The organism is Pantoea sp. SGAir0418 (assembly GCF_043529865.1).
Genome location: NZ_CP027911.1, coordinates 2,461,014 through 2,573,677 on the forward strand (window position 1 = coordinate 2,461,014; position 112,664 = coordinate 2,573,677).

At 58.1% G+C, this 112,664-nt stretch carries 111 protein-coding genes and 5 tRNA genes (1 of these 116 only partly in view); 49 read left to right on the top strand and 67 right to left on the bottom strand.

Features of this window, described 5'->3' with window-relative positions; genetic code table 11:
- The first annotated feature begins 49 nt into the window (after positions 1–49).
- The 6 genes from dinI to C1N84_RS11455 all read left to right on the top strand — a co-directional run bounded on the left by dinI (position 50) and on the right by C1N84_RS11455 (position 3,907).
- Positions 50–295 (top strand): DNA damage-inducible protein I, encoded by a 246-nt coding sequence (gene dinI / locus C1N84_RS11430; RefSeq protein ID WP_021506435.1) that lies wholly within the window; start codon positions 50–52, stop codon positions 293–295.
- Positions 296–439: 144 nt separating this feature from the next.
- On the top strand, positions 440–709 hold the full coding sequence (locus tag C1N84_RS11435) for a hypothetical protein (protein WP_010617279.1): 270 nt from the start codon (positions 440–442) through the stop codon (positions 707–709).
- A gap of 287 nt (positions 710–996) precedes the next feature.
- Positions 997–1,251, top strand: coding sequence for a biofilm formation regulator BssS (gene bssS, locus C1N84_RS11440; protein ID WP_021506436.1), 255 nt, complete (start codon positions 997–999; stop codon positions 1,249–1,251).
- A 106-nt stretch (positions 1,252–1,357) separates the two neighbouring features.
- Complete coding sequence (gene solA, locus C1N84_RS11445) at positions 1,358–2,473, top strand: N-methyl-L-tryptophan oxidase (RefSeq protein WP_264441398.1); 1,116 nt, start codon at positions 1,358–1,360, stop codon at positions 2,471–2,473.
- Positions 2,474–2,757: 284 nt separating this feature from the next.
- Positions 2,758–3,330: a cytochrome b gene (locus C1N84_RS11450; protein ID WP_264441399.1), complete on the top strand. Its 573-nt coding sequence runs from the start codon at positions 2,758–2,760 to the stop codon at positions 3,328–3,330.
- 1 nt (position 3,331) lies between these two features.
- Entirely contained in the window at positions 3,332–3,907 is a 576-nt protein-coding gene (locus C1N84_RS11455) for a YceI family protein (RefSeq protein ID WP_021506439.1), read from the top strand.
- Positions 3,908–3,951: 44 nt separating this feature from the next.
- Here C1N84_RS11455 and C1N84_RS11460 read toward each other — a convergent pair whose 3' ends face one another.
- A complete protein-coding gene (locus tag C1N84_RS11460; RefSeq protein WP_021506440.1) occupies positions 3,952–5,007 on the bottom strand; it encodes an oxygen-dependent tRNA uridine(34) hydroxylase TrhO in 1,056 nt (351 codons plus the stop codon).
- A gap of 267 nt (positions 5,008–5,274) precedes the next feature.
- Here C1N84_RS11460 and C1N84_RS11465 point away from each other — a divergent pair, with 267 nt between their 5' ends.
- The 3 genes from C1N84_RS11465 to C1N84_RS11475 all read left to right on the top strand — a co-directional run bounded on the left by C1N84_RS11465 (position 5,275) and on the right by C1N84_RS11475 (position 7,542).
- Positions 5,275–6,198 (top strand): Kdo(2)-lipid IV(A) acyltransferase, encoded by a 924-nt coding sequence (locus C1N84_RS11465; protein WP_021506441.1) that lies wholly within the window; start codon positions 5,275–5,277, stop codon positions 6,196–6,198.
- A gap of 557 nt (positions 6,199–6,755) precedes the next feature.
- A complete protein-coding gene (locus C1N84_RS11470) occupies positions 6,756–7,022 on the top strand; it encodes a hypothetical protein (RefSeq protein WP_021506442.1) in 267 nt (88 codons plus the stop codon).
- Positions 7,023–7,143: 121 nt separating this feature from the next.
- Positions 7,144–7,542: a MysB family protein gene (locus C1N84_RS11475; protein ID WP_021506443.1), complete on the top strand. Its 399-nt coding sequence runs from the start codon at positions 7,144–7,146 to the stop codon at positions 7,540–7,542.
- Between the two features lies 1 nt (position 7,543).
- Here the strand turns inward: C1N84_RS11475 and C1N84_RS11480 are convergent, their stop codons facing one another.
- The 3 genes from C1N84_RS11480 to C1N84_RS11490 form a co-directional block, all read right to left on the bottom strand.
- Positions 7,544–7,783 carry a YceK/YidQ family lipoprotein gene (locus C1N84_RS11480; protein WP_021506444.1) on the bottom strand — a complete coding sequence of 80 codons (240 nt, stop codon included), beginning with the start codon at positions 7,781–7,783 and terminating at the stop codon, positions 7,544–7,546.
- 227 nt (positions 7,784–8,010) lie between these two features.
- Positions 8,011–10,563 (bottom strand): glucans biosynthesis glucosyltransferase MdoH, encoded by a 2,553-nt coding sequence (gene mdoH / locus C1N84_RS11485; RefSeq protein WP_058780762.1) that lies wholly within the window; start codon positions 10,561–10,563, stop codon positions 8,011–8,013.
- Positions 10,556–12,091, bottom strand: a complete 1,536-nt coding sequence (locus tag C1N84_RS11490) for a glucan biosynthesis protein G (protein ID WP_182688977.1) — start codon at positions 12,089–12,091, stop codon at positions 10,556–10,558. The genes mdoH and C1N84_RS11490 overlap by 8 nt, the downstream gene beginning before the upstream one ends.
- Positions 12,092–12,369: 278 nt before the next feature.
- On the opposite strand from C1N84_RS11490, the gene mdoC reads away from it, so the two are divergent.
- Positions 12,370–13,515, top strand: a complete 1,146-nt coding sequence (mdoC, locus tag C1N84_RS11495; protein ID WP_021506447.1) for a glucans biosynthesis protein MdoC — start codon at positions 12,370–12,372, stop codon at positions 13,513–13,515.
- A 40-nt stretch (positions 13,516–13,555) separates the two neighbouring features.
- On the opposite strand, the gene C1N84_RS11500 is transcribed toward mdoC, so the two are convergent.
- Positions 13,556–15,016 (bottom strand): phospholipase D-like domain-containing protein, encoded by a 1,461-nt coding sequence (locus C1N84_RS11500; protein ID WP_021506448.1) that lies wholly within the window; start codon positions 15,014–15,016, stop codon positions 13,556–13,558.
- Positions 15,017–15,168: 152 nt separating this feature from the next.
- On the opposite strand from C1N84_RS11500, the gene C1N84_RS11505 reads away from it, so the two are divergent.
- A complete protein-coding gene (locus C1N84_RS11505) occupies positions 15,169–16,308 on the top strand; it encodes a glycoside hydrolase family 1 protein (RefSeq protein ID WP_264441404.1) in 1,140 nt (379 codons plus the stop codon).
- Here the strand turns inward: C1N84_RS11505 and C1N84_RS11510 are convergent.
- From C1N84_RS11510 to C1N84_RS11620, 23 genes are all read right to left on the bottom strand, one after another.
- Positions 16,305–16,481: a hypothetical protein gene (locus C1N84_RS11510; RefSeq protein WP_021506450.1), complete on the bottom strand. Its 177-nt coding sequence runs from the start codon at positions 16,479–16,481 to the stop codon at positions 16,305–16,307. The genes C1N84_RS11505 and C1N84_RS11510 overlap by 4 nt on opposite strands.
- Before the next feature lie 313 nt (positions 16,482–16,794).
- On the bottom strand, positions 16,795–18,996 hold the full coding sequence (locus C1N84_RS11515; protein WP_264441405.1) for a TonB-dependent receptor: 2,202 nt from the start codon (positions 18,994–18,996) through the stop codon (positions 16,795–16,797).
- 169 nt (positions 18,997–19,165) lie between these two features.
- Positions 19,166–20,398 (bottom strand): beta-ketoacyl-ACP synthase, encoded by a 1,233-nt coding sequence (locus C1N84_RS11520; RefSeq protein WP_058759684.1) that lies wholly within the window; start codon positions 20,396–20,398, stop codon positions 19,166–19,168.
- Positions 20,398–21,129, bottom strand: coding sequence for a 3-ketoacyl-ACP reductase FabG2 (locus tag C1N84_RS11525; RefSeq protein WP_264441406.1), 732 nt, complete (start codon positions 21,127–21,129; stop codon positions 20,398–20,400). Before C1N84_RS11525 ends, C1N84_RS11520 begins: the two co-directional genes overlap by 1 nt.
- Positions 21,129–21,602, bottom strand: coding sequence for an ApeP family dehydratase (locus C1N84_RS11530; RefSeq protein WP_021506454.1), 474 nt, complete (start codon positions 21,600–21,602; stop codon positions 21,129–21,131). Before C1N84_RS11530 ends, C1N84_RS11525 begins: the two co-directional genes overlap by 1 nt.
- A complete protein-coding gene (locus tag C1N84_RS11535) occupies positions 21,595–22,752 on the bottom strand; it encodes a beta-ketoacyl-[acyl-carrier-protein] synthase family protein (protein ID WP_264441407.1) in 1,158 nt (385 codons plus the stop codon). Before C1N84_RS11535 ends, C1N84_RS11530 begins: the two co-directional genes overlap by 8 nt.
- Positions 22,749–23,324, bottom strand: coding sequence for a DUF3261 domain-containing protein (locus C1N84_RS11540; RefSeq protein WP_031279295.1), 576 nt, complete (start codon positions 23,322–23,324; stop codon positions 22,749–22,751). The genes C1N84_RS11535 and C1N84_RS11540 overlap by 4 nt, the downstream gene beginning before the upstream one ends.
- Positions 23,321–25,642, bottom strand: coding sequence for an MMPL family transporter (locus C1N84_RS11545; RefSeq protein WP_264441409.1), 2,322 nt, complete (start codon positions 25,640–25,642; stop codon positions 23,321–23,323). The genes C1N84_RS11540 and C1N84_RS11545 overlap by 4 nt, the downstream gene beginning before the upstream one ends.
- Positions 25,608–26,219 (bottom strand): outer membrane lipoprotein carrier protein LolA, encoded by a 612-nt coding sequence (locus C1N84_RS11550; RefSeq protein WP_211725907.1) that lies wholly within the window; start codon positions 26,217–26,219, stop codon positions 25,608–25,610. The genes C1N84_RS11545 and C1N84_RS11550 overlap by 35 nt, the downstream gene beginning before the upstream one ends.
- Positions 26,216–26,632, bottom strand: coding sequence for an acyl-CoA thioesterase (locus C1N84_RS11555; RefSeq protein WP_021508257.1), 417 nt, complete (start codon positions 26,630–26,632; stop codon positions 26,216–26,218). Before C1N84_RS11555 ends, C1N84_RS11550 begins: the two co-directional genes overlap by 4 nt.
- A complete protein-coding gene (locus C1N84_RS11560; protein WP_394541848.1) occupies positions 26,625–28,262 on the bottom strand; it encodes a glycosyltransferase family 2 protein in 1,638 nt (545 codons plus the stop codon). The genes C1N84_RS11555 and C1N84_RS11560 overlap by 8 nt, the downstream gene beginning before the upstream one ends.
- A gap of 50 nt (positions 28,263–28,312) precedes the next feature.
- The gene (locus C1N84_RS11565; RefSeq protein WP_058780771.1) at positions 28,313–28,660 is read right to left on the bottom strand and encodes an ApeI family dehydratase; all 348 of its coding nucleotides are present in this window, start codon (positions 28,658–28,660) and stop codon (positions 28,313–28,315) included.
- A complete protein-coding gene (locus tag C1N84_RS11570; protein ID WP_264441412.1) occupies positions 28,647–29,975 on the bottom strand; it encodes an AMP-binding protein in 1,329 nt (442 codons plus the stop codon). The genes C1N84_RS11565 and C1N84_RS11570 overlap by 14 nt, the downstream gene beginning before the upstream one ends.
- Positions 29,972–30,532 (bottom strand): COG4648 family protein, encoded by a 561-nt coding sequence (locus C1N84_RS11575; protein WP_021508261.1) that lies wholly within the window; start codon positions 30,530–30,532, stop codon positions 29,972–29,974. Before C1N84_RS11575 ends, C1N84_RS11570 begins: the two co-directional genes overlap by 4 nt.
- 8 nt (positions 30,533–30,540) lie before the next feature.
- Complete coding sequence (locus C1N84_RS11580; protein ID WP_021508262.1) at positions 30,541–30,792, bottom strand: acyl carrier protein; 252 nt, start codon at positions 30,790–30,792, stop codon at positions 30,541–30,543.
- 11 nt (positions 30,793–30,803) lie between these two features.
- Positions 30,804–31,061 carry a phosphopantetheine-binding protein gene (locus C1N84_RS11585; protein WP_021508263.1) on the bottom strand — a complete coding sequence of 86 codons (258 nt, stop codon included), beginning with the start codon at positions 31,059–31,061 and terminating at the stop codon, positions 30,804–30,806.
- A 3-nt stretch (positions 31,062–31,064) separates the two neighbouring features.
- The gene (locus tag C1N84_RS11590; protein ID WP_021508264.1) at positions 31,065–31,865 is read right to left on the bottom strand and encodes a lysophospholipid acyltransferase family protein; all 801 of its coding nucleotides are present in this window, start codon (positions 31,863–31,865) and stop codon (positions 31,065–31,067) included.
- Positions 31,855–32,586: a beta-ketoacyl synthase chain length factor gene (locus tag C1N84_RS11595; RefSeq protein ID WP_241797803.1), complete on the bottom strand. Its 732-nt coding sequence runs from the start codon at positions 32,584–32,586 to the stop codon at positions 31,855–31,857. The genes C1N84_RS11590 and C1N84_RS11595 overlap by 11 nt, the downstream gene beginning before the upstream one ends.
- A 193-nt stretch (positions 32,587–32,779) precedes the next feature.
- Positions 32,780–33,169: a hypothetical protein gene (locus tag C1N84_RS11600; protein WP_369974295.1), complete on the bottom strand. Its 390-nt coding sequence runs from the start codon at positions 33,167–33,169 to the stop codon at positions 32,780–32,782.
- Positions 33,170–33,405: 236 nt separating this feature from the next.
- Positions 33,406–34,776, bottom strand: coding sequence for an efflux transporter outer membrane subunit (locus C1N84_RS11605; protein ID WP_264441413.1), 1,371 nt, complete (start codon positions 34,774–34,776; stop codon positions 33,406–33,408).
- On the bottom strand, positions 34,773–35,864 hold the full coding sequence (locus C1N84_RS11610) for an HlyD family secretion protein (protein WP_264441414.1): 1,092 nt from the start codon (positions 35,862–35,864) through the stop codon (positions 34,773–34,775). Before C1N84_RS11610 ends, C1N84_RS11605 begins: the two co-directional genes overlap by 4 nt.
- The gene (locus C1N84_RS11615) at positions 35,861–37,546 is read right to left on the bottom strand and encodes an MFS transporter (RefSeq protein WP_132465245.1); all 1,686 of its coding nucleotides are present in this window, start codon (positions 37,544–37,546) and stop codon (positions 35,861–35,863) included. The genes C1N84_RS11610 and C1N84_RS11615 overlap by 4 nt, the downstream gene beginning before the upstream one ends.
- 2 nt (positions 37,547–37,548) lie before the next feature.
- A complete protein-coding gene (locus tag C1N84_RS11620) occupies positions 37,549–37,980 on the bottom strand; it encodes a MarR family winged helix-turn-helix transcriptional regulator (protein WP_058769594.1) in 432 nt (143 codons plus the stop codon).
- Positions 37,981–38,458: 478 nt separating this feature from the next.
- On the opposite strand from C1N84_RS11620, the gene C1N84_RS11625 reads away from it, so the two are divergent.
- On the top strand, positions 38,459–38,716 hold the full coding sequence (locus C1N84_RS11625; RefSeq protein ID WP_241797800.1) for a biofilm/acid-resistance regulator YmgB/AriR: 258 nt from the start codon (positions 38,459–38,461) through the stop codon (positions 38,714–38,716).
- Between the two features lie 151 nt (positions 38,717–38,867).
- Positions 38,868–40,367 carry a SulP family inorganic anion transporter gene (locus tag C1N84_RS11630; protein ID WP_264441415.1) on the top strand — a complete coding sequence of 500 codons (1,500 nt, stop codon included), beginning with the start codon at positions 38,868–38,870 and terminating at the stop codon, positions 40,365–40,367.
- Between the two features lie 41 nt (positions 40,368–40,408).
- Here C1N84_RS11630 and rclA read toward each other — a convergent pair whose 3' ends face one another.
- On the bottom strand, positions 40,409–41,734 hold the full coding sequence (rclA, locus tag C1N84_RS11635) for a reactive chlorine resistance oxidoreductase RclA (RefSeq protein ID WP_264441416.1): 1,326 nt from the start codon (positions 41,732–41,734) through the stop codon (positions 40,409–40,411).
- Between the two features lie 138 nt (positions 41,735–41,872).
- On the opposite strand from rclA, the gene C1N84_RS11640 reads away from it, so the two are divergent.
- Complete coding sequence (locus tag C1N84_RS11640; protein WP_264441417.1) at positions 41,873–42,736, top strand: AraC family transcriptional regulator; 864 nt, start codon at positions 41,873–41,875, stop codon at positions 42,734–42,736.
- Between the two features lie 110 nt (positions 42,737–42,846).
- A complete protein-coding gene (locus C1N84_RS11645; RefSeq protein WP_058769590.1) occupies positions 42,847–43,017 on the top strand; it encodes a hypothetical protein in 171 nt (56 codons plus the stop codon).
- 207 nt (positions 43,018–43,224) lie between these two features.
- Here C1N84_RS11645 and C1N84_RS11650 read toward each other — a convergent pair whose 3' ends face one another.
- The 8 genes from C1N84_RS11650 to uvrY form a co-directional block, all read right to left on the bottom strand.
- On the bottom strand, positions 43,225–43,665 hold the full coding sequence (locus C1N84_RS11650) for a WapI family immunity protein (RefSeq protein WP_264441419.1): 441 nt from the start codon (positions 43,663–43,665) through the stop codon (positions 43,225–43,227).
- A gap of 17 nt (positions 43,666–43,682) precedes the next feature.
- Positions 43,683–44,552 carry a hypothetical protein gene (locus C1N84_RS11655; RefSeq protein WP_264441420.1) on the bottom strand — a complete coding sequence of 290 codons (870 nt, stop codon included), beginning with the start codon at positions 44,550–44,552 and terminating at the stop codon, positions 43,683–43,685.
- Positions 44,553–44,792: 240 nt separating this feature from the next.
- Positions 44,793–44,878, bottom strand: a tRNA-Leu gene (locus C1N84_RS11660).
- Between the two features lie 11 nt (positions 44,879–44,889).
- Positions 44,890–44,963, bottom strand: a tRNA-Cys gene (locus C1N84_RS11665).
- Between the two features lie 43 nt (positions 44,964–45,006).
- Positions 45,007–45,082: transfer RNA gene (locus C1N84_RS11670), tRNA-Gly, on the bottom strand.
- Positions 45,083–45,233: 151 nt separating this feature from the next.
- The gene (pgsA, locus tag C1N84_RS11675; RefSeq protein WP_021508275.1) at positions 45,234–45,782 is read right to left on the bottom strand and encodes a CDP-diacylglycerol--glycerol-3-phosphate 3-phosphatidyltransferase; all 549 of its coding nucleotides are present in this window, start codon (positions 45,780–45,782) and stop codon (positions 45,234–45,236) included.
- Between the two features lie 68 nt (positions 45,783–45,850).
- The gene (gene uvrC / locus C1N84_RS11680; protein ID WP_021508276.1) at positions 45,851–47,683 is read right to left on the bottom strand and encodes an excinuclease ABC subunit UvrC; all 1,833 of its coding nucleotides are present in this window, start codon (positions 47,681–47,683) and stop codon (positions 45,851–45,853) included.
- The gene (gene uvrY / locus C1N84_RS11685; RefSeq protein ID WP_264441421.1) at positions 47,676–48,335 is read right to left on the bottom strand and encodes a UvrY/SirA/GacA family response regulator transcription factor; all 660 of its coding nucleotides are present in this window, start codon (positions 48,333–48,335) and stop codon (positions 47,676–47,678) included. The genes uvrC and uvrY overlap by 8 nt, the downstream gene beginning before the upstream one ends.
- 433 nt (positions 48,336–48,768) lie before the next feature.
- Here uvrY and C1N84_RS11690 point away from each other — a divergent pair, with 433 nt between their 5' ends.
- Positions 48,769–48,996 (top strand): DUF2594 family protein, encoded by a 228-nt coding sequence (locus C1N84_RS11690; protein ID WP_010616664.1) that lies wholly within the window; start codon positions 48,769–48,771, stop codon positions 48,994–48,996.
- Between the two features lie 31 nt (positions 48,997–49,027).
- On the opposite strand, the gene C1N84_RS11695 is transcribed toward C1N84_RS11690, so the two are convergent.
- Both C1N84_RS11695 and sdiA read right to left on the bottom strand, forming a co-directional pair.
- Positions 49,028–49,639 (bottom strand): acyl-homoserine-lactone synthase, encoded by a 612-nt coding sequence (locus tag C1N84_RS11695; RefSeq protein WP_031279842.1) that lies wholly within the window; start codon positions 49,637–49,639, stop codon positions 49,028–49,030.
- Positions 49,640–49,763: 124 nt separating this feature from the next.
- Positions 49,764–50,486 (bottom strand): transcriptional regulator SdiA, encoded by a 723-nt coding sequence (gene sdiA / locus C1N84_RS11700; RefSeq protein ID WP_021508278.1) that lies wholly within the window; start codon positions 50,484–50,486, stop codon positions 49,764–49,766.
- A gap of 539 nt (positions 50,487–51,025) precedes the next feature.
- On the opposite strand from sdiA, the gene C1N84_RS11705 reads away from it, so the two are divergent.
- Positions 51,026–51,700 carry a DUF4396 domain-containing protein gene (locus tag C1N84_RS11705; protein WP_394541629.1) on the top strand — a complete coding sequence of 225 codons (675 nt, stop codon included), beginning with the start codon at positions 51,026–51,028 and terminating at the stop codon, positions 51,698–51,700.
- A 1-nt stretch (position 51,701) separates the two neighbouring features.
- On the opposite strand, the gene C1N84_RS11710 is transcribed toward C1N84_RS11705, so the two are convergent.
- Positions 51,702–52,400 (bottom strand): extensin-like domain-containing protein, encoded by a 699-nt coding sequence (locus C1N84_RS11710; RefSeq protein ID WP_264441425.1) that lies wholly within the window; start codon positions 52,398–52,400, stop codon positions 51,702–51,704.
- Positions 52,401–52,686: 286 nt separating this feature from the next.
- Between C1N84_RS11710 and cycA the strand changes: the two genes are divergently transcribed.
- The gene (gene cycA, locus C1N84_RS11715; protein WP_021508281.1) at positions 52,687–54,078 is read left to right on the top strand and encodes a D-serine/D-alanine/glycine transporter; all 1,392 of its coding nucleotides are present in this window, start codon (positions 52,687–52,689) and stop codon (positions 54,076–54,078) included.
- A gap of 41 nt (positions 54,079–54,119) precedes the next feature.
- Here cycA and C1N84_RS11720 read toward each other — a convergent pair whose 3' ends face one another.
- Both C1N84_RS11720 and rutR read right to left on the bottom strand, forming a co-directional pair.
- A complete protein-coding gene (locus C1N84_RS11720; RefSeq protein ID WP_394541630.1) occupies positions 54,120–55,094 on the bottom strand; it encodes a metal-dependent hydrolase in 975 nt (324 codons plus the stop codon).
- A gap of 25 nt (positions 55,095–55,119) precedes the next feature.
- Positions 55,120–55,755: an HTH-type transcriptional regulator RutR gene (rutR, locus tag C1N84_RS11725; RefSeq protein ID WP_031279844.1), complete on the bottom strand. Its 636-nt coding sequence runs from the start codon at positions 55,753–55,755 to the stop codon at positions 55,120–55,122.
- 308 nt (positions 55,756–56,063) lie between these two features.
- On the opposite strand from rutR, the gene rutA reads away from it, so the two are divergent.
- Genes rutA through rutG form a run of 6 tightly spaced genes read left to right on the top strand, consistent with a single transcriptional unit; the run spans position 56,064 to position 61,010 of the window.
- Complete coding sequence (gene rutA, locus C1N84_RS11730; protein ID WP_058759710.1) at positions 56,064–57,155, top strand: pyrimidine utilization protein A; 1,092 nt, start codon at positions 56,064–56,066, stop codon at positions 57,153–57,155.
- Positions 57,155–57,865, top strand: coding sequence for a pyrimidine utilization protein B (gene rutB / locus C1N84_RS11735; protein ID WP_394541631.1), 711 nt, complete (start codon positions 57,155–57,157; stop codon positions 57,863–57,865). Before rutA ends, rutB begins: the two co-directional genes overlap by 1 nt.
- 42 nt (positions 57,866–57,907) lie before the next feature.
- Positions 57,908–58,303 (top strand): pyrimidine utilization protein C, encoded by a 396-nt coding sequence (gene rutC, locus C1N84_RS11740; RefSeq protein WP_021508286.1) that lies wholly within the window; start codon positions 57,908–57,910, stop codon positions 58,301–58,303.
- The gene (gene rutD, locus C1N84_RS11745; RefSeq protein ID WP_264441431.1) at positions 58,303–59,103 is read left to right on the top strand and encodes a pyrimidine utilization protein D; all 801 of its coding nucleotides are present in this window, start codon (positions 58,303–58,305) and stop codon (positions 59,101–59,103) included. The genes rutC and rutD overlap by 1 nt, the downstream gene beginning before the upstream one ends.
- Before the next feature lie 14 nt (positions 59,104–59,117).
- Positions 59,118–59,639 (top strand): NADH-dependent FMN reductase RutF, encoded by a 522-nt coding sequence (gene rutF, locus C1N84_RS11750; protein WP_264443718.1) that lies wholly within the window; start codon positions 59,118–59,120, stop codon positions 59,637–59,639.
- A gap of 45 nt (positions 59,640–59,684) precedes the next feature.
- Complete coding sequence (rutG, locus tag C1N84_RS11755) at positions 59,685–61,010, top strand: pyrimidine utilization transport protein G (RefSeq protein WP_211726471.1); 1,326 nt, start codon at positions 59,685–59,687, stop codon at positions 61,008–61,010.
- On the opposite strand, the gene C1N84_RS11760 is transcribed toward rutG, so the two are convergent.
- Together C1N84_RS11760 and C1N84_RS11765 are read right to left on the bottom strand one after the other, a co-directional pair.
- A complete protein-coding gene (locus C1N84_RS11760; protein WP_264441433.1) occupies positions 61,007–61,921 on the bottom strand; it encodes a DMT family transporter in 915 nt (304 codons plus the stop codon). The genes rutG and C1N84_RS11760 overlap by 4 nt on opposite strands.
- 110 nt (positions 61,922–62,031) lie before the next feature.
- A complete protein-coding gene (locus C1N84_RS11765) occupies positions 62,032–62,196 on the bottom strand; it encodes a con-10 family general stress protein (protein ID WP_010616548.1) in 165 nt (54 codons plus the stop codon).
- A gap of 312 nt (positions 62,197–62,508) precedes the next feature.
- Between C1N84_RS11765 and wrbA the strand changes: the two genes are divergently transcribed.
- Genes wrbA through C1N84_RS11780 form a run of 3 tightly spaced genes read left to right on the top strand, consistent with a single transcriptional unit; the run spans position 62,509 to position 64,785 of the window.
- Complete coding sequence (wrbA, locus tag C1N84_RS11770; RefSeq protein WP_021508291.1) at positions 62,509–63,108, top strand: NAD(P)H:quinone oxidoreductase; 600 nt, start codon at positions 62,509–62,511, stop codon at positions 63,106–63,108.
- 20 nt (positions 63,109–63,128) lie between these two features.
- Positions 63,129–63,359 carry a YccJ family protein gene (locus C1N84_RS11775; protein ID WP_021508292.1) on the top strand — a complete coding sequence of 77 codons (231 nt, stop codon included), beginning with the start codon at positions 63,129–63,131 and terminating at the stop codon, positions 63,357–63,359.
- Between the two features lie 52 nt (positions 63,360–63,411).
- The gene (locus tag C1N84_RS11780; RefSeq protein WP_264441434.1) at positions 63,412–64,785 is read left to right on the top strand and encodes an NAD-dependent succinate-semialdehyde dehydrogenase; all 1,374 of its coding nucleotides are present in this window, start codon (positions 63,412–63,414) and stop codon (positions 64,783–64,785) included.
- 119 nt (positions 64,786–64,904) lie between these two features.
- Here C1N84_RS11780 and agp read toward each other — a convergent pair whose 3' ends face one another.
- From agp to C1N84_RS11795, 3 genes are all read right to left on the bottom strand, one after another.
- Positions 64,905–66,527 carry a bifunctional glucose-1-phosphatase/inositol phosphatase gene (gene agp / locus C1N84_RS11785; RefSeq protein WP_264441435.1) on the bottom strand — a complete coding sequence of 541 codons (1,623 nt, stop codon included), beginning with the start codon at positions 66,525–66,527 and terminating at the stop codon, positions 64,905–64,907.
- A 256-nt stretch (positions 66,528–66,783) separates the two neighbouring features.
- Positions 66,784–66,871, bottom strand: a tRNA-Ser gene (locus tag C1N84_RS11790).
- Between the two features lie 39 nt (positions 66,872–66,910).
- A tRNA-Ser gene (locus C1N84_RS11795) sits at positions 66,911–66,998 on the bottom strand.
- Between the two features lie 223 nt (positions 66,999–67,221).
- Here C1N84_RS11795 and yccA point away from each other — a divergent pair.
- Together yccA and tusE are read left to right on the top strand one after the other, a co-directional pair.
- Entirely contained in the window at positions 67,222–67,878 is a 657-nt protein-coding gene (yccA, locus tag C1N84_RS11800; protein ID WP_021508295.1) for an FtsH protease modulator YccA, read from the top strand.
- A 100-nt stretch (positions 67,879–67,978) separates the two neighbouring features.
- Positions 67,979–68,305, top strand: a complete 327-nt coding sequence (tusE, locus tag C1N84_RS11805; protein WP_010616552.1) for a sulfurtransferase TusE — start codon at positions 67,979–67,981, stop codon at positions 68,303–68,305.
- Here the strand turns inward: tusE and yccX are convergent, their stop codons facing one another.
- On the bottom strand, positions 68,306–68,584 hold the full coding sequence (gene yccX / locus C1N84_RS11810) for an acylphosphatase (RefSeq protein WP_058769579.1): 279 nt from the start codon (positions 68,582–68,584) through the stop codon (positions 68,306–68,308). It abuts the gene before it with no gap.
- An 82-nt stretch (positions 68,585–68,666) separates the two neighbouring features.
- Between yccX and rlmI the strand changes: the two genes are divergently transcribed.
- Both rlmI and hspQ read left to right on the top strand, forming a co-directional pair.
- A complete protein-coding gene (gene rlmI / locus C1N84_RS11815; protein WP_264441437.1) occupies positions 68,667–69,857 on the top strand; it encodes a 23S rRNA (cytosine(1962)-C(5))-methyltransferase RlmI in 1,191 nt (396 codons plus the stop codon).
- 59 nt (positions 69,858–69,916) lie between these two features.
- Positions 69,917–70,234: a heat shock protein HspQ gene (gene hspQ, locus C1N84_RS11820; protein ID WP_264441438.1), complete on the top strand. Its 318-nt coding sequence runs from the start codon at positions 69,917–69,919 to the stop codon at positions 70,232–70,234.
- A 31-nt stretch (positions 70,235–70,265) separates the two neighbouring features.
- On the opposite strand, the gene C1N84_RS11825 is transcribed toward hspQ, so the two are convergent.
- Positions 70,266–70,679, bottom strand: coding sequence for a CoA-binding protein (locus C1N84_RS11825; RefSeq protein WP_264441440.1), 414 nt, complete (start codon positions 70,677–70,679; stop codon positions 70,266–70,268).
- Positions 70,680–70,852: 173 nt separating this feature from the next.
- Here C1N84_RS11825 and C1N84_RS11830 point away from each other — a divergent pair, with 173 nt between their 5' ends.
- Together C1N84_RS11830 and C1N84_RS11835 are read left to right on the top strand one after the other, a co-directional pair.
- Positions 70,853–71,479: a YccT family protein gene (locus C1N84_RS11830; RefSeq protein WP_021508300.1), complete on the top strand. Its 627-nt coding sequence runs from the start codon at positions 70,853–70,855 to the stop codon at positions 71,477–71,479.
- Between the two features lie 68 nt (positions 71,480–71,547).
- Positions 71,548–72,009, top strand: coding sequence for a methylglyoxal synthase (locus C1N84_RS11835; RefSeq protein ID WP_021508301.1), 462 nt, complete (start codon positions 71,548–71,550; stop codon positions 72,007–72,009).
- Positions 72,010–72,013: 4 nt separating this feature from the next.
- Here the strand turns inward: C1N84_RS11835 and helD are convergent, their stop codons facing one another.
- Positions 72,014–74,068 (bottom strand): DNA helicase IV, encoded by a 2,055-nt coding sequence (helD, locus tag C1N84_RS11840; RefSeq protein WP_127833897.1) that lies wholly within the window; start codon positions 74,066–74,068, stop codon positions 72,014–72,016.
- Positions 74,069–74,191: 123 nt separating this feature from the next.
- Here helD and C1N84_RS11845 point away from each other — a divergent pair, with 123 nt between their 5' ends.
- Positions 74,192–74,635, top strand: a complete 444-nt coding sequence (locus C1N84_RS11845) for a YccF domain-containing protein (RefSeq protein WP_058769574.1) — start codon at positions 74,192–74,194, stop codon at positions 74,633–74,635.
- Positions 74,636–74,643: 8 nt separating this feature from the next.
- Positions 74,644–76,782, top strand: a complete 2,139-nt coding sequence (gene yccS, locus C1N84_RS11850) for a YccS family putative transporter (protein ID WP_264441441.1) — start codon at positions 74,644–74,646, stop codon at positions 76,780–76,782.
- On the opposite strand, the gene C1N84_RS11855 is transcribed toward yccS, so the two are convergent.
- Positions 76,779–77,408, bottom strand: a complete 630-nt coding sequence (locus C1N84_RS11855) for a TfoX/Sxy family DNA transformation protein (RefSeq protein WP_058759726.1) — start codon at positions 77,406–77,408, stop codon at positions 76,779–76,781. The genes yccS and C1N84_RS11855 overlap by 4 nt on opposite strands.
- Before the next feature lie 224 nt (positions 77,409–77,632).
- On the opposite strand from C1N84_RS11855, the gene sulA reads away from it, so the two are divergent.
- Positions 77,633–78,124, top strand: a complete 492-nt coding sequence (gene sulA / locus C1N84_RS11860; RefSeq protein WP_031279848.1) for an SOS-induced cell division inhibitor SulA — start codon at positions 77,633–77,635, stop codon at positions 78,122–78,124.
- Between the two features lie 348 nt (positions 78,125–78,472).
- Positions 78,473–79,543 carry a porin OmpA gene (gene ompA, locus C1N84_RS11865; protein WP_058759727.1) on the top strand — a complete coding sequence of 357 codons (1,071 nt, stop codon included), beginning with the start codon at positions 78,473–78,475 and terminating at the stop codon, positions 79,541–79,543.
- 69 nt (positions 79,544–79,612) lie between these two features.
- On the opposite strand, the gene matP is transcribed toward ompA, so the two are convergent.
- Positions 79,613–80,080, bottom strand: a complete 468-nt coding sequence (matP, locus tag C1N84_RS11870; protein ID WP_021508308.1) for a macrodomain Ter protein MatP — start codon at positions 80,078–80,080, stop codon at positions 79,613–79,615.
- 53 nt (positions 80,081–80,133) lie between these two features.
- On the opposite strand from matP, the gene C1N84_RS11875 reads away from it, so the two are divergent.
- A complete protein-coding gene (locus C1N84_RS11875; protein WP_136545690.1) occupies positions 80,134–81,996 on the top strand; it encodes an AAA family ATPase in 1,863 nt (620 codons plus the stop codon).
- Positions 81,997–82,063: 67 nt separating this feature from the next.
- The gene (gene fabA, locus C1N84_RS11880; protein WP_010616565.1) at positions 82,064–82,582 is read left to right on the top strand and encodes a bifunctional 3-hydroxydecanoyl-ACP dehydratase/trans-2-decenoyl-ACP isomerase; all 519 of its coding nucleotides are present in this window, start codon (positions 82,064–82,066) and stop codon (positions 82,580–82,582) included.
- 66 nt (positions 82,583–82,648) lie between these two features.
- Here fabA and rmf read toward each other — a convergent pair whose 3' ends face one another.
- The 6 genes from rmf to rlmKL form a co-directional block, all read right to left on the bottom strand.
- Positions 82,649–82,816: a ribosome modulation factor gene (rmf, locus tag C1N84_RS11885; RefSeq protein WP_013508548.1), complete on the bottom strand. Its 168-nt coding sequence runs from the start codon at positions 82,814–82,816 to the stop codon at positions 82,649–82,651.
- Positions 82,817–83,083: 267 nt separating this feature from the next.
- Complete coding sequence (pqiC, locus tag C1N84_RS11890; RefSeq protein ID WP_021508310.1) at positions 83,084–83,650, bottom strand: membrane integrity-associated transporter subunit PqiC; 567 nt, start codon at positions 83,648–83,650, stop codon at positions 83,084–83,086.
- Positions 83,647–85,290 carry an intermembrane transport protein PqiB gene (pqiB, locus tag C1N84_RS11895; protein ID WP_021508311.1) on the bottom strand — a complete coding sequence of 548 codons (1,644 nt, stop codon included), beginning with the start codon at positions 85,288–85,290 and terminating at the stop codon, positions 83,647–83,649. The genes pqiC and pqiB overlap by 4 nt, the downstream gene beginning before the upstream one ends.
- On the bottom strand, positions 85,262–86,545 hold the full coding sequence (pqiA, locus tag C1N84_RS11900) for a membrane integrity-associated transporter subunit PqiA (RefSeq protein ID WP_021508312.1): 1,284 nt from the start codon (positions 86,543–86,545) through the stop codon (positions 85,262–85,264). The genes pqiB and pqiA overlap by 29 nt, the downstream gene beginning before the upstream one ends.
- A 16-nt stretch (positions 86,546–86,561) precedes the next feature.
- Positions 86,562–88,469 (bottom strand): ABC transporter ATP-binding protein, encoded by a 1,908-nt coding sequence (locus C1N84_RS11905; RefSeq protein WP_021508313.1) that lies wholly within the window; start codon positions 88,467–88,469, stop codon positions 86,562–86,564.
- 5 nt (positions 88,470–88,474) lie between these two features.
- Positions 88,475–90,592 (bottom strand): bifunctional 23S rRNA (guanine(2069)-N(7))-methyltransferase RlmK/23S rRNA (guanine(2445)-N(2))-methyltransferase RlmL, encoded by a 2,118-nt coding sequence (rlmKL, locus tag C1N84_RS11910; RefSeq protein WP_264441445.1) that lies wholly within the window; start codon positions 90,590–90,592, stop codon positions 88,475–88,477.
- 96 nt (positions 90,593–90,688) lie between these two features.
- On the opposite strand from rlmKL, the gene C1N84_RS11915 reads away from it, so the two are divergent.
- Entirely contained in the window at positions 90,689–91,798 is a 1,110-nt protein-coding gene (locus C1N84_RS11915; protein ID WP_264441446.1) for a YcbX family protein, read from the top strand.
- A gap of 3 nt (positions 91,799–91,801) precedes the next feature.
- Here C1N84_RS11915 and C1N84_RS11920 read toward each other — a convergent pair whose 3' ends face one another.
- The 5 genes from C1N84_RS11920 to C1N84_RS11940 form a co-directional block, all read right to left on the bottom strand.
- Complete coding sequence (locus C1N84_RS11920; RefSeq protein ID WP_058759732.1) at positions 91,802–92,344, bottom strand: cell division protein ZapC; 543 nt, start codon at positions 92,342–92,344, stop codon at positions 91,802–91,804.
- Between the two features lie 150 nt (positions 92,345–92,494).
- Positions 92,495–93,505: a quinone-dependent dihydroorotate dehydrogenase gene (gene pyrD, locus C1N84_RS11925; protein ID WP_264441447.1), complete on the bottom strand. Its 1,011-nt coding sequence runs from the start codon at positions 93,503–93,505 to the stop codon at positions 92,495–92,497.
- Positions 93,506–93,625: 120 nt separating this feature from the next.
- Positions 93,626–94,630, bottom strand: coding sequence for a glycosyltransferase family 2 protein (locus C1N84_RS11930; RefSeq protein WP_262263949.1), 1,005 nt, complete (start codon positions 94,628–94,630; stop codon positions 93,626–93,628).
- A complete protein-coding gene (locus C1N84_RS11935) occupies positions 94,627–96,144 on the bottom strand; it encodes a lipopolysaccharide biosynthesis protein (RefSeq protein WP_264441448.1) in 1,518 nt (505 codons plus the stop codon). Before C1N84_RS11935 ends, C1N84_RS11930 begins: the two co-directional genes overlap by 4 nt.
- Before the next feature lie 102 nt (positions 96,145–96,246).
- Positions 96,247–97,041 carry a hypothetical protein gene (locus C1N84_RS11940; RefSeq protein WP_058775382.1) on the bottom strand — a complete coding sequence of 265 codons (795 nt, stop codon included), beginning with the start codon at positions 97,039–97,041 and terminating at the stop codon, positions 96,247–96,249.
- Between the two features lie 731 nt (positions 97,042–97,772).
- Between C1N84_RS11940 and ssuE the strand changes: the two genes are divergently transcribed.
- From ssuE to ssuB, 5 genes are read left to right on the top strand one after another with little or no spacing between them, the layout of a single operon-like run.
- Positions 97,773–98,324, top strand: a complete 552-nt coding sequence (ssuE, locus tag C1N84_RS11945; protein WP_021508321.1) for an NADPH-dependent FMN reductase — start codon at positions 97,773–97,775, stop codon at positions 98,322–98,324.
- A gap of 10 nt (positions 98,325–98,334) precedes the next feature.
- Positions 98,335–99,294: a sulfonate ABC transporter substrate-binding protein gene (locus tag C1N84_RS11950; RefSeq protein ID WP_125308467.1), complete on the top strand. Its 960-nt coding sequence runs from the start codon at positions 98,335–98,337 to the stop codon at positions 99,292–99,294.
- Between the two features lie 11 nt (positions 99,295–99,305).
- The gene (gene ssuD, locus C1N84_RS11955; RefSeq protein ID WP_058775379.1) at positions 99,306–100,451 is read left to right on the top strand and encodes an FMNH2-dependent alkanesulfonate monooxygenase; all 1,146 of its coding nucleotides are present in this window, start codon (positions 99,306–99,308) and stop codon (positions 100,449–100,451) included.
- Between the two features lie 10 nt (positions 100,452–100,461).
- A complete protein-coding gene (gene ssuC / locus C1N84_RS11960) occupies positions 100,462–101,253 on the top strand; it encodes an aliphatic sulfonate ABC transporter permease SsuC (RefSeq protein ID WP_058769561.1) in 792 nt (263 codons plus the stop codon).
- Entirely contained in the window at positions 101,250–102,041 is a 792-nt protein-coding gene (gene ssuB, locus C1N84_RS11965; RefSeq protein WP_021508325.1) for an aliphatic sulfonates ABC transporter ATP-binding protein, read from the top strand. Before ssuC ends, ssuB begins: the two co-directional genes overlap by 4 nt.
- A 79-nt stretch (positions 102,042–102,120) precedes the next feature.
- Here ssuB and pepN read toward each other — a convergent pair whose 3' ends face one another.
- Positions 102,121–104,736, bottom strand: coding sequence for an aminopeptidase N (pepN, locus tag C1N84_RS11970; protein ID WP_264441450.1), 2,616 nt, complete (start codon positions 104,734–104,736; stop codon positions 102,121–102,123).
- 245 nt (positions 104,737–104,981) lie between these two features.
- Here pepN and pncB point away from each other — a divergent pair, with 245 nt between their 5' ends.
- The 4 genes from pncB to C1N84_RS11990 all read left to right on the top strand — a co-directional run bounded on the left by pncB (position 104,982) and on the right by C1N84_RS11990 (position 110,559).
- Positions 104,982–106,187 carry a nicotinate phosphoribosyltransferase gene (gene pncB, locus C1N84_RS11975; protein ID WP_264441451.1) on the top strand — a complete coding sequence of 402 codons (1,206 nt, stop codon included), beginning with the start codon at positions 104,982–104,984 and terminating at the stop codon, positions 106,185–106,187.
- 155 nt (positions 106,188–106,342) lie between these two features.
- The gene (asnS, locus tag C1N84_RS11980) at positions 106,343–107,743 is read left to right on the top strand and encodes an asparagine--tRNA ligase (protein WP_031279853.1); all 1,401 of its coding nucleotides are present in this window, start codon (positions 106,343–106,345) and stop codon (positions 107,741–107,743) included.
- Between the two features lie 300 nt (positions 107,744–108,043).
- Positions 108,044–109,168: a porin OmpC gene (gene ompC / locus C1N84_RS11985; protein ID WP_276556999.1), complete on the top strand. Its 1,125-nt coding sequence runs from the start codon at positions 108,044–108,046 to the stop codon at positions 109,166–109,168.
- A 200-nt stretch (positions 109,169–109,368) separates the two neighbouring features.
- On the top strand, positions 109,369–110,559 hold the full coding sequence (locus C1N84_RS11990) for an amino acid aminotransferase (protein WP_021508330.1): 1,191 nt from the start codon (positions 109,369–109,371) through the stop codon (positions 110,557–110,559).
- A gap of 33 nt (positions 110,560–110,592) precedes the next feature.
- Here C1N84_RS11990 and C1N84_RS11995 read toward each other — a convergent pair whose 3' ends face one another.
- The 3 genes from C1N84_RS11995 to ldtD all read right to left on the bottom strand — a co-directional run.
- Positions 110,593–111,222, bottom strand: coding sequence for an MBL fold metallo-hydrolase (locus C1N84_RS11995; protein ID WP_021508331.1), 630 nt, complete (start codon positions 111,220–111,222; stop codon positions 110,593–110,595).
- Between the two features lie 36 nt (positions 111,223–111,258).
- A complete protein-coding gene (locus C1N84_RS12000) occupies positions 111,259–111,810 on the bottom strand; it encodes a YcbK family protein (protein WP_031279855.1) in 552 nt (183 codons plus the stop codon).
- A gap of 188 nt (positions 111,811–111,998) precedes the next feature.
- A protein-coding gene (gene ldtD, locus C1N84_RS12005) for a L,D-transpeptidase (RefSeq protein WP_264441454.1) crosses the window boundary here: on the bottom strand, positions 111,999–112,664 show its 3' portion. The gene runs 1,137 nt beyond the window's last position; 666 of the gene's 1,803 nt are visible here — the last part of the coding sequence; the start codon falls outside the window, past its right edge; the stop codon is at positions 111,999–112,001.

The following is a 112,664-nucleotide window of genomic DNA, read 5'->3' on the forward strand; positions in this document are numbered from 1 at the left end:
GGGAATTTTATACTGTACAAATAAACAGTATATTATCCCGGAGGCGTTTATGCGTGTTGAAATTACCGTAGCAAAGACTCAGCCCCTTCCCGCCGGTGCACTGGATGCACTGAGCGCTGAACTCACTCGCCGTATCTCCCGCGATTTTCCCGACGACAATCATCACGTCAAAGTGCGCTATGCCGGTGGTAACCAGCTCAGCGTGTTTGGCGGCTGTAAAGAATCACGCGACCGCATCAGCGATATTTTGCAGGAAACCTGGGAAAGCGCTGACGACTGGTTTATTACCGATTAACCGCCACTGTGCCGTTTTTGCCGGGCCCGCCGCCCGGCTTTTTTGTTTTTATTTCCCGCTCGCCAGAAAAACCCGCGCCAGCTAGACTCTGATTAAACGATGTCCTATTCTTGCCTCGTCGTGCTTACAGGAGGTGTGTTGCACATGACTACTGAAAAACCAGAAGAGGCGATGACGTTTGGGGAATTACTGGCCTTCATTGCTGAACAGCAACGCCGTTTGACCGTGCTGGAAAATGCCTTTGCTACGCTGACCTTCTGTCTGGACGATCGCGCCAGCCAGCTGCTGGCTCACAATCTGACGCTCGAAGCGCAAAACCAGAATCATGACGCTCAGTTACAGCAGCATTTTGCCCGGCTGGCGGACGAGATCCATCGACGCAAAGGGCAGTTGCCTGCCGAGTCGCAGGGATAATTTCAGATTTTTACCCTGGCGTTTAGCCCGTTAAAGTTTTAATGCTGAGATGCCGATAATCGGTATGACGACACGTTGCGCTGCGACAATAAATACCCAGCTGCGTAAGGCGTTTATTTATTCGTTGAAAACCGGCTTTTGGCTGCTTTTATTTTGCTGTGTTTTTAGTCACCACACTTTTTAACTACTGTACTGTTAATTCCATGTTATAATTATCTCGCTAGTGCAAGATACAGACGCATTGAACCTCGAAAGCACTTCGTTTAACGAGTAATAAGGAGGTTATAATGGACAGAAGTAAAGACGTCATCCAGACCCATCCGCTGGTGGGATGGGATATCAGCACCGTTGACAGCTATGACGCCATGATGATCCGCCTGCACTCGCTATCATCGCAGGACCAGAAAGAAGAAGAAGCTGACGTGGGCCCAACATACTGGCTGACAACTGACGTAGCCAGACAGTTTATCTCTATCCTCGAAGCTGGCATTGCAAAGATCGAGTCCACTGAGCAATACCTACGCGATAATCGCAAGCACTAATCATCACCATCGCGTGAAAAGGCACCCTACAGGGTGCCTTTTTCATGGGCGCACTCTTTTGATATGCTATTGAAAAAAATCGCCGTTTTGCAGGAGTGATGTCGTCATGGTTTATGATCTGATTGTGGTGGGAAGTGGTTCCGTCGGAGCTGCCGCGGGTTTCTACGCAACCCAGGCGGGCCTGTCGGTGCTGATGATCGACAGCGCGCACCCACCCCACAGCCAGGGGACGCATCACGGCGAAACCCGCCTGATTCGTCACGCTTACGGCGAAGGTGAACGCTACGTGCCGCTGGTGCTGCGCGCCCAGACGTTATGGGATGAGCTGGAACGCCAGAGCGGCGAACGCATCATGCACCGTAGCGGCATTCTAAATCTGGCGCCGGCCAGCTCGGATTTCATTCACAACGTAATCGACAGTGCTAACCGCTGGCAGTTAGCGGTGCAGGTGTTACAGGCCGATGAGGTGCGTAAACGCTGGCCGCAGCTTAGCGTTCCGGACGGCTACGTAGGCGTATTTGAGCCCAACTCAGGTTTCCTGAAATGTGAACAGGCGGTGCGCAGCTGGGTGCAGCTGGCGGAACAGGCCGGCTGCGCGCAGCTGTTTAACTGCCCGGTCAGCGCGATTGGCCGCGAGGGCGATCTGCAGCAGGTCACCACCAGCGATGGCGTATTCCGCGCGCGCAAGCTAATGATCAGCGCCGGCACCTGGGTCAGTCAGCTGGTGGACAATCTGCCCGTTACGCCGGTGCGCAAGGTGTTTGCCTGGTATCAGGCCGATGGGCGCTACAGCGAAAATAACCAGTTCCCCGGCTTTACGGTAGAGATGCCGGATGGCAGCCATTTCTACGGCTTCCCGGCAGACAATAATGCCCTGAAAGTGGGACGCCACGATGGCGGTCAGCCGATGAAGACGCCAGCAGACCGCAAACCGTTCGGCAGCATCGCCGCTGACGGTAACGAAGCCTTTAGCTTCCTGCGCCAGTTTCTGCCAGGCGTAGGCGTGTGCCTGCATGGTGAAGCCTGCAGCTATGACAACACGCCGGATGAAGATTTTATTATCGATACCCTGCCCGGCGAGCCTGACCGACTGATCATCACCGGCCTGAGCGGCCACGGGTTTAAATTCGCCAGCGTGCTGGGTGAACTGGCCAGCGAATTTGCGCAGAATAAACCGTTCTCCTTTGACCTCACGCCCTTCTCACTTACGCGTTTTGCCTGATCGTGTTGCTGCCGGTGCAGAGCGCACTGGCAGCCATTGACCTTTCCTGACACAGATTTACTTTCCGCCCGCGTTTATGGCGCATTTGGTTTAGCAATAGCCATAGCCGCCAGGGCTAAAACGGCTATTTGCTTATTTATTCAGAATTATTGAATTACACCGCCAGCCTTTCGCCATATATATCGAACCCCTAAATTCAAAGTTATAGAAAAGTAAGGATGATTGATTTTCTATTTCAGGTTGTAGATTCTCATTACCACTTATTTCCTGATAACGGCTTAACTATGTGGCGTAATTCTCCACGGCATTACGGTGCGTTAACCATTGCGTTGCACTGGCTGATGGCGCTGACGATTTACGGTATGTTCGCGCTGGGTTTATGGATGGTCGGACTTGGCTATTACGACGGCTGGTATCACAGCGCCCCTGAGATTCACAAAGGCATCGGCATCTTACTGTTTGCTGCTCTGCTGCTGCGCCTGTGCTGGCGCGTGATATCGCCGCCGCCGGCACCGCTCAACAGTTACTCGCCGCACGTACGCCGTGCCGCCCATGCTGCGCACTGGCTGCTGTATGGCCTGCTGCTGGTGTTGCTGATCAGCGGCTATCTGATCTCTACCGCAGACGGCAAGCCGGTCTCAGTGTTTGGCTGGTTTGAGGTACCGGCACTGTTTAGCGGCGCGGGTGAGCAGGCCGATGTCGCTGGTGAGGTCCATTTATGGCTGGCGTGGGCTCTGGTGCTGTTGTCTGCCCTGCACACCCTGGCCGCGCTGAAACACCATTTTGTCGATCGCGACATGACGCTGAAACGGATGCTCGGTTACCGCATCCCCTTAACCTCTGAAAAGGAAAAGTAATATGATCAGGAAAACCCTGCTGGCGCTCAGCGCCGCTGCCCTCTTTTCGACCAGCCTGAGTGCCAGCGCGGCTGAGTATAAGTTTGATAAAGAGGGTCAGCACGCGTTTGTTCAGTTCCGCATTCAGCATCTTGGCTACAGCTGGCTGTACGGCAGCTTTAAAGATTTTGATGGCAGCTTTACCTTTGATGAAGCCAATCCGGCCGCGGACAAGGTCAACGTGACCATCAATACCAACAGCCTCGATACCAACCATGCCGAGCGCGACAAGCATTTGCGCAGCGCGGATTTCCTCAATACCGGCAAATTTCCGCAGGCCAGCTTCAGCTCGACTGAGGTTAAAAAACAGGGCAAGGATTATAAGATCACCGGCAACCTGACGCTCAACGGCGTAACGAAGCCGATCACGCTGGATGCGCAGCTGATTGGGGAAGGCAAGGATCCGTGGGGCGGTTATCGCGCCGGCTTTGCCGCCAGCGGCGAAATCGTGCTGAAAGAGTTTAACATCAGCAAAGATCTCGGTCCGGCCTCGCAAAAAGCCGAGCTGATCATTTCAGTCGAAGGTGTGCGTCAGTAATCAGCAGTACAGCCTGGCGGGCAATGCGCCAGGCTGTTAAGCCGTTACTTTTTGTCCGGCGCGGGGATCGCCATGGTCATGTTGAGTAAACCGCGCGATTTATTGAACACTTTGTTGCCATTTTCACGGCCAGCGCGGCGCGCGCGCTGCTCTTCCGGCGCCAGTTTCGACTCTTCCATGCACAGCGGGCTGCAGCAGTTCTGATACTTTTCCGCACAGCTCGGGCACTGAATAAACAGCAGATGGCAGCCGTCATTAACGCAGTTGGTGTGGCTGTCGCACGGCGCACCACACTGGTGGCAGCTGGAGAGAATATCGTCAGAGATACGCTCGCCCATGCGCTCGTCAAACACGAAGTTTTTGCCTTTGAAGCGCACCGGTAAACCCTGCTCGCGCGCGCGACGGGTATATTCGATGATGCCCCCTTCAATGTGGTAAACATCATCAAAACCGTTGTGCTTCATCCACGCACTGGCTTTTTCACAGCGGATGCCGCCGGTACAGTACATGACGATTTTTTTGTCTTTCTGCGCCTGCAGCATATCCACCGCCATCGGCAGCTGATCGCGGAACGTATCGGCTGGCACTTCCAGCGCGTTGTCGAAGTGGCCCACTTCGTATTCGTAGTGGTTACGCATATCCACAAACACCGCATCCGGATCGTCGAGCATGGCGTTGACTTCGGCCGCTTTGAGATAGTTACCGACGTTACTGGCGTCGAAGCTACCGTCTTCAATACCGTCAGCCACGATGCGATCGCGCACTTTCAGGCGCAGCACCCAGAACGATTTGCCGTCGTCATCCAGCGCGATGTTCATGCGCAGATTGTCGAGCGCCGGGTCAAAGGCATAGAGCATCGCCTTCATCGCCTCATAGCGACTGGCCGGCACGCTGATTTGCGCATTAATCCCTTCCTGCGCCACGTAGACGCGGCCGAACACCTTCAGCTGGGTCAAGGCAACATAGAGACGGTCGCGGAACGCCTGTGGATCGGCAATCTGGAAGTATTTATAAAAAGAGACTGTGGTACGCGGCTCGGTTTCGGCCAGCATACGTTCTTTCAGCTCTTTATTGGAAACGAGGTTGTGTAACACTGGCATGGTGAACACCTGTTAGCAATCAGAGAAATTTAGCGCGCATATGATACCTGAATTGAGCGTGATGCAAAGCCTCTGGTGCAATTCTCCTGCCATCAGCCACAATCGACGGGGTTCTGCGTTGTGCTCGCCAATATCTGCGCAGAAATGCTGTTCGTCGTGCGCTGACGCACGGATGGTTGATTTCAGTCAGAGAGAAAAAATGGCATAATCCCGGCCAATTACAGAAACCGGACTCTCTGGTACACGACGCAGGACATTGATATTTCCATGACGCAACTTCCGCAATTTACCCGCGAACTCCTTCATCCACGCTACTGGCTGACCTGGCTGGGCATCGGTTTCCTCTATGTGCTGGTGCTGTTGCCCTACCCGCTGCTGTACGTGACTGGCTGCGGGCTGGGACGCCTTGCCATGCGTTTTATGAAGCGTCGTGTTCAGGTCGCGCAACGCAATCTGGCGCTGTGCTTCCCGGATATGCCGACCAGCGAACGTGAAGCCATGGTGAAGCACAATTTCGAATCGGTGGGAATGGGGCTGATTGAGACCGGCATGGCGTGGTTCTGGCCGGACTGGCGTATTCGTAAATGGGTCAGCACCAGCGGCCTGGAGCACGTTACCGAGGCGCTGGCCCAAAAGCGCGGCATCCTGCTGATTGGCATGCACTTCCTGACGCTGGAACTGGGTGCGCGCGTGTTTGGCATGTACAACCCGGGCATTGGCGTGTATCGCCCTAACGACAACAAGTTACTGGACTGGCTGCAAACCTGGGGACGCATGCGTTCCAATAAAAGCATGCTGGATCGCAAAGATCTGAAAGGCATGATCCGCGCCATGAAGAACAACGACATCATCTGGTATGCGCCCGATCACGACTACGGCCCGCGCAGCAGTGTATTCGCCCCGTTCTTTGCCGTTCAGGAAGCCGCGACCACCACCGGCACGCATATGCTGATTCGTCTGGCTAATCCGAGCGTGGTGCCGTTCCTGGCACGCCGCCTGCCGCACGGCCGCGGCTACGAACTGAAAATGATGCCGGATATCCGCCACAAATTCTCACTGGAGAGTGAACTGGATACCGCTATCGTGATGAATAAAGTGGTAGAAGAGACGGTGCTGCTGGCGCCTGAGCAGTATATGTGGCTGCATCGCCGCTTTAAAACCCGGCCCGAAGGGCAGCCTTCACGCTATTAATCGGTTGCGGGGTATTATCAATGCCCCGCGTTATTAACCGCGCATTTGCCTTAATTCACGTGATTGTCTGCGCAGTGGCGCGCTAAAAAAGGCCCAGCCTGAGCTGCTATGCCTTCCACACGCTGACACTTAAGTCAACGACCCCCTTTACGCCGCCTGCTACTATCTTGCGCATTAATCACGGTTTTTTGTTGCTACGCCTACGCGTTCTCCCTCGCCCTCCGCTGCTTTTGAGTGCCTGAGTTTGTACGGCAATATGCGTAAATATGACGGGTGCGGATCTGATTTTGATGACTTCCAGGCCTTTTCCTATTTAATTTTACTCAGGCTTGCCGTCTTGTTTACTTATCTAATAAATTTTACTGATTAAACAAGTATTTGTCTGAAAGTTAACCGCCATATTCTTTTTTGATTAAAAATTCATCTTTAATATATCTTTATGGAATTGGTTAGCCCGATCGAATCCAGTTAGTTTCGACCCTGACAGTTAGCTCGTTAACTGCGCGTTTAAAAATATAAAAAGATTACACACAGCAAATATATTCAGGACACATAATATGAATAAAGGTATCTACTACTACGTGACGATCAGTACCGATCAGGAGGGTTACCATCTGCTGCATCGGAAAGAGTGTAAACGTCTGCCGGTTAAGGAGGATATGGTGTTCATCGGTACGCTCTATAATTTAAATCAGGCTTTGGCCACCGCACGAATTAATTTTAAAAAGGTGAAACCCTGTATTAAATGCTGCATCCGTTATTCTGCACCCGTGTTACGCGAGTCGGTACGACCGGTTCTGCACTTTCCGCAAAAAATGATGTAACCGGCGCGGGTGGATGACTTTTTACCCATCCACCCCGTCATTGTTCTCTCCCGCCCTGACAGCCGCCAATTTTCGTCTATTCTTCTGTGAAATCCCCTTTTGCACTGACAAGGAGTTGCAGATGAGCCTGTATAGTACGTTAGAAGAAGCCATTGAAGCCGCACGCGAAGAGTTTCTCGCCAGCCAGCCTGAGCTGGAGCAGGATGACGCCAGTGTCAGCCAGTTTGCGCTGCAGAAGTACGTAATGCAGGATGGCGACATTATGTGGCAGGCGGAGTTTTTCGCTGATGAAGACGGCCAGGGCGAATGCCTGCCAATTTGCAGCGGTGAAGCGGCGCAGGCGGTGTTCGACGGTAATTTCGATGAAATTGAGCTGCGCCAGGAGTGGCAGTCGGAAAATACCCTGCACGAATGGGACGAAGGCGAATTTCAGCTGGAGCCGCCGCGCGACCTGGAAGAAGGCGAGGCAGCGGCCGAAGAGTGGGAAGACGACGACAGTCCGTCAGACAACTGGGCGTAAGTTACTCGTACGGGCCGTGCTGTGCGTCAACCGGCAGTAGCAGCGTGTCCATCACCAGCGACAGCGGCAGATCGAGAATGGTCAGCACGCGCCACGGCCCGTCACGCACATCCCACTGCACGCCCGGATAATACTGGTTACCGTGCCCCTGTCCGGGTACGGTCCGGCTGATAATGCTGCCACAGCCCGTGAGCAGTAAAATGGCGGCGCACAGCGCAATTAACTTCAGGCAATATTTCACTGCATTTACTCACCCTGAACTGACACCCCTGATTCTGATGTGCGTCAGTGACTGTTTAAATGTGCTCAGGAACGCTGGCACATGTCATCGCGCCATTTTAGCTGCGGGTGCAGCTAAACCGCTATGCCTTTATGCGTAAAGATTGTGTGAGGCGCGTTAAGCACTTCGCTGAAGCGCAGGCATAAAAAAAGCGGCATCGCTGCCGCTTTTTCATCACCGTTAGCCTGTCAGGCGCGCTGAGGCAGCGCCTGCGGGTTAAGCGTGAGTTTCTGATAACTCTCAACCCACTGATGATATTTATCCGCACTTTCCCACAAGCGCGTGTGCACGCGCGCCAGCACCACCGGATCGCTGATCAGCTGCAGACGCTGTTCGCGATTCAGTTTTTCCGGCGCATCGCTCAATGCCTGATCGACGCGGCGATCGCGTGCGTGATCCAGCAGTGCGCTCTGCTTATGGCGCGATGTCGCCATCGCCGTCGCCAGCGCGTTGAACGCCGGATTGAACAGCGCATGCATGAAGCCATGCTTCAGCGCACGTTCACGGTTCAGCTGCAGATAGTGATCGGTGTCGACCAGCTCTTTCGGTGGCTCATACTCTTCCGGGATCAGGAACAGCCTGGCACGCTTACTCTTCAGCCCGACCGTGGCGCGACTCGACATCACCGAGACAAACGGCGACAGAATCAGCGAGAAGACGATTGGCGCCAGCCACCACAGGAAGTTGAGATCGAGCACGCCCATCCCGACGGCCCAGACAATGCCCAGCAGCATCTGTGAACCATGGCGACGGAACGCTTCGCTCCACGGCGTGGCGTCATCGTCACGCTGCGGCGAGTTCCACACCACTTCCCAGCCGAGGAACGCGCTGACCACAAACACGGTGTGGAACAGCATGCGCACCGGTGCCAGCAGCACCGAGAACAGCATCTCCAGCAGCAGCGAGAGGAAAAGGCGGAATGCGCCACCGTACGGTTTCGCCCCTTTAAACCAGATCAGCACCACGCTGAGCAGTTTTGGCAGGAACAGCAGCACCAGCGTGGTGGAGAACAGCGCGATGGCCAAATCCGGACGCCACTGCGGCCACACCGGGAACAGCTGACGCGGCTGCAGGAAGTAGGTCGGTTCCATCAGCGTATGCACCACCTGCAGGGCGGTCGACAACGCAAGGAACATAAACCACAGCGGCGCCGACAGGTAGGACATCACGCCGGTCAGGAACACCGCGCGGTGCACCGGGTGCATGCCTTTTACCAGGAACAGGCGGAAGTTCATCAGGTTGCCGTGGCACCAGCGACGGTCACGCTTCAGCTCATCAAGCAGGTTCGGCGGCAGCTCTTCATAAGAACCCGGCAGATCGTAGGCGATCCACACGCCCCAGCCGGCACGACGCATCAGCGCCGCTTCCACGAAGTCATGTGACAGAATCGAACCGGCGAAGGAGCCTTCACCCGGCAGCGGCGCCAGCGCACAGTGTTCAATAAACGGCTGCACGCGAATGATGGCGTTGTGCCCCCAATAGTGCGATTCGCCCAGCTGCCAGAAGTGCAGACCGGCGGTAAACAGCGGCCCGTAAACGCGGGTGGCGAACTGCTGACAGCGCGCATACAGCGTATCCATGCCTGACGCTTTTGGCGAGGACTGGATAATACCGGCGTTCGGGTTCGCTTCCATCATGCGCACCAGACCGGTAAGACACTCACCGCTCATCACGCTGTCGGCGTCCAGCACCACCATGTAGCTGTAGTTGCTGCCCCAGCGACGGCAGAAGTCATCGATGTTGCCGCTTTTACGCTTCACGCGGCGGCGGCGACGGCGATAGAAGATCTTGCCTGCCCCACCGACATCCCGCACCAGCTCCATCCACGCTTTTTGCTCGGCGATGGCGATGTCGGCATCGTAGCTGTCGCTCAGGATGTAAACGTCGAAATGCTCCGCGTTACCGGTGCGTTTCACCGACTCCCAGGTGGCGCGCAGACCGGCGAACACGCGTTCCACGTCTTCGTTACAGATTGGCATGATCAGCGCGGTGCGATGTTCCGGATTGAGCGGCTCATCACCGGTGGTCGAGTACGAGATGCTGTACTTATCGCGGCCGATCAACAGCTGCAGGAAGCCCATCAGCGCGGTCCAGAAACCGGCCGATACCCAGCAGAACAGGATGGCAAACAGGAACAGGATGCCGGTCTGCAGAATATACGGCAGGATCAGCTCCACCGACTGCAGCCAGTTCTGGTTAAACAGCTCGACCGGATCGAGCAGCGTCCAGCCCTGATACGGCAGAATGGTTTTCATGTACCAGGTGGCGACCACGGTCTGCAGAATGGTCAGAATCAGCAGCACGTAGCGACGCATGGAACCTACGTGGCGCCATTTGTCTTCCGCTTTCTGCTCTTCCACCGTGGCATAGCGTGGGTTGCCTTTTTGCCCGCGCAGTGAATCCCAGGCGCGCGCGATCGGGTTAGTACGCCAGGCTTCCGGGAACATCAGCGAACGCTTCACCGGCGGCATCGCCTTCAGCGTGGTGCGGTCGAGGTAATCTTTACTGAGCTGCTGGCCATCGGCGAGCGAATCCGGCCACGCCATGGATACGCGCGACGAGACCGATTTCAGCGGCGCATCGTCCGGCCGTTCGCTGGCGGCGATATCCTGCCCCAGCGCGCTGTGAATGGCATGAAACGCCTGCGCATTCTGCAGCGAGGCGCTGAGCGTGGCGCGTGCTGCCGCATCAAGCGGCAGCGCCTCCACATAAGATTGAGGTAAATAAGTCGATTTATTCATTGGCAGGTAACTGATAGCTCCAGGTTTCCGTCAATGTCTTGTCGCCGCTTACCAGCGCCGCACGCATTTCGGTCGGCTGCTTGTTGTCTTTGACGCGCAGACGCAGCACCAGACGCCAGCCTTTGGTGACCGGGTTGTAGCGTACGCTCTGCTCGACCACGTCGGCGTTGTTACCGACGCTGACCTGCGGCGCCACCTGGGTGTTTTCCGGCAGCTTGCTCATCGCTTTACCGACAAAGTCCACGGTAAAGGCGATGGAACCATCCGGCTGACGCACCAGGTTAGACTGCTTCACATCGCCCGCAGAACGCAGCGTGTCTTTCACCCAGGCCACATCGTCCTGGTGCAGCTGGTTTTCATCACGCGTAAAGTGCAGACGGTATTTGAAGTTCATCTCTTTGCCTGGCTCTGGCAGGCTCTCCGGCGTCCAGAAGGCCACGATGTTATCGTTGGTTTCATCTGCCGTCGGGATCTCCACCAGCTCTACGCGGCCTTTGCCCCAGTCGCCCTGCGGCTCAACCCAGCCGCTTGGACGCAGATCATAGCGGTCGTCCAGGTCCTGGTAATGGCTGAAGTCACGGCCACGCTGCAGCAGACCGAAGCCTTTCGGGTTTTCGATGGTAAAGGTGCTGACCGCCAGGTGTTTCGGGTTATTGAGCGGACGCCAGATCCACTCGCCATTTCCGGCGTGAATCGACAGGCCGTTCGAATCATGCAGCTCCTGACGGAAGTTGCTGACCGGCGACGGCTGGTTAGCGCCAAACAGGAACATACTGGTGAGTGGAGCTACGCCGAGTTTGCCGACGTTGTCACGCAGATACACTTTAGACTGCACGTCCACGGTGGACTCTTTGCCCGGCTGGATCACAAAGCGATAAGCACCGGCGGCGCGCGGAGAATCCAGCAGCGCATAAATCACCAGCTGTTTATCCTGCGGCTTCGGCCGCTCGATCCAGAACTCTTTAAAGCGCGGGAACTCCTCACCGGAAGGCAGCGCGGTATCAATCGCCAGACCACGCGCCGACAGGCCATACACCTGGCCTTCGCCAATCACGCGGAAATAGCTGGCACCCAGGAAGCTGGTGATCTCATCGTCTTTACCCTTTTTATTTAAAGGATACAGCACTTTGAAACCGGCAAAACCGAGGTTTTTCACCGCATCGGCATCGTGTTTCACGTTGCCGAAATTGAAGTAGTCAGGGTTATATTTGATTTCACGTACCGAAGACGCGGTGACTTCATTGATTTTCACCGGCGTGTCGAAATACATGCCCTGATGATAGAACTCGAGCTTAAACGGCGTGCGCAGTTTGCCCCAGTATGCTTTGTCGTGGTTAAACTGGATCTGCTGATAGTCAGCAAACTTCATTTCACGAAACTGAGAGGGTAAATTGCTTTTTGGCGCTTCAAAACCTTTCCCTGCCAGCGCCTTAGCTTGCTTTGCCACATCATCAATGTTGAACGCCCAGCTATTGTTGGCGTACAACGCCAGCAGAACTGCTGCGCCTACCCAGCGCATCTTCACCAGCCCGCCATTATTCTTCACTTTAGTCAGCACATCCCCCCCTTTCGTGTGCTTAGATCAAACCCATTTATCTTAAAGGATTATTCGGTTTTCCGACAGCTTATGTAAAAGATTGTTCCCCTGATTCGTAAGCCGAAAGTGTACTTTTCGGATAATTAAACCCGGAAGATTAAGAAACAGATTCACCTGATAGTATACGCTGTTTACAGCCGGTAGAATTTCGTCCGGCATAATCCGGTTTCAGGGTGAAACCGGCAAGTAAACTGACAAACCGGAAGCTTATGAGTTCAGCCAAACCCGAACGTGAATATTTCCTCGACTCGATTCGAGCGTATTTAATGCTGCTGGGCGTGCCTTTTCACGTCTCACTGATTTACTCGACCCAACGCTGGTCGGTTAACAGCCAGGACGCCTCACTGTGGCTGACGGTGCTGAATGATTTTATTCACGCCTTCCGCATGCAGGTGTTCTTTGTTATTTCAGGTTATTTCTCGTATATGCTCTATCTGCGCTATCAGCCCAACCGCTGGCTGAAGGTGCGGCTGGAGCGCGTCGGCATTCCGCTGTTAACCGCGGTGCCGCTCATTACCCTGCCACAGTTTTTTATGCTGAAAAATCTCACCAGCAAAGTCGGCGACTGGGCAAACTTCTCGCTGTATGACAAGTACAACGCACTGATGTGGGATCTGATTTCGCACCTGTGGTTTTTACTGGTACTGGTGATTCTCACCGCGTTTGGCATGCTGAGCTTCCGCTGGCTGCGCGATCAGCAGCGCCGCATCGATTATCAGCAGGTTGGCTGGGGCAAGCTGACGCTGGCCCTGCTGGCTTATGCGCTGGTGTGGTGCGCCTTCCGTCGGCTGATTTTCCACTTTGCTCCCGCGCTATTAATGGATGGCCTGTTCAGCATTGCGGTTATGCAGTCGCTGTTCTTCCTGCCGTTCTTTATGCTGGGTGCGCTGAGCTGGAAACATCAGGCGCTGAAAGCGCTGTTTGTGCGTTTTAATCCGGTGATGTGCTTTGGTGCCATTGCGGTGTTTATCGCGTACAGCCTGAATCAGCGCTACAGCAGCGGTGAAGGCTGGCTGTACGAGCTTGATGCCATCATTTCTACACTGATGGGCTTGTGTATGCTGAACGTCTGCTTCAGCTTCGGCCACAAGCTGCTGAACAGCCACTCGCCGCGCATCATGTATCTGGTGAACGCGTCGCTGTTTATTTATCTGGTGCACCATCCGCTGACCATCCTGTATGGCATCTATGTTACGCCACACATCAGCAGTAATACGCTGGGCTTCTTTGTCGGCCTGCTGATGGTGTTTGGCGTTGCCTTTGCCCTGTACGAAATTCATCTGCGTATCCCGCTGCTGCGCTTTTTGTTCTCCGGCAAGCCGCAGCGTAAACCAGAGACCTCCGCGCAGACGTAACGGCGTGCTTACCCGCCGGGCTGCGCGCGGTGCAGCCCGGCTATAGCAGCCACTCCACCGGCAGACGCCATACCAGCCGCACCAGCAAACGCTGCAATAGCGTGCACTGCGGCTCGTGCTTATGTACCACTTCCCGCGCTTCGCCGCTGTACTCCACCCAGTTAACGCGGCCCCACTTATCCAGCCGCAGTGCCCAGGCGCGGTCGCGCATGCCGCTGCTGAAGCGCTGATGGGTCTGCTGCGCCAGCGCTTCGCTCTCAATCACCAGCCCCATCTCCGTATTCAGCACAGCCGAACGCGGATCGAAATTAAACGAGCCAATAAACACTTTGCGGTTATCGACGGTGAAAGTCTTGGCGTGCAGGCTGGAGCCGGAATTCCCGGTCAGACCGCGATCGTGCGGGGCATCCGCGGCATTGGCCTGCGGCTTCAGTTCATAGAGCGCAATGCCGTGACGCAGCAGCTTCTTGCGCCAGCGCGCATAGCCGGCGTGAACCACGGTGACATCATTGGCGGCCAGCGAGTTGGTTAAGATGGCGATCTTAACGCCCCGCCGCTTCAGCGCCAGCAGCTGTGCCACCCCGGCCCGGGTCGGGACAAAATAGGCCGAAATAATATCGAACTGCTGCTGCGGCGTGCCGATCACCTCCAGCATGCGCTGCGGCAGCAAAGAGGAGCGCTTCGCTTTGCCCAGCCCTTTGCGCGGATCGTCACTCAGCAGCCGTGTGTGTGCCCAGGTCATGCTCAGCGAGCCCTGCTCCAGCTGGCTGACAAACGAGGATTTCTCCAGCCGCGCCAGATAGCGCTGCACCGCCTCGCTCTGCTGCCACTCCGGCGGTAAACGCACCGCTTCATGCGGCGGTGCGCCGGTGTCCACGACGCTGCGCAATGGCGATACCGCTTTGCTGTGCCAGTAGCGGGCGAAATCTTCCGCCACTTCATCTACCGCCGGCCCCAGCGCCAGCACGTCGAGATCGGTAAACAGCGGCTCATTGCCGGTGCCAAAATATTCGTCGCCGATGTTACGGCCGCCCACCAGCGTTACCGCGCCGTCCACGGTCAGGCTTTTGTTGTGCATCCGGCGATTCAGGCGGGCGAAGTCGGTCAGATAGCCCAGCGCGCGCAGGGTTCGAAACGAGAAGGGATTAAACAGCCGCACGGCGATATTCGGATGCCGATCGAGTTCGGCCAGCGTTTCATCCAGCCCGGGCGTATTGTTGTCATCCAGCAGCAGGCGCACCTGCACGCCGCGCTCCGCCGCATCCAGCAGCGCGCTGAACAGCAGGCGTCCGGACATGTCGTTGTGCCAGATGTAATACTGGACGTCGATGGTGTGCTGCGCCATGCCCATCAGCAGATAGCGTGCCGCAAACGCATCCAGCCCATCGTTCAGCGGATGAATGCCGCTCAGTCCCGGATGACGGGCACATTGCTGTTGCGCATGTTCTCTCAGCCCGTCGCCCGGCCGTTCGCGTGAGGAACGCAGTGCCGCTTCGCTCATACTCAATCCCTGCTTACCCTGAAGCTGTTATTGTTGGTATCACCGCACGTAAAGGCAATCAGAGCCGTCTACTTCCGCGTCGGGTGCGGCGTTAATTTAGTCTAGACTTAGCCAGGCGTTCTGCATCCGGCGTTCTTCGTGAGGAGAAGATCATGACTCAGCTATCCCCGCGCCATCAGCCCCGGCTATTTCGCAGCTTTTTTCAGGGCAGCTTCCCCTGCTCTACCGCCTGCCGCAGCGGCGGGCGACGACTGGATATGGTCATCAGTAGCGGCCACGACATGCTGCTGGAGAAAGATTACGCCGCGCTGGCGCAGGAGGGATTGCGCACCGCGCGCGACGGCGCCCGCTGGCATCTGATTGAGGCCACGCCAGGTGAATACGACTGGCGCACCTTTCTGCCGATGATTCACGCGGCGGCGCGTCATGATTTACAAATCATCTGGGAGCTGGCGCACTTTGGCTACCCCGATCATCTTGATATCTGGAAGCCGGCGTTTGTGGAGCACTTTGGCCGCTTCGCGCGCGCCATGGCGCAGCTGATGCGGGATGAGGGCGTGGAGCAGCCGTTCTTTACGCCTATCAATCAGATATCCTTCTGGTCCTGGGCCGGCGCCGATGTCTCGTGGCTCGATCCCTACGCCAGCGCGCGCGGCCGCGAACTGAAACGTCAGCTGGTGCGCGCCTCGCTGACGGCCATGCACGCCATTCGCGACGTCTATCCGGACGCCCGCTTCGTGCTGACCGACCCGCTGGTGCAGATCGCCGCCGATCCGCATAACCCCGACAGCAAACCTTATGCCGACAGCCAGCATCAGGCGCAGTTTGAAGCCTGGGACTGGCTGGCGGGACGCGATGCGCCGGAGCTGGGTGGTCAGCCCGATTTTCTCGACATCCTGGGGCTGAACTATTATCCCGACAACCACTGGTTCTTCTCCGGCGACACCATTCCGCCCGACCACCCGCAGCGTCAGCCGCTGCACCGGCTGCTGATGCAGTGCTGGCAGCGTTATCAGCGCCCGCTGCTGCTGGCGGAAACCGGCGCGGAAGGCGACGCGCGCGCGTCCTGGCTGCGGCATGTCAGTGAGGAAGCGCGGCTGGCCTTAGCGCAGGGCGTGGCGCTGGAGGGCATTTCGCTCTATCCGGTGGTGGAGTATCCGGCGTGGGCCGACGATCGGCGCTCGCCTGGCGCGCTGTTTGGTCTGGGCGATCCCAATGGCAATCGCACCCTGCACGAAGCGCTGGCGCTGGAGTTACGCAGTCAGCAGATTAAATGGCGCACCCAGGATTAAGAGTGCTGCACCGGGCTGGCGGTTTTGGGCGGGCAGGTTTGTACATCCAGTGACGGATCGGCTGGATGGCGCACGTCCGTCAGCCAGGTCATGGTGAAAAGGAACACTACGCCGATCAGGCAGGCGGAAAGCAGTCCAATGATGGCGATCAGTTTGTCATCCCGGGATTCCATCGACATCTCCTTGCGGGCGTCCGTAGTCGGTTGCTGGCCTCAGCTCATCCATAATGTAAGCATCAGGACGAAGATTATAAGGGTAACCGAGGTCACTGCAAGTACCACAATGGCGAAGTGCGCATCATCCAGCGGTTGCCGTAAAGGTTCGTCGTGATCGTCAGGTGGCGCGGGTGAACTCATGATGACTCAACAGGAAAGAGGCGTTTTTCAGCGGGATTGCCGCACAGAGTGTAATGGAATAGCGGCCAACGTACAGCACTATTTCTGGCGGAAAAGACCACGGAGCGTCACTACGCCCCGTGGTGGCCGCTTAGAAATCGTAGCTCATGCTGATTTTCAGCGTGCGCGGGTCGCCCTGCGCGAGATAGGTGCCGGTGTCATCAACGTTTGACCAGTACTTCTCATTGGTGACGTTTTCGACCGCCACGCGCCACACCAGATCGTTCTGATTCACCTTCATGCGGTAACGCATACCAAGATCCAGCGTGGTATAGCTGTCCAGCTTGAGGGTATTGCCCGAGTTGGCGTACTGAGAGCCGCTGTAGTTGAGCAGCGCCGTGGCCGTCAGCCCCTCCACCGGCTTGATGTCATACTCCGCGCCCAGCACGTAGGTGTAGCGCGGCACGCCGATCGCCTGTTTGCCATCGTAAGTGCCGCCGGCGGTCTTCTTCATCACCGGATCGATCCAGGTGGCGCTGGCGTTGAGGCGCAGGCCCAGCACCGGCTCACCAAACACGTTGGCTTCCACGCCGCGATGGCGCTGCTCGCCATCCATGACGTAGACATTGTCACTGTTGATCAGGCCGGACGGTTTCTGGATTTCGAACAGCCCCAGCGAGCCGCCGATGCGGCCGAAATCCGTTTTCACGCCGATCTCATTCTGCTTCGAGTGCGCCACGCCGGTCACGGTGCCATAGTTGACGGCGTCTTTGGGTGCTACTTCACCAGGCTGCAGCGCTTCCGTATGGTTCGCGTACAGCGCCACTTCTTTCCACGGCTTGTAGACCACGCCGTAGGTTGGCATCCAGCGGTCGTTGGTGAAGCGCGAATCAACGCTTTCCGCGCCGGTGTTGTAGTTATAGCTGCGCACCACCACTTTCTGATGGCGAGCACCGACGGTCACCAGCAGCGTATCGTCCAGTAATCCCAGCGTATCGCTCAGCAGATAGCCCTGGGTGCGGGTGCGCGACGTGGTAAGCGGATCGGAGAACTTGCCGCCGGCGAAGGTGGCCGCCGGTTCCGCCACGTCACCGCTGTGGTAGATATTAAACGGCGTGCCCACCAGCGACATGTCGTAGGCATTTTTGGCATTGGTGGTCAGCGCCGAGTAACCCACGTTGACTTTATGACTGACGAAACCGGTGTGGAACTCACCGCGCAGCCCCACCATGCCGCTCATGTTGTCCTGAATACGGTTGGAGTAGAAGCTGCTGATGGTACCGTCACCGTTGCTGTTGGTAATGGTCGGCGCGCCGTAGTTGCCGGTTTCATGAGCATGCTGTGCGCCGAGGCCGGCATAGGCCGTCCAGCTGTCGGTAATATCGTATTCTGCTTTGGCGATACCGAATTCAGATTCCATATCGCTGTACACCCATTTCTGGCTGTAGTTGTGCGAATTTGACGGCACCGCCGGGATCACGCCGGCGCTGGCGAATTTCACGCCCTGTAAGCCGTCATGGAAGGTTTTCTTCTGATAGCCAACGTCCAGCGAGGTGCGCAGCCGGTCGCCGCGATAATCAAGACCGACCGAAGCCGCCGTGGTGCGTTTTTTCTCGCCGTCAACGCCGGTTTCACCTTCGCGATGTACGGCATTAACCCGCACGCCAAACTGATTGTTATCGCCAAAGCGGCGCCCCACGTCCAGCGTTCCGCCAACCTGAGACGAGGAGGTGTAATCGAGGCCCACGCGATTGATCGGCGTATCTTCGGCATGTTTCGGCTCGAGGTTGATCATACCGCCGACGCCGGAACTGGCTGCGCCGTTAACCAGACTGTTGGCGCCTTTGAAGATCTCCACGCGATCGATCAGCGAAGCGTCCATCACCTGGCGCGGCACCACGCCCGGCAGACCGCCGAAAGTCATATCATCGCCGTCGAGCGTGAACCCCCGAATGCGGTAAGTTTCAGCGAAATTGCCGTAACCTTTGACGTTTTGCACGCCCGCATCGTTGCGCACCACATCAGCGATGGTTTGCGCTTGCTGGTCCTGAATCATTTTTGCCGTATAGCCGATGACGTTGAACGGCACGTCCATGGCGTTTTGCTCGCCCAGCATGCCGAGGCGACCGCCGTGGGCAATCTGGCCGTCAAGAAAGGCCGGTACTAAGTCGTTGCCGCCGGGTTTGAATTCACTTTGCGGCGTGGCGGTGACGGTCAGCGTCTGCTGTCCGTTAGCGCCCTGAGGTGCGTTACTGGTGTTAGTGGTAGCAGCCATCACTGGCAAACAACCGGCGCTGACCAGCATGGCCAGCAGCGTCGGTTTCATTCCGGGATTGAAAGGCGTTCTGCGCATGGTTATCCCCTGATGTAAACTATACTGAGAATCATTATTATTGCGGTTTGCGATTATGCGCAGCGTACAGCTAAATGCAAGCGAAATCCGGCGGTGTATCACCGCCAGAGGCATCATCGGGGAGGAAGATTCCCGCCGGGCGACGGGAATGAGGGGTAAACGGAGAGACTCAGGCGTCGCGCCAGCGTTTAAACACCAGCGAGGTGTTGATACCGCCAAAAGCAAAGTTGTTTGACTGGACGTAATCGGTCTGAAGCTGCCGGGGCGCGCCAGTGATGTAATCCAGCTCACCGCATTCGGCGGCGGGCTGCGTCAGATTCAGCGTGGGCGCAAACCAGCCCTCACGCATCATCTCAATACTCATCCACGCTTCAAGCGCGCCGCAGGCGCCCAGCGTGTGACCGAAGTAGCTTTTAAGCGAAGAGATGGGCGTACGATTGCCAAAAATCGCTGCCGTCGCCTGGCTTTCGGCAATATCGCCGCGATCGGTGGCGGTACCGTGTGCGTTAATGTAACCAATCTGCGCTGCCGTCACCCCTGCACTGTCCAGCGCGCGCTGAATACAAATCTGCATGGTTTCACGCTGCGGCTGAGTGATATGGGCCGCGTCACAGTTAGTGTGAAAACCGACCAGCTCCGCATAGATGGTCGCGCCGCGCGCCTGCGCATGTGCCAGCGATTCCAGAATTAGCGTGCCCGCCCCTTCGCCAATCACCAGACCATCGCGCTGTTGATCGAACGGTGCCGGCGAGGTGTGCGGCGCGTCGTTACGCTGGCTGGTGGCAAACAGCGTATCGAACACGGCGGCTTCCGAGGGGCACAGCTCCTCTGCCCCGCCCGCGACCATCACGGTCTGATAGCCATGGCGAATGGCTTCCCACGCGTAGCCAATCGCCTGGCTGCCGGAAGTGCAGGCGCTGGACGTGGGGATCACGCGACCGCGCAGACCAAAAAACAGTCCGGCGTTGACTGCCGTGGTGTGCGGCATCATCTGCACATAGGTGGTGCCGGTGATGTTGTTGGTGTGCTTTTCCGTCAGCATGGTGGCGAACTCGCTCACCGGACCGGTGCTGCCGGTCGAAGACCCATAGGCGATGCCGGTTTCACCACTGGTCAGCACCGGATGGTCAATCAGGCCGGCCTGCTCCAGCGCCAGCTCGGTGGCACGCGTCGCCAGCAGTGAGACGCGGCCCATGGCGCGGATGCGTTTACGCGTGTAGTGCGGCGGCAGCGTGAAGTCATCGATCGGCGCGCCCAGCAGCGTGTGCAGGCCATCATAGACTTGCCACTCCGGCATTTTACGTACCGCATTCTGGCCCTGTTTAATGCGCTGCGCCACCGCGCTCCAGCTCTCACCGAAAGCGGTGACGCCGCCCATACCGGTAACCACTACCCGCTGCATCACAACATCCCTCCGTTGATGGAAATCACCTGACGCGTAACGTAGCCAGCGATATCCGACATCAGATAGCTGGCCAGGCCAGCGACTTCTTCTGCCGCGCCCATACGTTTCATCGGAATGATTTTCAGCGCTTCGTCGATTACCTGTGGCTCAAGATCGGTCATGCCGGTATCGATCAAACCTGGCGCGATACAGTTAACGGTGATTTTGCGTTTCGCCAGTTCAATCGCCAGCGCTTTGGTGGCGCCGATGATACCGGCCTTGGCCGCGCTGTAGTTGACCTGCCCGCGGTTGCCCATCATACCGGATACGGAAGAGAGGGTAATGATGCGTCCGCCCTGCCGCAGGCCGATCATCGGCATGACGCAGGGATGAATCACGTTGTAGAAGCTGTCGAGGTTGGTGTGGATCACGCTGTCCCATTCGTCTTCGGTGAGCGCCGGAAAAGCACCGTCGCGGGTGATGCCCGCATTGCTGATCACACCATAATAAGCCCCGTGCGCGGCGATATCCTGCTCCAGCGCGTTACGCGTGGCTTCCCGCTGTGCCACGTCAAACTGCAGCGTGCGGCCGCGGCCGCCTGCGGCAACGATCTGCGCCAGCGTCTGCTGCGCACCGGCGGCGTCGCGGTGGTAATGCACCACAATATCAAATCCGTCGGCGGCCAGACGTAAAGCCATGGCACGGCCAATACCTTTACTGGCCCCGGTTACTAATACGCTGCGGGTCATCACTCGGTTCCTTGTTGCGCTAATCGGGTTAATTCGTCGTCGTCGGGCTGGTAGGTGTTCAGTCGTCCGCTGGCCAGCAGGCTGGTGCCGCAGCGGATCTCGCCCTCAAAACTGCCCAGCTTGTCATCGCGCATCAGCAGGTGCATCTCAATCTGCAACGCACTGTGTGCCGCGAAGGTGGACGCACTGGCGCGATAGCCGCGCCCGCCCAGCAGCATGCCGGGGCGGATGTCACTGGCACCGCGCTGGCGGGCATGAAAACCGGACCAGACGCCCACGGTCTGCGCCATAATCTCGACGCCAAACCACGCCGGCAGCTCGCCCTGCGGCGTGAGAAACGGTGCCAGCACGCCGTGCGGGCTCACCGTGACTGCACAGACAACACTGTCTGGCGTGACATCAAGCACGCGCTCAAGCAGCAGCAGCGGCGCACGGTGCGGCAGGTAATCGCCCACCGGCAAAAAATCATTCATGCGAAGATCCTACAATCAGGCAGGTATTGTTCCCGCCAAAGGCAAATGAGTTGGAGGCAATCACCGGGCGCGCCAGCGACTGTGTCACCGTCAGCAGTCCACAGGGCGGCAGCGTACTATCCTGCGTCGCGTGCGAAAAATCCTGCGGCGGTAGCGACAACTGTTGCTGGATAATCAGGGCCGCCAGCGCCGCTTCGGTGGCGCCTGCTGCGCCCAGCGTATGGCCGGTGAGGTGCTTAGTGGAACTGCACGGCACGGCGTCACCGAACAGACGGTGAATCACCGCCGCTTCAACCTGATCGTTCAGCGGCGTGGCGGTACCGTGCAGATTAATATAGCCCACCTCGTGCGGCTGCAAACCGGCCTGCTGCAGCGCCATGCGCATGGCGGCTTCCGCGCCCACGCCCTGCGGATGCGGCGCTGACATGTGCCAGGCATCTGACGATTCACCGCAACCCAGCAGCGCCAGCGGCTGCGGCTCGCGCGTCAGCAGCAGCAGCGCCGCCGCTTCGCCAATCGAAATACCGTCGCGTCCGGCGCTGAACGGTGCGCAGTGATGTTCCGACAGCGAATCGAGGCTGGCAAAGCCGTTAATCGGCATGCGGCTGAGCGAGTCCGCACCGCCCACCAGCGCTACGTCGGCCAGACCGGCAGCAATCAGCCGCGCCCCGCTAATGATGGCGCGCGCGCTGGAGGAGCAGGCAGTAGAAATCGTGTACGCCGGGCCATCCAGCTGCAGATAGTGCGCCAGAAAGCGCGACGGATCGCCCAGTTCCTGCATCCGGTAGTCATAACCGGCATGGCCGCCGTCCGTCTGCCGATCGCCCTCATCCACGCCGGAAGTACTGGTGCCCAGCACGATGGCCACGCGGGCGCGACCATAGCGCGTAATCGCCTCATCCAGCGCTGGCTGGCACTGCTGCAGCGCCGCCAGCAGCAATCGATTGTTGCGCGTATCATGCGCCGCCAGTTCAGCCGGTACCGGCGGCAGCGCGCCCGGCACTTCACCCAGCCAGCAGCGCTTGCCCTGCGCTAACCAGCCGTCACGCGGCTGCATGCCGGGCGCTGTGCCCTGCTGTAGCTGGGCGGCAATCTGCGCCAGGCTGCTGCCCAGCGCATTGACCATGCCAAAAGCCGACAGGTAAATCATGAGGAGGCGTCCAGATGCTGGATGTGAATCTGATAGCCAAAGGCGCGCTGATCGACGCTGATCGGCTCACGCTGCGCACCGCGCTGCAGATAATGAATCTGGCTGATCAGCTGGCCGGAGGCATCGCGCAATTCGCGCCGGTCGCCCACATCGCGCAGCGTCCAGCCGGACGGCAATTGCGGCTGCCACGCGCTGACCGGCCAGTAGCTCAGCATAATATCGGCCAGCACCTGGCTGGCTGGCGGCAGGTCGGGCAGCGCCATCATCTGCTGGGTATGAATCCCCTGTTGATCGTAAGTGACGCGGAATAGCCGGATGCCAAGCGACGACAGCCCGGCCAGCGAGATCTGCTGCGCATCCGCGCTGAGCAGCACCAGCAATGACTGGGTTTTGCCCTTCACGCGGCCGGTCAGCAACTGCTGCTGCTGAAAGCCGGGTGAGATGCCCGGTGCCGGCAGCGTGACGCGCACGCCGGGTTTGAGCCAGGCCGTGGGCCGGCTGGACTCGTCATGGTGAGACGCACATCCGCTCAGCAGCAGGCTGAGCGCCAGCAGTAACGCACCCATTCTCATCGTGGTTTCCTTTTTCCGCCCGCCAGCGCCAGCGGCGCCAGTAAAAATGCACAAAAAATTCCGCTGCACAGCACGGTACCAAAGCTGCTGATGGCGCTGGTGCTGCTGAATACCAGCATGCCCAGCGTCAGCAGCGTGGTCATCATCGCCAGCGTTACCGCCAGCATCGACGTCAGCGGCGTGCCGCGCGGATTACTGAAAAACAGCGTGTAATTGATGCCAATGCCCAGCACCAGAATCAGCGCCAGCAGCGCAAACAGATTCAGACTGGCCCCCAGCCAGCCGAGCGTGGCCAGCGCGGCCGCCAGCGACAGCCATGACGGCAGCGCGCTGCGCAGCCCGGCTTTGAGGCCAAGGCGCAGGGTGTAGCTGACGGTGATCAGTAGCAGCGCCAGCGCCAGCAGGCCGCTTAGCAGCGTGCGCCAGAAGCCAAACAGCTCATCGTAACGGGCTTTGCGGTCGACCCAGCTCACGCCTGCCTGCCCTGTCGCCAGCTTTTGCAGCGCGGCACTGTTCTGCACGCCGCTCACCGGGACCAGCACGCTGCTGCGTCCGTCAGGCAGCGACAGCCACAGCAGCCGCCAGCCTTCACTCAGCGGACTCGCCAGCCACGCCTGCACGCTGACCGGCATCGGCTGCAGACTGGCCTGCGCCGGATTAATCCCGGCCTGTTGCAGACGCGCCATGATAGTTGGGGCCGCCTGCTGTAACAGCGCGACATCCTGCTGCTGCTGTTCAAGCGTGCTGAGCGGCAGCAGGCGATAGCTCGCCAGCCAGCCCTGCTGCTGCGCGCGCTGCAGTTCGGGCGCCAGCGCATTAAGCCGCTGCAACACCTGCTGCTCGTTATCACCCCAGACGACAAACCAGGTTTGATCGGCCTGCTGCCCGGTGAGCTGCGCCAGCTGGCGATCCTGCGCCAGCAGCTGCGCCGGCGCGCTCTGCAGATGAGCAATATTATCGTCGACGCGCAGCTGTAAGATGCCGCTCAGCGCGTAAAGGGCTACCAGCAGCGGTAACCCGACGCGCAGCCCGCGCTGGCGGCGCCACGCGGCCAGCCAGCGCGCCAGCCACACCATCGCCGGCACCGGTCGCACCGGCAGGCCGCGCACCAGCCACGGATAGAAACAGATCACCGTCAGGCACGAGGCGCTCAGGCCGCTGGCGGCAAATACCGCCAGCTGGCGCAGCCCGGGAAACGGTGCCAGCAGCATCAGCAGCCAGGCGATCGCCGTGGTGCCCAGCGCCAGCAGCAGCGTACCGCGCACTTTATGCAGACTCTGCCACGGTGTGGCGTGCTCGCCGTGCACCATGCGTTCCGTCAGGTAGTACAGCGTATAATCGGCCGAGATGCCGACAATACTGAGACTCATCACCAGCGTGGTGAGATGCAGCTCACCAAAAAACAGCAGCGTGAATACGGTGCCGGCCATCGCCCCGATGGCTACCGACAGCGCGCTCAGCGCCAGCGGCCGCAGTGATCGAAACACCAGCCACACCAGCAGCAGTAAACCGCCCAGCGTCACACTGCCCAGCGTGGCAACATCATGCTGCGCGCGCTGGCTGGCATCGTCGCTGAACAGCACCGTGCCGCGCGTCAGCAGCTGCGCCTGCGGCCAGCGCTGTCTCAACTGCTGCTCAAGCTGATGCAGCGCGCTGACCAGCTGATGGCTCTGCGCCATGCTGAAGGCGTTATGTACCAGTTCGCCGTGCAGAAAATACCAGCGGCGCTGCTGCGCATCGCTGACCGTCAGCCAGCCGTTGTGCAGCACCATTTTGCTGGCGTTCTGCTGCAGCGCCAGCTGCGCGCCACGCACCAGCAGCAGCGGGTCACCGGCAAGCTCTTTGCTGCTCACCCCGGCAAACGCCGAAAACAGCTGCGCCAGAATCCAGTCGGCCTGCGCGCCGCCGCCGTGCTGCAGTCGCGCACGCGTCAGCGGATCGATCAGCCCGTTGCGATGCTGATAAGCAAAGCTTCCCCAGCGCTGCAGCTGATCATCATCCAGCGCGCCGCTGACCTCACTGAGCATCGGCAGTGCCCGGAGCTGCGCCTGCCACCACGCAGCGGCGGCTTCACCGTCCGCACCGGGCGCACTCACCAGCCACACCAGCTGGCGGTCGAGCCGCTGCATAAACCCCTGCTGAATCTCTGCCGGCGCCTGGCCAAGATTCTGCTGCGGCAGCAGAGCCAGCACGCTGCTGTTAATGTGGCTGCGCGGCAGTAACCAGGCCAGCGCCAGCATCAGCAGCAGACAGACGGCCAGCCAGGCGCGCGCGGCAAAAATTTCACTGCGCTGCGGCAAAACGGGCTCGCTCTTCATCAGTCAGTTGGCCGGGCTGCGTACGGGTATCGCTCAGAGTGATTTCCGTTTTATCGCCCTGGCGGTCATCCAGCGTAATGCGGTTGAGATACGCCGCGCCCTGCAGATCGATGCGGTTGAAGATCTTATTCAGCGGTGCCGCTTTCGGCGTCAGGCTCAGCTGCCAGCCGTCGCCACCGTCATCGTGGAAATCGAGCACAAAATTCTCGCGCAGTACCTGCTCATCCGCCTGGAACAGCGCGCGCAGCAGATGGTTAAACTGGAACATTTGCGGATTGCTGTCAGCGGTGATCACCTGTGGCGGCTGGCCGCTCATGCTTTGCACCATACGGTGATCATCCAGAATCAGCGTCATCGGGAACGGTGTCGCCTGGTGCCACCACAGCCCCTGCTGCTGAGCAATCAACAGCTGGCCGCGCGACACCAGCGGCTGCGCCATGCCGGCGATGCTGCGCACCTGAACAAAGCTGGCACGAATCACCGGCTGGCTGGCAAAGCGCTGCTGTAGCTGTTCCAGCGTCACCGCGCTGGCGCTGGCGCTGAGCAGCGTCAACAGCAGGCAGAACAGACGAATCATGATGACACCCCCAAACGCTGCAGCAGAATATCCGGCGAGACAAAGCACATCTCCTGCGTGCTGGCGCTGACCGCCACCTGCAGCGTGTGCGCTTTGGTGGTCACCTGCCCGGCAGCGTTACGGATGACATAATCGATGCGCAGCCGGTTTTCATATTCGCTGATGCTGGCTTCAACACGAATGGCCTCTTCACAGCGCAGCGGCAGGCGGTATTTAACCCGGGTATCGACCACCGGCCAAACGTAGCCGCTGGCGCTCATCTCTGCATAGCTGTAGTTGATACTGCGCAGCAGCGCTTCACGCGCCACTTCAAAGTAGCGGAAATAGTTGCCGTGCCACACCACGCCCATCGGATCGCAGTCATGAAACGAGACCACCCGTTCAATCTCCGCGCGCCAGCTTGCGTCACGCATCGCGTTGCTCCTCTTCGGGCAGAGCCCAGAAATCGTAAAAGTTAAACCAGTCCAGCGGTGCCAGCAGGGCATGATGCTGCAGGCGCGCAGCGTAGCGATCGACCGCCGCCTGCAGCGCCTGCTGTCGCCCATTGCGCGGCAGCGGTAAAGGATCGGCAAAGGCCTCGCAGTGCACGCGCAGTTTGCCCTGCTGGCGCAGCGCGAACATCAGCAGCACCGGACAGCGCAGCGCCGCCGCCAGCACAAAGGGTCCCTGCGGGAACGGTGCCGGTTGGCCCATAAATTCACTCCACACCACGCGCCGTTCGCCGCCGCGCTGACGCTGCACGGCGGTGCGGTCGCCAACAATGGCCACCCACTCACCGGCATCCAGCTTTTGCTGCAGTAAAATTGCGGTGTCCGGGCCGATATCACTGACCGGCAGCAGATTGACGCCCGCCTGCGGCGCAATGCTCTCCAGCACTGCGCGGAAGCGCTGGGCGTTGTCGGTGAATACCAGCGCGTTGATCACCAGACCGCTGACCTGCTTCGCCATCGCCCGGCAGGCTTCGATATCGCCCAGATGCGAGGCGAGAATCAGCTGACCTTTGCCTTCAGCGGCGCGAATCACCGCTTCCGCACCGGGCGCGAAGTCGATATCGCGTCCCCATTGCAGGTCACCGCGCCAGCTGGCGACTTTATCCAGCATGCTGTTGCCAAAACGCAGGAAGTGGCGATAGCTGCTGAGCGGCTGCGGCAGCGCAATCTGCTGTTGATGCGCCACGGCCTGTACGCGCGTCAGCCACTGCTGCGACGCCGCCCGCGCCGCGCGACCGCTGAGCCAGTACACCGCCACCACCGGCCACAGCAGCAGAATAAACGGCAGGCGGCCAGCACGCTGGTACAGCCACAGCATAAAGCGCAGCCCCCACTGGCCGCGGCGCTCTGGCGTCGCTGCCCAGTGCGCCTGCTGACGCCGGCGGGATAGCAGCTGCGGGATGCGTGGCAGCATGCCAAAGAACAGACGGGTGTGCATCCACGAGATACGCAGGTTGTCGTGCAGCGCGTCAAAGTGTGAGACGCCGCTCGGCGGATAGGTCACGCGCGTGCGGATAAACCGGCTCGGCGTGCCCTGCCAGTAGAGGCGCACCATGATCTCAGTGTCAAAATCCATGCGCTGGCCAATAGGGCGGCGATCGCACAGCTCAAGCGAGGCTGCCAGCGGATAGACGCGGAAACCGCACATGCTGTCTTTCAGCGAGAACGACAGCGTTTCCACCCATACCCAGAAATGGGTGATGTAGCGTCCATAGAGCCGGGATTTCGGGATTGAGGCATCGTACTGCGGCTGGCCGGAGATCAGGCAGTGCGGATAGCGTTCGGCCTCTGCCAGCATGCGCGGTGTGTCCTCCACCTGATGCTGTCCGTCGGCGTCCAGCTGCAGCGCATGACTAAAGCCCGCAGCCGCAGCGGCGCGCAGTCCGGCAATCACCGCCGCTCCCTTACCCTGGTTGTGCGGCAGCGTCAGCACCTGGAGCTGCGGCGCATCCAGCGCAGCGATGTGCTGTTTGGTCCGGGCATCGCTGCCGTCGTCGACCACGATCACCGGCAGGTTGAACGGGGCCAGCCGCGCCAGCACCGACGCCAGCATGGCACCGTGGTTGTAGCAGGGAATCAGCACGCAGGGCGCAAAAGAGGCACTCAGCACAGGCGAATCTTCCCGCTGCTGGCGACCTCAGCCTGCGCACCGCGCAGCAGCGCGTAGCGAAAACTCAGCAGCGACTTCTCCGGCAGCCACTGCAACTGCAGCTCCAGCTGCGCATCCGGCGGCACCGGCTGCTGGAATTTGATATTTTCAATTGAGGCAAAGCTCTTACCCGGCGCCAGGCGCGTCAGGCCGTAGTGCAGTACCCAGTCAAGCTGCGCCACTCCCGGCAGAATCGGCAGCGTCGGGAAGTGACCGCGAAACCACAGCAGGTCGGCAGCCGCCAGCAGGCGCAGGGTGAGCGTGTCGTCCTGCTGTTGCGCGTCTAATTCAACCGGTAACATCAAACAATTCCTCTATCTGCGGCCATGCGCGCTTGCTCTGCGCGGTGACCGGAATCGCCGTCACCACCCGCCAGTAGCGCGGCATGGCGACCGGCTCCAGCCAGGGTTGCAGCGCGCGTTTCCATTGTTGTTTACGCTGGTGCAGCGTGGCGGCGTCTGGCAGCTGCGGCAGCGCCAGCACCACCGCGATGGCATGGCGGCCGTGACGCTGAATCGCCAGCGCGGCGGCATCTTCCACACCAGGCAGCGCCAGCAGGCGACGCTCTACTTCGCTCAGCGACACGCGCTTGTCTTCAATCTTCACCACCCGATCCTGGCGCCCTGCCAGCTGAAACCGGCCCGACGGCTGCTGCACGATGCGATCGTCCAGCGCACAGCCCGCGCGGCTTTCCAGCAGATCGGAGAAGACCTGCCAGCGCTGCGGTGAGATCTCGTGCAGCGAGACGTGGGGAAAACACTGCCACAGCGCAGCGTCATCGCTGGCCCGGCGCCACGCGATCACCCCGGTTTCGGTACTGCCATAAATTTCATCCACTGCGCAGTCCAGCGTTTGCTGCGCGCGTTGCGCATCCGCGCCCGGCAGCGCGCCGCCCGCGGAGACAATCAGTGCACAGGGCGGCGCTACCAGCGCCGTGTCCAGCCGGCGCAAAAACGCCGGACTGCTGATAAAGGCGTAGCGGCGATCGGCACGCTGATCCGCCAGTTGCTCACCATAAAAAATTTGCTGCGCGGCGAACGGCAGGCCGAGCGCCATCGGCAGAATAATGCGAAAACTCAGGCCATACAGATGCTGATGGCTTACTGAGGCAATGACGTGACACCCCTGCAGACGCGCGCCCCACAGGTCGGCCAGCCACTGGGCTTCGAGATCCATGGCGCGCAGTGATTTGACCACGCGACGCGGCGTTCCGGTTGAGCCGGAGGTGAACAGCACCAGACTCGCCTGCGCCGCCATCTCTGGCAGCGCGCCCTGCGCCAGCGCACCGTCCCAGCGTAGCTGTGGCAGGGTGACCGCCAGCGGCATATCGCTGATCACGCCATCAAGACTGTCGTGCATCTCTTCCAGCTGCGCTGCGCGGCAGTGGCCGGGGATGACCGGCGTTTTGCCGGCGTACCAGCTCGCCAGCAGCGCCACGGTAAAGTGGTAACTGTTGTCAAAGCACAGCGCCCAGCGTGCGCCAGGCTGCGCCTGTAGCTGATGGGTTAAGCCCAGCACCTGCTGCCGCATCTGCGCCAGCGTATGCTGCTGTTGCCCCTGCCAGGCGACGAGACGATCGGCGCCGTGCAGCCAGTCGCGAATCGCCACGGCCTTCATGCGTGTTTCCTCATGCGCTGACGCAGCAGCCATTCGCCGCCCATCAGCGCGCCCATCAGCACATAGCTGATGCACCCGTTCCAGAGTGTCCATAGCCGGATATGACTCAGCAGGCAGGTAGTCAGGGCCACGCTGCCGTTGAAAATAAAAAACCCGCACCACACCTGCGTCACGCGTCGGGTATAACGGACGGCACGCGGCGGCAGCTGAGGTTCACGCAAGCGCGCCAGGCGCTCTACCAGCGGCATCGGGCTGAACAGCGACGCGGCGAACAGCAGAAGCAACAGGCCATTCACCACCACCGGATACCACAGCAGCAGATGCTGCGCCCGCAACACGATACTGGCGAGAGACAGCAGGCAGCCGATCAGCGCCAGCAGCAGCAGCGTGCGGTTCAGCGCGCCCTGTGCCTGACGCAGACTCCAGATGCGCGCCGCAAATACCAGCGCCAGCAGCACCAGCACGCCGCGCCACTGCGGGTGAGTCAGCGCCAGCCATACCAGCAATGGCCAGGCGATCAGCGCCAGCGCGTTCAGCAGCTGCAACAGCCTGTGCATGGCGTTTATCAGGCCTGGTCACGCATCAGCTGGTCGACGGCGTCAACCACGTCCTGTACGGTGCGCACCGCGCGGAAGGCTTCTGGCTTGATCTTACGCCCGGTGCGTTTTTGCAGATGCACCACCATGTCAACCGCATCAATACTGTCGAGTTCGAGATCTTCATACAGGCGAGCGTCCGGGCGAATCTCGTCCGGATCAATTTCGAACAGCGTAGTCAGCAGCGTCGCCACTTCCTGGTAAATATCTTGTTTATTCATGTCGACGGTTCTCAGGCTTGCTGTTGTTCAACAAAAGCGGCCAGTGTGGCCACGGAAAAAAAGTGCGCCCGCAGCGTTTCGCTCTCGGCGGAGAGCTGCACGCCGAAGCGGTTTTTTACCGCCAGTCCCAGCTCCAGCGCATCGATCGAGTCGAGCCCCAGCCCTTCGCCAAACAGCGGTGCATCGCTATCGATATCATCCGGACTGATATCTTCCAGATTCAGCGTGTCGATAATCATGGTTTTAATGTCGTCAATCAGTGCTTGCATAACTTACTTTGTCTCTTCAGGCACCAGCGCCTGTTGCAAATAACGCGTCAAACGGCGCGCGGCCAGCGGCTGCGCATCCTCATCCGCTTCGTGAAAGGCGTGGCTGGCAATACGCGATTGTACGCGTACCGTAAAAACCGGTTTAACCAGCGGAATCTGATACCAGCGGCTTTGCTTGTCGAGCATACGCTGGGTACAGGTGATATGAATCACGCGCAGATCGCATCCGGCGCGCACCGCAATATTTGCCGCACCGCGCTGCAGTTGCAGCGGCTGGCCGTAGCGGGTGCGCGTCCCTTCGGGGAAAATCAGAATGGTATCGCCGCGTGCCAGCCGCTGCTGGCTATCCGGCAGTAGCGTCTCCGCCTCGCTGTTAATCAGGTAATCGGCTGATTTAATAACGCCGCGGAAGAAAATGTTGTGCTGCAGGTCGGCCTTCACCAGGCAATCCATCTCGGGTAACAGCGAGGCGATCATCACGTAATCGATCAGCGACGGATGGTTAGCGACAATCAGGCAGCCGCGATCCTGACGCAGCGCTTCTGCGCCCAGCATCTGATAGTCATACACGCCGACAAAACGGCAGAAGCGCAGAAAGCAGCGAAAGCTCCACGCAATGCTGCGGCGCGCGATCTGCCGCCGGCGCAGACCGTCACGCTGAATCAGCAGCAGCAGGTTGAACCAGATCAGCGACAGCAACAGACCGCCAATGCTGAACAGGCTAAAGCAAAGCGCGGTCATCACCAGCCGCCAATAATAGTTGCCACCGCGCCGCTGGCGCATCGGCATAGCGTTATCCGCCATGAGTACGCTCCCAGCGCCACTGATGACGCTCGCCGGCCAGGGTGAAATCCGCCGTTTCGCTCAGCATCGCATACAGAAACTGCAGGCTCTGCGGCAGCGCATCGGGCTGAGAGCGGGCGGCGGTCGCCGTACAGCGCCACGCTTCGCCGGCGCGCAGCAGCAGCGCAACCGCGTAGGGTGCATTAAAGGTAGCGATCTCCGGCAGCCACGGACGGTAGTAGTCGGGCACCAGCCCGTCAAAATCCACCAGCAGCACCTGCTGGTAACCGGCCTGATGCAGCGTGCTGACCTCAAGCAGGCCCTGCTGGAAGCTGTCGATGCCGGCAGAAATTGACGATGACACTAACGGCTGACGTGCGGCGATGGTCAGGCTGCCGACCGCCGAGTTGTGCACGGACATTGCGAAGTCGGTGGGGGATAGCGGCTGGCCGTCCGCGAGCGTACGCAGAATACGCAGATTGCGTTCCAGTTCGCCATGGCGGCTGGTAAACACCACGGCGTCAACCGACTGTCGGGCCAGCAGCGCAAGGCCGCACTCAACGGCGGCACGGCTGCCGGGGCTGAGACGACGGGCAGTCATCATCGGTAAAAACTGAGGTTTGGCGATAGCCAGGCAGGCATCCAGTACCGGCGCGTGTTGCGCCCAGCGCTGCCAGTCGTCGGCGCTGCTGTGGCCCGGCGCGATGGCATGCCAGTCAACAAGGGAGTAAGCGAGTTTCATACCTGCATTCTTTCTTCAGCCTCAGGGATGGTCAGATTTTCGCTGCGCGGCATCCCTTCCCTGCTCTCTATTCCAGTCATCCGCCTCACGCGGATGTCGCCGAGTTCTCAGGCGGACATCGGGTCCGCCTGTTTCTATTTCGGCAGCGTGCCGGCTAACTTTACGATTAACTGTTAGCGGCGCGCGTGATGAGTTATTTTACCGCCTGCACCGCCAGACGGGTCTGGATGCCCTGGTTCAGGTTCTGAATCCAGCGGTTGTAGTTACGGTGAATCTGGCCACTGCCTGCTTTCAGATTGGTGCTGCTGACATAATCAATGCGGTAGCTGTTAGCAGTGTAGGTGATACGGATATTCGCCGTGTGGCCGCGTTCTGCCAGCAGACCATTCATCACGCCCGGACCCGCCGGTGAGATCACCCAGTGATTGGCCGCGCCAGCTTCCACAATAGCGCGCTGCATCTGCTGATCGCTGTAGCTCTGTGCGACCGTCTGGCTGACGTTCTGGATCGGTGCCGTGCGCGATGCACAGCCGGTGATTAATACCGCTGCAACCAGCAGTACCAGCGTGGCTTTTTTATTCATCATTTCCTTTTCTTCCCCTGTCATGGCAAGCCGCGCAACCACGCGGCCGTGCAGGCAACAACCCCTGCATAGTTCCGTTCAGACTGTGTAAAGCGCCGCGGATAATACCACTAATTGTAAAGACAAGTAAAAAAAAGCATGAACCACTTAAGTTCGAGCTGGTGCTGTTGTGAAAGCGGGGTGAACGGGCTTTAGACGTCATTTTTGACCGTAGCCAGGCGGCTGCGGCGTGATGATCAACCCTGCCAGCCGCCACCAAGTGCGCGGTAGAGATCGATTTGCGCCAGCAGCAGCGTGTTTTTCACCGCCACAATATTCAGCTGGGTGCTGAACAGCGTGCGCTGCGCATCAAGCTCATCGAGATAGGACGCATAGCCATTCTGATAACGGTTGCGCGCAATCCGCCACGCCTCGGCAACGTAGCGCTCCTGCGCCTGCAACTCTGTTAGCTGCTGCTGGCTGCGCTTGATGGCATCCAGCGCGTTATCCACCTCGGCAAAGGCGTTGCGCACCACCCTTTCGTAGCCATACAGCGCCTGGTTGCGCGACGCCATCGCCACATCCACCTGTGCGGTCAGCGCTTCGCGGTTGAGCAGCGGTGCCAGCACGCTGCCGCCGATACTCCACAGGCGGAACGGATTATCCAGCAGATCGTGTAGCTGGCTGCTCTGCAGCGTGCCGGACGCCGTCAGGTTGAGCGATGGCAGCAGCTGTGCCTGCGCCGCCGCCAGCGACGCGTCGCTCGCCAGCAGCAGGCGCTGCGCCTGGACTATGTCAGGCCGGCGATTCAGCAGCTGCGACGGCAGCAGCGCCGGCAGTGCGTGGGGTCGCAGCTGGTCGAACTGGCTGCTGCGTGCAATCTGGCGCGGATTCATGCCAACCAGAATGCTGAGCGCGTTCTCCTGCTGGGCGATCTGATGCTGCAGCTGCGGAATTTGCGCTTTCGCTGTCTGATACTCCGACGCCGCCTGCATCCATTCGAGCCGCGAGGTATAGCCGGTTTCGAACTGACGCTGCGCCAGGTTCAGCGAGTTCTGCCGCGTTTCCAGCGTGGCCTCGGTCACGCGCAGCTGCTCGTCGAGCGCGCACAGGCTGAGGTAACCGGACGCGACCGAACTGGCCACCGTCAGCTCGGCTGCCGAGGCCGCCGCACGCTGCGCCGCCAGCGTGGCTTCCGCCGCGCGGATGCTGTTGCTGCGGCTGCCCCATAAGTCGACCTCATAATTCGCCTGCAGCAGTCCCTGAAATACCGCACTTTCGTACGGCTGACCGGTCGCCGCTGACAGCGCACGCTGATGGGTTGCCGCCACGCCCGCCGACAGCGTCGGGAAGTTGTCGCCCTGCGCAGCGCGCAGCTCGGCGCGATACTGATCGACGCGCGACCGGGCAATGAGAATATCGCTGTTGTGCTGCAGCGCCTGGTTCACCAGCCAGTTGAGGCGATCATCACCAAAGCTGCGCCACCACTGCGCTTCCGGCGCGGCGGCGGGCCCGACCTGCTGGCGCCAGCCGGGCGGAATCGGCAGCGACGACGGCGCCTGCTCCACTTCGCGGGCGCAGCCGGTCAGCAGCAGCGCGATGAGCACCGCGAGTAACGGCCGCTTCATAACGCATCCCGGTGTGGTTCGGCGGCGGTATCAATGTCGACTTCCACCGACATCCCCGGCCGCAGCTGCTGCAGTTCATCACCAAGAATTCTGATACGCACCGGAATGCGCTGAGCGATTTTCACGAAGTTACCGGTGGCGTTATCTGGCGAGATGGCGCTGAACTCAGATCCGGCGGCGGGCGAGATAAACTCAACGCGGCCGTCAAAGCGCTTGCCTTCCAGCGCATCAACGCGGATCGACACCGGCAGACCGGGGCGCACGCGCGCCAGCTGGGTTTCCTTCAGGTTGGCAATCACCCATTTATTATCCGGCACCACCGAGGTCAGCCGCGTGCCGGCAGTAACGTACGTGCCTTTGCGCACCGACAGCTGACCGAGCTGGCCGCTGTCCGGCGCGATAATGCGCGTATTGTCCAGATCGATATTGGCCAGCTCCAGTGCCGCCTGCGCGCTGGCTACGTCGCCGGCCAGCGCCGCACGGTTGACGATGGTGGTTTGCAGATTCTGCTGCGAGACCGCCACCTGCGCCGCCGCCTGGCGCAGCTGGGCCTGAGCCTGCGCATTGGCTGCGCGCGCGGCGTCACGCTCGCGTACCGACAGCGAGCCATCCGCCGCCAGATTTTCCACCCGCTTCAAATCGAGACTGCTTTTCAGCGCCTGCGCTTTGGCATTCTCCAGCGCGGCTTTATTGCTGGCGATAGTGGCCTCCGCACTCTTCTGCTGCTGCTGGTTGTTATTCTGCGCGGCGATCTTCATCGCCAGCTGTGCCTGCGCCTGATGCACGCGCTGGCGATAGATACGATCGTCAATGGTCATCAGCAGCTGTCCTTTGCGCACCGGCTGCAGATCCACCACCTCAACGTTCGTCAGGTAGCCGCTGACCTGTGGGCTGATAAAGGTCACCTGGCCGCGCACGTAGGCGTTTTCCGTTGACTGGATGGTGCTGGTAAAGGGCCACAGCTGCCAGGCGTATAAAATCACCAGCACGCCCACGATGGCGATACCGCTCCCGGCGGCGATAGAGAGAATGCGTCGGCGGTTAGCGCGCTCGCGCTCCGCAGCCTGTAGATCGTCCTGTTGACTCATGGGGTCTCCGTTCGGTTTGCTGGCGCAGCCTGCTGCTGTTGCTCAGTCAGATTATGTCGCGCCTGGCGCCAGTTGAGATAACGCAGCCGCGTCAGGCGCCACAGCACCCACATCAGCGTTATCATTGCCAGCGCGGCGGTCAGTAAATAGGTATCGTTATAAGCCAGCACGTTGGCCTGCAGCGTGGCCACGGTTTGCAGCTGACTGCTGCTCTGCGCGCTGAGCAGGCCGCTGTCCGCCAGCTGGCTGCGAAACAGCGCGCTGTACTGGCTGAGGCGATCCACCACATTAGGATCGAGCAGCGACAGCTGATCACCCAGCAGGCTGGAGTGATATTTTTCGCGCCACGTCTGGAAGGTGCCGAGAATGGCAGAGCCAATCAGCCCGCCAAGATTCTGGCTCATGCCAAACAGCACGACAAAACTCACCAGATTTTTCGGCTGAGTCACCACGCCGCCGATGCCAAGCAGCATCGCTGGCCCAAGGAAAAAAGCACTGCTGAAACCGAGCAGAAACTGGCTGAAGTAGAGATTGCTGGCACGCGTCAGCGGGCTGGATTGCGCATCCATCAGCGAGGCGACAATCATTACGGCCAGCGAGACCACGATTGGCCAGCTCAGATGGTTGGGTTTGATGGTCAGCGCGCTGGCAATCATGCCGCAGATCACGCCCGCAATGATCGCCAGCGCCAGCCCGCGCATCTGATCGTTGAGCAGGCCCAGCTGCTGCAGAAAGCCGACCGCGCCGGTATTCTGCTCGGCCAGCACGATGCGCATCATGATCATCACGATGCCGAGCCGCACGATCATGCCATTGCTCAGCCAGCGGGTGTTAATCAGCGGGTTAGCGCGGTTATGCTCCAGCACCACCGCCGCGACAATCAGCACCAGCGCCAGCGCCAGACAGACGCCGAGCCAGGGTGTGCTGAACCACCACTCAATGCGCCCGAGTGACAGCACGCCGCACAATAACGCCATGCCCGGTGCCAGCAGCATAAAGGTGACAAAATCGAGCTTTTCGAACGCTTTGATACGGTCGCCCGGCGGCAGCTTGACCACCAGCACGCAGCCCAGCGCAATCATCGCCAGGCCCAGTTCAAACAGATAGAGGCCGCGCCACTCCTCCAGCTGCAGCAGCTCGCTGGAGAACAGCCGCGCCAGCGGAATCGCCAGCTGTGAGGCGGTGATGCCAATCACCAGCGCTTTGAGACGGTGCTTCGCCGGCCAGGCCTGGATCTGATAATAGATGCCCAGCGAGCTGAGCGCCGCGCCCACCATGCCGTGCGCGGTACGCACGATAATCGCCGAGCTGAGATCGTTCGCGAGGATGTGAAAAAACGCCACGATGACGTACAGCACCAGAAAGGCTTCGGTAAACAGCCGCAGACCAAACTGCTGGCGGAACTTCACCAGCAACAGATTAATGGAGATATTGCCCATCACGTAGACCGCCGGCAGCCAGGCGATTTCGTTGCTGTATGCGGCGAAGGTGCCCTGCAGATTGGTGAGGTTGGCGGTCACCAGCGCATTACTCAGCGCGCCGGTAATGGAGATCAGCAGGCCGATCAGGCCAAACGCGATGCGTTTCGATGGCGCATGCAGCGGTGTCGAGGGCGATCCCGGCAGCATCGGCTTTTCGTGCGGCAGCCATTCGCGAGGCGCATACGGGTTACGTTTCGCCACGGCTATACGTTTCCTAAGCGTTCAAGCAGCTGCTGCAACACGTTTTCGGTCACTGCCAGCGCGGCGGGATCGATATCGGCCAGCAACTGGGCGCGCAGCGCATCCGCCTGCGTTTTTACCGTAGCGAACGCCTCGCCGCCCTGCTCGGTTAACACCAGCAGGCGCTTGCGACGATCTTCCTTTGGCTGCACCCGTGCCAGCAGCTGCTGTTTCACCAGCCGATCGACCAGCGGCACTACACTGGCTTCCTCCAGCCCCAATAGCTGTGCCAGCGCCTTTTGCGTCGGCGGTTCACTGGCGGTCGCCACGCTGGCAATTGCCAGCCAGCTACTCATACTCAAACCGCTCTCTTTCAGGCGGCGATCAACCGCCAGCCGCCACGCATGGGCAGTAAGATGCAACAGACGGGAGAACGGTTGTGGATGGTCAGTCAAAGCGTAGCGGCCTAATGGTTAGAGTTCTAACTAAATGGGAAGGTTATTATAAGCTAAGCGACGTGCGAATGAAAAGTTTGCTTACATCAGCAAATTTAGTCGTGCTGCGTGCAGATTACCAGTTTCACTTAAGTCGCGGAAAGGCCCGGTCAGGTCGTGTGTACAGCTTGCCTGTATAACTTTTTTCGGCAAAATACTCTATAATATTGAGTAAATTAGCCTGATAAGCACGAAATGCACAAGCCGCCGCTTGTACAGATTAGGGGTTACTGTATAACTTTAGCCGCCATGAATCGGTTAACGATTCGGTAACGAATGATGCAGTTGCGTCGCCTCTGAAGGTGTTGTGGATTTCCACCTTCAGAGGTGTCTTTTTGTGTTGGGTGGTGAGTCAGGTTTTTCGCGCCTGTCCGCGCGGAAATATTTCATCCTGGTTGTGCTGGCCGCTGGGCCATCAGCCAATCTTAAGGGCTTACACATGCAAAATGCCGTCAATAGCAGCGATGTCCTCGCTGACAATTTCAAACAGGCCGTTAACAGTGAAACCAATGAGATGGAAGTCTTAGGCCATCTGATTGCTGAAATCCTGCACAGCGGTATGCCGGTGACCAATAAGGCCATTATTGCCGCCCTGATTAGCCGGCTGGAGCAGGAAGCCGATGTCGTCCAGCTGGATGTCTACCGTCACCTGCTGGAACTGGTGGTTCACCAGACCCCGGATGATTTTTCGCTGTAGCCGCAGCGGATTCCAGGGATGGAATCAACCTTATCGCCCCGTTTTACTGGCGCCTCGCGTCATCCCCCGGTAACATCGCCCGCGTTAACTTTTCCATTAAATATTGCTATGCCGTGACGGCATGCGCATCCAATAAAAGAGCCTGCAACAGATGAGTCAAACTGCCGATCGCCCCGCTGCCACAGCGAGCGACATCACGGTCGCACGTGTGCTGCGTTCACCTTCTCTTTTCACCCGCGAGTGCCTGGCCGGGGTGATTACCGCCCTGGCGCTGATACCGGAAGTGATTTCGTTTTCCGTGATTGCCGGCGTCGACCCTAAAGTCAGCCTTGTCGCTTCGGTGGTGCTGTGCCTGACGCTGTCGATTCTGGGAGGACGGCCAGCGATGGTCACCGCGGCGGCCGGTTCCGTCGCGCTGGTGATCGGGCCGATGGTGCACGCGCATGGCGTGGAGTACATTCTGCCGGCAGTGATCCTCGGCGGTGTTATTCAGATCATTTTCGGCCTTGCCGGGCTGTCGCGCATGATGCGCTATATTCCGCGCTCGGTGATGATCGGCTTCGTTAACGCGCTGGGTATACTGATTTTCTTTGCACAGGTGCCGCACGTCTGGGGCCAGTCGGGCCTGGTGTGGCTGCTGTTCGCCGCCACGCTGGCCATCGTGCTGCTGCTGCCCAAAGTGCTTAAAAGCGTGCCTTCGCCGCTGGTGGCTATCGTGGCTGTCACCGCTGTCGCGCTGCTGCTGGGCTATCGCGTGCCCAACGTCGGTGATGAAGGGCCAATGCGCGCCGGCCTGCCGGATTTCACTACCCTGCTGGTGCCGCTTAATCTGCACACGCTGCAGATTGTCTGGCCCACCGCGCTGTCGGTCGCCTTCGTCGGCCTGATGGAATCCCTGCTGACCGCCAAACTGGTGGATGACATGACCGATACGCCTTCCGGCAAGCGGCGTGAATCCTGGGCGCTGGGCGTCGGCAATATTCTGGCAGGGTTTTACGGTGGTATCGCCGGCTGCGCGATGATCGGCCAGACCATTGTCAACGTTGAGCTGGGCAAGGCGCGTACCCGGGTGTCCACCGTGGCCGCAGCGCTGGTGCTGCTGTTGCTGGTCACCGGTCTGAGCCAGATCATGGCGCAGATTCCGATGGTGGTGCTGGCGGGCATTATGATGGTGGTCGCGGTGAAAACCGTGAACTGGCACAGCCTGCAGCCGGCCACGCTGAAACGCATGCCGTGGTCGGAAACGCTGGTGATGGTGCTGACCGTCGCCGTCACGGTGTGGACCGGTAACCTTGCGCTTGGCGTGCTGGTGGGCGTGATGCTGGCCATGATGCTGTTTGCGCGCCGCATCGCTCACGTGATCCATGCCGAGCGCCAGCTGAGTGACGATGGCGAGCATGTGCACTACACGGTACGTGGCCCGCTGTTTTTCGCCAGCAGCAACGATCTGTTTGAGCATTTTGACTACGGCCACGATCCGCAGCGCGTCACCATCGATTTGACCCACGCGCAGATTTGGGATGCCTCCAGCGTGGCGGCGCTCGACGCTATTGAGTACCGCTACCAGCGGCACGGCGCCAGCGTCACCTTCACCGGCCTGGATAACCGCAGCAGCGATTTCCGCGATCGCCTCAGCGGCAATCTCGGCTAGATGTGCGATCGGGACGCCCTTCGCGGGCGTCCTGTTCGCCATTATTTTACCAGGGCAAACAGATCATTGAGCGACTCGCTCATGGTTGGGTGGGTAAAAATCTGGTCACGCAGCACGCTATACGGCAGCCCGGCATCCATTACCGTTTTTACAATGTTAATGACTTCATGCGAGTCCGCTGCCAGCAGCGCCACGCCGAGAATCTGCTGGCTGCCATTATCAACCACGGCTTTCAGCATGCCACGGGTGTCGTCAACAACGCGCGCACGCGGAATCGCGGCGACCGGCAGTGTCACCACCTGAATATCCCGCCCCTGCGCGCGCGCCTGCGCTTCAGTCAAACCAATCCGTGATAATACAGGCGTCATAAACACGGAATACGGGATGTTAATACGGTCTTCGGTGGTGCGCGTGCCCTTACCCAGCAACTGATCGTAAACGATGCGAAAATCATCAAGCGAAATATAGGTAAACTGTGGTCCGCCGGTAACATCGCCCAGCGCCCAGATATGATCCACAGAGGTTTTAAGCTGTTTATCGACACGCACCGCGCCGCGCGCATCGGTCACCACCCCCGCGTTTTCCAGTTTCAGTGCCTTCGTCGCCGGGCGACGGCCCGTGGCGACCAGCAGCACATCGACTTCACGATCGCCCTGTGCGGTATGCAGCGTCACGCTGTCGCGACCGCTGGTTACACGCTGTAATGCAGTGTTGAGCTCGAGCTTAACGCCCTGCTCCTGCAGGATCCCGGCTATCGCCGCACTGATATCATCATCTTCACGCGCCAGAAATTGCGGTGCACTTTCAAACAACGTCACTTCGCTGCCAAAACCGGCAAACATGGAAGCAAACTCAACGCCAATATAACCGCCGCCAAGGATCCCCAGCCGCTGCGGCAGTTGCGTTAAATTCAGGATACCGCTGCTGTCAACCACGCGCGGTCCGGCAACTAAGCCTTCCAGTGCGGGAAACACCGCTTCGGCACCGCTATTGATAAAAATTCGCTCAGCATGAATCTGGCTGGCCTGCTGCGATGAGGTGATTTTTAGCGTGTGGGCATCCACAAATTCTGCCTCACCATCAATGACATCGACCTGCGCAATAGCGGCCAGGTTGAGGTAATTCTTCTCACGCAACAATTCTACTACTGCCGCTTTGCGCTGCATGGCATCGCTGAAACTGGCATGATGTTGCACATCGTGTACCAGTGCTTTCGTTGGGATACAGCCAACATTAATGCAGGTGCCACCATACATTTCGCGGGATTTTTCGATGATCGCGACACGCCATCCGGCGCGCCCCAGAGCCGCCGCCAGCGTTTTACCTGCTTTACCAAATCCGATGATTGCTGCCTGATAATGGTTCATGATGTTCTCCATAAGTGTCAAAAGTAGTCATCACCCAAAGCTTACGGTTTGCTGCCGCGCCGTATTTCGCCGCAACGCTGGTATTTTTGTCTTTGCGTCTGAATCAAGCGGGCAGTTCAGGGAAAAGGGAAAAAACAGATGGATCCATTGAGTCAACTGCTGCTGCTGCATAACCCGCAGGGCAGCATAGATAAGAACTGCGTGCTGAGCGGTGAGTGGCAACTGCCGCACAGCGCCGGGCACCTGTGCGCAGTGCGCTGGCATACGGTCACAGGCGGCCCGGTCATGCTGGATATGCCCGTCACTGCGGGTGTCGAACTCACTGCTGGCAGCGTCATATTCCTGCCGCAAAACGCCGCGCATCGTATTTATCAGCGCCATACGCAGCCAACCCAACTGGTATGCGGCCTGCTGGAACTGCCCGCGTCGGCGCATGCTTTCCTCACCGCCCTGCCCGAAGTGCTAATGCTGGCACCCGACCCCACAAGCAGCGATGGGCGCTGGCTGGCTGCGGTGCTGCCGTTCATCACCCAGAGTGCTGACGCACTGCCAGCTGCTGGTGATGCCGCACTGCGCAGCCAGCAGATTGGCAGCCTGTTCACACTGGCGGTGCGTCATGGGCTCTCAACTCACGCAGCGCACCCTGGCTTACTCTCCGTGGCTCTGCATCCACGTCTTGGCCCTTTAATCACCCAACTGTGCGCCGCGCCGGAAAGGCCGTGGACGGTAGAAGCCATGGCTCAGCAAGTGTTTATGTCCCGCGCTTCCTTCGCGCTGCTGTTCCGCCAGCTCAGCGCTACCACGCCGCTGGCCGTGCTCACCGCCCTTCGTCTGCAGCTGGCCGCTCAGCGACTGGCGCGCGAAACAGCCCCGTTAATCAACATCGCTCTGGCCGTCGGCTACGCCAGCGAATCATCCTTTCACAAAGCGTTTGTCCGTGAGTTTGGCTGCGCACCGGGAGAATACCGACGTCGTGTTGAAACGCTGGCGCAGGACCGCTAAGAGTAAAGATGAAAACTGTACGCGCTTCGCTTGCGTAAAGGCGGATTCGTGGCTTTGCTTATTTCTCAGTGCGTTAACGATTACGCGGTTCGTAACAGGAGGAGAGCAGGATGAGTGGTTTGATGAAGGCAGCCTTAGCGGCACTGACATTGGTTACCCTGGCCGGCTGTATGCAACACAGCGATGCGGTGGGCAGTGACGGACGTCCGCACGCACCCAGCAAGCAGTCAGTACCTGGCGCCAGCGAAGGCGAAGGCCCGGTCGGGCAGCCACAGGATTGAGATTAGCGGGACAGACGTTATGTCCCGTTTTTATTTGACTGCCAGACGTCGGCCCCATGAATTCCGACATAAGTGAAGTCATGGTTAACGAGCTGGATCGTCTGTTAATCGATGTAAAAGCACTTAACTTCCCCAGTAATCTCGCTGCTAATTGGCAAATCCCGATTGCGATTGCCCACTTCAAGAGATGGCGGATAAATCAGAATTTTATTCCGGCCAGCTGATCATCTCCTCCAGCTGCCTGAGAATGTCCGGGAAGTAACTCTCATTAATAGCCAGTTCGCCCTTTATCTGAACGCTATCAGCATGGTCTTCCGGACGAAGAACATATTCAATAATCACGATATCATCACCCGTGACCTTACTCAGAACCATATTGAGCTGGTTGAGCTGGCTGCGAAAACTAAAAGATTCAATTTCATGGCGGGCCATTACCGCCTTGTAGTATCGAGAAAATGTTGCGCGCAGCTCCCTCAGTTCGCCGACGGTAAACTCAGTTTGAAACTGCACCTTCACTCCGCTGACGGTAAACTCCACATAAGACTTAATCCAGTCCCAGACGTGATTAACCGGATCGGTTTCGTTATCAACAACACGCTCAAAGGGTGAGATCGTGAAGACGAATCCTTCATTTCTAAAATCAAACATGCGTGCTTTCCTGCCGGTTAATCAAAATATTTAAAATGGGTGATCGTCCAGTCTGACTCTCGCACCACAACCTCAAGAGTGTATTTTTTATACTCGGTTATGTTTAGCTTGCGATTGAGTTTATACATCTCAGTTTCATAGCGAAACATCCCTTCGCCTTTACGGGGATCCGCCATACGCCTGCCGTAACGGATAGCTTTTTCCTGGATATGTAATGGAACATAGCGCCCCGGTTCATACATATGCCGAGCTGCTGTTTCTGTCATTTTAAGGTTACCAGCAGATAAACCGGTTTTTAACCGCGCACGAAGAAACATGATAGTCGCCTGACTAAGTTTCACCCTGACAGCCGCGCGCGTAGCAGTTTCAAAAAGTACGCGGCCCGCGCGAAAAATACGGAAAACGCCAAAAGCGATAAGCGCAATATCGGTGGGATCAATCAAGGGGGCTTCAAGAGGAGCCTCTTCCAGGCGCAGAAAGTGACCCTGTGTATCATATATCTGCCACAGTCCTGGGGCCTGTGCGACTGAATAACCAATACACATGCCACTGGTTTCATCCAGTATGGGTTGTGCGTTATGCGGCAGTGTCCGGGGCCGAAGTTCAAAAAATACATCAGCCGGTAATGGCGACTGGAAGGTGTAATATCTACCCGGTTCTTTCGTTGCGGTTTCTGCAATCATCATCGTTCCCTCGTTTTTAACAGACTTGCGGTAGTACCACTGAATGTCAGAGCGACAACTCAAGATTACTCCCCGTTGCGTCATCAGCAAACCCAAATCATGTGCCCCCACCTCATCTGCGCCCCGGAGCATAACTTTGAGCGGGTAAGCGATAGGCGGCAGATAATTTCTGAACGTCCTTGTCGTAAAGGCGAGTGAGGACAAGTGCCCACCTCCACGCTATCAATTGCGATCTCTATCATCATTTTCAGCATCAAAATGTTGAACAACTGGCTGCGCATGATCGAAAGATCGTGATGGTTCCAATGGTTATGGTTGGCGGGCAGAGGAAAACCGTTTGATATTATGAAGCGATATTATGAAAAACCTCTAAACACAAAAAAACCGCCCTTGGGCGGTCACGACATCGCTACTTATTGCTTTGATTTTATTCGGTATTAAATATGGTGCCCGGGGCGGGACTTGAACCCGCACGACCATAAGCCGAGGGATTTTAAATCCCTTGTGTCTACCGATTTCACCACCCGGGCAGGGTGTAAACTGGAGGCGCGTCCCGGAGTCGAACCGAGGTGGACGGATTTGCAATCCGCTGCATGGCCACTCTGCCAACGCGCCTTTTAATCTGAGGTGCAAGCCGTCTGCGACGTATTGCAATATCTGGAGCGGGAAACGAGACTCGAACTCGCGACCCCGACCTTGGCAAGGTCGTGCTCTACCAACTGAGCTATTCCCGCATTTGCTTATGCTTCACCGAACTTGCTGATTTTATTCAGCTTCTTGCAGCCTTGCTGCCGTTCGATGCGATGCATTCTACTTATCTGACGCAACGAGTCAATAGAATTATCCACACACTGCGTCCGTTTGCTGCTTTTTAAATCGCATCGATCAGCTATCGAGCAAATCGCCGCGTGCCGCGCTTAAATACTGGAACATTGACCAGAAAGTCAGCACCGCTGCGATGTACAACGCCACCACGCCAACGCCGACTACGGTCGCATCCGGACGCCATAGCAGCGCCACCAGCGACAGCATCTGCGCCGTGGTCTTCACTTTGCCAATCCACGACACCGCCACGCTGCTGCGCTTGCCAATCTCCGCCATCCACTCACGTAAGGCCGAGATGATGATTTCACGCGCGATCATGGTGGCGGCCGGCAGCGTGATCCACCAGGCGTGGAAATACTCGGCGACCAGCACCAGCGCCATCGCCACCATCACTTTGTCAGCGACCGGATCGAGAAAGGCACCAAAACGTGTTGTCTGCTTCCAGCGACGCGCGAGGAAGCCATCAAACCAGTCAGTGACCGCAGCAATGACAAACAGCAGCGCCGTCGCGAAGGGAGCCCAGTGAAATGGCAGATAGAACGCCAGCACGAAGAACGGGATCAGAACAACTCGAAACAGGGTAAGACACGTCGGAATGTTAAATTGCATATGCCAGTAACTGTCTGGTGTGAGTAGGATTTAACGTATGTTCCTACATTGCCCACCCTGTTTCAATGTTAGTGTTTCAGCGAGTAGTAGATTTTTTCCGCCAGGGCGAAGGAGATACCCGGTACTTTAGCGATCTCATCGACGCTGGCATTCATCAGCGGTTGCAGGCCGCCCATGTACTTCAGCAGCTGCTGACGCCGTTTGGGTCCGACGCCTTCAATGCTCTCCAGCGCGCTGGTGTTCTTCACTTTGGCGCGTTTTTTCCGGTGGCCCGAAATTGCATGATTGTGAGCGTCGTCACGAATGTGCTGGATAACATGCAGCGCCGGCGAGTCCGGTGGCAGCGAAACGCCCTCGCCTTCCGCCGCAAAGAACAGCGTTTCCAGGCCGGCTTTACGGTCGCTGCCTTTTGCCACGCCGAGCAGAATCGGCCGGTTTTTATCCCATGGCACATCCAGTTCCGCAAACACCTGCTGCGCCTGCGCCAGCTGCCCTTTACCACCATCGATCAGGATCACATCCGGGATCTTTTCCGGTTCCAGCGCCTTGCCGTAACGACGGCGCAGCACCTGATTCATCGCCGCGTAGTCATCACCGGGGGTAATTCCTTCAATGTTGTAGCGGCGATAGTCAGCGCGCAGCGGGCCGTCACGGTTGAACACCACGCAGGACGCGATGGTCTGTTCGCCCATGGTGTGGCTGATGTCGAAACACTCCATGCGGTTAATCTGCTCCAGTTTGAGGAACGCCGCCAGCGCCGCCAGACGCTGCTGAATGGTCGAGTGCTGCGCCAGCCGCGTCGTCAGCGCCGTGGCGGCATTGGTGCGCGCCAGCTTCAGGTAGCGCGCACGGTCGCCGCGCGGTTTGCTCTGAATACTGACTTTGCGCCCGGCCAGTTCGCTCAATGACGCGGCCAGCAGCTCCCGCTCAGGCAAATTGAAGTCCAGCAGGATATCCGCCGGTAAGGTACGCGCTTCGCTGCCCTGCAGATAAAACTGTCCGACAAACGTCTGCACCACTTCGGTGAGTTCCGTGTCTGCGGGCACCTTCGGGAAATAGCTGCGGCTGCCCAGCACTTTGCCCTGCCGGATAAACAGCACGTGCAGACAGGCCATGCCGGCGTCATAGGCCACGCCCATCACGTCGAGATCATCGCCCTGATTGGAGACGAACTGTTTCTCCGTAATCCGCCGCACCGCCTGAATCTGGTCCCGCAGGCGCGCCGCCTCTTCGAAGCGCAGGCCCACGCTGGCCTGCTCCATACGCTGCACCAGCTGATTAATTACCTGATCGTCTTTACCGGCCAGAAACAGCCGCACATAGTCGGTTTGCTGCGCATATTCCTCTTCGCTCACCAGGCCGGCGACGCAGGGGCCGAGGCAACGGCCAATCTGATACTGCAGGCACGGACGCGAGCGGTTGCGGTAGACGCTGTTCTCGCACTGGCGAATCGGAAACACCTTTTGCAGCAGCGCCAGGGTTTCACGCACCGCATAGCCGTTGGGAAACGGACCAAAGTATTCGCCTTTGGCGTGTTTGGCACCGCGGTGCATCGCCAGGCGCGGATGCGGATCGCCGCTAAGGAAAATATAGGGGTACGACTTATCATCGCGCAGCAGCACGTTGTAGCGCGGCTGATACAACTTGATGTAGTTGTGCTCCAGCAGCAGCGCTTCGGTCTCCGTATGGGTGACCGTGACATCAATATTATGGATGTTGCTGACCAGCACTTCGGTCTTGCGGCTCCCCACCTGCGTGCGGAAATAGCTGCTCAGGCGTTTTTTAAGGTCTTTGGCTTTACCAACATAGATCACCGTGCCTGTCGCGTCATACATGCGGTAGACGCCGGGCTGACTGGTCACGGTGCTGAGAAAGGCTTTGGGATTGAAAACGTCACTCACTACTGATTAACGGCTCCGCATTAAACAGGCCATGGCGTATGGCCAGATGCGTTAACTCTACGTCACCACTGATGTTCAACTTGCTGAACATGCGATAGCGATAGCTATTAACGGTTTTCGGGCTCAGGTTAAGCTGCTCGGAAATCTCCGTCACCTTTTGCCCTCGGGTAATCATCAGCATAATCTGCAATTCCCTTTCCGACAAACAGCTGAACGGTGATTCGGCGCGCTGCGGCTCAATCTGGCTCAGCGCCATCTGCTGAGCGATATCAGAGGCGATGTAACGCTGACCGGCGTGCACCGAGCGAATGGCGCTGACCACTTCCTGCGGCGCCGCCCCTTTGCTGAGATAACCTGCCGCACCGGCCTGCATGACTTTCGCTGGCAGGGGATTTTCGGTGTGGATAGTCAGCATGATGATGCGGATATCCGGATTGAAGCGCACGATTTTGCGCGTCGCCTCCAGTCCGCCAATGCCGGGCATGTTCATGTCCATCAGCACCACATCCACAGGATTTGTGCGGCACCATTTTACCGCATCCTCACCACAGGCCACTTCCCCGGCAATCACCAGTCCCTTCATATCTTCCAGTATGCGACGAATACCGGCGCGTACCAGTTCATGGTCATCAACAAGAAGCAGGCTGATCAACGGGACGTACTCCGCAGGTTAGTGGGGGAAAATATATTTCAGGGGCGTTATCTTACCGGGTTTCGCGTGGAAAGAACATCAGGGGCGCCAGATAAATCTCAAAACCAATGACCCATGTCAAATAGCAGGCAGCGGTGATTGTTTTTTTTAGCTGATGCAATAGCATACTGGAATAAAACTGTTAAAATGTGACTAATATCATTAAGTTATAATTTATAACCCGCCTTCGCTTCTTCCCGCCGGCAGCACCTAAAAATAATCTTTCCGTGGAAGTTTTTTGCGCACAAAAAATAACGAACGGCGCAATTAATTAACCGTCTGCACGCGGGTCGATGATGTGGCCTAAATTCTTCCATCAAGCGTATGATATACTCTGTTTTTTATGCACGGGAAGAATGTGTGCGCACAAGGTCATTCCACAAAGGAGATAATGATGAGTGATGAAGATTTCGTAACATCGCGCGATACCCAGGCGCTGGCGGATGAAGTCGCCTGCCTGAAAATGATGGTGACGCTGATCCTGAAAGGCATGGGCCAGGCTGATGCCGGTAAAGTGATCATCAACATGGAGCGCTACGTCCAGTCCGCGCTGGCTGATAAACCGCAGGCCGAGGTGTTCAGCAACACTATTCGCCAGATTAAAACCGCCTACCGTCAGTAAGCGGCGTGCCCTGCGCATCCTGCGCGGGGCGTTAGCTGTGTGACTGCCAGTTGACCGACACGCCCAGCGAGGGCAGCACTTCTTCCGGACTGAAGCGACGCGTGCCGCGATACTTCTCCGCCAGCGCCGGCTGCTGCACCGGAATACGAATGGCAAAAAGATTGTCTTCTGACTGGATCAGTCCCGGCGAGAGCGGCTCGTACACCACCTGATGCTGCTCAAACATCTTCTCCAGCATCGGCGTGGCCGAACTGATCAAATACTCCATCCCGCTCAGCTCTGCCAGCTGTACCGAATGCCATAAAATGTTCAGCGGCAGCTCGGCATCGACTTCAAGGCGGGCCGAATAGCGCGACATTTCCCACACTTTTTGCTGATCAAAAGGCAGCACCATGCCTTCCGGCACTTCCGGCTCGTGCCACGGTAACAGACGTGCGCAGCCACAAATGCCCTGACGCGCAGTCCAGGCAATCAGCCAGGTGACATCGGAACGATCGAAGCGATCGTACTCCTGTCCCGGCGTGCTGAGTCGCGGCGGAATTGACCAGCCCTCGCCACGCGCAAATACGCTATAACGATAGGTGCCCAACTCGGCCAGCAAAGAGGACGGCATATCCTTTAGCTGTGTTTGAATTATTTTCATCATGCGCCCCTGACATCCCCATGTTTGCAATGATTTATTAAGCGCCAGCCTGGCGGAGTTTCCGGCGCAGGGTAGACAACTGACTGCGGCTTAGGAACTACTAAAATTAGTAGTTGCCTTTTCGCTATATCAGGCCGATGGCTGCGGCATAACAGGCAATCTGCGTTTTATTGGAAACATTAAAACGCTTTTGCATATTCTTTTGGTGAAAATTTACCGTGTGTTCAGAAATAGCCAGAATAAGGGAAATTTCGGCTGAGGTTTTCCCCTCCGCTGTCCATTTCAATATTTCCAGCTCGCGCTGACTAAAATCATTCGATAACACCACCATTGAGCCGTCATTCAGACGGTCCAGCACACGCAAACTCAGTTCCGCCAGGAAGTGCAGTTGCACCTCCAGCTCAACGCGTCTGTGCTGGGTCTGGCTGGGTTGTTGCGATGCTATAGATAATATACCAATGGCACGATTTAGTGCCATTGCCGAGCATGAAAAGCCACTTACCAGCCCTGCTGCATTGGCTTCTGCCCATAAATTGCCTGCGCCGGTAAATAAATCACGCGTCCACTCCACGCCGCGACCGGGCTGCTGGCAGAGCATTAACACCGGATCCACCGCATAGTAATTTTCACTCTCGTAGCGTTTCACCCAGCTCTGCGGATAGGTGCTAAAGAGAAAAATACGCGGTCGGGTAAAAGGCACCGGATGCTGTACCAAAAAGGCAAAAGCATCAAATCCAAGGGCCTCAACATGTTTTTGCAGCAGCGATTTCAATTGCAGCACTTCGGAAAGCGCCTGAAATTCTTTTTCAGTTTCGCCTCGCCAGACGAAATAATTATCGATGGTCATTATTGCCCTGGCGCTGTTTCACGCCTTATTCATAACAGGATATCTGTGCCGATTAATGTAAAAAATAAATTAACCAGAGAAAAAATATTGATTGAAACCAGAGCGGCATTGCGGGCAAAAAGTGATAACCACCTTGTTGTCAATATGTTACCCAAATGAGAAATTAAACTATGGTGCGTTTGCCAGCGGCACCATCAGGATGATAAGTCGTGCGAATCAGAATAAGATTTTTCTGAAGAATTTTCAATCGTCCTGTTGATTAAACGCCAGACTTCGCAGCTAAAACATTCGCCTCATCATTAATCGCTATTATCTTTGCCATTCCCCTTTTTTATACCGCCCGTCATAATCTTCCTGCTGATTAAGTCCGCAGCGCGGCTTAATTCCAGTTATTTCTGCAGTGTTTCCCTGCAGTGCCCCTGTGGCAGACATTTCAGGCACCGTCTTTTCCAGCTACGCTTTAGCAGAGGCGCAAGGTGGCAGGCACCAGCATAGCTCCGCAGGCTGGCGCGATTTCAGCAAACTGAGTGGGACTGACTATGTTAAACCAGCTGGCATTACCTTTTCTGGTCGTGGGCGTGTGTACCGCCCTGATGATCGCTAAAGATCTGTTGCGTCACCCGCATCCGCTGGCGGTCATGAATATCATTTGGCCGCTCACCGGGCTGTACATGCCGTTTTTCGGCTGGCTGGCATGGTGGTATCTCGGGCGTAAACCGTCACGTCAGCGAAAACTGGCGCTGCTGCTGCCATCCGGATTAACCGGTTATGCCAGCTGGCAAACCATTTTTATTTCCACCTCGCTCTCTGCCGCCGCCTGTATATTCGGCGACATCATCACCCTGCCAATAGTCACGCTACTCAAGCATTTTGCAATTAGCCCCGCGCTGTGGTTACAGGCGGTTATTTGCGTGATGATTTCGTTACTGGCGGGATTATTTTTTCAGTTTCTGGCCATTCGCCAGCGGGAACAACTTTCTATTGTCCGTACGTTATTATTAGCGCTGAAAACAGAAACCTTTCCGCTGCTGATTTATCAAGCGGGAATCTTTATCTTTATGACGCTGGCCCTAAAATATGTGCTTAATCAACAGCTCAATCCCCTGCTCAGCGCCTTCTGGTTTATGTTACAGCTGGCGATGCTCACCGGATTTATTTTCTCCTGGCCGGCAAATCATTTCCTCATCAAACGCGGATTAAACCCGGCGGTGTAGTTTAGCGACAAAAGCCTGCGCCGCGCATGCCAAGGTGGAAATGGCTGGCATGCGCCGCATTGTAATCCGGCCCCAGCGCATTACCGAAGCTGGCACAGCCGTTGCGCCATAACGCGTGCAAAGCGGCAGCGGCCTGCGGCGGTTGCTGCCAGTTTTTGCCTACCTGTAGCCAGCGCCCGTCCGCCAGCTGAAAGCCCGTGATGTCCCATGCCTCCGCCGTCGCATGTTCACTGCGGCGTCCTTCCTGGCGGTGATAAATATTGCGGCAGGCGTAACTGCCAACGTGCGCGATGCGGCGCAGCGGCGAGGTAATGCCGGCCTGCTGCAGCGCCGCATTGCTGCGCGTAACATACAGCGTACTGGCCACCGCCATTGGACAGCTGGCAAGAAAACTGCTGCTCAGCGTGACCTCACCGAAGCGGCTGATGCGCAGCGGCTGATCAATCGGACAATCGCCCTGCAGCGGCGGCACCTCACGGAAACTGACTCTGCCCTGCGCGCTGGCCGCACGCATCACCGCCAGACACGCGGCCGGATCGCTGCTCAGCCGCTGCAGCTTGTAGCGCGTCATCCAGCCCGGCGGATCGGTAACCTGGAGCGGTATAAACGGATTCCACTGTGGCGGCAGATGGGTTTTCAGCCAGGGTAAACTCCACCAGCCGCACAGGGCCAGCAGCACTATCGCGAGCAATGCGCGCACGCTGCCTCACTTTTTCCGGGTTCATCGAAATGACAAGTGTAGAACCCTGCGCAGCGCTGCGTGGTGCAAGCGGCTCATTTGCAGAACATTTACGCAAAATGACGGCACGGCGCGCCATGTAAATATTTACTGACACGGTAAAGCACGCAAAAGGGCACAAAGGTTTAAAAACCATTACCGAGAGTGGCCGCCTTTCCTCTATCTTATGCCCTCTTGCCCTGTGCAACAGCACGTTATTCAACAGCCAGCAGAGCTGACACAACATCAAGACAGGAAAGATATTTTTATGGTTGATCAATCTAAAGCGGCGCCCATTGAGGCCGAACAGCCGGAAAAACTCCGGCGCAACCTGCATAATCGTCACATCCAGCTTATCGCCATCGGCGGTGCCATTGGCACCGGTCTGTTCATGGGCTCCGGTAAAACCATCAGCCTGGCGGGTCCGTCGATCATCTTCGTTTATATGATCATCGGTTTTATGCTGTTCTTTGTGATGCGCGCCATGGGTGAGCTGCTGCTCTCCAACCTTGAGTACAAATCCTTCAGCGACTTTGCCGCCGACCTGCTCGGTCCGTGGGCCGGTTATTTCACCGGCTGGACTTACTGGTTCTGCTGGGTGGTGACCGGTATCGCCGACGTGGTGGCGATCAGCGCCTATTTCCAGCTGTGGTTCCCGGACTTCTCGATCTGGATGAGCGCGCTGCTGTGCGTGTTTGTTTTCCTTGCCCTGAACATCGCCACGGTGAAACTGTTTGGCGAGATGGAGTTCTGGTTCGCCATTATCAAAATCGTCGCCATCGTGGCGTTAATCATCACCGGTATTGTGCTGGTTAGCCTGCACTACCCTTCGCCGAACGGAAGCCACGCGGCGCTGAGCAATATCTGGGATCACGGCGGCATGTTCCCGAAAGGGCTGAGCGGTTTCTTTGCCGGCTTCCAGATTGCGGTGTTTGCCTTTGTCGGCATTGAACTGGTGGGCACGGCGGCGGCGGAGACCAAAGATCCGCATAAAGTTCTGCCGCGTGCCATCAATGCGATCCCGCTGCGCATCATCATGTTCTACGTGCTGGCGCTGCTGGTGATCATGGCGGTGACGCCGTGGAACCAGGTCATGCCGGATCGCAGTCCATTCGTTGAAATGTTTGTGCTGATTGGCCTGCCGGCCGCTGCCAGCATCGTTAACTTTGTGGTGTTAACCTCCGCGGCCTCCTCAGCCAACAGCGGCATCTTCTCCACCAGCCGCATGCTGTATGGCCTGGCGGAACAGGGCGTGGCGCATAAGGCGTTTGGCCGTCTCTCGGCGCGCGCGGTGCCGACCACCGGCCTGTTCTTTTCCTGCCTGTGTCTGCTGGCGGGCGTGGCGTTGATCTACCTGATTCCGGATGTGATGACGGTCTTCACCATGGTGACCACGGTCTCGGCGATTCTGTTTATGTTTGTCTGGACCATTATCCTGTGCAGCTACCTTGCCTACCGCAAACAGCATCCGCAGCGTCATGCGGCGTCACGCTTCAAAATGCCACTCGGCAAGCTGATGTGCTGGGTGTGCATGGCTTTCTTTGCCTTTGTGCTGGTGCTGCTGACACTGCAGGAAGATACCCGCCAGGCGCTGATGGTGACGCCACTGTGGTTTGTGGTGCTGACCATGGGCTGGCTGCTACGCCGGCGTAAAGCCTGATCCACCTAAACGAAAAGGCCCGGTTATGCGGGCCTTTTTCGTTATAAGCGTTCAGTGAATTTGTGCCACGCCTGCGACAGTGACGGCCGCAGCGAATCTTCCCGCTGTGGTGCTGCTGCCGGCGCTGCGGCGGAACCGAGATTAAAGGTAAAGGTGTAATCCGGCTCTTCCCCCATGCGCAAATCCACAATCAGCGTGTCGTTGCCCTGCTGGCGCATGGCATAAAATCCATGGCTGAACCACGCAACGCGTTCCGCGTGCCACTGGCCTTTAAACGGGGCAAAAAGCGCGGGATGGCGATCGTACCAGCGGATCTGTAAGGGACGATCGGGCGACAGCAGCGACCACCAGGCTTCCCCGTAGCGCTGCGGCGTGATAATTACCGTGCGCCACACCAGCGTGTTAAACGCGGTGGGCGTCACCAGCAGTTGCTGCGGCTGCACAGCCTGCTGCGTCAGCTGGTGCTCAATATGCCGGGTAGCAACACCTTGCGCCACCATGCTCCAGCCCAGGTACAGCGTGCTGATGAGCAATCCGGCCTGATTCCAGCGCAGCCCGCACGCATCCCGCCGCCACAGTGCGACGATCAGGGCGATCAGCAGCGGCAGCGTGTAGAGCGGATCGATGATGAACATGCTGCCGATGGCGAACGGGTAATCGGTCAGCGGCAGCCCGAGCTGCGTGCCGTACACCGTGGTCAGGTCCAGCAGCGGATGCGTGATCAATGCCAGCCAGATGGCGAGGCACCAGGCGCGCCAGTGCTGCCGGCTGCGCGTCGCGCCAGCCACCAGCCAGCCAAATAACGGTGCCACCAGCGTCAGCCACAGCAGCGCGTGGCTCTCGGTGCGGTGCAGCGTCATGTTGCGGATGGCATCGCCGTGGTCGATAAACACGTCGAGGTCCGGCAGCGTGCCCGCGACCGCCCCCGCCAGCGCCGCCTGCCACAGCGGCACGCGTTTGCCCATTACGGCCACGGTCACCGCCGCGCCCAGCGTTAGTTGTGATAGCGAATCCATGCACTCTCCTGGTCAGCCACGGGGATCAGCGCACGCGGATCCCTTCAATGATCATGCGCTGAACGTTATCCAGCGTCTGGGCAAAAAATTCCGCATCGTTTAGCGTCTGGCCGGTGATGGCTTCCACCTGGGACGCGAAATCAGCATAGTGCTGCGTGGTCGCCCACAGCAGAAAGAACAGATGCTGCGGCTGCACGCCGGCAATACGCCCTTCGGCGATCCACTGTTCGATAATCGCCGCTTTGTCATCCACCAGCGCTTTTAAATCCCCCGCCAGCTCGCCCTTCAGCAGCGGCGCGCCCTGCAGCATCTCCAGACAGAACAGGCGCGATGCCTGCGGGTGGTCACGCGACACTTCCAGCTTGAGACGAATATAGTTTCGGATGGCCACCAGCGGATCCTGGTCATGACGCAGCGCACGCAGCGGCGCCAGCCACACATCAAGAATCTCTTTCAGTACCGCCACATACAGCACTTCTTTTGACGGATAGTAGTAAAGCAGGTTGGTTTTTGAGACGTCCGCGCGCTCAGCCACCTTATCCAGACTGGTGCCGTGAATGCCAAACTGTGAGAAGAAGGCCAATGCCGCTTCCAGAATAGCTGCCCGTTTCGCCGCAACGGCCCGCGATCGGCGTCCTGGCTTTTTTTCATCGCTTTTCACACTGTTACCTCTTCCATCCTGCGAAATCGCATCATAACAAACGCCCTGTTTCCTGCCTAATGCTGTGCCCTGCACCTTTTTCGCTCAGGTGACGCATGAAAAACGTGCAATTTGTTTTGACCAGATGGTCTGTTTTGGACCAGTCACTCAGGATTCATTACGTCGCCAATTTTAACTGATTGTTATGTATCACTTTTAAAATTGTGGCACAGGCTTTGCAATTTTGTGATCGAGCGCCGCCCGCAGGATGCGTGCAGGAAGCAACGCAGCGCGTGAAGCAATCCATGTTCAATGCAGAGAGGTTTCACATGAAAATTGGCGTTTTCGTTCCGATTGGCAACAATGGCTGGCTCATCTCCACGCATGCCCCGCAATACAAGCCGACCTTTGAGCTCAACAAAGCGATTGTGCTCAAGGCTGAGCACTATCACTTCGACTTTGCCCTGTCGATGATTAAGCTGCGCGGCTTCGGCGGCAAAACCGAATTCTGGGACCACAACCTGGAGTCCTTCACCCTGATGGCCGGGCTGGCCGCGGTGACCTCACGCATTGAAATCTACGCCACCGCCGCCACCCTGACGCTGCCGCCCGCCATCGTGGCGCGCATGGCCGCCACCATCGACTCCATCTCGGGCGGCCGCTTCGGCGTCAATCTGGTCACCGGCTGGCAGAAGCCGGAGTATGAGCAGATGGGGCTGTGGCCGGGCGATGAATATTTTGCCAGCCGCTACAACTACCTGACGGAGTACGTCACGGTGCTGCGCGACCTGTGGGGCACTGGCCAGAGCGACTTCAAAGGTGAGTTCTTTACCATGAACGACTGTCGCGTCAGTCCGCAGCCGCAGAAGCCGATGAAGGTGATTTGCGCCGGGCAAAGTGATGCCGGCATGGCCTTTTCGGCGCAATACGCTGATTACAACTTCTGCTTCGGCAAGGGCGTCAATACCCCGACCGCCTTTGCACCCACCGCCGCACGCATGAAACAGGCCGCGGACAAAACCGGGCGCGACGTCGGTTCCTACGTGCTGTTTATGATTATCGCCGCCGAAAGCGACGAAGCCGCGCGCGCCAAATGGGAACACTACAAAGCCGGCGCAGACGAGGAAGCCCTCGCCTGGCTCACCACGCAGAGCCAGCAGGACACCAAATCCGGCAGTGACACCAATGTGCGCCAGATGGCGGATCCGACCTCTGCCGTCAACATCAATATGGGCACGCTGGTCGGTTCTTATGCCAGCGTGGCACGCATGCTGGATGAAGTGGCGCTGGTGGAAGGCACCGAAGGCGTGCTGCTGACCTTTGATGATTTCCTGCAGGGCATTGAAGATTTTGGTGAACGTATCCAGCCGCTGATGGCGTGCCGCCGCGCGCTGATTGACGCCCACAAGGAGGTTGCATAATGAATACCGTCGTTTGTGCCCACAGCAGCAGCCAGCCTGCAGTGACTCTGCCGGCGCGCCCGGAAGCCATCGCCCTGCCGCCGGCGCAAAGCGCACTGATTGTGGTGGATATGCAGAACGCCTACGCCAGCCAGGGCGGCTATCTCGATCTGGCCGGGTTTGATGTCTCCGCCACCCAGCCGGTTATCGCCCGGATTCATCAGGCGGTCACCGCCGCCCGCGCGGCGGGAATGCAGATCATCTGGTTCCAGAACGGCTGGGATAATCAGTATGTCGAAGCCGGTGACGCCGGTTCGCCTAATTTCCATAAATCCAACGCGCTGAAAACCATGCGCCAGCGGCCGGAGCTGCACGGCACGCTGCTGGCAAAAGGCGGCTGGGATTATGCGCTGGTGAATGAACTGGTACCGCAAGCCGGCGATATCGTGCTGCCCAAACCGCGCTACAGCGGCTTTTTCAACACGCCACTCGACAGCATGCTGCGCAGCCGCGGTATTCGTCATCTGGTGTTTACCGGCATTGCCACCAACGTCTGCGTGGAATCGACGCTGCGCGACGGCTTTTTCCTCGAGTATTTCGGCGTGGTGCTGGCCGATGCCACCCATCCGGCCGGACCGTCGTTTGCTCAGCAGGCGGCGCTGTTCAATATTGAAACCTTTTTTGGCTGGGTCAGCGATACCGACACCTTCTGCGAGGCGCTGAAGTCGTAACCGCCGTTTCACCTGCACGCTTAATAATAAGGACTCTGAGTCATGCCTAAAACAGTGATTATTCCTCCCGGCACCACGACGCCGATCGCTCCGTTTGTGCCCGGCACCTTAGCCGATGGCGTGGTGTACGTTTCCGGTACGCTGCCGTTCGATGCCGACAACAACGTGGTACACGTTGGGGATGCGGCGGCGCAAACCCGCCACGTGCTGGAAACCATCAAAAAAGTGATCGAGACCGCCGGTGGCAGCCTGCAGGACGTCACTTTCAACTCGATTTTCATCACCGACTGGAGCAACTACGCGGCGGTAAACCAGGTGTATGCCGACTATTTCCCCGGCGACAAACCGGCGCGCTTCTGTATTCAGTGCGGTCTGGTGAAACCCGATGCGCTGATTGAAATCGCCAGCGTGGCACACATTGGCCGGCAGGAGGCGTAATGCATCTGGACATTCAGGGATTAAGCGCGCTCGACGCGCCGACGCTGGTACTGTCGTCCGGGCTGGGCGGCGTGGCCGCTTTCTGGCAACCGCAGCTGGCGGCACTGACGCCGCACTATCGCGTGGTGACCTACGATCAGCGCGGTACCGGTCGCAGCCCCGATACGCTGCCGGAAGGTTACAGCATGGCGATGATGGCAGCGGAACTGGCCGACGCGCTGGCGGAGCATGGCATCGAACAGTATGACATCGTGGGCCATGCGCTTGGCGGGCTGATTGGCCTGCAGCTGGCGCTCGATTATCCGCAGCGCGTGGGACGCGTGGTGGTGATTAACGGCTGGCTGGCGCTGGATGCCCACACCGAGCGCTGCTTCCAGGTGCGCCAGGATCTGCTGCTCAACGTTGGTGTGGAAGCGTTTGTGCGCGCGCAGCCGCTGTTTCTTTATCCGGCCGAATGGCTGGCACGCCATCAGTCACGCATCAGCGCGGAGGATGTGCATCACGTGGCGCATTTCCAGGGCATGGAGAACCTGCTGCGGCGTCTGCACGCGCTGAAATCGGCCGATTTCCGTCCGCACGCCTCGCGAATCACCCAGCCGGTGCTGGCGATATGCAGTCAGGATGACCTGCTGGTACCGTGGAGCTGCTCGCCGCAGCTGGCGCAGGCGCTGCCCAACGGCAGCCTGATTGAGATGCCGTGGGGCGGCCATGCCATGAGCGTGACCGATGCCGACAACTTCAATGCGCTGCTGCTGCGCTGGCTGGCGGACACCGCCACGCCGGCTCGCCGCGCCAGCTAATCACGGAGCCGATGATGAGCGTACATGAACTGCCCCTGCTGCCCGAAGTGAGCCAGCAGGCTTTCCGCGATGCCATGTCCGGCCTGGGCGCGGCGGTCAATATCATCACCACTGACGGTCCCGCCGGACGCGCCGGTTTTACCGCCACCGCGGTGTGCAGCGTCAGTGATACGCCGCCGACGCTGTTGGTTTGTCTCAATCGTAATGCATCGGTGTGGCCTCTTTTCCGCGATAACGGCGTGCTGAGCGTGAACACGCTGGCCGCCGGACAGGAGTCATTGTCGACGCTGTTTGGCGGCAAAACCCCGATGACCGAACGTTTCGCCGCCGCCCGCTGGCACACGCAGCGCAGCGGCGCACCGCTGCTGCAGGGGGCGCTGATGGCGTTCGACTGCACCATCTCGCAGGTAGTCAGCGTGGCGACACACGACATTCTGTTTTGCAATGTGATGGCGCTGGAGCGCCATGATGCCCAGCCCGGTCTGATGTGGTTTGACCGTCGCTACCATGCCCTTTCACGGCAGGACGCCCGCTAACGCCGCACCGTGCGGCCCGGTTCGACCACTACCCTGGAGAAGACGATGGCGAGTTCCTGGTTCCCCCGCTGGCAGAAAAAGTCAGCCATGAGCGATAACGGGCTGATTGCCCCGGACGAAACCCTGCCGCTCGGGCAGACGTTCGTGCTGGGCCTGCAGCATGCGGTAGCAATGTTTGGCGCAACGGTGCTGATGCCGCTGCTGATGGGGCTGGATCCCAACCTGGCGATTCTGGTTTCCGGTATCGGCACCCTGCTGTTCTTTGTCATTACCGGTGGTCGTGTGCCGAGTTATCTCGGATCGAGCGCCGCGTTTGTCGGCGTGGTGATTGCCATTACCGGCTTCAACGGTCAGGGGCTCAATCCCAACCTGGCGCTGGCGCTGGGCGGCGTTATTGCCTGCGGCGCGCTCTATACGCTGATTGGCCTGGTGGTGATGAAAGTCGGTACCGGCTGGATTGAACGCCTGATGCCACCAGTGGTCACCGGTGCGGTAGTGATGGCCATCGGCCTTAACCTGGCACCGATTGCGGTGCACAGCGTCTCCGCCTCGATGTTTGATAGCTGGATGGCGGTGATGACGGTGCTGTGCATCGGGCTGGTGGCGGTGTTCACCCGCGGTATGGTGCAGCGGTTGCTGATTCTGGTCGGGCTGATTGTCGCCTGGGCGCTGTACGCTCTGCTGACCAATGTGATGGGCTTCGGCAAGCCGGTGGATTTCAGCCGCGTGGCCAGCGCCGCGTGGTTTGGTCTGCCGCACACCACCGCGCCGGTATTTGATATGCAGGCAATCGTGATGATCGCACCGGTGGCGATTATTCTGGTGGCAGAGAACCTCGGCCATATTAAAGCGGTGGCGGGCATGACCGGGCGCAATCTCGATCCGTGGATGGGACGCGCGTTCGTCGGCGACGGCCTGGCAACCATGCTGTCCGGCTCCATCGGCGGCAGCGGCGTCACCACCTATGCCGAAAACATTGGCGTGATGGCGGTGACCAAAGTCTACTCCACGCTGGCGTTTGTCGCCGCGGCGCTGATTGCGCTGGTGCTGGGCTTTTCGCCTAAGTTCGGCGCGCTCATCCACACCATTCCCGGCCCGGTGATTGGCGGTGCGTCGATTGTGGTGTTTGGCTTAATCGCCGTGGCCGGCGCACGTATCTGGGTGCAAAACCATGTCGATTTTAGCCAGAACAGCAATCTGATTATGGTGGCCACCACGCTGGTGCTCGGCGCCGGGGATTTTGCGCTGAAGATTGGCAGCTTTACCCTCGGCGGCATCGGCACGGCCACCTTCGGTGCCATTATCCTCAATGCAATTCTGCAGCGACGCAGTGCCGCGCTGACCCAGCCGGCGGCGCGCCCGCAGCCTTAAGGCTTCTGCGGTGCCTGCTCCGGCACCGCTTTTTTGCGCCGCAGGCGCAGTTCACTGACAATCACCCCGCAGACAATCAGTGCGCCGCCCAGCAGCGCCGCGGCCGGTAACCGTTCGCCGGCAATGCGTCCGACCACACCGGCCCACACCGGCTCGCCGGCATAAATCACCGTGGCGCGCGTCGGCGAGACGCTGCGCTGCGCCCAGTTCATGGTGACCTGAATCAGTGCGCTGGCCGCGCCGAGGCCCAGCGCGCTGAACAGCAGCGGCGCCGATAGCGAGGGTAAAGATTCGCCGTTGGGCAGCATTAGCACGAAGGCGCAGGCCGAAGCCACCATTAGCTGTACCAGCGTCACGCGGCGCACATCGACCTGCCCGGCGTAGCGACTGATAAGAATGATCTCGGCGGCAATGGCGAGGGTGCTGAGCAGCGTGGCGATCTCACCGGCATTCAGCGTCAGGCTGCCATCCTGCGGACCTGCCACCAGCACCAGACCGGTGAACGCCAGCAAAATGCCCAGCCACGCCATCAGGCCCGGCGGCCGGCGCAGAAACAGCCACTGCAACAGCGGCACCACCGGCACGTAAAGCGCCGTCAGAAACGCCGACTGGCTGCTGGAAATGGTTTGCATACCCCAGGTTTGCAATCCGTAACCACCGGCAATCGCCACGCCAATCAGTGCGCCAGCTTTAATCTCCAGCCAGGTGATGTGGCGCAGATAGCGGCGAAAGAAAAAGGCCAGCAGCAGCGAGGCGGTAGCAAAACGCAGCCCGACAAAAAAGAACGGCCCCGAATGCGCCATGGCGCGATGCACCACCAGAAAGGTGCCACCCCAGACCATAGTGATAAAAATAAGTACCAGCTCCTGACGCGTAATACGCAGGCTGAGGCGGGAAGTGGAAGCAGACATAACGCACCAGAATAGAGGACTGGCGCACATTTTTGCTGATTAGCCGGGCAAATTGCAATCATTGTAACCGCCGGGCGTACCCGGCGGCCGGGGATACCGTCACAGACGCACTATTTTTTCGCGCGGCTGCGTCCCCCCTTTTCACCTGCTTCGGCAGCACGCTGCGGATCATTTCTGAAATTCCCGCCGCTGTTTTTACCGCCTTTACGACCCGCTTCCGCGGCCCTTTCGCGATCTTCCGCGAAGTTGCCTGATCCTCCACGATGTTGAGCCATCATTTCCTCCAGGTATTGAGCATAGGTGGTGAAGACCTTTCACTGCGCTAACAGTGTCAGGTCAGGTGCGTAATATCTCGTCACACCCGCTTAAAGCATAGTCAATGGATGCGCACAATCAGGCACATATTCATACTTTGCAACAGATAAACCGCTTAACATCGTTTTTATGGCGAGATATTCAGCTGAAAAACAAGCGGTTAGCGGCAGAAGTCGCAGCGCGATCTCCGTGACTGTTCAATGGCTGACCAGCATAGCGCGCAGCCTCTTCTATACTTCTTTCTGTTCCTTACACCACAGGATGAAAACACGATGGCAAAAATTCTGGTGCTTTATTACTCCATGTATGGACATATCGAAACCATGGCTAACGCGGTGGCGGACGGTGCGAAGAGCGTGAGCGGTGCCGAAGTCACCATTCTGCGCGTGCCGGAAAGTATGGATGCCGAACGGTTTGCTCAGGTCGGCGGAAAGGTTAATCAGCCGGCGGCGGAAGCCAAACCGGACGACCTGCCGCAGTACGATGCCATCATCGTCGGCACCCCGACGCGCTTCGGCAACATGTCCGGTCAGATGCGTAATTTCTGGGACCGCACCGGCGGCCTGTGGGCCTCTGGCGCGCTGTACGGCAAGATTGCCAGCGTGTTTGCGTCTACCGGCACCGGCGGCGGTCAGGAACAGACTATCACCTCGGTGTGGACCACCCTGGCACATCACGGCATGGTGATTGTGCCCATCGGCTACGGCACCAAAGAGTTATTTGATATTTCGCAGGTGCGTGGCGGTACGCCATATGGCGCAACCACGCTGGCGGGCGGTGATGGATCGCGCCAGCCCTCGGCGGAAGAACTGGAAATTGCCCGTTATCAGGGCCAATACGTCGCCGGTCTGGCGGTAAAACTGAAAGGATAAATTCCCAACAGGAGAGAGTTATGGCAACAGAACAGTTTAAAGCTCACCACGTGGGCGAATGGGCGACCTTACGTCACACCTCACCGGAAATCGCTGAAGCGATTTTCGAAGTGGCGAATTATGACGAACGGCTTGCCGAAGAGATCTGGCGCCAGCAAGGCAGCGATGAGGTGTTATTCCGCGCGTTTGAGAAAACCGACCAGGACGTCCTGACGTGGGACGATAAGCCGGTCGAACGCAAAAACATCTGAAGCACAGGCGGGCATGTCCCGCCTTCTCATTTTTAGCCGTCAGGGAGCCTTTATGTCAGCCTATCAAAGCATTAATCCGGCCAATAATCAGCTGCTGAAAACCTGGCCATCACACGATGACAGCTACGCGCAGCAGGCGCTGCACACCGCCGATGCACTCTACCATTCGCCGTGGAGCAAAGGCGATATTCAGCCGCGTCTGCAGGTGCTGCAGCGTCTGGCAGAGTTGATCGACCAGCGCAGCGAAGAGCTGGCCACCATTGCCAGCAAAGAGATGGGTAAGCTGATTGGCCAGAGCCGCGGCGAAGTGAAAATCTGCGCCAGCATCGCGCGCTATTATGCCGAACACGCGGCAAGGCTGTTGCAGGCACAGCCCTATCCCAGCGATGTCGGTGACGCCTGGCTCGAATACCATCCGATTGGCGTGGTAGTGGCCGTCGAGCCGTGGAATTTTCCCTATTATCAGCTGATGCGCGTGCTGGCACCGAATCTGGCACTGGGCAATCCGGTGCTGGCGAAACATGCCAACATTGTGCCGCACTGCGCCGACGTGTTTGAAAAGCTGGTGCTGGAAGCCGGTGCGCCGCAGGGCGCGTGGACCAATCTGTTTATCTCTAACCAGCAGGTGGCCGATCTGATTGCCGATCCGCGCGTGCAGGGTGTGGCGCTCACCGGTTCAGAGCGCGCCGGCAGCGCGGTGGCTGAGCAGGCAGGTAAGCACCTGAAAAAATCCACGCTCGAACTGGGTGGTAACGATGTATTTGTGGTGCTGGACGATGCCGATATTGATGAAGCGGTGCGCCAGGGGGCGCAGGCGCGGCTCAGCAACTGCGGTCAGGTATGTACTGCGGCCAAGCGCTTTATTCTGCATGAAAAGATTGCTGAAAGCTTTATGGCTAAGTTTAGCGCGGCGCTGCAATCCGCTACGCCCGGCGATCCGTTAGATGAAAAAACCACGCTGGGGCCGCTGTCGTCACAGGATGCACGTGACCGGCTGGTGAAACAGGTGGACGAGGCGGTGGCGCATGGCGCACGCGTGGAGTGCGGCGGACGGGTAATCGACGGCGTCGGCTGCTACTACCAGCCAACCATCCTGACCGGCCTGACGCCGGATAACCCGGCTTACTATCAGGAGTTTTTCGGCCCGGTGGCGCAGGTGTATATGGTGGCGGACGACCGTGCTGCCGTGGCGCTGGCTAACGATTCGCACTACGGTTTGGGCGGTTCCGTGTGGACGCGGGACATTGCGCGCGGGCGCAACATGGCTTCGCAGATTGAGACCGGCATGGTGTTTATCAATTCGCAGAGCGATACCGCGGCTGAGCTGCCGTTCGGCGGCGTGAAGCGTTCCGGCTATGGCCGTGAACTGTCCGATCTCGGGCTGAAGGAGTTTGCTAACCAGAAACTGGTCGTGGTAGCCGGTTAAGCGGCATGAAACCACCGTTGAACTGAACGGTGGTTTTATTCGATTCACTGCGGAGTGCGTCAATGCGCAGCCGGTAACAACACAGCAGGGTCGCCGTGCATGGCGACCCTGCTAGCGTTTTAGTTGCTGGCTGCTGCCGGCTGTTGCGCGGGTTTAGCGTCCGCCTCCGGCTTCGCCGGCGCTGCTTCAGCCTGCGCTTTCTGCGCCGCTGCAGCATCGGCTTTCGCCTTCTCATCTGCGGCCTTCTGAGCGCTGGCCTTCTCAGCTTTGGCTTTGTCGTCCGCCGCTTTTTGCGCCGCGGCCTTGTCCGCCTTCACTTTTTCCTCAGCGGCTTTGGCGTCAGCGGCTTTCTGCGCTGCAGCTTTATCAGCCGCGGCTTTGTCAGCCGCCGCTTTATCTGCGCTGGCCTGATCCGCTTTGACCTGTGCGTCATCGCTGGCTGCCGGCGCGGCAGCAGGCTGTGCGGCCGGTGCCGGTGCGGCTGGCTGCAGCGGTGTACCCTGCAGCGCGTTGTTCAGCGCGCTGGTGAACTGATCCCAGCTGCAGTAGCCGTTGGCGTCAGTGTCACAACCCGCCAGCTGCAGCGTAACGCGCTTCGGTGGGTTCTTCAGGCTCAGCACATCGGCATTACGCAGCTGATCCGCCGTCTGATAGACATACTCCACTTTCAGCAGATCTTTATTGTTCTTCGCATCGTGCCAGCGTTCAAACACCACCTGGCCGCCAATCGGGGTTTTCTCGTCGTTACCCGGCAGCTCGTATGGCTTAACCTGCAGCGCGCTCAGCAATGACGCGATATTCGAATCGTGTCCGACCATCAGCGTGACTTTTGGCGCGGTGGCTTTATCCTGATCGACCAATTGGCTGCGGATGTAATCCACCAGCGGGGCGGCAACGTCACGCGCCACTTCCGGCGCGGTAAACAGCGCATCCTGATAGCCATTCTTGATCGCCGCCAGCTCTTTCCACTGTTCTGGCGTTTTGATTTGTCCCCAGGCAACCTGATCCGCCGGGAAACCTTCGTAATATTGCAGCGTAAAGGCGTCGACCAGCGAGTTACCCACTTTCAGCGGGCCATTGACGCCGGGCTCTTTGCCGTTTTCCGCGCTAAAGGTGTTGTCGCCGCTGCTCAGGTCGCACTGTTTCTTGCCGTTACAGGCCGGGGCTGATTTGTAATCGACGATTTTTTCCAGCCGCTGGAAGGCCGGCTTCAGCGCCAGCTTCTCATTGGCTGCGGTCATCGCCGCCAGCGCTTTCTTGTTAAACGCTTCGCTGCCATCGGTGATTACCGGATTGAAGATCGGGTCCATGGTGCCCATCGCATCCTGATGGGTGACAGCGATATCGCAGCCCGGGAAAGCCCCGGTGACGAAATACTGCGCCGTCGCGACGGTACGCTGCAGGCTGTTGGCATAGACAAAGATGTTGCTGCTGTCCGGACAGGTGCCGTTCTGTACCAGCCCCTGCTGGGCCAGCCACTGACGGGTGTAGTTACCCATGTAGACTTCCAGCACGCCGCCTTTGGTGGTCAGCTCACCGCCGGGCACATCCCACTGCGGCCAGCTTTTTTTCGTCGCCTGCTCCAGCACGCTGCCGTTGTTGGCCAGCGGGGCACGCAGGTTGTGACGACTCAGCATCAGGACCTGCTGCAGTTGCATGTCGCCATCCGCGGCGTAAGCGCTCATACCCATCGGCAGCGCCGCGATCACTGACAGCGCGCAAAGACTCAGTTTCTTGATCATTGTGCCTATTCCATAATTCATCAGGGAAACACTCTGGCATTCAAGCGATTAGCTCGCCAAAGAGCGAATTACCGCACAGTGTAACCCAGCTTGCCTGAGAAAATCGCCAGATGTTTGCAAAAACCGTGCATCGACTATAGCAGTAAACGCGCTGGCCGTCGGGTTACGGCAGCAGATTGAAAAGCTTCAGGATGTTTTTCAGAAGGATGGAAAGCAGAAAAGCGAAAAGCCCGCATCGCTGCGGGCTTCTCTTATATGGCGGAGGAACAGAGATTCGAACTCTGGGATGGTTTCCCATCGGCGGTTTTCAAGACCGCTGCCTTAAGCCACTCGGCCATCCCTCCTGAAATCTTTTTGTCACCTCACACTGCGAGAGTGTGAAGTGGCGGAGGAGGAGAGATTCGAACTCTCGGATGGTTTCCCATCGGCGGTTTTCAAGACCGCTGCCTTAAGCCGCTCGGCCACCCCTCCGCAATGAGGCGCACTATAAACATCCCCCCGAACGATGTAAAGCATCCAATGATTCGTTCGCCTGAAAAACAGTCAAAAATGATTTTTTTGCCGTCTTAATCGTCATTCTGCTCAGTGAAACAGCAATTTATCGCGTAAAGATGGGTAAAACGCCTTTTCTGTCCTCTGACCGTTGCGTATTCTCAGGCCATATTTGGTGTTCTCTCTCTAACAGGAGCGCATGATGGACAGAATAATTAGCTCGTCACAGCAGCAGTCGCTACTCAGCACCCATAAAGTGCTGCGCAATACTTATTTCTTACTTGGCCTGACGCTGGCGTTTTCCGCCGTCACCGCCACACTCAGCACCGTTTACGCCCTGCCCTCGCCGGGACTGATACTGATGCTGGTGGGCTTTTACGGATTGATGTTCCTGACCTATCGCCTGGCGAACAGCCCGGCGGGTATTCTGGCCGCGTTTGCCTTTACCGGCTTCCTTGGTTACTGCCTCGGCCCGATTCTCAGCTCGTTCCTCACCGCCGGTATGGGTGATGTTATCGCCATGGCGCTGGGCGGCACCGCGCTGGTGTTCTTCTGCTGTTCCGCCTATGTCCTGACCACGCGTCGTGACATGTCTTTCCTTGGCGGCATGATGATGGCCGGCTTTGTGGTGCTGCTGGTGGCCGTGGTTGCCAATATCTTCCTGCAGCTGCCCGCGCTGCATCTGGCGATCAGCGCCCTGTTTATTCTGTTCTCTGCCGGTGCCATTTTGTGGGAAACCAGCAACATCATTCAGGGCGGTGAAACCAACTACATTCGCGCCACCGTCAGCCTGTATGTCTCGCTGTACAACATCTTTGTCAGCCTGCTGAGCCTGCTGGGCTTCGCCAACCGCGACTAAGACGTAACGCACGCACCGTTAAACCCCGCTCCGGCGGGGTTTTTGCTTTTTATCCGCCGCCGCCTTTACAATGGGCGCGCTGACGATATGAGGAAATAATGTGATTTTTGCCGGTAAAGAGATTGCCACTGACGCAGAAGGCTATCTGAAAAATAGCGCTGACTGGAGTGAAGCGCTGGCGCAGGCCATCGCCCAGCAGGAAGCGATTGAGATGAGTGAAGCGCACTGGGAAGTGGTGCACTTTGTGCGTGATTTTTATCAGCAGTTTAATACGTCGCCGGCGGTGCGCATGCTGGTCAAAGCCATGGCGCAAAAATATGGCGAAGAGAAAGGCAACAGCCGCTATCTGTTTCGCCTGTTCCCGGAAGGTCCTGCCAAACAGGCCACTAAAATCGCCGGCCTGCCAAAACCGGCGAAGTGTCTGTGATCATCCGGTAGTAAACCGCGTCGGCCGCTCCGCCAGCTGATGCGGCTCCACCAGCACCTTATCGACCCGGGCACTGGGCGGTCCGCCTGCCTTCAGCCATGCAATCAGTGACTCCACCTGCTGCGCTTCTCCCGCCGCCAGCACCTCCACGCTGCCATCCGCCAGATTATGCGCATAGCCGGTTACGCCCAGCGCGTTCGCCTGCGCCTGGGTGTAATAACGGAAGCCCACGCCCTGCACCCTGCCGTGAACCCAGATTTTGTAACCTGTCGTCGCCATGGCGATCTCCCCTTTGTGCGTTGCATTTTGCCGCCATCCACCGGAAAATGGCGCCTCATTTTTTCAGGTAAGCATAGCAAACATGACCGTTCGATTGATTCTCGCTAAGGGACGTGAAAAATCCCTGCTCCGCCGCCATCCGTGGGTGTTCTCCGGGGCCGTTGCCCGTATGGAAGGTAAAGCCCAGTCGGGTGAAACCATTGATATCTGTGACAGCAACGGCAAATGGCTGGCCCGCGCCGCCTACTCTCCTCAGTCACAAATTCGCGCGCGCGTCTGGAGCTGGCAGCAGGATGAGTCAATCAACATCGCCTTCTTTGTGCGCACGCTGCAGAAAGCCCAGCAGTGGCGCGACTGGCTGGCACAGCGCGACGGGCTGGACAGCTATCGTTTGATTGCCGGCGAGTCCGATGGACTGCCGGGCGTCACGATTGATCGCTTCGGTAACTTCCTCGTTCTGCAACTGCTGTCGGCCGGGGCGGAGTATCAGCGCCCGGCTCTCGTCTCGGCGCTGCAGCAGTGCTATCCCGACTGCGCCATCTACGACCGATCTGATGTGGCAGTGCGCAAGAAAGAGGGACTGGAGCTGGCGCAGGGTCCGGTAAGCGGTGAACTGCCGCCTGCGCTGCTGCCGATAACCGAGCACGGCATGCAGCTGCTGGTGGATATTCAGGGCGGTCACAAGACCGGTTATTACCTCGATCAGCGCGACAGCCGTTTTGCCACCCGTCGTTACGCGGAAAATGCCCGCGTGCTTAACTGCTTCTCCTACACCGGCGGGTTTGCGGTCTCTGCTCTGCTCGGCGGCTGCCGGGAAGTGATCAGCGTGGATACCTCGCAGGACGCCCTTGACGTAGCAAAACAGAACGTGGCGCTTAACGGGCTGGATGTCTCACGCGCGCAGTTCCTGCGTGACGATGTGTTCAAACTGCTGCGTCGCTACCGCGACAGCGGCGAGAAGTTCGACATGATCGTCATGGATCCGCCGAAATTCGTTGAGAATAAAAACCAGCTGATGGGCGCCTGCCGCGGCTATAAAGACATCAACATGCTGGCAATGCAGCTGCTGAATCCGGGCGGCATTCTGCTGACTTTCTCCTGTTCCGGGCTGATGGCCACCGAGCTGTTCCAGAAAATTATCGCCGATGCCGCTGTTGATGCCGGTCGTGATGTACAATTTATAGAGCAGTTCCGTCAGGCAGCCGACCATCCGGTGATCGCCAGCTATCCTGAAGGGCTTTATCTGAAAGGCTTTGCCTGTCGCGTGCTGTGACTTGAAAACGCTGTCCCTGCCCCCATATCGGTGGCAGGGCAAAGTTTTGGGAGGTCACAATGATTGCCAGTAAATTTGGAATTGGACAGCAGGTCCGGCACCGTCTCTCCGGGGTGCTCGGCGTGATTGTGGATGTGGACCCGGAGTATTCGCTGGACGATCCGCAGCTGGATGAGGTTGGCGCAACGGAATCGCTGCGTTCCGCTCCCTGGTATCACGTGGTGATGGAAGATGAGGAAGGCGAACAGGTGCATACCTATATCGCTGAGATTCAGCTGGCCGGCGAAACCTCGTTCGAACATCCGGAACAGCCATCCATGGATGAGCTGGCCGCCTCGATCCGCCAGCAGCTGCAGGCGCCCAGCCTGCGGCATTAATCGTGCGGCGACCCGGAGTCGCCGTTTTTATTTACCGCGTCACGCACAGCCGCGGAATCTCTATCTTCGGACAGCGATCCATAATCACCGTTAGCCCGGCATCACGCGCCAGCACCGCCGCCTGCTCATTGATCACGCCCAGCTGCAGCCACAGGGTTTTGGCGCCGATAGCAATCGCTTCCTGCGCCACGCCCCATGCCGCTTCGGAATTGCGGAACACATCCACCATGTCGATCTTGCCCGGAATCTCCGCCAGCGTGCCATATACGGTCTGGCCCAGCAGCTGCTGTCCCGCCAGCTTCGGGCTCACCGGCACCACGTCATAACCCTGATCGAGCAGGTATTTCATTACGCCATAGCTGGCACGCTCAGTGCGATCGCTGGCACCGACCAGCGCGATGCGTTGGGTTTGCGTCAGGACATCGCGAATCGTTTGATCGTTCATGTTTTTCTCCTTGTTCACTCGCCTGAGTGTAGATGCCATTGCGCGCTAAAGTGCAAGCGCAGCGCACGAAAAGTTTGCGCGGCGACACGAATAAATATGTTAAAATGTAAATTAACTGCCATAATGTAATAATTTGCTACACATCGCCCTTTTCCCCTGTTCCGGGAGTTGAAATGAAGCTGTCTCTGGCTGTTACGGGTTTGCTGTTGTTGCTCGTATCGGCAACCTGCCATGCCATCACCCTGAAGCTCGATCCGCAGATCGACCTGCTGGTGCTGGATGGGCGCAAAATCTCAGGTTCGCTGCTGAAAGGCGCGGACAGCCTTGAGCTGGAGCGCGGTCAGCATCAGTTTCTGTTTCGCGTGGATAAACCCTGCGCCGATGCCACCCACTTCCGCTCAGAACTGATGATCGTCACCTTCACCGCCGACGCCCATTCCGTAGCGATTCGCCTGCCGGCGCTGAATAACCGCCGCGAACGCAGCCTGTTTGATAAATCGTTAAATTTTCAGCTGATTGATGAGCGTGGTAATGAAATAGCCAGCATTCGCGATCGGTTGCCGGGTGAGAGCAGCGGCAATGTTGAACAGGCGATGATCAATTACAACCGTACGGCGCAGGCGGCCAGCGTGCCGCGATTTGCGCTGCAGGCGGCCAGCGTACCGGACGCCAGTCTCAGTCTGGATATGGTATGGCAGGACGCCAGTAATTTGCCCGCGCTGCAACGCTGGCTGCAGCGTGTTGATGCCGCCACGCGGCAGCGTTTTATCAGTTGGGTGAAAACCCTACGCGCAAGTTGATAGCAGCTGAACGCCAGGGGTAAACTCGTGCATTCACTACGTTTGCACGCGCCGAAACAGGAAGCCCCATGGAGCAGACCGTTCGTACCCTGAAAGTTCAGAAACACATCGCCCTCGTTGCCCACGACCACTGCAAAGCCTCGCTGCTGGACTGGGTAAAAATCAATCAAAATGCGCTGCAACCTCACGTGCTATACGCCACCGGCACCACCGGCAACCTGATCAATCGTCACACCGGACTGGATGTGAATGCCATGCTCAGCGGGCCAATGGGCGGCGATCAGCAGGTCGGCGCGCTGATTGCAGAAGGCAAAATTGATGTGCTGTTCTTCTTCTGGGATCCGCTCAATGCAGTACCGCACGATCCGGACGTCAAAGCGCTGCTGCGCCTGGCTACCGTATGGAATATACCGGTAGCGACCAACCGCGCCACCGCGGATTTCATTATCCATTCGCCGATGTTTGCCAGCGAAGTGACGATTCAGATCCCCGATTATCAGCGCTACCTGACGGAACGCCTGAAAGCCTGATGGCTCAGGCCTTCCGGCTCTGCGGAACGCCCAGTTCGCGCAGGTGTTCAACAAACACGGAAGGCCGCTCTTTATCAAACATTAGCCACACCTGCTGACGCGCACGCGTGATGGCCACGTAGGCCAGGCGCCGCTCTTCCGCATGCGGAAAATCCTCCGGCTGCGGTAGCAGTCCCTCTTCCATGATCGACTCGCGCGCCTGCGCCGGGAAACCGTCACGCCCTTCGTGTAGCCCCAGCACGATGACAAAATCCGCCTGCTGGCCTTTACTGGCGTGGATGGTCATGAAGTCGATACGCAGTTTCGGCCAGCGGGTTTTGGCTTTATCCAGCATGGCCGGACGCAGATGATGGTAACGCGCCAGCAGCAGTACGCGCTCGTCCGGCTTTGCGTAACCGCTCAGCTTGTCGAGCAGCGCTTCCAGTTGCTCCTGCGGCAGCAGCGTAATGGATTTTTTGTTCCCTTTGCTCAGGCTGTTGAGCGGCTTGCGCAGCTGATGCGGATTCTGCTGCACAAAGCGGTTGGCAATGTCACCGATGCGATCGTTGAAACGGTAGGTGGTATCCAGTACGCAGCGGTCGCCTTCGCCAAAATAGTGATGAAACGCGGTGGTCAGGCTCATCTCCGCGCCGCTAAAGCGATAGATCGCCTGCCAGTCATCGCCGACCGCAAACAAACTGGTGCGCTTATTTTGCTGCCGCAGCGCGCTGAGCAGCGCCGCCCGCTGCGGGGAAATATCCTGGAATTCATCCACCAGAATGTGCTTCCACGGGCTGATAAAGCGCCCCTTCTCCAGCACAGCGATCGCCTGATGGATCAGCCCGGAGAAATCCACCGCGCCCTCGGCTTTCAGTGCGCTTTTCCATGCTTTGAGCAGCGGTGCCATCAACCTGACGCGCTTCGTGAAATTGTCGCGCAGCGGTTCCGGCACATCGGCAATCATCGCCGCCTGCGCGCCGCCGTGCATGCGCATCAGGCCGAGCCAGCGCTCCAGCCGCACGGCAAGACGCTGCGCCAGTTTGTCATCCTGCCAGAACGGACCTTCCGGCACGTCCCACGCCAGCTCTTCCTGCAACCACTGTCGCCAGCCGCTGGCCTGCGCCTTTTTGCTGTTGCACTGCTCACGCCAGTTTTCGATCAGCAACTGACGTCGTGCGCTGCTGTCACTTTCCAGCCGGCTGATGACCGGCTGCTTATTGCTGCCTTCACGAATGATGTGCAGCGCCAGCGCGTGAAACGTACGCGCCTGAATCGCGCTCTCACCCAGCCGCGTCTGGATCCGATCGTTCATCTCTTCCGCCGCCTGGCGACCAAAAGCCAGCAGCAGGATTTGCTCCGGCTGCGCCAGTTTGCGCTGTAACAGCCAGCCGGCGCGCGCCACCAGCACCGAGGTTTTACCGCTGCCCGCGCCGGCCAGCACCAGCAGCGCGTCTTCACCGTTGACCACCGCCTCACACTGCGATGGATTGAGCGGCGTGGTTTCGACGGTGGAGAAGAAGGCGTGATTATCGCTGATCACCCGCGCGCTCCATTCACGGTTGCGCTGCCGAATCGCGCTCTCGCCCTGCTCGAGCCACTGCTGGCAAAAGCGCCACAGCGTGCGGCAGTTATCAAACTCCTCCAGCCGTGCCAGCGGCAGCGGTAAGGCGGAAAACTGGCGCGTGATGGTCTCTTTTACCGCGGCCAGTTCGCTGCGCTTCAGCCAGCGATCCTGGCCGGTAAACGCGACGATCTCCTGCTGCAGCGCGCTCAGCACCTGCGCGCTGATTTCGCTCATCTCGAGGCTCCACTGCTGCCACGCCTGCTGCAGGTAATGATAAAAACGCTGGGTTTCCTGCCACTCGGTGCCGTGCAACCGCACCACTTTCTCTTCCGGTAACAAAAACTCCAGCTCGCCCCACACCAGGCCGCGTTTGCAGGTAATACCGATCAGCTGATTAAACGGGATCAGGTACTCGTGGCGATCGCCGCTGACTTCCACACCGGCAGCCAGCAGTCGCACCCGGTTATAGGGATGCTGTGCCAGCCGTTTGCCCATGGATGTTGCTTTTAGTTCCATCTCCGCACCGTCATGTGGAATTCAATTATCGCGCAGTTTACCTGTCAGACCCTTAGCGCTCCAGCCTTAAAACACGCTAAACTGGGCGACACATATTGCGGATTGCAAAAGGAAAATCGCGTTATGCGCACCGTGCTTAATATTCTGAATTTTGTTCTTGGCGGCTTTATCACCACCCTCGGCTGGCTGCTGGCCACACTGATCAGCATCGTGCTGATCTTTACCCTGCCGCTGACACGCTCCTGCTGGGAGATTACCAAACTGTCTCTGCTGCCGTTTGGCAACGAAGCGGTTCACGTTGACGTGCTGCGCCCGGAGAGCAAAAACCAAGTGCTGAACGCCGGCGGCACCTTCCTCAACCTGTTCTGGCTGATTTTCTTTGGCTGGTGGTTGTGCCTGATGCACATCTCGACCGGCATCCTGCAGTGTCTGAGCATCATCGGTATTCCGACCGGCATTGCCCACTTTAAAATCGCCGCTATCGCGCTGTGGCCGGTAGGTCGCCGCGTAGTGTCAGTTGAAGAAGCGCAGGCGGCGCGTGAAGCCAACGCGCGGCGCCGCTACTGAGGCTGAAGATGATGCCTGACGCTTTGCCCGGCTGGCGCCGTTATCTGTTCAACGGCAGCCTGCGCTACCTGCTGCGCATCTTCTTCGCGCTGGCCGGCTGTGCCGCCGTTCCCTGGTGGCTGCAGCAGATTGAGTGGACCATTCCGCTGACGCTCGGCGTCGTGGCGGCGGCGCTGACCGATCTTGACGATCGCTGGACCGGCCGCGTGCGCAACCTGCTCATAACGCTGGTGTGCTTCTGCATTGCCTCGGTCTCGGTCGAGCTGCTGTTTCCGCACCCGTGGCTGTTTGCTATCGGTCTGGCGCTCTCCAGCTGGGGATTTATTCTGCTGGGCGCGCTGGGGCAGCGCTACGCCACCATTGCGTTTGGTGCCCTGCTGATCGCGGTTTACACCATGCTGGGCATTGGCCTGTTTCCGCAGTGGTGGATGCAGCCGGCGCTGCTACTGATTGGCGCGCTATGGTACAACCTGCTGACCTTTATCGGCCACCTGATGTTTCCGGTGCGCCCGGTGCAGGAGCAGCTGGCCGCCAGCTTTTCCCAGCTGGCGCGCTATCTGGAAGCCAAGGCCAATCTGTTTGATCCCGACGGCGGTGAGCAGGATGACGCCGCGCTGATCGCCACCGCGATGGTCAATAGCCAGCTGGTGGCGCAGCTCAATCTGACGAAAACCACCATTCAGAGCCGTTTACGCGGCGACCGTGGCTCGCGCAGTACGCGGCGCAGCCTGCATTACTATTTTGTGGCGCAGGATATTCACGAGCGCGCCAGCTCGTCGCATCTGCAATATCACCTGTTGCGCGATGACTGGCGTTACAACGAGGTGCTGTTTCGCTTTCAGCGGCTGCTGAACATGCAGGCGCAGGCCTGTCGCCAGCTGGCAGAGAATATCGTGCTGCGCCAGCCGTGGCACCACGATAGCCATTTTGCGCGCAGCTTTGAACGGCTGGAGACCGCCCTGCAGCGCCTGCAACATAACGATCCGCAGGCGACGCACATTCGTCCGCTGTTCTGGTTGCTGCGCAACTTACGCGCCATTGATGCGCAGCTGGCGTCGATCGAATCAGAGCAGCGGCTGGCGGAACCGCTGACGCAGAGCGATCACCATCTGTCGCGTGAAGGCTTGAGTGGCTGGGCTGATATCCGTCTGCGCCTCAGTCGCCATCTGAGTCCGACCTCGGCGTTGTTCCGCCATGCGGTGCGCATGTCGCTGGTGCTGTGCGTGGGGTACGCCTTCATTCAGCTTACCGGCCTGCATCGCGGCTACTGGATACTGCTGACCAGCCTGTTTGTCTGCCAGCCTAACTACAACGCCACACGACGGCGGCTGGCGCTGCGCATTGGCGGAACCCTGGCCGGTATTGCGATTGGCCTGCCGGTGCTGTGGCTGGTGCCCTCAATAGAGGGCCAGTTGGTTTTGATTGTGCTGAGCGGCGTGCTGTTTTTTGCCTTCCGCCAGATTCAGTACGCGCAGGCGACGCTGTTCATCACCCTGCTGGTGCTGCTGTGCTTCAATCTGCTGGGTGAAGGCTTTGATGTCGCCCTGCCGCGCGTGGTGGATACCTTGCTCGGCTGTGGCCTGGCCTGGCTGGCGGTGGCGTTTGTCTGGCCTGACTGGCGTTTCCGTCAGCTGACGACGGTTGCCGATCGCACGCTGAATGCCAACTGTCGTTATCTTGATGCCATCCTGGAACAGTATCATCAGGGTAAAGATAACCGTCTCGCCTACCGTGTGGCGCGCCGTGACGCGCACAACGCCGATGCAGAACTGGCGTCCGTGGTGTCCAATATCAGCGGCGAACTGAAGCAACAGCCGCCGCTGCGCGAGAATGCGTTCCGTCTGATGTGCCTCAATCACTCGTTTCTCAGCTACATCTCGGCGCTGGGCGCGCACCGGGAGCGGCTGACGCAGGGCGAACTGCTGACCCTTTTAGATGACGCGGTATGCTTCGTCGAGGATGTGCTGCAGATCGATCGCGTCAGCGAAGCGCAGGCGGAAACGATGCAGCAGGCACTGATGCAGCGCCTGAGAGCGCTGAAAACCAGTGAGGAGGCGCAGGCACCGCTGGTGTTGCAGCAGCTGGGGCTGCTGGTTGCGCTGCTGCCGGAAATTGCCCGCCTGCGCCGCACCCTCGCCGCCGCTTAAGGCAACAGGCGCTCCGCCGCGGCGTGCTGGCGGAGCGTTTCCTGATACCAGGCGCTCAACTCTTCACGTACCGCCGCCGGCAAAGCGGCCTGGTGATGGCCGGAAATGGCCCCTTCCAGCGCCAGCAGCGTTTTCAGGCCGATATCTTTATTCACCGCCCGCAATTTCAGCCAGCTCTGACGCGAGCCCATTTCATACAGTAAGCGAACAGAATTGATCCCGACTTTGTGCAGCATCAGCTCCATGCGCAGGCTGAGATTGGGCAGATCTTTCAGCCTGAGCAAGACAAGTCTGTTCGCCGCCTCGGCGCGCGCCGCAGACAGCGAACTGGCCGATAAGCGCAGCAGCTGATCGGCGTCCTGCCAGAGCTGTTTATCCACTTTGTAGTAGCTGAGCGTCACCGGCATGCCGCGCTTGCGATATATCAACGGTTCCAGCGGGCGCTGTGCGGCATAGTGCTGCAGCGCCTCGCTGGCGCGCAGATAGAGCGCATCCTCATTGATGTAAGCAAACACCACCTTTTCGACCGCCAGCGCGTAACCACCAAACTGGGTGCGCGATTCAATTTTTCCCAATGCCGCTAACTGGGCTTTGGACTGCTCAACCACCGGATTATTTTTCTTCATAACGTCCCCTTTTCCTCATTCCTTGCGCGGGAAATTTCCTATAAAAAGCTCAGAGATTCATCTGGTTAGAAGATAGAAAAAACGATTTAGCTGTTCAATGAATAAAAGCGGCAACGCGCGGTTCTTGTGCGGAATTTGCGAGGCATTTTCAGAAATTGAGGTTGATCTTTATCCAGGAACTCATTACTGTATATTCATACAGTTCATTACTGAGTGATTAAAATATGCGTACTCAATACTCTGGCCCTGCTGATCGTGCTCACCGTTTCGCTGCGACGGGCTTAACGCAACCTTCTCTGGGTGGTATTACTGAACTGCGTTATAGCGAGCAGCCCGGCATCATGCCGCTGCTGTTACTGCCGGTCCTCAAGCAGCTGAGCACGCAGTCACGCTGGCAGCTGTGGCTGACGCCAGCGCACAAACTGAACCGCAGCTGGATGCAGCAGTCAGGATTACCGCTGGAAAAGAGTATGCATATTACGGAATCCGAGCGTTTAAGCACGGTTGAGAGCATGGTGAAAGCGTTGCGCACCGGCAACTACAGCGTGGTACTCGCCTGGATTCCTTATGAATTGAGCAATGAAGAGCGCCTGGAACTTGAGCAGGCAGCCGCCGAAGGCGAAGCGCTGGGATTGATTATGCGTCCTCAGGGGCGCGATCTTGCTCTGTCCAGACAGCCAAACAGCGCAAAAATTCCCTCTGATTTGTTTCATTAAGTAAAACTAAGATTTTTCTCACGCTATTTTTTCACAAAGTTGCGGCTAAGCCACTGATTCTTTTCCCGCCAGCTATGACAATGGCTTAGCCGCATTTTTCTTTTCTGGTAGCGAAAATTTTGCCATGTCATTTGTTAAAATGTGTGTATAAATCCCTGTTTTTTTATCCGCTGACGTCACATCATACTTGTAAGTTTCCAATCTCGTTGTAGACTTTACCTCGCCAGGGTGCTCAATAACCTCCGTTTTTTCGGTAGAGTCATAAGCGAGCGTTTAGACCCGGCGAAGGATTACAACCAAGAGCAACCTTTTTGCTCATTGCCTATTTGGATGATAACGAGGCGCAAAATGAAAAAGACAGCTATCGCAATTGCAGTGGCACTGGCTGGCTTCGCTACCGTAGCGCAGGCCGCTCCTAAAGATGACACCTGGTATACCGGTGCTAAACTGGGCTGGTCTCAGTATCACGATACTGGTTACTACGGTAACGGTTACGAAAACAACGACGGTCCAACTCACGAATCTCAGCTGGGCGCAGGTGCTTTCCTGGGCTACCAGGCTAACCCATACCTGGGCTTCGAGCTGGGCTACGACTGGCTGGGCCGTATGCCGAACAAAGGCAACGTGACCAATGGCGCATTCAAAGCACAGGGCGTTCAGCTGGCAGCTAAACTGAGCTACCCAATTGCTGACGATCTGGACGTGTACACCCGTCTGGGCGGCATGGTATGGCGTGCTGATTCAACTCAGACCAACCCAGACAACGGCCGCATTAGCAACCACGACACCGGCGTTTCTCCGCTGGCTGCTGTTGGTGTTGAATACGCACTGACCAAAAACTGGGCGACTCGCCTGGACTACCAGTGGGTTAACAACATCGGTGACGCAGGTACCGTTGGTGCGCGTCCAGACAACAGCATGCTGAGCGTCGGCGTTTCTTACCGTTTCGGTCAGGACGAAGCTGCTGCACCAGTTGTTGCCCCAGCGCCAGCTCCGGCTCCGGTTGTTGAAACCAAGCGTTTCACTCTGAAGTCTGACGTGCTGTTCACCTTCAACAAATCTACCCTGAAGCCAGAAGGCCAGCAGGCTCTGGATCAGCTGTACAGCCAGCTGAGCTCAATGGATCCGAAAGACGGTTCTGTTGTGGTTCTGGGCTTCACCGACCGCATCGGTTCAGACCAGTACAACCAGAAACTGTCTGAGAAACGTGCTCAGTCTGTTGTCGACTACCTGGTATCTAAAGGTATCCCGGCTAACAAGATCTCTGCACGTGGCATGGGTGAATCTAACCCAGTTACTGGCAACACCTGTGACAGCGTGAAAGGCCGCAATGCCCTGATCGACTGCCTGGCGCCAGACCGTCGCGTAGAAATCGACGTGAAAGGTATCAAAGACGTTGTAACTCAGCCACAGGCTTAAGTTATCGCGCAATAAAAAACCCCGCTTCGGCGGGGTTTTTTTTGGCTTTTTATCACACGCAATTTTTGGCTATTCGTTATCCGCGCCGCCTTTACCCAGAATCGCCTGCAGATCCTGCTTCAGCGTCGACATCTGACTGGCATACTTCTCTTTGCGTTCTGCATCTTCGATCAGCTGAACGATGGTCTCTGATAAGGTGCTGTTACGACGCTGCGCCAGACCGGCCAGACGCTGCCAAACCAGATACTCCAGATCGATCGATTTTTTCCGCGTGTGCTGATGCTCTGCGTTGAAATGACGTTTACGCCGCGCGCGTATGGTCTGCTTCAGACGGTTTTCCAGCTCCGGATGGATATGCTTTGCGATCCAGTCACCGACCTCAACCGGGTTATTCTCCATCGCCAGCAACGTCTCTACCGCCGCCTGCGCAGCGCTCAGCTCAATATGCCGGGTGATCAGCTCACCTTCCCGATGCTTTTTCACCAGGTATTTCCACTTCCATCCACTTTCAAGATTTTCGAGTTGCTGGTATTTCATCGGAATCTCATCGTGATCACGTAACAAACTAAGAATAACAGCTTTTTTCCCGGATGCAGCAAGGAAAAACATGTTGCGGCCATCACAGTTCAGGCCGGAAGTGCGCCGTGCTTAACCGGGTTGAATCCTGTATAATCGCGCTTTTCCTGAACCAGACTAATGCGAATATTTTGACCAGCACTCAACTTACGTGGCAAGCCCTGCAGCCGGATAGCTCACGCTACCAATCACTTTTCTCAACCGTCTCTCTGGAAGATAGCGATACGCTTGCCGCGGTTCAGCCGCGTCTGCTGAATGCGCTGGCGCATTTACATCATCAAACGCTGGGCTTTCCGCTGCTGCTATTACGCAGCCAGGAAAACAGTGATTATCTGGCGTGGATTGCCGAGGCGGCGCAGCGCTTTCAGCCTGACGAGGACGCGCTGTACGGCGGTGATTACCATGTGATGGGCGACAACGTCAGCCTGCAACCGCCTGTCGATGCCAGCCGTCCCTTCACCAGCACCGGCGGCGTGCATTACGCCGACTGGATTGAGTCCGAGCAGCTGTTTGGCTGCGTGCGTCAGTATAAAGATCGCGTACAGCTGGAGCCCGGTCTGCTGCATCAGGCTAACGGTGGCACGCTGATTCTGTCGATCAATACCCTGCTGGCGCAGCCGCTGCTGTGGTTGCGCCTGCGCAAAGTGATTGAGCTGGGCCGCTTTGACTGGTATTCACCGGACGAGCGCCGCCCGTTGCCGGTCACCATTCCCCCGCTGCCGCTGCAGCTGCGTCTGATTTTATGCGGCGATCGCGAGGCGCTGGCCAGCTTCCAGGAACTGGACGTTGAAGTGCACGAAATGGCGCTTTACAGCGAGTTCGAAGAGAATCTCCAGCTGGTTGATGAGGAGGATATGGCCAACTGGTGCCGCTGGACGCTATGTCAGGCGGAGCTGGCCGGTCTGACGCCACCCGAAGCTGATTTCTGGCCGCTGCTGATCCAGGAAGCGGTGCGTCTGACCGGCGATCAGGACACGCTGCCGCTGTGCCCGCGCTGGCTGCGCCGTCAGCTGCAGGAAGCCGCGCTGCACGGTGAGACACTGAATGGCGAGGCGCTGAAAGAGGCGCTGGAAGCACGCCAGTGGCGCGAAAGTTTCCTCGCCGACCGGATGCGCGATGAGATCCTGTTAAATCAGATCATGATCGAAACGGAAGGCGAAGTAGTTGGTCAGATCAACGGCCTGTCGGTGATTGAATTCCCTGGCCATCCACGTCCGTGGGGCGAGCCGTCACGCATCACCTGTGTTGTGCACCCGGGCGATGGCGAGTTTACCGACGTGGAGCGCAAAGCGGAGCTTGGCGGCAACATCCACGCCAAAGGCATGATGATCATGCAGGCATATCTGATTTCGGAGCTGGAGCTGGAACAGCAGCTGCCCTTCTCGGCATCGCTGGTGTTTGAGCAGTCCTACTCCGAAGTCGACGGTGACAGCGCCTCGCTGGCCGAGCTGTGTGTGCTGATCAGCGCGCTGGCAAACCAGCCGCTGAACCAGCAGATTGCCGTTACCGGTTCGGTGGACCAGTTTGGTAACGTGCAGCCGGTGGGTGGTCTGAATGAGAAAATCGAAGGCTTCTTCCATATCTGCCAGTCGCGCGAGCTGACCGGCAAACAGGGCGTGATTCTGCCTGCCAGCAACGTGCGCCATCTCAGCCTCAGCGACGACGTGGTAGAAGCGGTGCAGCAGGGTCAGTTCCATATCTGGGCGATTGAGCGCGTTGACGAAGCGCTGCCGCTGTTAACCGGTATTGCCTGGCAGAGCGAAAGCGGCGACTCGCTGCTGAGCACTATTCAGGAGCGCATTACTCAGCTCAATCAGCAGGAAAACCGACCGCGGCCCTGGCCATTACGCTGGCTCAACTGGTTCAACCACAGCTGATTACATTGCCCAGCGTACAACTGTTCGCTAATATTCGGGCTTCACTAAAAGAAGGCATATTGAGAACATGGTAGATAAACGCGAATCCTATAGCAAAGAAGACCTGATTGCCTCTGGTCGCGGCGAACTGTTTGGCGAGAATGGCCCACCGCTTCCGTCTGACAACATGTTGATGATGGACCGCGTGGTCAAAATGACCGAAGACGGCGGCAAATTCGATAAAGGTTATGTGGAAGCCGAACTGGATATCCGCCCTGACCTGTGGTTCTTTGATTGCCACTTTAAAGGCGATCCGGTGATGCCAGGCTGTCTGGGTCTGGATGCTATGTGGCAGCTGGTTGGCTTCTATCTCGGCTGGCTGGGTGCGGAAGGTAAAGGCCGTGCGCTGGGTGTGGGTGAAGTGAAATTCACCGGCCAGGTTCTGCCGACGGCGAAGCTGGTTACTTACAAAATTCACTTCAAACGCGTCATCAACCGCAAGCTGGTGATGGGCGTGGCCGATGGCGAAGTGTTCGTCGACGGTAACCTGATTTACACCGCGACTGACCTGAAAGTGGGCCTGTTTAAAGACACTTCAGCGTTCTGACCCGCCAACAAAAACCTCCGCACGCAGCGGAGGTTTTTTTTCCTGTTTACAGACATCCGACGGTGCCTAAGCCACCGCCGACCTGTCCTCCATGGCTTGTCGCCAACCTCCCAACCAGTGAGACCGGGCATCGATCATTTGATAAGGGCATATCTCTTTTGAGCGGCCGGTAATGCCTGCCTGATAGCCTCGTGAATGTGCTCGTTCCAGGCGGTCTCTCTTCTGTCTCTTCATACCTCGTTTCCCTCATTTCAGGTCTGGTGGAATCTGGTGGAAAGAAAGAGTGGTGAATTAATGTTCAACCACAGTAATGTTCTAACCTGTGGTGGGTGAAAGGTCAATGCGCAAAATTCACGCCAATGTCATCAATTTGCCGTGAAATCGACACAAATCCCTCAGTGCCGCCGCCATATCTGGCTGATTCCGCAATAAAAAAGTCCCTGATTTGCGCGCCGTCACATAACGGCAAATCAGGGACTTAGCATAAGCATCGAACAAATCCTAATTTAGCGTCACCACGCTGTTAGCGATTTGCTGTGCCGTTTGCTGCCAGCCGAGCGCCAGCGTGCGCACCAGCGCATCGTAGCCATCTTCGGTCTGCGGCAGCGTCAGATTAAAGCCATGTTTGATAAGCCGGCCTTGATGTTGTAACAGCCATTCACCGCTTACTACCACCTTGCCGTCATAGCGACCATGGAAGCCGGTGACGTGCACGCTGAGCGTATCGTGCGTGTCACCCAGCGGCTGACTGGCCACCAGCCGGCCGGGCAACGCCTGGCCGAGGTTACTCACCAGTGTCTGCTGCAGCTGCTGGTCGAGCGGACTGGCCCACAGATTATTGGCGGCAATCACGTACTTCACGTCGCTGGTTTGATAAACCAGCCCGTTGCCAGCGAGATAATCCGGCACGCTCACCTGTTCAACCCAAATCATCGGCTGGCTGGCGGAGGCGTCACTGCTGACGCGCGCCATATTGCTGCCCGCAGGCAGCTGGTAATAAGTGGTGTCGATGGTGCTGCTGCAGCCCGCCAGCAGCAGCACAGCACCGATAATCAGCCCTTTTTTCACTGTTTCGCCCTCTTTGGCTGCGGATCCTGACCCGGTTTGGCTTCAAATACCAGCGCGTTGCTCTTGCTGTTGAGCGTTTTCAGCACCGGCTGCAATTCGCGCAGCACCTGGTCAAGGCGCTGCATATCGCCCACCAGTTTGTTATACGCTGGCGATCCCGGCTGCAGCCCCTTCATGCTGCGATTAAGCTCGCGCAGGGTTTGCTGCATATCGGCCGGCAGCGTTTTCATCGCCGGGTTGGCGGTGATCTGATTGAGGTTATCCAGCGTTTTCTGCAGCTGCTGCAGGGTGCGCTGGCTCTCTTTCAGCGTGCCGGTGGCCTGGTTGATCATCGGGTTGAGCGGCAGCGCGTTGATCTTATCCAGCGCCGCCATCAGTTTCTGCTGAATCTGGCTCAGGCCGCCGCTCACGGTCGGAATCACTTCCAGCCCCGCCACTTCGTTCGGTCCTTTGTAAGCCGGTGCATTGTCATAGAAGTCGAGATCGACAAACAGCGCACCGGACAGCAGGTTGCCGGTTTTCAGCGTGGCGCGCAGGCCGCGTTTCTTACCATCCTGCAGATGCTGTTCAAGATTGAAGTCGCCCCCCAGACGGCTGATAAAGCGGTCCGGCTCGATGCGGATCAGTACCGGCACGCGGTAATCGGTGTTCAGCGCCTGATTCACGCCCGGGATCATGTAAGGCACCTGAGCCACAGTACCGAGACGAATGCCGCGGAACTCGACTGGCGCACCAACCTGCAGACCACGAATCGAGTCGCTGAAGAACATCAGGAAATCAGTGTGTTTGGTGTACAGCGAATCCTGAATGCTGCGCTGGTCATCATACAGGTGGTAGTCGTCCTGATTTTTGGCCAGCTCGCCGAGTTCCCAGCCGTCCGGCACGTCAAAGCTCACACCACCGCTAAACAGGGTCGTCAGCGAGCCCATTTCGACGCGCATGCCGGAAGCGGACATATCCACCGCAATGCCGCTGTCTTTCCAGAAGCGCACGTTGGTGGTAATCAGGCGATCGTAAGGCGCGGCGATGAACAGCTGATAGGTCATCATGCGCTTGTCGGTATCAAAGGTGCTGGTTTCCACCGTGCCGACGCGATAGCCGCGGAACAGCACCGGATCGCCCGGATTAAGCTGGCCGGCTTTTTTGCTGTCAAGGATGACGCGAATACCTTTGGCATCCGGCGGGGCCAGCGGCGGTGCGTCGAGCAACTGATAATGCTCTGGCTTATCCCCTTTGGCGCCCGGCTGCAGTTCAATGTAGGCGCCGGAGAGCAGCGTACCGAGGCCCGTCACCCCTTCCCGGCCAATCTGCGGCTTCACCACCCAAAACACGCTGTCTTTATGTAGCAGTTTTTCCATGCCGGCATTCAGGCGCGCGGTGATCTCCACATGGTGCAGATCGTCCGTCAGCACCGCGCTTTCGACGGTGCCCACGTCGACGCTGCGGCTTTTAATGGTGGTTTTACCGGCAACAATGCCTTCGGCGTTTTCGGTGATCAGCGTGACCTGCGGTCCCTGATGGCTGAAGTGATAAAACAGAATCCATCCGCCGATTAACAGCGTGACGATAGGTACGATCCACACCGGCGACCAGCGTTTAATCTGGTCGACGTTAGCAATGCCGTGTTGGTTGTCCGTCAAGACGCGGCTCCTTACGTTCAGTTTCCTGTAGGCGATCCCAAATCAGGCGCGGATCAAACGTCATGGCGGCGAACATAGTCAGGATCACCACCAGCGCAAACAATAGCGCGCCTGGCGCAGGGTAAACACTCATCAGCTGGCCCATGCGCACCAGCGCAGAAAGCACAGCGATCACAAACACATCAATCATTGACCAGCGGCCAACAAACTCCACCACCTCATAAATCAGGTGCATCTTCTCGCTGTCGCGCCGGCCGCGGCCGCTGGCGTGCCAGCACAGCCAGCCAATCGCCACCATCTTCAGCGAAGGCACCATAATACTGGCGATAAAAATCACCAGCGCGACCGGCCAGGAGCCATCGCTCCACAGCAAAATGACGCCGGCCATAATGTTGGACGGATACTGCGAGCCGAGCGTTTCGGTCACCATGATCGGCATAATATTCGACGGGATATACAGCATCACCGAGGTGATCAGCAGCGCCAGCGTCCACTGCAGGCTGTGCTGCCTGCGCGGCGCAGCGCTCACGCCGCAGCGCGGACAGGTTTTCTCAGCAGCCGGCAGAATCGCGGTGCAGCACGGACAGCTGCGCAGCCCCTGCTTCAGTCCGCTGATGCCCGCCTGCGGCGTTTGCGCCAGCGGCGGCAGCGGATCGATCCGCTGCCAGACCCAGCGGCGATCGACGCACTGAAACGCACGCAGCTGCAGCAGACAAAACAGGCACCACGGCCAGAAGCTGCTGCCAAGGCCAATTTCACCGTACGCCATCAGTTTGACGAAGCTGACCAGCACGCCGGCCATGAAAATTTCCGCCATACCCCAGCTGCGCAATTGAAACAGAATGCGTGCCAGCCCGAGTCGCAGGCTGTGCGGCAGGCGCACCGGATTCACCAGCAGCAGAATGGCAATCATGCAGAAAGCCGGAATGCCCTGCACAAACAGCAGGAACAGCGTGGCGAGGCTGCGATAATCCTCGCGATCCATCACCTGCGGGATAGCCATCAGCGAGATCTGGCTGCTGAGACCGGCCACATGCATGCTGATAAACGGAAACAGATTGGCCAGCAACAGCATAAACAGCGCCGCCAGCGCATAGCCGGTGGGACGTTTACGCGGTTCGTGCCAGTTAGCCACCAGCGTGGTATGACAGCGCGGACAGCGCGCACGGCTGCCCACCGGTACGGCGGGCAGTTTTACGGTTAAATCACACTGCGGACAGAGCATCCAGTGCTGGGTCTGATGCGTGGCACACATGCTGACTCCCTCTGCGTTATGCGCCGTTTTTCAGCGCTTCCAGCTCTTCCCACCGTTCAAAGGTGGTTTCCAGCTCCTGCTCCGCCTGCGCCAGCGCATCCAGCACCGGCTGCGTTTTGTCGTGCGGCTGGCTGAAGAAGTCCGGATGACTCATCTGCGCCTGCAGCTCACCGATACGCGTCTCCAGCTGCTCCAGCTTTTGCGGCAGCTGCTCCAGTTCACGCGTCAGGTTATAGCTTAGCTTGCCTGCGCTGCGTTTGGGGGCGTCGGCTTTTTCTGCCGGTTTAGCCGCTGCGCTTTTGACCGGTGCGGCTTTGGTCTGTTTGTAGGCGGCGCGCTGCTGCTGCGCATCATGGTAGCCACCGACGAAGGTACCGATCTCGCCGTTGCCTTCAAAGATCCAGCATTCGGTCACGGTGTTGTCCACAAACTGACGATCGTGGCTCACCAGCAGTACGGTTCCCTGATAGCCATCCACCAGCTCTTCCAGCAGCTCGAGCGTTTCAACGTCGAGGTCGTTGGTCGGTTCGTCAAGGATCAGCAGGTTGCTGGGCTTGAGGAACAGACGCGCCAGCAGCAGGCGGTTACGCTCGCCGCCGGACAGCGCACGCACCGGCGTCATGGCGCGTTTCGGGTGGAACAGGAAGTCCTGCAGATAGCCCAGCACGTGGCGCGGCTTGCCGTTGACCATCACTTCCTGTTTGCCTTCTGCCAGGTTATCCATCACGGTTTTATCCGGATCGAGCTCCGCGCGGTGCTGATCGAAGTAGGCGATTTCCAGTTTGGTGCCGCAGTGCACGCGACCGGCATCCGCCTTCAGCTGGCCGAGCATCAGGCGCAGCAGCGTGGTTTTACCACAGCCGTTCGGGCCAATCAGGGCGATTTTGTCGCCGCGCTGCACCTGGGTGGAGAAATCCTTCACCAGCGTTTTGCCGTCAACGCCGTAATCCACGTTTTCCAGCTCAAAGACGATTTTGCCGGAACGCGCCGCTTCACCGACCTGCATATTGGCTTTGCCCATCACGTCACGCCGTTCGGAGCGTTCACGACGCAGCGCTTTCAGCGCGCGCACGCGGCCTTCGTTACGGGTGCGACGTGCTTTGATGCCCTGGCGAATCCACACTTCTTCCTGTGCCAGCTTGCGGTCGAATTCGGCGTTTTGCATCTCTTCAACGCGCAGCGCTTCCTCTTTGCCCAGCAGGAACTGATCGTAATCGCCCGGCCACGACACCAGCTTGCCGCGATCGAGGTCGACGATGCGCGTCGCCATATTGCGGATAAACGAGCGGTCGTGCGAAATAAACACGATGCTGCCGTTGAAGGTTTTCAGGAAGCTTTCCAGCCAGTCGATGGTTTCAATATCGAGGTGGTTCGTCGGTTCGTCGAGCATCAGCACGCGCGGGTTGCTGACCAGCGCACGGCCCAGCGCGGCTTTACGCAGCCAGCCACCGGAGAGTGACGACAGCTCGGTGTCCGGCTGCAGCCCGATTTGCTGCAGCACATCGTTGATGCGGCTGTCGAGCTGCCACAGGTTGTGATGGTCGAGAATCGTCTGCAGTCGCCCCATTTCGTTGAGGTTTTTCTCGCTCGGATCTTCCATCACTAAATGCGATATGGCGTGGTAGGCCTTGAGGTGCTCAGCCTGTTCGGCCACGCCTTCGGCGACGAAGTCGTACACCGAACCGGTGATATTGCGTGGCGGATCCTGTTGCAGCCGCGCAACCACCAAATCCTGCTCATAAATAATGCGGCCGTCATCCAGCGGCTGTTCGCCGTTGATGATTTTCATCAGCGTCGATTTACCGGCGCCGTTGCGCCCAACCAGACAGACGCGCTCGCCCTCTTCGATATGCAGTTCGGTGTTATCCAACAGCGGCGCATCGCTGAACGACAGGTAAGCGCCATGGATACTGATCAGTGACATAAAACTTATTCCTTACCGGCGTGGCTTACCAGCCAGCAGTTGTGAATTTGACGGTTGCGCGCAAAGTCCTGCGACAGCGTTTTTTGCGTAATTTCCTGCGCCTGCAGACCCAGACGCTGCAAGCCGTCCAGATCCATTTTGAAGCCGCGCTTGTTGTTGGAGAACATAATGGTGCCGCCGCGACGCAGCATGCGCTTCAGGTTCTGCAGCAGCATCAGGTGGTCGCGCTGCACATCGAAGTCATCTTCCATGCGTTTGGAGTTGGAGAAGGTCGGCGGATCGATAAAGATCAGATCGAACTGCTCATCGCTTTCGCGCAGCCAGCTCAGGCAGTCCGCCTGCATCAGGCGATGCTGGCGCCCGGTTAATCCGTTCAGGCGCAGGTTACGTTCGGCCCACTCCAGATAGGTGCGCGACATATCGACCGTGGTGGTGGACTTGGCGCCACCCAGCCCGGCGTGCACGCTGGCGCTCCCGGTGTAGGAGAACAGGTTAAGGAAATCTTTCCCCGCGCTCATCTGGCCCAGCATCTGGCGCGCGATACGGTGGTCGAGGAACAGGCCGGTATCGAGATAATCCGTCAGGTTCACCAGCAGCCGCGCGTTAAACTCTTGCACTTCAAAGAATTCGCCCTTCTCGCTCAGCTTCTGGTACTGGTTTTTGCCCTTCTGCCGTTCGCGGGTTTTCAGCACCAGGCGATTGGCCGGTATCTCCAGTACGCTCAGCGTGGCACCGATCACGTCAAACAGGCGCTGACGCGCTTTGGTCGCATCCACGGTTTTCGGCGGCGCGTACTCCTGAACCACCACCCAGTCGGCGTAGCGATCGACCGCCACGTTATACTCCGGCAGATCGGCGTCATACAGGCGGTAGCAGTCAATATTCGACTGGCGCGCCCACTTGTCCAGTTTTTTGCTGTTCTTACGCAGGCGGTTAGCAAAGTCTTCTGCAATCTGTGCGCCGCCTTCGGCGCTGTTCTCCGCCAGCTGGTAGTTCTTCTGTACGCACTCCAGCGGACCGTTTTTCGCTTTAAACTGGCGATCGGCGCGCAGCTGCAGGCAGCTGAGCAGCTCGGGTGAGGCGCTGAACAGCGACAAATTCCAGCCGCCAAACTGCTGTTTCATGATGCGGCCCAGCTGGCTGTGCAGCGCAATCAGCGCCGGCTCGCTCTCCAGACGCTCACCGTACGGCGGGTTACTCAGCACCGTACCGCGCATCGCTTCGCCCGCCAGCGGATTTTTCAGCTGCAGCACATCCTGCTGCGCAAAGGTGAACAGATCAAACACGCCGGCGCGGCGTGCGTTGGCACGTGCCCATTCCAGCACGCGACCATCATTATCATAGCCAAAGAAGCGTGACGTGGTGGCGGCCGTGCCGGCGCGCGCACGCTGCAGCGCGTCGCTGCGCACTTCCTGCCACAGTGCATTGTTGTGGCGTTTCCAGCGGCTGAAGCCCCAGTGCGAACGCAGCAGGCCTGGCGCGCGATCGCAGGCGATCAGCGCCGCTTCAATCAGCAGCGTACCGGAGCCGCACATCGGATCGACCAGCGGCGTGCCGTTCTGCCAGCCGGAGCGCATCACAATCGCTGCCGCCAGGTTCTCTTTCAGCGGTGCCTGGCCGGTTTGCTGACGATAGCCGCGCTGGTGCAGTGCAGTGCCGCTCAGATCCAGCGCGATGCTAACGCGATCTTTGTTCAGCCACGCGTTGATGCGGATGCCCGGCTGCTCGCGATCGACACTCGGACGCTCCAGATTCTGCCGGGTAAAGCTATCGACAATCGCATCTTTGATGCGCAGCGCACCAAACTGACTGTTGCGAATCACCTCATTGGTGCCGCTGAAGTGGATGGCGAACGTGGTGTTGCTGTCAAACAGCTCGCTCCACGGGATGCTTTGCGCGCCGACGTAGAGATCGAGATCGCTCCAGACGCCGAATTCTCCCAGCGGCAGCAAAATACGTGAAGCCAGACGGCTCCACAGCAGGCTTTGGTACATTACGCGGTCGTCGGCTCGGAAGTGGACGCCGCCCTGCACCACCTGCAAATCCTGCGCACCCAGCGCGTCCAGCTCAGTTTTCAACAGCTCTTCGAGCCCACGCGCCGTACTGGCAAACAGAGAATTCATATCGTCACTTTTACTCTTGCTAAAATTGTTGCGCATTATAGCGAATCAGCGTCCTATGTCATAAAGTTAGCTTCTTTTTGTCTGTACGGAGTTGTGATGATTACCCTGTCTCGCCTGTATATTCACCCGGTTAAATCGATGCGTGGTTTGCAGCTGTCACACGCACAGGTGCTGGAAAGCGGTCTGGCCTTCGATCGCATCTTTATGGTGACCGAAGCGGACGGGACCTTTATTACCGCCCGCCAGTTTCCGGAGATGGTGCGTTTTACGCCCGCCCTGCTGCCCGACGGGCTATTCATCACCGCGCCGGACGGCAGCCAGGCGCTGATCCGCTTCAGCGATTTCAGCGCCCAGCCGGCACCGACCGAAGTGTGGGGCAACCAGTTCACCGCCCATATTGCGCCTGACACCATCAACCAGTGGCTGAGCGGCTTTTTCCCGCGCCCGGTGCAGCTGCGCTGGGTTGGCACTGAGCCATCGCGCCGGGTAAAACGCTTCGACCAGGTCCCGCTGGGGTTCGCCGACGGCTTCCCTTACCTGCTGGTCAACATGGCGTCGCTGCAGGATCTGCAGCAGCGCTGTCCGGCCAGCGTGCGGCTGGAACAGTTCCGCCCCAATCTGATCGTCAGCGGCGCCAGCGCCTGGGATGAGGACAGCTGGAAACGTATTAAGATCGGCGAGATCACCTTCGAGATGCCGAAGCCGTGCAGCCGCTGCGTGTTTACCACCATCGGCACCGAAAGCGGCCGCAAGCATCCGCAGGGCGAACCGCTCGCCACGCTGCAGCGCTTTCGCAGCGCGCAGGACGGCAGCGGTGATATCGATTTCGGCCTGAATCTGATTGCGCTTAACAGCGGCATCGTGCGCGTCGGCGATACGGTTGAAGTGCTGGAACGGCAGACGCCGCGCGCTTACGGTGCCGGTGAGGTGGTGGAAACGCTGCAGGCCGCCAGCAGCGCGCCGGCCGCCGTGACCATTGGCTATCAGGGTCAGCAGTTTGCCGGCGATAATCAGCAGGTATTACTGGAACAGCTGGAGATGCAGGGCTTTCGCATTCCCTATTCGTGTCGTGCCGGAATCTGCGGCAGCTGCAAAATGACGCTGGTGTCGGGTGACGTGAAGGCGCTGAAGCAGAGCGCGGTGCGCAGCGACGGCACCATTCTCAGCTGCAGCTGTATTCCGAACGGAGATATCGAACTGGCGTAAGCGCTACACCGCGCGGGCGAAGGGCGCGCTGCTCTCCTGCAACTGCGGCTGCAGGCGATCGTTCATGATCTTGATGGCATCGCCGAGCTGCATCCCTTTGCCCGCCACCGTCAGCGCACTCTGCGCCAGCAGACAGAGCGCGGCATTCTCGCCGCTTTCAACCACCAGCAGCTGTGCCTGTTCGCCGCTGTCGGCCAGCGTTACCGCCACCATATCGCCCGCGACGGGCTGCCAGCTGTGCGCATGGCTGGTGAAGTGCCAGCTTTTCGGCATCAGCGGCTTAAGGAAACGGCTGGCTACCAGCGCATTCAGCACCAGCTCGGCGCGCTGATCGCTTTTTAAACCGCTCTGGCGACAACGCTCTTCAAAAGTAAAATAAAGCGCAGCGTCATCAACGCAAAAACCGCTGTCATTAAAGGCATCGGGCGTCAGCATTTTGCGCGAGAAGCGCGAGCGAAATAACATTCCATCGGCCAGATCCAGCATCATCCGGTCATGCTCTGCGTCAAAATACCAACGCCAGTTGTCATCGGGTTTGATTTTCATGGGGTGCCCTGTGGATTTACGCTGCGCTAAACGGCGCTGAAATTTAAAATATTGCTTTAAGGAAAAAGCTGAAAATTGTTCGAACAGGACAAAATATAAACGAGCCGGAGGGAGAAATAAACCCCCCGGCCAGGGAAAGTGAGAAATGTCTTAGAGATGGGTCACGATATCTTTAATTAAAGCCGGACCTTTATAAATAAAGCCGGAGTATATCTGCACCAGCGTTGCGCCAGCCGCCATTTTTTCCCGCGCGGCGACCAGCGAATCAATGCCGCCAACGCCAATAATCGGCAGACGTCCCTGTAGCTCCTGCGCCAGCCGGCGAATCACTTCGGTGCTGCGCGACTGTACCGGACGGCCACTTAATCCCCCCGCTTCGTCGGCATATTTCAGCCCGCTCACCAGCGAACGATCGAGCGTGGTATTGGTGGCGATCACGCCGTCTATTTCGTGACGCACTAAACTGTCGGCAACCTGGATCAATTCTTCTTCAGAAAGATCCGGCGCGATCTTCACCGCCACCGGCACATATTTCAGATGGCTTTCCTGCAGCGCCCGCTGTTTTAATTTAATCGCCGACAGCAGATCGTCCAGCGCTTCGCCATATTGCAGCGAACGTAATCCGGGGGTATTCGGTGAGGAAATATTGATGGCAATATAACCGGCGTGCGCAAACACCTTTTCCATGCAGGTCAGATAATCGTCTTTGCCCTGCTCTACCGGCGTGTCTTTATTTTTACCAATATTGATGCCAAGCACGCCTTTAAAGCGCGCCTTTTTCACATTCTCTACCAGGTGATCAACGCCGAGATTATTAAACCCCATGCGGTTGATGATACCTTCCGCCGCCACCAGCCGGAACATGCGGGGTTTGTCATTGCCCGGCTGCGCGCGTGGCGTCACCGTGCCCACCTCGACAAAGCCAAAGCCCATGGCACCAAAGGCATCAATGCACTCCGCGTTCTTATCCAGCCCCGCAGCCAGGCCCAGCGCGTTCGGAAAGGTCAGCCCCATACAGGTCACCGGGCGTGACGGCAGCGACTGACGAATCAGCCCTTCCAGCGGCGTGCCGCTGATGAAGCGTAACTGTTGAAAGGTGAGTTCGTGCGCGCGCTCTGGATCGAGCTTAAACAGCGCCGGCCGGACGATAGGATATAGCATGCACTCTCCTGAATGGCGGAAGCTTCGTGAAAGTCGGGTGCACGGGAATTTGTGCGCCAGAATGGTAAGGTGCTCTGGCGCAAAAGTAAATTACTCTGGGATGCAACAATTTGATCGGTATCAGCGTCGGGCGGAATAGCGTCCCAGACGATCGCGGCAGGCCTGTAAGCCGCTGTAAATCGCCGGGCAATACCACAGCAGTTTCAGTCGCGCGTTGTGCTGTAACACTTTACGCACCAGCTGATTCACCTGCGGCTGCCACTCGGCGGGCACCGTCATGTGATTTTTGCGGATTTGCGTCAGGCAGCCGTGCATCACCGTCTGGTAATAGTCATCCAGCAGCGCCTCATCGTGCGGTAGTTGCTGCTGCTGCAGGAACTGCTCACTGCCGGCGCGGGCGATAAAGTAATTTTTCACCCACGAGAAGTCGCGCGTGCTCTGCGACAGAGAACTCAGCATGAAGCGTTTGTAGTAGTAGCTCTGGCTGGTGCAGTACAGCGCGCGCGCCTGCAGATAAAGGGCGAACATAAAGGGCGCGTCTTCATGGTTCTGGATCGGCAGAAACTGCAGCTCGAGCTGGTCAATCAGGCGACGCGAGATGATGCTGCTCCAGATCACCCGATGCGCCGACTGATGCTGAATCAGCGTGCGCAGCGTGGCGCTGCCGCCCGGCAGCAGGCCGCTGACGTGGCGCTGATGGATGGTCTGATAATGGCGCTGCGGCGCTGGCAGGTCGAAAAACATTTTCGCGCCAAAGCAGAACAGATCAATCTCCGGGTGACGTGCCTGCACGCGGCGGAAATCGGCGAACAGTTCAGTCGAGACGAAGTCGTCGGCATCCATAAAATAGACGAAATCGCCGCTGGCTGCGGCCAGCCCCTTCATGCGCGCGGCACTGACGCCGCCGCGTCCGCCACTCAGCAGCGTCACCTGCGGATGCTGCGCAGCAAACGCCGTCAGCCAGGCCACGCTGTCATCGCTCGAGCCATCATCAATAATGATGATCTCTTCCGGCGGCGATGACTGGCGAAGCAGCGATCCCAGGGTTTCCGGCAGCCAGGGCGCGCAGTTCCAGTTAGGGATAATTACCGAAACCGTCGGCGTGCGGCGTGATGTCATGCTCATCCTCTTTCCTCTGCGTTAACAAGCGGCGCGCGCAGGCGTTTTAGCACCAGGCTGTGTAACAGACAGCACACGCCAAGGTTAAAGGCCCCGATCAGCCCCAGCCACAGCAGGTTGATCCAGCGATTCTGGTTCCACTCAATGGGCAGCAGCGAGCTGAGCCAGGCAATTAGCGCCGAGACCGCCCAAATCAGCGCCACGTCGCGCGTCAGCCAGCTGAAATGGATACCCGGCGCAAAGCGGCGATGCACCAGCCACGCCCAGCCAACTAAATAGAAGATGTTCTGCCCCAGCCACAGCCAGCCGGTGCCCAGCGCCCCGTAATGGACGGCACACCAGATGTTGAGCGGCACCAGCACGACGGCAAAACAGGTGAATCCCTGCATGTGCAGTTTCAGATTGCCGTTGACGTATTGCAGGTGATACAGCAGGCCGCAGATCGCCTGGATACCGCTGCCGAGCGCATACAGGCTAAGCACGAACGCCATCTCTTCGACAATTTGTGGTTTCTGCGTCCACGCCCACAGCAACGGTCCGGCATAGCAGGCAATGGTGATGCTGAGCGGGGCCATAAAAATTGCCACCGCCTGGGTGGTATAGCGATAAAGCTTCAGCGATTCGGCATCGCCCTGCTGACGGGTTTTCATGCCGGTCATGCGCGGCACAATCGCCTGCATAATCGGACTGCTCAGCAGCAGGATACCGGTCGCGGCCGTGGCGACCACGGTGAACGAGCCGTACTCGCTCAGCGGCAGGGTTTTTGACAGCACCAGCCGGTCAATCTGCGAAATAAAGGTCCACACGGCGCTGGAGAAGGCGGCGCTCAGCGCAAAGCGAATAAAGGGTTTGAGCACGCCTTTCAGATCGTCGCGCTTCTCTTTGCGCGCTGCGCGAGGCACCAGCTGACAGGATTTCCAGATACAGCAGGCGGCTTCGGCAATCGACACCAGCAATTGCCAGATAAAGAAGGTCAGCAGCGGATTCGGGAACAGCTGGATCACCAGTACCGCGCCAAAAGTACGCAGCGTGGTAATGATCAGGTTCACGCCGTTGAGCCAGACCTGATGCTCAAAACCGACAATCACGCTGCGATACGGGCTGGTACGCCAGCGAATCGCGGCGGTGATCACCATGATCGCCACGGCCACCACCACATCGCCGGCGGGTAAGTGCTGCGCATCCAGCCAGTGCGTGGCAATCCATGGCGTCGCCAGCCACCCGAGCACCACCAGCACCAGGGTGGAGAACAGGAAGAAACGGGTCAGCGTGGCAAACAGCGCCGGAAACCAGACAAATTCTGCCTGATTTGCCCGGTAGCGTGCCGCCTCGCGCATCAGCGTGGTTGAAACGCCCGCGTCCAGCAGCTGCAGCCAGGTCAGCAATATAGAAAAGAAGCCCACGAGACCATAAGCTTCCATACCTAAATGCTGAATATACAGGGGAACCACTAAAATACCTGACAGCGTCAGATAGATCTGGCCAACATAGTTGGCAATCGCGTTACGTTTGATAGACATAAAAACTCTGGCGTCTGGGTATTTTTCTCAGTGTTAACAGCGTGACACAAAAATACCTCAGCGCCCACGGGAGTAATTCTTAAAATTAACGCTGGCGCTATCTCAGCGGCTTTTTCTCATTTTCATCAGTGAGAAATAGAGGTCGGGCTGTTTCAGTAACAGTTTTTCCATTGTGCTCTGCGGCGAAAACTGATCGGCAAAGTAGCGCACCGCGTGCCGCACATTATTAGAGAACTGCGTTTCAGCGTTTAATTCCTGCTGTACCAGCTGTAATAACCCGCTGCGTAAATAACTCTGGCGATAGCGGTTTCGCTCCGGAATAAAGTGTGACAAACGGGTGACCTTTTCATATTCCGTCATAAATTGCTGATAGCTGGGCGGTGGATTAACCGTGGTGACCTCATGCTCTGCGCGGGCATCCAGCAGCCATACCGTTTGCGTATTTAACAGGCCGGCCAGCATCACATCCTGAATGCGTACCAGCGGAGCGGCATTTTTCACCAGCGCGGCGCGCAGGATGACCGCATAGTTATTCTGCTGCCACAGGCGCTGCGCCTGCAGCTGCTGAAACAGCTGCAGCGACGGCTGCAGGCCGCTGCTCAGTGCGCGCGGTGCCAGTGAAACCAGCATGCAGTTGAGCTCCGGGCGCTGATGGCTGAGCGTTGCCAATTCCTGCAACAGTGCAGCAGAGGGTGCAAAGCCATCGGCGGCAAACAGTAAGAACGCGTCGTCGCTGACGCTCTCTGCCGCTGGCTGCGGCACAGCGGTAAACTGGCTGTGCGCGGCATCCGGCTGCAGCAGATAACACAACAGCGGATTAACGTTATCAGCCGCGACGCGCGCGGGCTGAGCGGCAACCGGCTCAGCCGGGTGCACTAACAGAGCAGACCTTCCCATATTCCTCTCCCTAAAAATAATACTGAATAATGGCCAGACAAAAATCCGCCCAATTAAGGCGCAAATAAGGCAGTGACTTTTTTTTAGCGTAAGAAAACTCAATCAATTATAAACAGCCCGCCGACGGCATGACTATTGGCCCTTGCCAGACTGGCTGATAATTTACCGTTTATTGTTAAGCGCAACTGAAGCAATCCCGGCCAGAGTGCTGAAGTAATACGTAATATCGGTAACAGGAAACGCGTTAAACGGTGCGATTTTAATAAAACGCCACGCTTTGACACACTTACTCGCTAATTTGATACCAGCTTAAAATGGAGCATTCTAAACAGCCACTACGAAAAATCCTGGTGCCCGCTTTAAACTTACGTCAGCGTTTGTTTGCTACTCCTTAAATTACCTCATCTATTTCTTCTTAAGCCTGACGACAATGGCGCGCCCGGCGATATGTGTCGACGGTTACACCTCTGATTTAACCAGGCAACAGCGCTTTTAATCATTCTCACCTTGCCCGTGACGGAAGCCGCTAATGAAAACCCGGCAATCTGCGGGTGCAATTCAGATTAACCTTAGAGGCGCTTTTCCCTTCCTTTATAAGAGGGCGCTATTCCCGCCTGACGGCTATCCATTGCCGGATAAATCATTTACGCCTCGCCGCCTGCTCTGTCAGGATTGAATGCATCAGTTCTCAATAATTGCTAATCAATAACTTTCAGTTATAAGGAGTGACCATGCGGGTTATTACGCTGGCGGGGAGTCCGCGTTTTCCTTCACGTTCTACGGCGCTGCTGAGTGTGTGCCAGCGGGCGCTGGAAGCGCGTGGCGTTGAGGTGATTCCGTGGAACATTCACAACTTTCAGCCGGAAGATTTGCTGTATGCGCGCTTTGACTCACCGGCACTGACCGCGCTTAAAGCGGATTTAGCGCTCGCGGAGGGGCTGATCGTCGCCACACCGATTTATAAAGCCTCTTTCTCAGGCGCGCTGAAAACCCTGCTCGACCTGCTGCCAGAGCGGGCGCTGGAACATAAAGTGGTGCTGCCGCTGGCCAGCGGCGGCAGCGTGGCGCACATGCTGGCCGTTGACTACGCGCTGAAACCGGTGCTGAACGCGCTGAAAGCGCAGGAAGTCCTGCACGGCGTGTTCGCCAGTGATACGCAAATCACCCATTACGACCGCCAGCCTGAGCTGGATGCGCTGCTGAGCGAGCGCATTGATGAGGCGCTGGAAACCTTCTGGCAGGCGCTGCACCGTCGTCATCAACCCTATGCTCAGGCTGTATAAAGGAACTGCGATGAAAAGGATGTTAACCCGCTGGCTGCTGCCGACCGTTACCGCGCTGTTTGCCCTGACCCTCACGGCTCAGGCTGCCGAAGCGCCAGCACAATTCCGTATCGGCTATCAGAAAGGATCGGTCAGCATGGTGCTGGCCAAATCGCATCGGCTGCTGGAGCAGCGCTTCCCGACCACCAACATTCAGTGGATCGAGTTTCCGGCCGGTCCGCAAATGCTTGAGGCACTGAATGTGGGCAGCATAGACCTGGGCAGCACCGGTGATATCCCGCCGCTGTTTGCTCAGGCCGCCGGGGCGGATTTGCTGTATGTCGGCTCGGAGCCACCGAAGCCGCAGGCTGAAGTGATTCTGGTGCCGAAGGACAGTCCCATCCACAGCGTGGCGCAACTGAAAGGTCATAAAGTGGCGTTCCAGAAAGGCTCCAGTTCACACAATCTGCTGCTGCGCGCGCTGGAACAGGCCGGCCTGAGCTTTAACGATATTCAGCCGATTTATCTGACGCCAGCCGATGCGCGCGCCGCGTTTCAGCAGGGCGATGTTGACGCCTGGGCGATCTGGGATCCCTACTATTCCGCTGCGCTGCTGCAGGGCAACGTCCGTGTGCTGGTGGACGGCAGTAAGCTGAACCAGACCGGTTCGTTCTACCTCGCCACGCGCAGCTTTGCTACCGATCACGGTGACTTCGTGCAGCAGGTGCTGCACACCTTTAGCGAAGCCGATGCGCTGACGCGCAGCCAGCGCCAGCAAAGTATCGATCTGCTGGCACAGGCGATGGGCCTGCCGAAGCCGGTGATCGCCAGCTACCTTGACCATCGTCCTCCGACCACCATTACGCCGGTCAGCGCACATACGGCGCAGGCCCAACAGCAAACTGCCGATCTGTTTTATGCCAACCATTTAATGCCGGTCAAAGTCACCATTGCCGATCGCATCTGGCAGCCACAGCCGGCCCGGCCATAAGGAAATTTATCATGAGCGTATCCGTATTCTGGTTTCTTCCCACCCACGGCGACGGCCACTACCTCGGTACCGCCGAAGGCGCGCGCCCGGTGGATCACGGTTATCTGCAACAGGTGGCGCAGGCCGCCGATCGCCTCGGTTTTGGTGGCGTGCTGATCCCCACCGGCCGGTCGTGTGAAGATGCATGGCTGGTGGCCGCATCCCTGATTCCGGTGACGCAGCGCCTGCGTTTTCTGGTGGCGCTGCGCCCGGGGGTGATTTCCCCGACGCAGGCCGCACGGCAGGCCGCCACGCTCGATCGTCTCTCCAACGGTCGCGCACTGTTTAACCTGGTCACCGGCGGCGATCCGGAAGAGCTGGCGGGCGACGGCGTTTTCCTCGATCACCGCGAGCGTTATGCCGAATCCGCGGAGTTCACCCGGGTCTGGCGCCGGGTCAGCGAGGGTGAAACGGTCGATTACGAAGGCAAGTACGTCAAAGTGCGCGGTGCACGATTGATGTTTAAAGCGGTGCAGCAGCCACGTCCACCGCTGTGGTTCGGCGGCTCATCGGATGCCGCGCAGGATCTGGCCGCGGAGCAGGTGGATGTCTATCTGACCTGGGGCGAACCACCCGCGCTGGTCAAAGAGAAGATTGAACAGGTGCGCGCCAAAGCGGCGGCGCAGGGGCGCACGGTGCGCTTCGGCATCCGTCTGCACGTGATTGTGCGTGAAACCAATGAAGAAGCATGGCAGGCGGCAGACCGGCTCATCGCCCATCTTGACGATGCCACCATTGCTAAAGCGCAGGCGGCCTTTGCCCGCACCGATTCAGTCGGTCAGCAGCGCATGGCCGCGCTGCACGGCGGACGGCGCGATCGGCTGGAGATCAGCCCGAACCTGTGGGCTGGCGTCGGTCTGGTACGCGGCGGTGCCGGGACTGCACTGGTGGGCGACGGTCCGACGGTCGCGGCGCGTATGCAGGAGTATCAGGATCTCGGCATCGAGACCTTTATTCTGTCTGGCTATCCGCATCTGGAAGAGGCCTATCGCGTGGGCGAGCTGCTGTTCCCTCATCTCGACCTGGCCGTGCCGGAAATCCCGCAACCCCGCGTAGTGCAGGCGCACGGTGAAGCGGTCGCCAATGATTTCACCCCGCAAAAAGTCGCGCAGAGTTAAGGAGTCGCATATGGCAAAGGTCAATAAACAGCTGAGCAATGCCCTGCTGCCGTGGGCGCTGCCGGTGCTGCTGGTGGTGGTGTGGCAGGTTGCCTCACAGGCTGGCTGGCTGTCGACGCGCATCCTGCCCTCGCCGGAGAATATTGTCATCACCTTCTGGCATCTCGCGGCCAGCGGTGAGTTGTGGCAACACCTCGCCATCAGCGGCTGGCGAGCGGCAATCGGTTTTGCCATTGGCGGTTCGATTGGCCTGATTCTCGGGCTGATTACCGGCACGTCGCGCACCGGCGAACGGTTGCTGGATACCTCGGTGCAGATGCTGCGTAACGTGCCGCACCTGGCGCTGATCCCGCTGGTAATTCTGTGGTTCGGCATCGACGAGTCAGCCAAAATTTTTCTTGTGGCGCTCGGCACCCTGTTCCCTATCTACCTCAATACCTATCACGGCATACGGAATATTGACCGCGGCCTGGTGGAGATGGCCCGCAGCTATGGTCTCTCCGGCTGGAGCCTGTTTATTCAGGTGATTTTGCCGGGCGCGTTGCCGTCAATCATGGTTGGCGTGCGCTTTGCCCTCGGTCTGATGTGGCTGACGCTGATCGTGGCCGAAACCATCTCGGCCAACTCCGGTATTGGTTATCTGGCAATGAACGCCCGTGAGTTTCTGCAAACCGATGTGGTGGTGGTCGCCATCATTCTCTATGCCCTGCTGGGCAAACTGGCCGACGTGACGGCACAGCTGCTGGAGCGTGTCTGGCTGCGCTGGCATCCGGCTTACCAATTGAAGGAGGAGAACGCATGAGCAACGCAACGCTAAGCCCGGCGCGCCTGAACCGCGGTACCCCGGTGGGCGTCAATGGCGTCACCAAGCAGTATGGCAATCGCACCATCCTGAATCATATCGATTTACATATTCCGGCCGGCCAGTTTGTCGCGGTGGTCGGCCGCAGCGGCTGCGGTAAAAGTACCCTGCTGCGCCTGCTGGCCGGGCTGGAATCCACCACGCACGGTGAATTGCTGGCGGGCAACGCGCCGCTGGCCGAGGCGCGCGAAGATACCCGCCTGATGTTTCAGGATGCGCGTCTGCTGCCGTGGAAGAAAGTGATCGATAACGTTGGCCTCGGTCTGAAAGGCCGCGAGTGGCGCAGCGCAGCGCTGGAAGCGCTGGCGGCGGTCGGTCTGGCCGATCGTGCACATGAGTGGCCGGCAGCGCTCTCCGGCGGACAGAAACAGCGGGTGGCACTGGCGCGGGCGCTGATTCATCGTCCCGGCCTGCTGCTGCTCGATGAACCGCTCGGCGCACTTGATGCGCTGACGCGCATTGAAATGCAGGGCCTGATTGAGTCGCTGTGGCAGCAGCATAATTTTACCGTGTTGCTGGTGACGCACGATGTCAGCGAAGCGGTGGCGATGGCCGATCGCGTATTGCTGATTGAAGAGGGTCAGATCGGGCTGGATTTGGCGGTGGATTTACCGCGTCCGCGCCGCAAAGGATCGGCGCGCCTTGCCGAGCTGGAGGCCGAGGTGCTGGATCGGGTGATGAAGCGGGGAACCTCAGAGCAGCCCCTGCAGTTCGCGCAGCAGCGTTAATTCAGGACGCGCGATAAATCGCGCCGCTACAGAGGATTGCAACACTTTGTAGCGGCGCAATTTATTGCGCATTGTTTTCTTACGCGTTCAGCGCTTTGGTGATCTTCTCGTACAGATCGCCGGACAGATTCTCCAGCCCTTTCAGCGTCTCCAGCGCCTGACGCATCAGCGCCTGACGGTCGGCATCATAACGCTTCAGACGAATCAGCGGCTCAATCATGCGCGCTGCCACCTGCGGGTTGCGACGGTTGAGATCGGTCAGCATCTCCACCAGGAACTGGTAGCCGCTGCCATCTTTGGCGTGGAAGGCTGCCGGGTTGGCCGAGGCAAACGCGCCAATCAGTGAACGGATGCGGTTCGGGTTACCCATGGTGAACGAGCGATGCGTCAGCAAGCTACGTACCTTGCTCAGCACGTCTGCCGCCGGGCTGGTGGCCTGCAACATAAACCACTTATCCATCACCAGACCATCCTGATGCCAGCGCTCGTCGTACGCCGCCAGCAGCGCATCACGGCACGGCAACTGCGCCGCCACCGCCGCTGACAGCGCGGCCAGCGCATCGGTCATGTTGCTGGCTTTGTCGTACTGCGCCTGCACCAGTTTGCTGGCCTGCTCCGCGTCCGCAAACGCCAGATAACTCAGGCAGACATTCTTCAGCGCGCGCTTGCCGATCTCGGCATGCTCGACTTTGTAGTCGCTGCTCTGGTTGGCGAGATACACCGCGTAAAACTCATCGCTCAGCTCATTCGCCAGCGTGCGCACCAGCGCCGCGCGCACTGCGGCAATCGCCAGCGGGTCGATCACCTCGAACAGTTCGGCAATCTCGTTCTCTGACGGCAGCGTAAGGATCAGCGCCATCAGCGCCGGATCGCCCTGCTCATCCAGCAGCACCGCGCGGAAAGCATCGGCGACGTGCAGCGGCAGCGACAGCGGCTGGCCCTGCTGATGGCGCGCCACGTTGAGGCGGATATACGTCGCCAGCAGGCTTTGCGCGGCATCCCAGCGCGAGAAGTCGTTGCGCGCGTGGCGCATCAGGAAAGTCAGCTGCGCATCGCTCCATTTATAGTCGAGCTTCACCGGTGCGGAGAATTCCCGCAGCAGCGACGGCACCGGCTGGAAATAGACGTTGTCGAAAATGAAGGTCTGGAACTCGTCGGTGACGTTCAGCACGTGATGAACCGGATGACCGTTGTGCTGCAACGGAATGACCTTGCCTTCGCCGTCATACAGTTCGATATCCAGCGGAATGTGCAGCGGCAGCTTCTCCTTTTGATCGGCGGTCGGGGGCGTGTGCTGCGTGACGTGCAGCGTGTACTGCTCCAGCTCCGGGTTGTAGTCATCACGCACCGTCAGCACCGGCGTGCCCGACTGACTGTACCAGCGGCGGAACTGTGACAAATCGACGTTGGAGGCATCTTCCATCGCCTGCACGAAATCATCACAGGTGGCGGCGCTGCCATCGTGACGCTCGAAATAGAGCTGCATCCCCTGCTGGAACTGCTCTTCACCCAGCAGCGTGTGCAGCATGCGAATCACTTCAGAACCCTTCTCATACACCGTCAGGGTGTAGAAGTTGTTCATTTCGATCACCTGATCCGGACGGATCGGATGGGCCATCGGGCTGGCATCCTCGGCGAACTGCGCGCCGCGCATCACGCGCACATTATCAATACGGTTGACCGCGCGCGAGCCGAGATCGGAGCTGAACTCCTGATCGCGGAAGACCGTCAGACCTTCTTTCAGGCTGAGCTGGAACCAGTCGCGGCAGGTGACGCGGTTGCCGGTCCAGTTGTGGAAATATTCGTGACCAATCACGGCTTCAATACCGAGATAGTCTTTGTCGGTGGCGGTTTCCGCTTTGGCCAGCACGTATTTGGAGTTGAAGACGTTGAGGCCTTTATTCTCCATCGCGCCCATGTTGAAGAAATCCACCGCGACGATCATAAAGATATCGAGGTCATATTCGAGGCCGAACCGCTCTTCGTCCCACTTCATGCTGGCTTTGAGCGAGGTCATCGCCCAGTCCGCACGGTCGAGGTTGCCGCGATCGACAAAAATTTCCAGCGCCACGTTACGGCCGGAACGGGTGGTAAAGCTGTCACGCAGCACATCGAAATCGCCGGCGACCAGCGCAAACAGGTAGCAGGGTTTCGGGAACGGATCCTGCCATTTCACCCAGTGACGACCATCCTCGTGCTGACCGCTCTCCAGCTTGTTACCGTTGGACAGCAGGTACGGATAGCTAGCCGCGTCGGCGATCAGGGTGGTGGTGAAGCGCGCCAGCACGTCCGGGCGATCGAGATACCAGGTGATATGCCGGAAGCCTTCGGCTTCACACTGGGTGCAGAGCGCCTCGCCGGATTTATACAGCCCTTCCAGCGCGGTGTTTTTATCCGGATGGATTTCATTAATGATGGTCAGGGTAAAGTTGTCCGGCAGCTGGCTGATGATCAGTGCGCCCTGCTCTTCGCGGTAGTGCGGCCACGGATTGCCATCCACCGCCAGCGACAGCAGCGTCAGCGCCTCACCGTCCAGACGCAGTTCAGCCTGCTGCGCGCCAAGGCGTTTTACCTGACTGACGGCGGTGACGCGCGTGGTCGCCGCATCAAGATCAAACGTCAGGTCGATATCGGTGATGGTGTAGTCCGGCGCCCGGTAGTCGTGGCGATATTTAATTTGCGGCTGTTGCGTCATAAATCCTTCTCGCATCGTTAATATATTCAACCCTCAGAGTCTAAGCGGGTTGCGCCCGGGTTGCCACGCACAAAGCGTGCGTTGCGCCAAAAGTCTACAATTCATTAACAATGGCACAAATGACCCTCGACCTGTCACCTGCAATTATGGTGTGATCGCGGTGATTACTGTTTTATACTCCTGCGTCTTTATGACTTTGTTGAATACCGGGCTCTGCTCCGCGGAAGAGGATGCTGAAACGCACCATGACTGGACACGCTTCCCCGATTTTGACCACGCTGCTTGATACCGATGCCTATAAGCTTCACATGCAGCAGGCCGTTTATCATCGTTACTACGATGTCCCGGTAACGGCAGAATTTCGCTGCCGCAGCGATGAGCAGCTCGGCCAGTATGCCGACGCCATCCGCACGCACATTACTGCCATGCAATCTCTGGCGCTGAGCGATGACGAATATCGTTACCTCAGCAGCTTACCGTTTTTCCAGCAGGATTATCTCGACTGGCTGCGCCAGTTCCGCTTCGATGCCTCGCAGGTTGAGGTGCGCGACGATCACGGACATCTGCGCATTCAGATTCGCGGCCCGTGGCGTGAAGTGATTCTGTGGGAAGTGCCGCTGCTGGCGCTGATCAGCGAAGTGGTACACCGTCACCGGACGCCGGAAAGCGGCGCGGAACAGTCGGTGGCGCATCTGCAGCAGAAGCTGGTGCACTTCCGTGAGCAGGTAGGCGATCTCGATATGTCGCGCTTCCAGCTGATGGACTTTGGCACGCGGCGTCGTTATTCGCGCGCGGTGCAGGAAGCGATTGTCAGCACGCTGAAAAACGAATTCCCGTGGCTGCTGGGCACCAGTAACTACGATCTGGCGCGCCGGTTGCAGCTTAACCCGGTCGGAACCCAGGCACACGAATGGTTCCAGGCGCATCAGCAGATCAGCCCGGTACTGGCCAACAGCCAGCGCGCGGCGCTGCAATCGTGGCTGGATGAGTACGATAACCAGCTCGGCATTGCCCTGACCGACTGCATCACGATGGACGCCTTCCTGCGTGATTTCGGCCCCGGTTTTGCCCATCGCTATCAGGGCCTGCGCCATGATTCGGGCGATCCGGTGGAGTGGGGAGAAAAAGCCATTGCGCATTATCAGCGGCTGAATATCGATCCGCTCAGCAAAACGCTGGTGTTCTCCGACAATCTCAACCTCGACAAAGCACTGGCGCTGTATCGGCATTTCGGTCAGCGCGCGAACGTGGTATTTGGCATCGGCACCCGCCTCACCTGCGATATTCCCGGCGTCACGCCTTTGAATATCGTGATCAAACTGGTGAGCTGCAACGGTAAACCGGTGGCCAAACTCTCCGACAGTCCCGGTAAAACCATCTGCCAGGATAAAGCCTTCGTGCGCGCCCTGCGCAAAGCCTTCGACCTGCCGCTGGTCAAACGCGCCAGCTAATTGGCCTGAGCAGGGTGCCTGCGCCCTGCTCTGCGCCAGAAAATCTCTTTATTCCCCGGCAATTTTGCTTGTTTCCTGGTGGCTCGCAAGTAACATAGCTAAACCCCGGAATGGGGCTTATTTCACTCCATCTTCATTTATATAGAGAGATTTTTATGAGCGTAGTGCCTGTAGCGGATGTACTGCACGGCCGTGTCGCGGTTGACAGTGAAGTCACCGTACGTGGTTGGGTACGTACCCGAAGAGATTCCAAAGCCGGTCTTTCCTTCATCGCCGTTTATGACGGTTCCTGCTTTAATCCCGTTCAGGCCGTCGTCAATAATTCTCTGAATAATTATCAGGATGAAGTGCTGCGTCTGACCACCGGCTGTTCGGTGATCGTCACCGGTAAAGTGGTGGAGTCGCCGGGTGAAGGCCAGGCATTCGAACTGCAGGCGACCCAGGTTGAAGTCACCGGCTGGGTGGACGATCCGGATACCTATCCGATGGCGGCTAAACGTCACAGCATCGAATACCTGCGTGAAGTGGCGCACCTGCGTCCGCGCACCAATATTGTCGGTGCCGTGGCGCGCGTACGTCATACGCTGGCGCAGGCGCTGCATCGCTTCTTCCATGAAAACGGCTATTTCTGGGTCTCCACGCCACTGATCACCGCCTCTGACACCGAAGGTGCTGGCGAGATGTTCCGCGTCTCAACGCTGGATCTGGAAAACCTGCCGCGCGACCCGCAGGGCAAAGTTGATTTCGATAAAGACTTCTTTGGTAAAGAGGCTTTCCTGACCGTTTCCGGCCAGCTGAACGCCGAGACCTATGCCTGTGCGCTGTCCAAAGTGTATACCTTTGGCCCGACGTTCCGTGCCGAAAACTCGAATACCAGCCGTCACTTAGCGGAATTCTGGATGCTGGAGCCGGAAGTGGCGTTCGCCACGCTGGACGATGCGGCTGCCCTGGCGGAAGCGATGCTGAAGTATGTGTTTAAAGCGGTGCTGGAAGAGCGCGCTGATGATATGGCGTTCTTCGCCGAGCGCGTGGATAAAGAGGCCATCGCCCGTCTGGAGCGCTTCATCACCACGGATTTCGCCCAGGTAGACTATACCGACGCCGTCGACATTCTGCTGAAAAGCGGCCAGAGCTTCGAGAACCCGGTGTCATGGGGCGTAGATCTCTCTTCCGAACACGAGCGTTATCTGGCGGAGAAACACTTTAAAGCGCCGGTGGTGGTGAAAAACTACCCGAAAGATATCAAAGCGTTCTACATGCGTATGAACGACGACGGTAAAACCGTGGCGGCGATGGACGTGCTGGCACCGGGCATCGGTGAAATCATCGGCGGTTCCCAGCGTGAAGAGCGTCTTGATGTACTGGATGCGCGCCTCGCTGAAATGGGCCTGAATAAAGAAGATTACTGGTGGTATCGTGACCTGCGTCGCTATGGCACCGTGCCGCATGCCGGCTTCGGTTTAGGTTTCGAACGTTTGATCGCCTATGTCACCGGCGTACAAAATGTAAGAGACGTTATCCCGTTCCCACGCACGCCACGTAACGCGAATTTCTAAGATTTAAGATTAAATATAAGAAATTCATATATATATTGAGGTCGGCCCTGCCGGCCTTTTTTTATTTTTGTAAATTTTGAGTTCTCTCACAAAGTTCCCGATATTTTACAAATTGTAATACAATTTTGCTTTTTGATACGCAATTACGAGAATTGAATCATTTTCGGGCTAGAATTAGCAACCCTGTGATGGAAAGATGCGTGCAGACACAGGAGACATCAAACTTCTTTCAAGGTTCCCGTAAAGGTTTCTTGACGGCAGTGGCAGATGTCCAAATAACTCCAATGAGGGTAATAAATAATGATGAAGCGCAACATTCTTGCAGTGGTTATCCCTGCTCTGTTAGCTGCCGGCGCAGCAAACGCAGCAGAAATCTATAACAAAGATGGCAACAAACTGGACCTCTACGGTAAAGTTGATGCGCGTCACACTTTCTCTGACAACGCCAGTGATGATGGCGATCAGTCTTACGTTCGTTTCGGCTTCAAGGGTGAAACTCAGATTACCGACCAGCTGACCGGTTACGGCCAGTGGGAATACAACGTGCAGGCTAACGTTGCTGAATCTCAGGGCACCGAAGGTTCTAAAACCCGTGTTGGCTTTGCCGGTCTGAAATTTGGTGATGCAGGCTCCTTCGACTACGGCCGTAACTACGGCGTACTGTACGACGCAATGTCTTACACTGACCAGCTGCCAGTGTTCGGTGACGATACCCTGTATCAGGACAACGACAACTTCATGGTTGGTCGTTCTAACGGCCTGGCGACTTACCGCAACAGCAACTTCTTCGGTCTGGTTGACGGTCTGGGCTTCGCTGTTCAGTATCAGGGCAAAAACGAAGGTCGCGGTCCACGTTACGACAACGGTGACGGCTGGGGTACCTCTCTGTCCTATGACACTGGCATGGGCATCAGCGCAGTGGGTGCATACTTCTCTTCAGATCGTACCAATCAGCAGCAGCTGGATGGCAACGGTGAGAAAGCAGATGCATACGGTTTCGGTCTGAAATACGACGCCAACAATGTGTACCTGGCTGCCTTCTACGGCGAATCACGTAACACCACTAAATATGGCAACACCAGCGCTACTCCAGATGGTGTAGCAATCAACTACGCTGCTAACAAAGTTCAGGCTTTCGAAGTGGTTGCTCAGTACCAGTTCGACTTCGGTCTGCGTCCATCCATCGCTTACCTGCAGTCTAAAGGCAAGGACCTGAACAGCGCGACTGCCAACGGTTCAACCTTCTCTGGCGGCGATGCTGACCTGGTTAAATATATCGAAATCGGTACCTACTACTACTTCAACAAAAACATGTCCACCTACGTTGACTACAAAATCAACCTGCTGGACGACAACGACTTCACCCGCGCTACCGGTACTTCTACCGACGACGTGGTTGGCGTTGGCCTGGTTTACCAGTTCTAATCTGCCGATTCGGACTGCGTAACACCTCATAAACGGAGCCTTCGGGCTCCGTTTTGCATTTCAGTGATCGGGCTCCCGATTAGCGCCATTACTTTATACGCCACAGTTATTTCTTTTTTATGTCAGCGGTTGGCAAGCGTTGCGTCTGACGTTAACCTGATAGCTCATTTTGCTAAAGTTCACCCTAACGGAACTGACTCATGTTTGAATCAATCTCTGCCGCACCAGCCGATCCTATTCTGGGACTGGCTGACCTGTTTCGCGCCGACGACCGCCCGAATAAAATCAATCTTGGCATTGGTGTTTATAAAGATGAAACCGGCAAAACGCCGGTGCTGACCAGTGTGAAAAAAGCTGAGCAGTATCTGCTGGAGAACGAGACCACCAAAAACTACCTCAGCATTGATGGTCTGGCTGATTTCGCGCGCTGCACGCAGGAACTGCTGTTTGGCAAAGAGAACGCGCTGATTAGCGCTGGCCGCGCCTGCACCGCGCAGACGCCGGGCGGCACCGGTGCGCTGCGCGTCGCCGCGGATTTCCTCGCTACGCAAACCAACGTCAAACGCGTCTGGGTGAGCAATCCCAGCTGGCCGAACCACAAAAACGTGTTCAACGCCGCTGGTCTGGAAGTGTGTGATTACCAGTATTACGATGCGGCGACCCACAGCCTCGACTTCGACGGCATGCTGGCCTCGCTGCAGGAAGCGCAGGCGGGCGACGTGGTGCTGTTCCACGGCTGCTGCCATAACCCGACCGGTATCGATCCTACCGCTGACCAGTGGCAACAGCTGGCGCAGCTGTCGCTGGAGAAAGGCTGGCTGCCGCTGTTCGATTTCGCCTACCAGGGCTTCGCACGCGGTCTGGATGAAGATGCTGAAGGCCTGCGCATTTTCGCCGCATCCCATCAGGAACTGATCGTCGCCAGCTCCTACTCGAAAAACTTTGGTCTGTACAACGAGCGTGTCGGTGCGCTGACGCTGGTAGCGGCAACGGCCGACGTGGCGAAGACAGCATTCAGCCAGGTGAAATACAGCATCCGCGCCAACTACTCTAACCCGCCGTCGCACGGTGCTGCCGTGGTCGCCACCATTCTCGGTAACGACGCGCTGCGTACCATCTGGGTGCAGGAGCTGACCGACATGCGCCAGCGCATTCAGCGCATGCGCCAGCTGTTTGTGAATACCCTGGCGGAGAAAGGCGCACAGCGCGATTTCAGCTTCATCATCAAACAGAACGGCATGTTCTCGTTCAGCGGTCTGACCAAAGATCAGGTGGTGCGTCTGCGTGAAGAGTTTGGCGTGTATGCGGTGAATTCCGGTCGCGTTAACGTGGCAGGCATGACGCCGGATAATATGTCGGCGCTGTGCGAAGCCATCGTCGCGGTGCTGTAACCAACGAAAAATGGGCCTGATGGCCCATTTTTTTTATTGCAGGAAAGGATTACTGACGCGCTCGTGGCCGAGTGTGGAAATCGGGCCATGGCCAGGGACAAACGTCACATCATCACCCAGCGGCAGAAGTTTATCCCGGATGGCCGCGATTAGATCGCTGTGGCTGCCCTGCGGAAAATCGGTGCGCCCGACGCCACCGTTAAAAATCACATCACCTGAGATCAGCAGACGGCCAGCACGGTCAAAGAACACGATATGGCCAGGCGTATGCCCTGGACAGTGCAGCACTTCCAGCGTCACGTTGCCCAGCTGTACCGTTTCGCCCTCTTCCAGCCAGCGATCTGGCGTCAGCGGCGCGCACTCCGGCAAACCAAACATCCGGCTTTGAGTGGGCAGGTTATCGAGCCAGAAGGCATCGGCTGGCTGCGGCCCGACGATCGGCACCTGATAGTGCTGCGCCAGTTCCGCAGCGGCACCAACGTGATCGAGATGGCCGTGGGTCAGCAGGATTTGCGACGGCGTTAAGCCTCGCTCCGCCAGCACGGCAATAATGGTTTCGGCATCGCCGCCGGGATCAACCAGCGCAGCCTGTTGCGTCTCGTCATCCCAGATAACGGAACAGTTCTGTGAAAAGGCGGTGACCGGAATAATCAGGTAATTCATAGCGCTCCATGACCGACACACGCAGCGCTGCCGGTATCAGGACCAGTGCCTTGCAGGCCCGGTATCAATGTGTACGAAGTTGCTGCGCGGGTAATATCCTACACCACCGGCGCGCATAGATAACGCCGCTTTGCGAACATTGCTTAGAGAAATGCCCTCAATGTGGAAATCCATCGCCTGCCCTTTGGTGTGATAGCTGTGTTTAGCCACGCCAGGGCCCGATTCACGCAGCATATTATTGGTCGCCAGCGTACGGTAGCCGGAGATCAGCTGCACCGGTTTGCGCGTGTTGAGCAGCGTCTGCAAACGATACAGCTGGTCAAACAGATGCGGATCGATGTGTTTAACCTGATTGGCGCGGTAATCGCGGAAGAAGTGGTTTAAGCGAGCTAACTCATCCTTGTCATAACTCTTACCGTTAAAAAACTCAGTTTTGAGGGTTTCACCGGTATGCATGTTACTGAGCGTTAATACCCGGGGGCGGGAGGTGGAAACTGACGCCAGCGCTGCACCCGGCAGCAGTGACAATCCAGCCGCTGCGCCACCCAGCAGCAATAAACGACGACGTTGAGAATCAAAATTAGCCATGAAGCGGGGTTACCTAATCTAAAACGATAAAAATATGTGCAAAAAGTACACAAGGCCGAACAGTAACCGCAGCCTGGAGAGCAGTCAACCCGCAATCTGTCACAGAATGCGCAAAACCGGTCTGAAATCAATTTTCCAGACCGGTCTTGCCATTTTCTTTGAGGGAGGGATAACAGGGAAATCAACGCTTAGAGCAGCAGCTGCCCCGCTTTGGTCAGCACCTGGCTGCCGGAGCGCGCCGGGTTATCATAATTGTAAATATCTGTACGATACTGCGGCTGGCCGTCGTCCGCCACCCAGGCCGTAAGGTAGTAGAGATTAACCGGAATGCGATGGCGAATCGGCACGTAGCGCGTATCGCCCTGCTTCAGCGTGTCAGAGATACGGCTGTCGTTCCAGCCCGCGTCCTGCAACAGCAGATCGGCCAGTTCAGAAGCTTTGTTGACGCGCACACAGCCGGAGCTGAGCGCGCGGATATCACGCTGGAACAAGCCATGGTTCGGCGTGTCATGCAGATAAATCGCGTCTGAGCTCGGCATGTTGAATTTATAGCGGCCCAGCGAGTTGCTGGCACCCGGCGCCTGACGAATGCGATACGGGAAACTGGCGGCGGACACCATGTGCCAGTCAATCATCGACGGATCGATCACTTCCGCATCAGCGCTCCAGCCCGACAGCAGCGTGTAGCCGTGCTTATACAGATAGCTCGGATCCTGCTTCACCTTCGGCACGATATCCTGGCGCACCAGCGTAGTGGGCACGTTCCACGGTGGATTGAGCACCACATTATTGAGCGCGCTGCGCATCAGCGGCGTTTTGCGGTCCGGACGACCGACAATCACCCGCGAGGACAG

What these genes read in the sequence shown, in the direction of transcription:
- dinI (WP_021506435.1), top strand. Translation starts at nt 50, where the DNA reads ATGCGTGTTGAAATTACCGTAGCAAAGACTCAGCCCCTTCCCGCCGGT.
- C1N84_RS11435 (WP_010617279.1), top strand. Translation starts at nt 440, where the DNA reads ATGACTACTGAAAAACCAGAAGAGGCGATGACGTTTGGGGAATTACTG.
- bssS (WP_021506436.1), top strand. Translation starts at nt 997, where the DNA reads ATGGACAGAAGTAAAGACGTCATCCAGACCCATCCGCTGGTGGGATGG.
- solA (WP_264441398.1), top strand. Translation starts at nt 1,358, where the DNA reads ATGGTTTATGATCTGATTGTGGTGGGAAGTGGTTCCGTCGGAGCTGCC.
- C1N84_RS11450 (WP_264441399.1), top strand. Translation starts at nt 2,758, where the DNA reads ATGTGGCGTAATTCTCCACGGCATTACGGTGCGTTAACCATTGCGTTG.
- C1N84_RS11455 (WP_021506439.1), top strand. Translation starts at nt 3,332, where the DNA reads ATGATCAGGAAAACCCTGCTGGCGCTCAGCGCCGCTGCCCTCTTTTCG.
- C1N84_RS11460 (WP_021506440.1), bottom strand. Translation starts at nt 5,007, where the DNA reads ATGCCAGTGTTACACAACCTCGTTTCCAATAAAGAGCTGAAAGAACGT.
- C1N84_RS11465 (WP_021506441.1), top strand. Translation starts at nt 5,275, where the DNA reads ATGACGCAACTTCCGCAATTTACCCGCGAACTCCTTCATCCACGCTAC.
- C1N84_RS11470 (WP_021506442.1), top strand. Translation starts at nt 6,756, where the DNA reads ATGAATAAAGGTATCTACTACTACGTGACGATCAGTACCGATCAGGAG.
- C1N84_RS11475 (WP_021506443.1), top strand. Translation starts at nt 7,144, where the DNA reads ATGAGCCTGTATAGTACGTTAGAAGAAGCCATTGAAGCCGCACGCGAA.
- mdoH (WP_058780762.1), bottom strand. Translation starts at nt 10,563, where the DNA reads ATGAATAAATCGACTTATTTACCTCAATCTTATGTGGAGGCGCTGCCG.
- mdoC (WP_021506447.1), top strand. Translation starts at nt 12,370, where the DNA reads ATGAGTTCAGCCAAACCCGAACGTGAATATTTCCTCGACTCGATTCGA.
- C1N84_RS11500 (WP_021506448.1), bottom strand. Translation starts at nt 15,016, where the DNA reads ATGAGCGAAGCGGCACTGCGTTCCTCACGCGAACGGCCGGGCGACGGG.
- C1N84_RS11505 (WP_264441404.1), top strand. Translation starts at nt 15,169, where the DNA reads ATGACTCAGCTATCCCCGCGCCATCAGCCCCGGCTATTTCGCAGCTTT.
- C1N84_RS11510 (WP_021506450.1), bottom strand. Translation starts at nt 16,481, where the DNA reads ATGGAATCCCGGGATGACAAACTGATCGCCATCATTGGACTGCTTTCC.
- C1N84_RS11515 (WP_264441405.1), bottom strand. Translation starts at nt 18,996, where the DNA reads ATGCGCAGAACGCCTTTCAATCCCGGAATGAAACCGACGCTGCTGGCC.
- C1N84_RS11520 (WP_058759684.1), bottom strand. Translation starts at nt 20,398, where the DNA reads ATGCAGCGGGTAGTGGTTACCGGTATGGGCGGCGTCACCGCTTTCGGT.
- C1N84_RS11525 (WP_264441406.1), bottom strand. Translation starts at nt 21,129, where the DNA reads ATGACCCGCAGCGTATTAGTAACCGGGGCCAGTAAAGGTATTGGCCGT.
- C1N84_RS11530 (WP_021506454.1), bottom strand. Translation starts at nt 21,602, where the DNA reads ATGAATGATTTTTTGCCGGTGGGCGATTACCTGCCGCACCGTGCGCCG.
- C1N84_RS11535 (WP_264441407.1), bottom strand. Translation starts at nt 22,752, where the DNA reads ATGATTTACCTGTCGGCTTTTGGCATGGTCAATGCGCTGGGCAGCAGC.
- C1N84_RS11540 (WP_031279295.1), bottom strand. Translation starts at nt 23,324, where the DNA reads ATGAGAATGGGTGCGTTACTGCTGGCGCTCAGCCTGCTGCTGAGCGGA.
- C1N84_RS11545 (WP_264441409.1), bottom strand. Translation starts at nt 25,642, where the DNA reads ATGAAGAGCGAGCCCGTTTTGCCGCAGCGCAGTGAAATTTTTGCCGCG.
- C1N84_RS11550 (WP_211725907.1), bottom strand. Translation starts at nt 26,219, where the DNA reads ATGATTCGTCTGTTCTGCCTGCTGTTGACGCTGCTCAGCGCCAGCGCC.
- C1N84_RS11555 (WP_021508257.1), bottom strand. Translation starts at nt 26,632, where the DNA reads ATGCGTGACGCAAGCTGGCGCGCGGAGATTGAACGGGTGGTCTCGTTT.
- C1N84_RS11560 (WP_394541848.1), bottom strand. Translation starts at nt 28,262, where the DNA reads ATGCTGGCGTCGGTGCTGGCGCGGCTGGCCCCGTTCAACCTGCCGGTG.
- C1N84_RS11565 (WP_058780771.1), bottom strand. Translation starts at nt 28,660, where the DNA reads ATGTTACCGGTTGAATTAGACGCGCAACAGCAGGACGACACGCTCACC.
- C1N84_RS11570 (WP_264441412.1), bottom strand. Translation starts at nt 29,975, where the DNA reads ATGAAGGCCGTGGCGATTCGCGACTGGCTGCACGGCGCCGATCGTCTC.
- C1N84_RS11575 (WP_021508261.1), bottom strand. Translation starts at nt 30,532, where the DNA reads ATGCACAGGCTGTTGCAGCTGCTGAACGCGCTGGCGCTGATCGCCTGG.
- C1N84_RS11580 (WP_021508262.1), bottom strand. Translation starts at nt 30,792, where the DNA reads ATGAATAAACAAGATATTTACCAGGAAGTGGCGACGCTGCTGACTACG.
- C1N84_RS11585 (WP_021508263.1), bottom strand. Translation starts at nt 31,061, where the DNA reads ATGCAAGCACTGATTGACGACATTAAAACCATGATTATCGACACGCTG.
- C1N84_RS11590 (WP_021508264.1), bottom strand. Translation starts at nt 31,865, where the DNA reads ATGGCGGATAACGCTATGCCGATGCGCCAGCGGCGCGGTGGCAACTAT.
- C1N84_RS11595 (WP_241797803.1), bottom strand. Translation starts at nt 32,586, where the DNA reads ATGAAACTCGCTTACTCCCTTGTTGACTGGCATGCCATCGCGCCGGGC.
- C1N84_RS11600 (WP_369974295.1), bottom strand. Translation starts at nt 33,169, where the DNA reads ATGAATAAAAAAGCCACGCTGGTACTGCTGGTTGCAGCGGTATTAATC.
- C1N84_RS11605 (WP_264441413.1), bottom strand. Translation starts at nt 34,776, where the DNA reads ATGAAGCGGCCGTTACTCGCGGTGCTCATCGCGCTGCTGCTGACCGGC.
- C1N84_RS11610 (WP_264441414.1), bottom strand. Translation starts at nt 35,864, where the DNA reads ATGAGTCAACAGGACGATCTACAGGCTGCGGAGCGCGAGCGCGCTAAC.
- C1N84_RS11625 (WP_241797800.1), top strand. Translation starts at nt 38,459, where the DNA reads ATGCAAAATGCCGTCAATAGCAGCGATGTCCTCGCTGACAATTTCAAA.
- C1N84_RS11630 (WP_264441415.1), top strand. Translation starts at nt 38,868, where the DNA reads ATGAGTCAAACTGCCGATCGCCCCGCTGCCACAGCGAGCGACATCACG.
- rclA (WP_264441416.1), bottom strand. Translation starts at nt 41,734, where the DNA reads ATGAACCATTATCAGGCAGCAATCATCGGATTTGGTAAAGCAGGTAAA.
- C1N84_RS11640 (WP_264441417.1), top strand. Translation starts at nt 41,873, where the DNA reads ATGGATCCATTGAGTCAACTGCTGCTGCTGCATAACCCGCAGGGCAGC.
- C1N84_RS11645 (WP_058769590.1), top strand. Translation starts at nt 42,847, where the DNA reads ATGAGTGGTTTGATGAAGGCAGCCTTAGCGGCACTGACATTGGTTACC.
- C1N84_RS11650 (WP_264441419.1), bottom strand. Translation starts at nt 43,665, where the DNA reads ATGTTTGATTTTAGAAATGAAGGATTCGTCTTCACGATCTCACCCTTT.
- pgsA (WP_021508275.1), bottom strand. Translation starts at nt 45,782, where the DNA reads ATGCAATTTAACATTCCGACGTGTCTTACCCTGTTTCGAGTTGTTCTG.
- C1N84_RS11690 (WP_010616664.1), top strand. Translation starts at nt 48,769, where the DNA reads ATGAGTGATGAAGATTTCGTAACATCGCGCGATACCCAGGCGCTGGCG.
- C1N84_RS11695 (WP_031279842.1), bottom strand. Translation starts at nt 49,639, where the DNA reads ATGAAAATAATTCAAACACAGCTAAAGGATATGCCGTCCTCTTTGCTG.
- sdiA (WP_021508278.1), bottom strand. Translation starts at nt 50,486, where the DNA reads ATGACCATCGATAATTATTTCGTCTGGCGAGGCGAAACTGAAAAAGAA.
- C1N84_RS11705 (WP_394541629.1), top strand. Translation starts at nt 51,026, where the DNA reads ATGTTAAACCAGCTGGCATTACCTTTTCTGGTCGTGGGCGTGTGTACC.
- cycA (WP_021508281.1), top strand. Translation starts at nt 52,687, where the DNA reads ATGGTTGATCAATCTAAAGCGGCGCCCATTGAGGCCGAACAGCCGGAA.
- C1N84_RS11720 (WP_394541630.1), bottom strand. Translation starts at nt 55,094, where the DNA reads ATGGATTCGCTATCACAACTAACGCTGGGCGCGGCGGTGACCGTGGCC.
- rutA (WP_058759710.1), top strand. Translation starts at nt 56,064, where the DNA reads ATGAAAATTGGCGTTTTCGTTCCGATTGGCAACAATGGCTGGCTCATC.
- rutB (WP_394541631.1), top strand. Translation starts at nt 57,155, where the DNA reads ATGAATACCGTCGTTTGTGCCCACAGCAGCAGCCAGCCTGCAGTGACT.
- rutC (WP_021508286.1), top strand. Translation starts at nt 57,908, where the DNA reads ATGCCTAAAACAGTGATTATTCCTCCCGGCACCACGACGCCGATCGCT.
- rutD (WP_264441431.1), top strand. Translation starts at nt 58,303, where the DNA reads ATGCATCTGGACATTCAGGGATTAAGCGCGCTCGACGCGCCGACGCTG.
- rutF (WP_264443718.1), top strand. Translation starts at nt 59,118, where the DNA reads ATGAGCGTACATGAACTGCCCCTGCTGCCCGAAGTGAGCCAGCAGGCT.
- rutG (WP_211726471.1), top strand. Translation starts at nt 59,685, where the DNA reads ATGGCGAGTTCCTGGTTCCCCCGCTGGCAGAAAAAGTCAGCCATGAGC.
- C1N84_RS11760 (WP_264441433.1), bottom strand. Translation starts at nt 61,921, where the DNA reads ATGTCTGCTTCCACTTCCCGCCTCAGCCTGCGTATTACGCGTCAGGAG.
- C1N84_RS11765 (WP_010616548.1), bottom strand. Translation starts at nt 62,196, where the DNA reads ATGGCTCAACATCGTGGAGGATCAGGCAACTTCGCGGAAGATCGCGAA.
- wrbA (WP_021508291.1), top strand. Translation starts at nt 62,509, where the DNA reads ATGGCAAAAATTCTGGTGCTTTATTACTCCATGTATGGACATATCGAA.
- C1N84_RS11775 (WP_021508292.1), top strand. Translation starts at nt 63,129, where the DNA reads ATGGCAACAGAACAGTTTAAAGCTCACCACGTGGGCGAATGGGCGACC.
- C1N84_RS11780 (WP_264441434.1), top strand. Translation starts at nt 63,412, where the DNA reads ATGTCAGCCTATCAAAGCATTAATCCGGCCAATAATCAGCTGCTGAAA.
- agp (WP_264441435.1), bottom strand. Translation starts at nt 66,527, where the DNA reads ATGATCAAGAAACTGAGTCTTTGCGCGCTGTCAGTGATCGCGGCGCTG.
- yccA (WP_021508295.1), top strand. Translation starts at nt 67,222, where the DNA reads ATGGACAGAATAATTAGCTCGTCACAGCAGCAGTCGCTACTCAGCACC.
- yccX (WP_058769579.1), bottom strand. Translation starts at nt 68,584, where the DNA reads ATGGCGACGACAGGTTACAAAATCTGGGTTCACGGCAGGGTGCAGGGC.
- rlmI (WP_264441437.1), top strand. Translation starts at nt 68,667, where the DNA reads ATGACCGTTCGATTGATTCTCGCTAAGGGACGTGAAAAATCCCTGCTC.
- hspQ (WP_264441438.1), top strand. Translation starts at nt 69,917, where the DNA reads ATGATTGCCAGTAAATTTGGAATTGGACAGCAGGTCCGGCACCGTCTC.
- C1N84_RS11825 (WP_264441440.1), bottom strand. Translation starts at nt 70,679, where the DNA reads ATGAACGATCAAACGATTCGCGATGTCCTGACGCAAACCCAACGCATC.
- C1N84_RS11830 (WP_021508300.1), top strand. Translation starts at nt 70,853, where the DNA reads ATGAAGCTGTCTCTGGCTGTTACGGGTTTGCTGTTGTTGCTCGTATCG.
- C1N84_RS11835 (WP_021508301.1), top strand. Translation starts at nt 71,548, where the DNA reads ATGGAGCAGACCGTTCGTACCCTGAAAGTTCAGAAACACATCGCCCTC.
- helD (WP_127833897.1), bottom strand. Translation starts at nt 74,068, where the DNA reads ATGGAACTAAAAGCAACATCCATGGGCAAACGGCTGGCACAGCATCCC.
- C1N84_RS11845 (WP_058769574.1), top strand. Translation starts at nt 74,192, where the DNA reads ATGCGCACCGTGCTTAATATTCTGAATTTTGTTCTTGGCGGCTTTATC.
- yccS (WP_264441441.1), top strand. Translation starts at nt 74,644, where the DNA reads ATGATGCCTGACGCTTTGCCCGGCTGGCGCCGTTATCTGTTCAACGGC.
- C1N84_RS11855 (WP_058759726.1), bottom strand. Translation starts at nt 77,408, where the DNA reads ATGAAGAAAAATAATCCGGTGGTTGAGCAGTCCAAAGCCCAGTTAGCG.
- sulA (WP_031279848.1), top strand. Translation starts at nt 77,633, where the DNA reads ATGCGTACTCAATACTCTGGCCCTGCTGATCGTGCTCACCGTTTCGCT.
- ompA (WP_058759727.1), top strand. Translation starts at nt 78,473, where the DNA reads ATGAAAAAGACAGCTATCGCAATTGCAGTGGCACTGGCTGGCTTCGCT.
- matP (WP_021508308.1), bottom strand. Translation starts at nt 80,080, where the DNA reads ATGAAATACCAGCAACTCGAAAATCTTGAAAGTGGATGGAAGTGGAAA.
- C1N84_RS11875 (WP_136545690.1), top strand. Translation starts at nt 80,134, where the DNA reads ATGCAGCAAGGAAAAACATGTTGCGGCCATCACAGTTCAGGCCGGAAG.
- fabA (WP_010616565.1), top strand. Translation starts at nt 82,064, where the DNA reads ATGGTAGATAAACGCGAATCCTATAGCAAAGAAGACCTGATTGCCTCT.
- rmf (WP_013508548.1), bottom strand. Translation starts at nt 82,816, where the DNA reads ATGAAGAGACAGAAGAGAGACCGCCTGGAACGAGCACATTCACGAGGC.
- pqiA (WP_021508312.1), bottom strand. Translation starts at nt 86,545, where the DNA reads ATGTGTGCCACGCATCAGACCCAGCACTGGATGCTCTGTCCGCAGTGT.
- C1N84_RS11905 (WP_021508313.1), bottom strand. Translation starts at nt 88,469, where the DNA reads ATGTCACTGATCAGTATCCATGGCGCTTACCTGTCGTTCAGCGATGCG.
- rlmKL (WP_264441445.1), bottom strand. Translation starts at nt 90,592, where the DNA reads ATGAATTCTCTGTTTGCCAGTACGGCGCGTGGGCTCGAAGAGCTGTTG.
- C1N84_RS11915 (WP_264441446.1), top strand. Translation starts at nt 90,689, where the DNA reads ATGATTACCCTGTCTCGCCTGTATATTCACCCGGTTAAATCGATGCGT.
- C1N84_RS11920 (WP_058759732.1), bottom strand. Translation starts at nt 92,344, where the DNA reads ATGAAAATCAAACCCGATGACAACTGGCGTTGGTATTTTGACGCAGAG.
- pyrD (WP_264441447.1), bottom strand. Translation starts at nt 93,505, where the DNA reads ATGCTATATCCTATCGTCCGGCCGGCGCTGTTTAAGCTCGATCCAGAG.
- C1N84_RS11930 (WP_262263949.1), bottom strand. Translation starts at nt 94,630, where the DNA reads ATGAGCATGACATCACGCCGCACGCCGACGGTTTCGGTAATTATCCCT.
- C1N84_RS11935 (WP_264441448.1), bottom strand. Translation starts at nt 96,144, where the DNA reads ATGTCTATCAAACGTAACGCGATTGCCAACTATGTTGGCCAGATCTAT.
- C1N84_RS11940 (WP_058775382.1), bottom strand. Translation starts at nt 97,041, where the DNA reads ATGGGAAGGTCTGCTCTGTTAGTGCACCCGGCTGAGCCGGTTGCCGCT.
- ssuE (WP_021508321.1), top strand. Translation starts at nt 97,773, where the DNA reads ATGCGGGTTATTACGCTGGCGGGGAGTCCGCGTTTTCCTTCACGTTCT.
- C1N84_RS11950 (WP_125308467.1), top strand. Translation starts at nt 98,335, where the DNA reads ATGAAAAGGATGTTAACCCGCTGGCTGCTGCCGACCGTTACCGCGCTG.
- ssuD (WP_058775379.1), top strand. Translation starts at nt 99,306, where the DNA reads ATGAGCGTATCCGTATTCTGGTTTCTTCCCACCCACGGCGACGGCCAC.
- ssuC (WP_058769561.1), top strand. Translation starts at nt 100,462, where the DNA reads ATGGCAAAGGTCAATAAACAGCTGAGCAATGCCCTGCTGCCGTGGGCG.
- ssuB (WP_021508325.1), top strand. Translation starts at nt 101,250, where the DNA reads ATGAGCAACGCAACGCTAAGCCCGGCGCGCCTGAACCGCGGTACCCCG.
- pepN (WP_264441450.1), bottom strand. Translation starts at nt 104,736, where the DNA reads ATGACGCAACAGCCGCAAATTAAATATCGCCACGACTACCGGGCGCCG.
- pncB (WP_264441451.1), top strand. Translation starts at nt 104,982, where the DNA reads ATGACTGGACACGCTTCCCCGATTTTGACCACGCTGCTTGATACCGAT.
- asnS (WP_031279853.1), top strand. Translation starts at nt 106,343, where the DNA reads ATGAGCGTAGTGCCTGTAGCGGATGTACTGCACGGCCGTGTCGCGGTT.
- ompC (WP_276556999.1), top strand. Translation starts at nt 108,044, where the DNA reads ATGATGAAGCGCAACATTCTTGCAGTGGTTATCCCTGCTCTGTTAGCT.
- C1N84_RS11990 (WP_021508330.1), top strand. Translation starts at nt 109,369, where the DNA reads ATGTTTGAATCAATCTCTGCCGCACCAGCCGATCCTATTCTGGGACTG.
- C1N84_RS11995 (WP_021508331.1), bottom strand. Translation starts at nt 111,222, where the DNA reads ATGAATTACCTGATTATTCCGGTCACCGCCTTTTCACAGAACTGTTCC.
- C1N84_RS12000 (WP_031279855.1), bottom strand. Translation starts at nt 111,810, where the DNA reads ATGGCTAATTTTGATTCTCAACGTCGTCGTTTATTGCTGCTGGGTGGC.